The sequence below is a fragment of the Salinarimonas ramus genome, assembly GCF_014645695.1.
GTDB lineage: Bacteria > Pseudomonadota > Alphaproteobacteria > Rhizobiales > Beijerinckiaceae > Salinarimonas > Salinarimonas ramus.
Genome location: NZ_BMMF01000003.1, coordinates 333,477 through 445,225, shown reverse-complemented (window position 1 = coordinate 445,225; position 111,749 = coordinate 333,477). Strand labels below are relative to the sequence as shown.

The following is a 111,749-nucleotide window of genomic DNA, read 5'->3' as shown; positions in this document are numbered from 1 at the left end:
AACGGCATTGCCCGATGATGGCCGCGGGTCAGCTTCTTCGGACGGGGCAGAATTGCGTCGAGATGCCCGCGCCAGCGCGCCGGATTCTCGCCCGTGCGCAGCCCACGCGCCTTGGCGTAATCGAGCACCCGCTCGATGCGACCGCGGAGGCGAGACGCGGTCTCGGCCTTCGATTGCCAGATGGGCTGGAGCACCGCGAGCACGTCGTCGGTGCCGACCTCGTCGACCGGCTTGGTGCGCATTGGCGCGCAGTAGTCACGCAGCGTCATTTCCCATTGCGCCCGGTGTTTGGCGTTCCGCCACGACGCCGACATGCTGGTGATGAGCGCGTCGGCGGCTTCGCCGAACGTCATCACCTTCGGCGGCTCGCGGGCGGCGAGCGGGTCGGCTCCGTCGCGAACCATCCTGCGCGCGTCGGCGGCAAGCTCCCGTGCCTTGGCGAGCGGCACGTCACGCAACGGCCCGAGCCCCATCTCGCGCCGCTTGCCCGCCACCTTCCACATGAAGACCCACGACCGCGCGCCGGTCGGCGTGACGTTGAGGTAGAGTCCGCCGCCGTCCGAATGACGACCGGGCTTGGCGAGCGTCGCCACCGCGCGAGCGCTGAGCTTGTTGGCTTGAACCGGCATGGCGCTTCCCCACCTCGTTCCCCACCCTTCCCCACCGGCTTCCCCACCCGAAGGCGCGGATTGTGGTGAACAGCCACGGACGAAGATAACAGGAAAGCCATACAGCGCAAGGCATTCGAGCGCACATGGCGGACGCATATGAACGCCCAGAGGTTATAGTACGACGGACGCCCTGTCCGCCAGCTTTACCCGACATGAGCTTGCCGAGATCGCGTGACTCGAGCCGCGCGATGCCCAGAGCTTCTCGCCGCGGCATGCGCTACCGGTTCCCGTACTTCCGCCATTTGCTTTGCCGTGATCTTCGCTCCGGCGAGCCTCTTCTGCGCGGTCGCCGAGATCTCGGTCGACCCGCGCGCGAGACATCACGCCTCCGGCAGGCCCTCGAGATCCACGCCGCCCGCATTCGCCCAGCGCTCCAGCGTCGCGTAGAGGGCGGGGACGTCGGGGAGGCGGTGGCTCGCGCAGGTGTCGCCGTCGCCGATGCGCACGGCGACGCCGCCCAGCCGGTTCACGGTCTCGAAGCCGTTCTCGTCGGTGAGGTCGTCGCCGATGAAGACCGGGCGGCGGCCGGCATAGGGGGCGCTCTCCATGAAATGCGCGATGATCCGGCCCTTGCCGGAGAGGGCGGGCAGGATCTCGGCGACCATCTTGCCGTGCTGGATGCGGTACTCGGCGCCCAGCCGCGCGGCGAGGTCCTCCAGGAGCCCCTTGGCGCGGGCCTCCTCGGCGGGCGCCATGCGCCAGTGCACGGCGACAGAGCAGCCCTTGTCCTCGATGATCACGTTCTCGATCGGGTCGAGTGCCTCGTGCAGCTCCGCGATGCCGCGACGCAGCGCCGGGTGCTCCTCCGGGCGGCAGGGATGCAGCACGCCCGCGAGCCGGCGCTCGACGCCGTGGAGCCCGGCGGCGTCGCCGTGGAAGGGGGCGAGCTTCCCGTCGAGGAAGGCGATCGGCCGGCCCGAGACGATGGCGAGCGCGCCGCCCAGCGCCTGCGAGAGCCGCTCCAGCGTCTGCGGGACGCCGGCTCCGACGGCGACGGCGTCGGGACGGTCGACGATCTCGACGAGGGTGCCGTCGAAATCGAGGAAGAGGGCGTGGTTCGGGGGAGCGGTCATGCGGCGGGCTTCCTCCTGCGGTCGGTGGGGCGCTCGCCCTTGCGGTCGGTGCGCCGTTCCTTGGCGTCGATGAGGCGCATGATGCGCTCCTTCTTGCGCAGGCGGGCGGCGTCCAGCAGCATCTGCCCCGCCCAGCGGTAGACGTTCTTCGCCTCCACCTGCTCGCGCATCACCTTCATGCGCTCGCGCTGCTCGCCGGAATCCATGGCGAGCGCCCGGTGGATCACCTGGCCCATGGCGTAGGCGTCGTAGGGGTTGACGATGAGCGCCTCGGAGAGCTCCCGCGAGGCGCCGGCGAAGGCGGAGAGGACGAGCACGCCCTGCTCGTCGTCGCGCGAGGCCACGAATTCCTTGGCGACGAGGTTCATGCCGTCGTGCAGGGAGGAGACGATGCACAGGTCCGCCGCGCGGAAGAGCTCGAAGACCTCGTCGGGCTCGTGATGGCGGGCGAGGAGCTTGATCGGCTCCCAGCCGTCGGCGCCGTGGCGCGCGTTGATCTCGTCGGCGAGCGCCTCGGCCTCGGCCTGGAGGTTGCGGTAGCTCGCGAGCTTGGCGCGGGTGGGCGCCGCCACCTGGGCGAAGCAGAAGCGGCCCTTCCAGTCGGGATATTCCGTCAGGAAGGCGTCGACGCCGCGCATGCGGTCGAGGATGCCCTTCGTGTAGTCGAAGCGCTCGATGCCGACCCCGAGCTTGATGTCGGGGGAGAGGCCGAGGCGCTCGCGCACGGTGGTGCGGGTCTCGGGCACCGGTGCCTGGCCCTCCAGCGCGGCCGGCGGCCAGTCGATCGAGATCGGGTAGGGCCGCACGAAGGTCTCGTGGCCGGCGAGCGAGATCGAATCGCTCTCGCGGTCGATGCGGCTCTCCATGAAGCGATCGACGGTCTCGATGAAGTTGTTGCAGTGGAACTGGGTGTGGAAGCCCAGGATCGAGGAGCCGAGCAGCCCGTCGATGATCTCCTCCTTCCACGGGCAGATCCCGAACGTCTCCGAGTTCGGCCAGGGGATGTGCCAGAAGGTGATGATGGTGGCGTTGGGCAGCCGGTCGCGGATCATCCGCGGCGCGAGCGCGAGGTGGTAGTCCTGGATGAGGACTATGGGGTCGGGGCGCTTGGCCTCGGCGACCACCGCCTCGGCGAACTTTTCGTTGACGGAGCGGTAGAAGCGCCAGTCGCTCTCGCGGAAGATCGGGCGCACGAAGGCGATGTGGCAGAGCGGCCAGAGGCCCTCGTTGGCGAAGCCGTAATAATAGCCGTCCTGCTCCTCGTCGGTGAGCCAGAGCCGGCGCAGCGTGTAGGTGGGCTTCGCGGGCGGGACGCCGACGCGGTCGTCGGCGTCCACGGAGTCGCGATCGGCCGAGCCCGAGCCGTGGGCGATCCAGGTGCCGCCGCAGGCGCGGGTGACGGGCTCGAGCGCCGAGACGAGGCCGGACGCCGGGCGCTGGACCTGGATCGTGCCGTCGTCCTTGCGGTTGTGGATATAGGGCTCGCGGTTGGAGACGACGATCACCTCGGAGCCCGGCAGCTCGTTGGCGAGCGCGACCTGCAGCGTCTCCGGGTTCCAGACGGTGTGGACCGTGTCGATCTGCCGGCGGGCGAGCTCGAGCTCGCCGAGCGCGCCCTTGATCTCCTCGGCGATCTGCGTGTCCGAGGGGCCCTGCTCCTCGGTGCGGCCCTCGCGCACGTCCTCGATCGCCTGGCGCACGGAATGGCGCCAGCGCGCCAGGATGAAGATCGAGAGGACGGAAGCGATCGCCGCGCCGCCGAAGCCCACCGCGACGAGGGCGAGGACGAGCGCCATGCGCGCCTGGCCCGCGCGCTCCTCGATATAGGCGAGGTCGTGCAGGATCACGAGGCGCGCGGCGCCCACGCCGTTAGCCTCGAGGGCGTGGGCGGTGACGAGGGCGGCCTGGCCGTCGAGCGCGATGGGGCTCGGACCCGCCGCCTCGTCCGCGGGCGCGGCCTCGCAGGAGAAGCGCTCGGGCATGCCGCCGGTGGCCAGCGTCAGCGCGCCGCCCTCGCACAGGCCGATCGCGGCGATGCGCCCGTCCGCGGCGATGCGCCCGAACAGGGCGTCGAGCGCGGCCGCGTCGCCCTGCGCGCGCATCTCCTCGATCTGCTCGCGCGCGGCGGCGAAGACGAGCTGCGAGCGCAGCTCCACGTCCCGCTGCGCCCAATCGTCGACGAACGAGGAGGCGAAGGGCAGGAGTGCGAGGACGACGAGCGCCGCGATCAGGATTGCGAGCCCGCCATAGCGGATCATGGTGCGCAAAACACAAGCTCTCCTTGCGTACCCCGCCGCGGCGGCGCAGCGTTGCGTGACGAATATTCCGGGAGATCGATCCCCCTGGCAAGGAAGCCGCCGGTGCGCGGACGCAGAGGCGCGTCGACGCTCGTGAACGGCGGCTCCCGCGAGCGAACGCGGCGGCCGGGTCGTCGGTTTCGCCGGGCGGGGCGCCGATCCCGCGTTCGCGCCGTCGGCGCTTGCGCCCGAGGCGGGCTCTGGTAGGAGAAATGTCTCCGGTTGCGAGGAGGAGCGTGGTGCAGGAGATCGACGTCGCCATCGTGGGTGCCGGGGCCGCGGGCCTCGCGGCCGCCGCCGCGCTCGCCGGAGCGCCCCTCGACGTGCGGGTGCTGGAGGCGGCGCCGCGCGTGGGCGGGCGCGCCTGGACCGTGACGCGCGAGACGCTTCCCCTCGATCTCGGCTGCGGCTGGCTGCATTCCGCCGACCGCAACCCCTTCACGGTGCTCGCGGGCGAGCTCGGCTTCACCGTCGACCGCACGCCCGCGCGCTGGGGCGAGCAGACGGCGGGGGAGGGGTTCGACGCCCACGACCAGGCGGGCTTCGACGCGGCCTGGGAGGCCTTCGACGACGCGGTGATCGAGGGCGCGCGCAAGCGCGTCGACCTGCCCGCGAGCGCCTACCTGCCGCCCGAGCACGCACGCTTCCACCCGCTGCTCGACGCGATCTCGACCTATGTCAGCGGCGTCGAGCTCGACGGCGTGTCGAGCCTCGATCTCGCCGCCTATTCGCAGGCGGACACCGGCGCGAACTGGCGCGTGCGCGAGGGCTACGGCGCTCTGATCGCGGCCTTCGGGCGCGCGGCGCCCGTGACGCTCGACTGCCCGGTGACGCGCATCGACCATTCCGGCCGCTCGCGGGTGCGCCTCGAGACCGGCAAGGGCACGCTCGCGGCCCGCGCCGTGATCGTGACGGTCTCGACGGCGGTGCTGGCCCGGCGCGCCATCCGTTTCGACCCCGCGCTTCCGGAGAAGGAGGTCGCCGCGGCCGGCCTGCCGCTGGGGCTCGCCGACAAGCTCTACCTCGTCCTCGACGAGCCCGAGGCCTTCGCGCCGAACGGCCACGTCTTCGGGCGGCTCGACGACGCGCGTACGGGCTCCTACCTGCTGCGGCCCTTCGGCCTGCCCCTGATCGAGACCTTCGTCGGCGGGCGGCTCGCGCGCGATCTCTCGAAGGCGGGGGAGGGGGCGCTCGCCGGCTTCGCGCTGGAGGAGCTCGCCGGCATCTTCGGGTCGGGCGTGCGGCGCACGATGCGTCCCGTCGCGGCGACGGACTGGCTCGCGGCGCCCCACGTTCACGGCTCCTATTCCTGCGCGCTGCCGGGGCACGCGGGCGATCGCGGGGCGCTCGCCGAGCCCGTGGACGACCGCCTGTTCTTCGCAGGCGAGGCGACCTCGGCGCGCGACTTCTCCACCGCGCACGGCGCCCACGAGACCGGCCTCGCCGCCGGCCGTGCGGTCCGCGCGCGGCTCCTCGGCTGACCGACGGCGCTTCGGCACGGGCCTTGCGCTCTCTCCGGCCGACGGGGTCGGAACGAGAGGCATCGTCCCGATATGAGACATCTTCTGACGATCGGTGCCGCCGGGATCGGCGGCTGGTGGGTCGCGAACGCGGATCTGTCCGATGCGGTGACGACGCTCGCCGTCGGCGGCGTCTTCGTCGCGACGATGATCTGGGCTCTGATGCGCGACGCTTGAGACGAGAGACCGCGAGGCTCGCGATCGTCCGGCCGGGGCCGGCGCCTGGCCGGCTGCCATAATCTCGTCCCTCTTGACCCGGAGAGAGGCGGTGTCGGCGCGGAACGCGTCGGCGTCCCGGTGCCTCCCGGCGCCTCCCAGCGGCGCCCGCCCCTCCCTTCGGCGGGCACGACGCCGCGTCTCATCCCTCCCGCCGAAAGCGGGGCCAGAGATCAGATCATCGGAGAACGAGACGATGAAAATCGCTCTCGCGACCGCGCTCGCGCTTTGCCTCGCGACGCCCGCATTCATGGCGCCCGCCAGCGCCAACGAGAACCTCGCCTTCTTCCGCGCGGACGCCGCGGCGAAGGCCGAAACGGAGATCCGGGCGGCGTCCGCCGAGCCGACCGAGGCCGCTCCCGTGGAGTCCGCTCCGGTGGAGACCGCGTCCACGGCTCGGGCGGACGAGACCACCGTCGTGGAGACGCAGGCCGCCGAGGCCGCGCCGTCGGCGGCGAGCCATCCGGCGAAGTCCTTCTTCCTCATGGACGCCGCCGCCCGCGCCGACGAGGGCGAGACGCCCGAGACCACGCAGGCCGCGGCACCCGCCCAGGCCGCTCCCGCGGCCCCCGCGGGCTCGGTCCAGGCGCTCGTGACCGCGGCGGCCCTGCGCCACGGCATCGACCCCGTCCTCGCCCACGCCATGGCGCGCACGGAAAGCAACTATCGCTGCTCGGCCGTTGGTCGCGCGGGCGAGCTCGGCGTCATGCAGGTGAAGCCCGCCACCGCCCGCTCGGTCGGCGTCACGGGCAACCTGCGTGATTGCGCCACCGGCATCGAGGCGGGCATGCGCTACCTGCGCGCGGCGCTCGATCGTCACGGCACCGGCTGCGGCGGCATCTCCGCCTACAACATGGGCATCCACCGCGCGTCCAGCTTCTGCAACGGCTACGGCCGCAAGGTCATGGCCCGCATGGCGCGGGTGGAGGTCGCCTCCCTGCGCTGAGGGCGCGTGCGGATCACGGACGTGCGATCTTCTCTTGCAGTGCAGCACGGCGCGTGGTGAGCTCGGCGAGAAGGCGCGCTCCCCCCGGGGGGCGCTCCTCCCGTCGAGTTCGAGGATCGATGTCCACGCCGCACGAGATCACCCTCACCGGGGGACCGCTGAGCTTCGATACGCTCGTGCGCATCGGCGCCGGGCGCGCGGTGCCCAGGCCCGATCCCGACGGGCTCGCCCGGGTCCGCCGCGCCCGCGCCGCGATCGACGAGACGATGAAGGCGGGCCTGCCGGTCTACGGCGCGACGACGGGCGTCGGCGCCATGAAGGACGTCTCCTGGTCGGAGGACGAGCGCGACGCCTTCAACGCGGGCCTGGTGCGCGCCCACCATTTCGGCACGGGCGCGCCCTTCCCGCTCTCCACCGTGCGCAACGCCATCACCATCCGCATCAACACGGCGCTGACGGGCCGCGTGGGCTGCTCGACGGAGCTCGTCGAGGCCTTCGTGGCGCTGCTCGAGCGTGACGTCATCCCCGTCGTTCGCCGCACGGGCTCGATCGGCTGCGCCGACATCGGCCTCATGGGCCAGATCGGGGCGATGCTCACGGGGGTTGGCGAGGCCATCTACCGCGACAAGCGGATGCCTGCGGCCATCGCGCTCGAGGAAGCGGGGCTCGCGCCGCTGCGCCTGATGTCGCGCGATTCGCTGGCGGCGATCTCGGTCAACGCCATCGGTCACGCGTCGGCGGCGGAGGCGACGCGGGCCGCGGCCCACGCCATGCGCATCATGCTCGCCACCGGCCTCGCCACCGCCGGCGCGCTCGGTGCCTCGCAGGCGCCCTGGAAGGCGGTGGCGCACGTGGGCACGGAGCGCGAGGCGACGATCGGCGCCTGGCTCTACGAGAACGCGCGGGGCTGGGACTGGCCGCAGGCGACGAACGTGCAGGATCCGCTCTCGCTGCGGATGATGGCGCAGGTCTTCGGCACGCTCTTCCAGAGCCTGCTCGTGAGCGCGAGCACCGTCCTCGCCGCCACGGGGCGCACGGACGACAACCCCGTCGTCATCGACGGGGAGGTGCTCACGTCCGGCGGCTCGCTGCCGCTCGACGTCACCGTCTTCATGGAGACGCTGCAGACCGCGCTCTGCCACGCGGCGCGCAATTCCTTCAACCGCTGCGTCCTTCTCGGCAACGGCGCGCGCCGGGACCTGCCGGTGAACCTCGTGCCGCCGGGGCGGATCGCCACGGGCTTCGGCCCGGTGATCAAGCTCGCGGGCGAGCTGTTCACGCGCATCCTGTCCATGTCGAACCCGGTCTCGGCCCAGCCCCTCGTGGTCGCCGGCGGGCTCGAGGACGAGGCGGCGTTCCTGCCCCTGGTCAACGAGCGCGTGGACCGCCAGGTCCGGGCGCTGCGCCGCATGGCCGCGCTCGAGGGGCTCCTCGCCGCGCAGGCCATGGACATCCTCGGCGATCGGCCCAAGGGCGTCGCCGGTTTCGTCGTCGAGCTGGTGCGCCGGCACGCCGCCTTCTACGACGTCGACCGCCCGCTCTCCGCCGAGGTGGAGGCGATCGAGGGCGAGCTCGCCTCGGAAAGCGTGCTCGGGGAGTTGATCTCTCTCGCTCCGCTGCCAGAATTGGACGACGTCTTCGCCTTGCGGCCGATCCGATAGCCGCGCTTCCGCGTTCCACGACACAGCCGGCGCTGCGCCGGCCGAGCACAACGATCCGAAGGGAGAACCGCATGCGTCCCGTCACCACCATCCTCGCCGCCGCCGCGTTCCTGGCCGGCGGCGCGGGCCTCGCCTCCGCGCAGGTCGTCGTCTCCTCGAAGATCGACACCGAGGGCGGCGTGCTCGGCAACATCATCCTGCAGGTGCTCGACGACGCCGGCATCGAGACGCAGAACCGTCTGCAGCTCGGCGGCACGCCCATCGTGCGCGAGGCGATCACCGCGGGCGAGATCGACGTCTATCCCGAGTATACGGGCAATGCGGCGTTCTTCTTCAACGAGGCGGATTCGGACGTCTGGAAGAGCTTCGACGCGGGCTACGAGCGCGCCGCCGAGCTCGACCGCGAGGCCAACGACATCGTCTGGCTCCAGCCCTCGCCGGCGAACAACACCTGGGCCATCGCGGTGCGCTCGGAGATCGCGGAGGCGAACGGCCTGGAGACGCTGAGCGATTTCGGGGAGTGGATCGCGGGCGGCGGCGAGGTGATCCTCGCGGCCTCCTCCGAGTTCGTGAACTCGCCCGCGGCGCTCCCGGCCTTCCAGGAGACCTACGGCTTCACGCTCTCCCCCGACCAGCTGATCACGCTCTCGGGCGGCGACACGGCCGCCACGATCGCGGCGGCCGCGCGCCAGACCTCGGGGGCCAACGCCGCCATGGTCTACGGCACCGACGGCGGCATCGGGCCCTCGGGGCTCGTGGTCATGGAGGACGACCAGGGCGTCCAGCCGGTCTACGCGCCGGCCCCGCTGGTTCGCGCCGAGGTGCTGGAGGAGTATCCGCAGCTGCCGGAACTGCTGAACCCGGTCTTCCAGGCGCTCACCCTCGAGACGCTCCAAGAGCTCAACGGCCGCGTCCAGGTCGGCGGCGAGGCCGCGAGCGCCGTCGCCCGCGACTTCCTCACCCGCGAGGGCTTCGTGGAGTGACGGCTCGCTCCTTCCCTGTAGGGGAAGGTGGATCGGCGGCGACGCCGACGAGACGGATGGGGCACGCCGAGAGGCGTGCTCGGCGAAGCCGAGGGGGCGGCGGGACGTCTGCCGCCGCACCCCACCCCTGATCCGCTGCGCGGATCGTCCCCTCCTCGAACGGGAGGGACAGGCGGGAGGATCACGATGGCGCAGGGCATCTCCACCGCCGCGACGGGCGGGCGCGTCGCCCTCGACAAGCTCGGCGTGATCCTCGCCGTCCTCGTCGCGGCGGGGGCGTTCCTCCTGCCCTTCGCCACCTTCCGCGCCAACCGCATCGTGCTGGGCGAGCCTCGTAGCCTGCTCGAGGCGCTCGCGCCCGCGGAGGCGTGGGCGCTCCTCGCCCTGGTCGTCGCGGGCGGCGGCGTCGCCCTCCTGCGCATGCCGATCCGCGTGAAGCTCGCGGCCAGCGTCGGCGTGCTCTGCGCGCTGCTGGTGGCCGTGGGGCGAGCGGGGACGTTCCTCACGCCCGAGGGCAACACCTTCGCGCGCGTCTCGCCGGGCTCCGGCTTCTGGCTCCTCCTCTTCGCCTTCGCGCTGATGATGGCGGACGCGCTCTCGCGGCTCGCGCTCTCGCCGGGCAAGCGCCTCGCGGGGCTCGCCGTCGCGGCCGCGATCCTCGGCGCCATCCTGGTCTCCGGGCTCTGGAACGACCTGTCGATCCTGAAGGAATACGCCAACCGCTCGGGCGCCTTCTGGCGCGAGGCGGGCACGCACGTGCTCCTCGCCTTCGGGTCGCTGGCGCTCGCCACCGCGAGCGGCGTGCCCATCGGCATCGCGCTCACCCGCGCGCCGGGGCTGCGCGGGCCGGTGCTCAACGTGCTCAACATCGTGCAGACGATCCCCTCGATCGCGCTGTTCGGCCTCCTCATCGCGCCGATGGCCTGGATCGCGGCGAACGTTCCGGGCGCCTCCGCCATCGGCATCGCCGGCATCGGGGCGGCGCCCGCCCTCGTCGCGCTCTACGCCTATTCGCTGCTGCCCGTCGTCTCGAACACGGTGGTCGGCCTCGACGGCGTGCCGCGCCAGACGGTGGACGCAGCGACCGGCATGGGCATGACGGACCGCCAGCGCCTCGCGCAGGTGGAATTGCCGCTCGCCTTCCCGGTGATCCTCACCGGCATCCGCATCGTGCTCGTGCAGAACATCGGGCTCGCCACCATCGCCGCGCTCATCGGCGGCGGCGGGCTCGGCGTCTTCGTGTTCCAGGGCATCGGCCAGACGGCGATGGACCTCGTCCTGCTCGGCGCGGTCCCCACCGTCGTTCTCGCGGTCGCCGCCGCCATCGTCCTCGACGCCCTCGTCGAGATGAGCGAACGCCCGGGCGTCAGGGAGGCGCACGCATGATCGAGATCGATGCCGTCACCAAGGTCTACGGCACGCAGACCGTCGTCGACGCCGTCTCGATGACGGTGCCGTCGGGCACCATCGCCGTCATCGTCGGCACGTCGGGCTCCGGCAAGACGACGCTCATGCGCACCATCAACCGGCTGGTGGAGCCGACCTCCGGCGCCGTGCGCATCGACGGGGAGGACAACCGCGCGCTCCCGGCCTACGAGCTGCGCCGGCGCATCGGCTACGCGATCCAGGGCCACGGGCTGTTTCCCCACCGCACGGTGGCGCAGAACATCGCCACCGTTCCGGGGCTGCTCGGCTGGGACCAGAAGCGCATCGCCAACCGCGTCGACGAGCTGCTCGACCTCTTCCAGCTCGACCCCGCCGCCTTTCGCGAGCGCATGCCCCACGAGCTCTCCGGCGGCCAGCAGCAGCGCATCGGCGTCGCCCGCGCGCTGGCGGCCGAGCCGAACATCCTGCTCATGGACGAGCCCTACGGCGCCCTCGACCCGATCATCCGCGCCAAGGCGCAGGAGGACCTCCTCGCCATCCAGGCGCGCTTCGGCACGACGATCGTCCTCGTCACCCACGACATGGAGGAGGCGATCCGGCTCGGCCACCGCATCGCCGTCATGGATGCGGGCAAGCTGCTGCAATATTCCAAGCCCGCCGACATCATCGCCAAGCCGGCGACGCCCTTCGTGAAGGAGCTGATCGGCGCGCCGGAGCGCCCGTTCCGGCTGCTCTCCCTCGTGCGCGTCGCGGATCTCGCCGAGCCGGGGGAGGCGGCGGGCGCGCCCCTCGACGCCGGGCTCTCGGCGCGCGACGCCTATGCCGAGCTCCTCTGGTCCGGCCGCGAGGCGGCGCCGGTGGCGCGCGACGGCGCCATCGTCGGGCGCGTGCGCCTGCAGGGCCTGGCGAAGCAGGCGGCGAGGCCGTCATGAGCGCAGGCCTCGTCGTTCGCGCGATCGCGCTCGCGATCCTCCTCGCCTTCCTCGTGGCGCCGGAAGCCTTCACGCCGGTCTTCGCGCCGCTCACCGAGCGCGGCGCGCCGGCGATCTACACGCAGGCCGACATGCTGGCGCTCGCGATGAACCATCTCGGCCTCGTCGCCGCGGCGGTGGTCGCCGCGACGATCGTGTCGGTGGGCCTCGCCATCGTGGTGACGCGGCCGTTCGGCGCGGAATTCCTGCCTTTGTCGCGCTCCATCGCCAATATCGGCCAGACCTTCCCGCCGATCGCCGTCCTCGCGCTGGCGGTCCCCGCGCTCGGCTTCGGCGCGGCGCCGACCTTCGTCGCGCTCTTTCTCTACGGGCTCCTGCCGATCTTCGAGAACGCGCTCACGGGCCTCACCAACGTGCAGCCGGCCGTCCGCGAGGCGGCGACGGGCATGGGCATGACGCAGCGCCAGCGCCTCGTCCAGGTGGAGCTGCCCCTCGCCCTCCCGGTGATCCTCGCCGGCATCCGCCTCTCCACGGTGATCGCGCTCGCCACCGCCACGATCGGCTCCACGGTGGCGGCCTCGACGCTGGGCGAGGTGATCATCGCGGGGCTCCTGACCAACAACGTCGCCTACATCCTCCAGGGCGGCCTCGTCGTGGGCGCGCTGGCCGTGCTCATCTACGACGCCTTCCTGTGGCTGGAGCGCGCGCTGGCGCGCAGGATGGGGCGAACCGCATGAGCGAGGGAAGGTCGATCGAGGGGCGCGACCCGCTCCCCTCTCCCTCGTGGAGAGGGGCTGGGGGTGAGGGGCGTGCAGGACGGGGCACGCCGCCGATGCCGTCCGAGCAGCCCTTGGCAGATCATCCGAGAGCCTTCGACGCCCCACACCCCCGACCCCTCTCCACGAGGGAGAGGGGAGACCCGCGCGGCCTTCTTCGGCGGCAACGCTCGATCTCACACGGAGAGAATCATGCCCACGCGGTATCGGGATGATCCCGAGGCGGCCCCGCGGAGCCGGTCGCGCACGCTCGCGCGAGCGATGCGCAGGCAGCCGACCGAAGCGGAGAAACGTCTGTGGTGGCATCTGCGCAAGCGCATCCCGCTCAACGGGTCCTCCTTTCGCCGGCAGGTCCCGCTCGGACCCTACATCGTGGACTTCTGCTGCCTGAAGGCTCGGTTGGTCATCGAGGTCGACGGCGGGCAGCACACCACCGATGAAGCGCTCGCCTACGACGCCGCACGCACGAGGACCCTCGAAGCACAGGGCTACCAGGTGATACGCTTCCCCAATTCGGAGGTGCTCACGGCAATCGACGACGTCATGGCCACGATCTACGCCCGCCTCGCGGAACGCTGCCCGGAGCTGCTGACATGATCCACGCGAGAACGATCATGCTCGACGCGCTCCCCTCTCCCTCGTGGAGAGGGGCTGGGGGTGAGGGGCGTGCAGGAAGAGGCACGCCGTCGATGCCGTGCCCGGAGCACATGCTCACCCGCCCGAACGTCACCGACGCTCCACACCGCGCATCGTCCTGAACCGGAGCCGACACGCCATGTCCGATTTCGATCTCGTCCTCTCCGGCATCGTGGTGCTGCCGCACCGCATCCTCTCGCCCGGCTGGGTCGCCGTGCGCGGGGAGACCATCGCCGCGATCGGCGAGGGCGTCGCGCCCGCGGCGCGGGAGCGGCACGCGCTGGGGGCGGCGCTGATCCTGCCGGGCGCGATCGACGCGCAGACGCATTCGCTCTCGCAGAAGGGCCAGGAGGGCTTCGCCTGGTCGACGCGCTCGGCGGCGGCGGGGGGCGTGACGACGCTCGTCGACATGCCCTACGACGAGGGTGCCGTCGTCAACAACGCGGCCCAGGTGACCGCGAAGGCGCAGGACGCGGCGCGGGAGGCGCGGGTCGATTTCGCGCTCTACGGCACGGTGGACCCCGCGGAGGGCGCCGTGCGCATTCCCGAGCAGGTCGAGGCGGGCGTGTGCGCCTTCAAGTTCTCGACCTTCGGCACGCACCCGACGCGCTTCCCGCGCATCGCGCCGCCGCTGCTGGCGGAGTGCTTCGCCGCCGTGGCGAAGACCGGGCTCGCGGCGGGCGTCCACAACGAGGACGACGAATCGGTCCAGGCCGGGATCGCGAGCACCAAGGCCGCCGGCATCACCGATTGGCGCGCCCACGGCCTCTCGCGCCCGCCGCTGACCGAGCTCCTCGCCATGGCGCAGATCTACGAGACCGGCGCCGCCACCGGCTGCCCGGCCCACGTGGTGCATTGCTCCCTCGCCCGCGGCTACGACCTCGCGGCGAGCTATCGTGCACAAGGGTTCGAAGCCACCGCCGAGTGCCTGATCCACTATCTCGTGCTCGCCGAGGAGGAGGACATGCCCCGTCTCGGCGGACGCGGCAAGGCCAACCCGCCGATCCGCTCCGGCGCGGAGCGCGAGGGCCTGTGGCGGCAGGTGGCGGCGGGCAACGTCTGGCTCGTCTCGACGGACCACGTCTCCTGGTCGCTCGATCGCAAGACGCACGCGAACATGTTCGACAACGCGTCGGGCGTGCCGGGGCTCGAGGCCATGGTGCCCGCCTTCGTCGCGGGTGCCTTGAAGCGCGGCGTGCCGCTCACCTGGGCGGCGCGGCTGATGGCGGAGAACCCCGCGCGGCATTTCCGCATCGATCACGTCAAGGGCGCGCTGACCCCGGGGCGCGACGCCGACATCTGCGTGCTCACCCCCGAGCCGATCGTCTTCGACGCGGCGAAGACCGGCCACAACGTGGTGGGCTGGTCGCCCTACGACGGCCTCACCTTCCCCTATCGCGTGGCGGCGACGTGGTCGCGCGGCACGCGGGTCTTCGACGGAACGCACGTCGCCGATCCCGGTCGCGGGCGTTTCGTGCGCCCGCCCCTCACGCATATCCTCGCGCACGCGAACCCTGCAGAACAGAGCGCATGAAGACGAACCTCCCCGTCGACCCCGCCCGCATCGCCGCCGACATCGACGGCCTCGCGGCCCTCACCGAGCCGGACCGTCCCTGGACGCGCCGGGCCTTCACGCCGATGTTCCTGGAAGGCCGCTCCTTCCTGGAGACGCGCATGCGGGAGGCGGGCCTGGAGACGCGCATCGACGCCGCCGGCAACCTCGTCGGCCGCCGCGCCGGAGCGAGACCGGGGCTCGGCGCCATCATGGTCGGCTCGCATTCCGACACCGTCCCCTCCGGCGGGCGCTACGACGGCATCGCCGGCGTCGCCGCGGGGCTCGAGGTGGCGCGGGCGCTCGACGCCGCGGGCGTCACCCTCGACCACGATCTCGAGGTGGTCGACTTCCTCGGCGAGGAGGTGACGATCTTCGGCGTCTCCTGCGTCGGCTCGCGCGGCATGGCCGGGCTCGTGCCCGAGGCCTGGCTCGCGCGCCGCGACGCGCAGGGCCGCGATCTGCCCGAAGGCATCGCCATGGTCGGCGGCGACGCCGCGCGGCTCGCGGGCGCGACGCGCAGCGACGTGAAGGCCTTCCTCGAGCTCCACATCGAGCAGGGCCCGGTTCTCGAGGCCGAGCGCGTCGACATTGGAATCGTCTCGGCCATCGCCGGCATCACGCGCCTCGAGATCGTGGTGGATGGTCGCGCCGACCATGCCGGAACGACGCCCATGGGCGCGCGCGCCGACGCCCTCGTCGCCGCCTCGCGCATCGTCGGCGAGATCCGCGCGCTCGCCCGCGGCCTCGCCGCCTCGCCCGAGCATTTCGCGGCGACGGTGGGCGAGTTCACGATCGAGCCGGGTGCGGCCAACATCGTGCCGTCCCGCGCGCGGATGCTCGTCGACGCGCGCGCCGAGAACCGGGCGACGATGGAGATTTTCTGCGCCCGCGTCGCAAGCATCGCGGCGGAGGTCGCCGCCGCGGAAGGCGTGACCATCGCGGAGCCGACGCGGGTCTCGGACGCGATGCCGACGCCCCTCGATCCCCTCGTCGTCGAGACGCTCGCCGCCGCGGCGGACGCGGTCGGCGCCACGCGCCGCCCGATGGCGTCGGGCGCCGGGCACGACACCGGCTGGATGGCGCGCATCGCCAAGGCGGGAATGATCTTCGTGCCCTGCGCCGGCGGGCGCTCGCACGCGCCCGAGGAGAGCGCCGAGATCGCCGACATCGCGCTCGGCGCCGCGGTCCTCACCGACGCCGTCGTGCGCCTCGACCGATCCCTGCAGACCACTACGGAGACCTGACGCCATGGGCCGCATCCTCACCGAGAAGGACGTCGAGGCCGCCGTGAAGGGCGGCTCCGTCTACGCCGCCGGCGGCGGCGGCTGGGCCGATCACGGGCGCATGCTCGGCTACGCCGCGGTTTCCATCGGCAAGCCGGAGCTCGTCTCCATCGACGAGCTCGCCGCCGACGATTGGGTGGCCACCGCAGCCGCCATCGGCGCGCCGGCCTCGACTACGCCCTGGGAGATGCGCGGCGTCGACTACGTGAAGGCGGTCCAGCTGCTGCAGGAGGCGCTGGGCGCGCCCATCGCCGGGCTGATCGTCGGCCAGAACGGGCGCTCCTCGACGCTCAACGCCTGGCTCCCCTCCGCGATCCTCGGCACGAAGGTGGTCGACGCCGTGGGAGACGTGCGCGCGCATCCCACCGGCGACATGGGCTCGATCGGGCTCGCCGGCTCCCCCGAGCCCATGATCCAGACGGCGGTGGGCGGCAATCGTGCCGAGAACCGCTACATCGAGCTCGTCGTGCGCGGCGCCACCGCCAAGGTCTCGCCGATCCTGCGCACGGCCTCCGACCAGTCCGGCGGCTTCATCGCCTCCGCCCGCAATCCCGTGCGCGCGTCCTACGTGCGCGCCAACGCGGCGCTCGGCGGCATCTCGCTCGCGCTGACGCTCGGCGAGGCGATCCTCGCCGCCGAGAGGAAGGGCGGCTCGGCGGTGATCGACGCCATCGTCGAGACGACGAAGGGCGCCATCATCGCGCGCGGCACCATCTCGAAAAAGGCGGTCGTCTACACCAACGAGGCCTTCGACATCGGCACCGTCACCGTGGGCGAGGGCGACGACGCCCGCGTTCTCCACGTCATGAACGAGTACATGGCGGTGGAGGACCCGGCCGGCACGCGGCTGGCCACCTTCCCGGACGTGATCACGACGCTCGACCCGAACGGCGAGCCTTTGTCCGTGGGCCAGCTGCACGAGGGCATGGACGTCGTCGTGCTGCACGTGCCCAAGACCGTCATCCCGCTGGCCTCCAGCGTCCTCGACCCGGCGGTGTACCCGCACGTGGAGAAGGCGATGGGCATCGAGATCGCCAAGTACGCGCTGGAGACGAGCGGATGAGCACGCGCGACCTGCTCCCCTGTCCCTCGTGGAGAGGGGCTGGGGGTGAGGGGCGTGCAGGACGGGAGACGCCGTCGATGCAGTCGGCGGAGTCCTTGGCAGATCGTCCGCGATCCTTCGACGCCTCACACCCCCGAACCCTCTCCACGAGGGAGAGGGGAGACCCGCGCACGTACCCGCTCCTTCGCCTAGGATCCGTAGAGCCATGCCCAGCCCCAACCCGCGCCATCCGAACTTCCCGATCCCCGGCGGTCCCGCGCTGCGCGCCAAGGGCTGGCGGCAGGAGGCGCTGCTGCGGCTCCTCGAGAACGTGCTCGCGGTGGGGGAGAATCCCGACGAGCTGATCGTCTACGCCGCCCTCGGCAAGGCGGCGCGCTCGTGGCCCGCGCACCGCGCCATCGTCGAGACGCTGATCGCCATGGACGAGGACCAGACCCTCGTCATCCAGTCCGGCAAGCCGGTGGGGCTCCTCAAGACCCATGCCGACGCGCCGCTCGTCATCATGGCGAACTGCAATCTCGTGGGCCAATGGGCCAAGGCGGAGATCTTCTACGAGCTGGAGCGGAAGGGTCTCGTCGCCTGGGGCGGCCTCACGGCCGGCTGCTGGCAGTACATCGGCTCGCAGGGCGTGATCCAGGGCACCTACGAGATCTTCATGCGGATCGCCGAGAAGCGCTTCGGCGGCGATCTCGCCGGGCGCTTCGTCCTCACCGCGGGGCTCGGCGGGATGGGAGGCTCTCAGCCGCTCGCGGGGCGCATGGCCAAGGCCGCGATCCTGTGCGTCGACGTCGATCCGGCCCGGGCGCGCACGCGCAAGGAGATCGGCTATCTCGAGGAGATCGCGCCCGATCTCGACACGGCGCTCGCCATGGTCCAGGCGGCCGCCGCCGAGAAGCGCCCGCTCTCGGTGGGCCTCGTCGCCAACGCGGCGGACGTCTATCCGGAGATCGCCCGGCGCGGCGTCACGCCCGACGTCGTCACCGACCAGACAGCCGCGCACGATCTCGTCTACGGCTACGTGCCGCGCGGGCTCTCCCTCGAGGAGGTGCGGGCGCTGCGCACGAGCGACCCCGACCGCCTGATGCGCGAGAGCCGTGCCTCCATCGTCGAGCACGTGCGCGCGATGCTGACCTTCCAGGAGCGCGGCGCGGAGGTCTTCGACAACGGCAACCTGATCCGCTCCCACGCCGTCGACGGCGGCGTGGCCAACGCCTACGACATCCCGATCTTCACGGAAGCCTATCTGCGCCCGCTCTTCTGCCGGGCCATCGGGCCCTTCCGCTGGATGGCGATCTCGGGCGATCCGCAAGACATCCGCGTCATCGACGACCTCGTGCTCGAGACCTTCTCGGGCAACCACATCGTCACGAACTGGATCGCGCTCGCCCGCGAGCACGTGCCCTTCGAGGGGCTGCCGGCGCGCATCGCCTGGCTCGGCCACGGCGAGCGCACGCGCCTCGCGCGCGCGGTCAACGGCCTCGTCGCCGACGGCACGCTGAAGGGGCCGGTGGCGTTCTCGCGCGACCATCTCGACGCCGGGTCGATGGCGCATCCGCGGATCATGACGGAGAACCTCAAGGACGGCTCCGACGCCGTCGCCGACTGGCCGCTCCTCGACGCCATGGCCTTGTGCTCCTCGGGCGCCGATCTCGTCGCGATCCATTCGGGCGGGGGCGGCTATGCCGGCTTCATGACGTCCGCGGGCGTCACCGTCATCGCCGACGGCACCCCCGCCGCGGACGGCCGCCTCGACCGCGCGCTGACGAACGACACCTCGCTCGGCGTCATCCGCTACGCCGATGCCGGCTACGACGAGGCGCTGGACGAGGCGCAGCGTTCGCAGGTGGGGCACATCCGGCTGGGGTGAGCGCCTTCTATTCGGCTGCGCCGAACGCGCGTTCCGCGCACCCCATCCGTCTCGGCTGCGCCGAGCCACCTTGCCCTACAGGGAAGGAGGGAGGCGGGCGTCAGCTCTCGGCCGGGGCCGGGGTGGCGCCGCCGGCGAGGATGCCGCCGTCGAGCACGAGCTCGGCGCCGGTCATGTAGGTGGCCTCGTCGGAGGCGAGCATGACGGCGAGCGCCGCGACCTCCTCGGGGCGGCCGAAGCGCTTCATCGGGCAATCGGCGAGCGCCGCCGCCTCGCGGGCCGGGCGGTCGGGGCCGGAGCCGAGGACGGCCTCCCACATCGGCGTCATGATCGCGGCCGGGAGAATCGCGTTGCAGCGGATCTCGAGCCCCTGGCCCGCGCAATGCAGCGCCACCGACTTCGTGTGGTTGCGCACGGCCGCCTTGGCGGAGGCGTAGGCGGCGGCACCCGGGACGCCGACCATCCCGGAGCGCGAGGCGATGTTGACGATCGAGCCGGTGCCGGCCGGGCGCATGGCGCGGATCGCGTGCTTGCAGCCCAGGAAGACGCCGTCGAGGTTCACCGCGTGCACCGCCCGCCAATCGGCGAGCGCGGCGTTCTCGGGATCGTGCGCCACCATGCCCGCCTCGAAGCCGGTGATGCCGGCATTGTTGACGAGCACGTCGAGCTTGCCGCGGGCGGCCAGCAGGTTGTCGATGGCCGCGATCCAGTCGGCTTCCTCGCGCACGTCGAGGCGCGTATGCGCGGCGCAGGCGCCGAGCTGCTCGGCCTGGGCGGCGGCGCCCGCCTCGTCGATGTCGGTCACGAGCACGAAGGCGCCCTGCGTGGCGAAGGCCTTGGCGATGGCGGCGCCGATGCCGCGGGCGGCGCCGGTGACGAGGGCGACCTTGCCGTTGAGGCGATGCATGCGCGGGCTCCTCCGTTGAGCGTCGGGCGCGAGAGCGGGGTCTGGCGTGTGTGGCGGGGCTCATACGCGCTCGGCGCGCGCCGGTCGAGCCGCGAGCCCTGCGGAGGGGGTGAGGCTGGCATGCGCGAGGCGGGCGCGCGACGGCCGACCCGCGTTACTCGGCTTCCACGACGCCGCCGCTCTCCAGGGTGCGGCGCAGACGCGTGAAGGCGAGGCGGATGCGCGACTTCACCGTGCCGAGGGGAAGCCCCGTGCGCTCGGCGATCTCGGAATGGGAGAGCGCGTCGAAGAACGCCAGGCGCACGAGGACGAGCTGCTCCTGCGGCAGGCTCTCCATGGCGAGGCGCACCGCGGCCTCGCGCTGGCTCGCGTCGAGCTCGCCCTCGAGATCCGTGGTGTCGGCGACGTCGAAGACGGGGTTCTCCGGCTCGACGAGCGTCGTGCGGTCGCGCCGCATCAGGTCGATGCGGCGATTGCGCGCGATGCGGTAGAGCCAGGTCGTGAGGGAGGACTTCGCCGGATCGAAGAGCGCCGCCTTGCGCCAGAGCGTCACCATCGTGTCCTGGACGATCTCCTCGGCGAGCGCCTGGTCGGCGCCCTGGCGCTGGAGATAGGCGGAGAGGCGGGGCGCGTAATGGTCGAACAGGCGAGCGAACGCCTCGCGGTCGCGGTCCTGTGCGACGGCGGCGATGAGCGCCTCGTGCTCGCTCGGGGAGGGCAAGACGTCCTCGATCCTTTCCGGTGGCGTGGCCGGTGCGCGAGGACGAACCCCGCGCTATCGCGCCGCCTTCACCAGTGTTAAGGCCTCGCGACGGGCCCGGCAATGCGCCTGCGGCTGTTTCGGGCGTTCAGGCAAGGTTAACGTATTTTTGCCCATTTCTGGCCAATCTAGTGCTCAGCGAAAGCCGAGCCCGCCGCAAGGCGGAGAAACCCCGCGATCCAAGGTGAGCTTCATGAGAAAGACCCGATCGATCCGCCGCTATGCGTCCGCGTGCGCGCTCCTCGTCGCTTGCGCCGCCGCCATCGGGCTGGCGCCGGCTCCGGCGGCCGCGCAGCAGGCGCAGGCGACGCTCCTCGGGCGGGAGGGCGACTGGGCCTCCTACTCGACCGACGCGAACGGCTCGAAGCTCTGCTACGCGTTGTCGCAGCCCACGCGCAGGCTGCCCGAGGGCCTCAATCGCGACCCGGCCTACCTCTTCGTCTCCTTCCGCCCCTCCGAGAACGTGACCAACGAGGTCGCCGCGGTGATGGGCTTCCCGACCCAGGACGGGCAGACGGCGAGCGGCGTCATCGACGGCACGACGTTCAACTTCGTCACGCGCGGCGAGAACGCCTGGGTCCAGGACCCGGCGCAGGAGGACGACGTGGTGCAGGGCTTCATCCGCGGCCGCTCCTTCGAGCTGCGCGTGCGCTCCGCGCGCGGCAACGACACGACCGACGTCTATTCCCTCTCCGGCTTCACGGCGGCGGTGAACCGCGCCCGGCAGGAATGCGGTCTGTGATCGACTGATTCGGATGCGGCCCGGCCGGGCCGCATCCGTCGACGTTCAACGTCTCAGACGGACCAGAACGGGTTCGCATTCGCGAGCTTGCGATGGGCCTTCACGGCGGCGGCCATGTGCTCTTCGAAGGCCTCCTCGGCATCGGGGCGGGCGAGCTTGGCGAAGCCCCGCGCCAGCGCTTCGTCGCTCGCGTCGAAGCCCTCGCTCATCCGCGCGCCGACCGCGAGGTCGTTGAGCGCGCCGAGATCCTCCTGCAGCGTCTCGAGGAGCGAGAGCATGGCGGCGTGCCGCGCGGTCGCCTTGCGCGCGGCCTTCTTCGCCTGCTTGCGCGCCTCCTTCGCCGTCTCGCCCGCGACGTGGGGCGTCGCGAAGACGCTCTCGAAGAACTCGGTGGCGTAGCGCAGCTTCTTCACCTCGATGCGCACCTCGTGGCGGGTGTCCGCGTCGAGCGCGGCGAGGTCCGCGCCCTCCCTGGCGATGCGCTTGCGCTTCTTCCTGAGGAGCCGCGCCGCGAATTCGGCGACCGGCGCGTCGCGCTGCGGGCGCTCGCCCTCGAGCCAGGCGCCGGCCTCGATCCAGGCGGCGGTGTCGACGAGCATCAGGCGGTAGCGCTCGCCGAGCGAGGCCTCGCGCGCGTCCGCGAGCGCCGCCTCGCGCCGCGCGGCGAAGGCCGCGGCGAGATGGGCGAGGTCCGGATCGTCGGGCTCGGCCGCGCGCGCCGGCTCGACCATGGTGGCGATCTGGACGTCGAGGTCGCGCGCGGCGCCGAGCGCGTTCGCCATCCATTTCAGCTCCGCCGACACGGCGCGGCGGCGCTCGTCCTCGACCACGATCTTGAACAATGAGATCGCCGCGCGCAGGCGCCGCAGCGCCACGCGGGACTGGTGGATCGCGCCGGGAGCGCCGAGCGATCGCAGCGCCTCCTCGTTGGCGACCAGCTGCGCGAGGCACGCCCGCGCGATCGCCTGAAAGGCGGCGCCCGCCGACATGGCGGGGTCGAGCGCGACCTCGATTTTCTTGACGACCCGCGACGCCTCGCCGGCGAGGAGCGCGTAGCCGCGATCGGACTTCGTGCGAAAGCCGAGGCGGGCCGGCACGCTCTCGGCGATGCGCCGGGCGAAGGCGAAGAGATCCGCCGCCGCGCCCGCGCGCAGCTCGAGCTCGATCTCGCAGACGGGTTCGCTGCGCTCGCCCGCCGTCACGGACCCCTCGTCCACCACCATCTCGGCGACGAAGCCGCCGTCGGTGACGATCAGCGTGCGCCGACGCATGGAGACGGTGAAGGCCGGGGCGATCCCCTCGCGCACTTTGCGCTTGGAGAAGAGCGCCTCGAAGGGCGTCCCGTCGAGGAGCGCGAGATCGGGCGTCTCGCCGGCGGTCTCGGCCTCGACCTCCGTGCGGTCGAACAGGCCGGCGGCGACGCCTTCGGAGGCCTTCGCCGTCTGCACGGTCTTGGCGCCGGTGCGGCGCAGGCGCAGGCTCACACCGGCCTTTCGCAGGCGCCCGTCCGGCGTGTCGAAATAGGTGGCTTCGGTGCGCTTCGCCTTCGCCGCGGCCGCGAGCGGCTCGGCGAGAAAGGGCGCGCGGGCGAGCCGCTTCCAGTCCGCCGGGGCGAGCTCGAGCTTCAGCTCGATTTCCCGGGGCGGGGAGGGTTGCGGCGCGGGCTCCTTCTCGGGCTCGGCGGGGGTGAGGGCGGTCGTGTCCATGGTGGTCACCGGGGGATGATCGTCGTTCATGCGCCCTAGCAAGCGCAGGCGCGAGCGGGATGCAAAGGTTTCCTCCATGCAACGTTTCGCGAGCGAATTCGGGTAGCCGGCAATGGAGGTGGCCGGTTTGCCTCTCCGCCCGCCCGGCGCTACGTCTGACGTCGATGCCCTTCTCGTCCGATCCCTCCAAGCCGAGAAAGCCGCCGCGGCCGGTGACGCCCGCCGTCCTCGACCGCATGGCGCTCGCCTATCTCGAGCGCTACGCCTCCTCGGCCGAGAACCTGCGCCGCGTGCTCTCGCGCAAGGTCGAGCGGCGCTGCCGGCTCAGGGAGGAGGAGCCGCAGGCCGCGCTCGCCCTCGTGGAGGAGGCGGTGGCGCGGGCCGTGCGCGCGGGGCTCGTCGACGACGAGGCGTATGCGCAGGCGCGGGTCGCGAGCCTGAGGCGCCGCGGCGGCTCGCAGCGCGCCATCGCCGCCCGGCTCGCCTCGAAGGGTGTCGCGGCGGATGCCGTCGCGGAGGCGCTGGAGCGCCACGCCGAAGATCGGCTCGAGCTCGACCCCGACGCCGATCCCGAGCGCGAGGCGGCGCTCGCGCTCGCCAGGCGCCGACGGCTGGGTCCGTTCCGGACCACGGGACGCGCGGAGAACCGCGAGAAGGACCTCGCACGCCTCGCCCGTGCGGGCTTCACCTATGCCGTCGCGAAGGCGGTCGTCGACGAGGAAGCCGGCTAAGGATCGAAACTGATTCGCTTGCCCGCTCTCCCGCGGCTCGGCGAAACGCAATCTTCAAGGCTCGCGTGCCAGGAAGAGGCTCGTTCCAAGCCGCCGCCCGAGCCGGGAGCCGAGCCATGCCGCGTCCCATCGTCGTCGTCGCCGATCATCTCGCCGTCACCGGCGGGTCCGCGCGCGTCGCCGTGGAGAGCGCGCTCGGCCTCGCCGCCGCCGGGCACCGCGTCACCTGCGTCGGCGGCTCCGGGACGCCGGACCCGCGGCTCGCCGCGGCTGGGATCGCGGCCCGCATCGTCGCGCCGAAGGGCGGCGGCCGGCTCGACGCGATCTGGAACGCGCGAGCGGGGAGGGCCGTGGCCCAGGCGCTCGCCGAGGCCGGGCCGGGCGCGATCGCGCACGTCCATTCCTGGGGCCAGAGCCTGTCGGGCGCGGCCCTCGCCGCGATCCGGGACGCGGACACGGTGGGCGTCGTCACGCTGCACGACTACCTCAGCGTCTGCCCCAACGGCACGTTCTTCGACTTCTCTGCGGGCGCGATCTGCACGCGAAAGCCGCTGTCGGGCGCCTGCATCGCGCGGGCCTGCGACGCCAAGCCCTATCCCTTCAAGCTGATGCGCCTCGCCCGGCACGCGGCGACGCACCGCGTGGGGCGGCTCTTCGAGGCGTGCCCGGACGCGATCGTGCTGAGCGCGCTGCATCGCGACGCCATCGCGCCGCACGTGCCCGCGCATGTCCGGCTCCACAGGGTCGGCAATCCCATCGACGTCCGCGCGCCGGACGGGCCCCCGTCGCCTCGCGCGGCGGACGCGCCCTTCCTGTTCGTGGGCCGGCTCACGCCGGAGAAGGGCGCGATCGTCCTCGCCCGCGCGGCGGCGCAGGCCGGGCTTCCCGTCGCCTTCGTCGGAGACGGGCCGGAGGCCGGGGCCGTGCGCGAGGCGGCGCCGCACGCGCAGATGCTCGGCTGGCAGCCGCCCGAGCGCGTCTCCGAGCTGATGGCGCAGGCCCGCGCCCTCGTCTTCCCCTCCCTCTGGTACGAGGGCCAGCCCCTCGTCGTGCTGGAGGCACAGGCGCTCGGCACGCCGGCCGTCGTGTCCGACGCCTGCGCGGCGCGCGACGCGGTTCGCGACGGCGAGACCGGCATGGTCGTGCCCGCCGGCGACGTCGATGCGCTGGCGGACCGTCTGCGCCGGCTCGCGCAGGAGCCGGATCTCGCGTCGCGCCTCGGCGCGGCGGCCGAGGCCGCCTTCCGCGCGGACCCGCCGAGCCTCCCCGCGCACGTCGCCGCGCTCGAAACGGTCTACGAGGTGGCTTTCGCCGAGCAGGCGGGCGACGGTGCCGGCGAAACCGCCGGCGCGAAGGCGCACAGGCGCGCCGCGCGCGAAAGGGCGGTTGCGGCGAAGGCCGGTTGAGGGGAAGAATGCCCGCGGACGGCCGGCGCCGCGACGCCGGACCGAGGGGGCCTCGTAATGAAGACCGTGCTCGTACCCACCGCGCCGCACGACATGATGGACGCGACGCTGCAGACGGCCATCGCGCTCGCGCGCCGCTTCGACAGCTACGTGGAGGGTTTCGCGCTCAGGCCTCCCCTCGCGGAGATCGTCTCCGTCGACATGGTGATGGGCCTCACCTGGGCCGCCGACGAGCGGGGCGACGCGGAGGCGGAGGCGCAGGCGCGCGACGCCTTCCAGCGCTTCATGGACGCCGCAGGCCTCCTGCGCGACGCCGGCCCCGCCGACGGTCCGCGCTGGCGCTGGCACGCGGACGCGCCGGCGGGCGACGAGTTCGTGGGCGCCTATTCGCGCGTCTTCGACATCACGGTGGTGGGCCGCCCCACCCAGAGCGCCACGGGCCCGCGGATGGCGACGCTCGAATCCGTGCTCTTCGAAGGCGGTCGCCCGGCCCTCATCGCCCCGCCGCGGGCGCGCGACACGATCGGCGAGACCATCGTGATCGCCTGGAACGGCTCCACCGAGACCGCGCACGTCATCGGCATGGGCATGGAGCTCCTCGCGCGCGCCAAGCGGGTCCACGTGCTCACCGTGGAGAGCGGCATGGTGCCGGGGCCCTCCGGCGAGGCGCTCGCGCGCTCGCTGCAGCGCCACGGCCTGCCGGTGGAGCACGTCCATCTCGGCCCCGAGAAGCGCAATGCCGGCGAGGCCATCCTCGAATATTCCGAGAGCGTGGGCTGCGACCTCCTGTTCAAGGGCGCCTATACCCAGAGCCGCATTCGGCAGATGATCTTCGGCGGCGCGACGAGCCACATCCTCGCCAACGCCACCATCCCCGTCTTCATGGCGCATTGAGACCGCACGCGCCCCGACCACCCGGCGCGACGGCGCCGCGAACCGCACGAGAAGAGGACATCCATGGAAATCGCCCGCCCGTACCTGCTCTTCCTCGGCGACGCGCGCGACGCGCTCGCGGCCAAGACGGGCCTCGGCATCGTCGACTGGCGCCGCGACTGGGTCGTGGGCCAGCTGCGCCTGCCCGGCTGCGCCGCCGACGCCAAGGTGCCGGACATGAGCATCGCGGAGGGCGCGGCGGCGGGCGCGAAGACCCTCGTCATCGGCGTCGTCAACGCGGGCGGCGTGCTGCCGGACCATTGGGTCTCGGAGATCGTCGCCGCCCTCGACGCCGGCATGGACGTGGCGGCGGGCCTGCACACGCGCCTCGGCTCGATCCCGGCCATCGCCGAGGCGGCGGCGCGCAACGGCCGCGCGCTGCACGACGTGCGCCATTCGAGCGAGCGCTTCGCCACCGGCAAGGGCGACAAGCGCGCCGGCATGCGCCTCTTGACGGTGGGCACCGATTGCTCGGTCGGCAAGAAGTACACCGCGCTCGCCCTCGAGACCGGCATGCGCGAGGCGGGCTTCGACGCCGACTTCAAGGCCACGGGCCAGACCGGCGTGTTCATCTCCGGGCGCGGCGTCGCCATCGACGCCGTGGTGGCGGACTTCATCTCGGGTGCCGTCGAGTGGATCTCGCCCGCCGCCGCGGAGAGCCATTGGGACCTCATCGAGGGGCAGGGCTCGCTCTTCCACCCCTCCTTCGCGGGCGTCTCGCTGGGCCTCCTGCACGGCGCCCAGCCCGACGCCTTCGTCGTCTGCCACGAGCCGACGCGCCGCACGATGCGGGGCGTCAACACGCCGCTGCCGACGATCGGCGACGTCATCCACATGACGACGTCGCTCGGGCGCCTCACCAACCCGGCGATCCGCTGCGTGGGCATCGCCGTCAACACGGAGAAGCTCGGCGAGGACGAGGCCCGCGCCGAGCTCGCGCGCCTGGCCACGACCTACGCGCTGCCGGCGACGGACCCCGTGCGCTTCGGCGTCGAGCCCATCGTGGCGAAGGTGGCCGAGTGCTTTCGGTGAGCGTGCGGCAGCGAGTGGTTCCTCGCGGGAGGGCGGACGCTCGCTTGCATGGATGCAGACGGCTGTGAAACGATCTTAAGAACGACGCAAGACTATTGGGGCACAGTGGCAGCGGGTCGCCTCCCTGCACGCAGAGCGCGTAGCGGCGGCCCCTTCCCGGCAGAGTCGGCATCAGACCGACCGAGGAGCCCCCGCTGTGCCTCACGCTGCAACGCTCGCCACCACCACCACCGGCCGCGCCGACGCCTGCATCGCCTGCGCGACCTCGCCCGCCCGCGACTTCGCCATCACCATGGCCTTCCAGCCGATCGTGAACGTCGACACCGGACGCCCCTACGCCTACGAAGCGCTGGTGCGCGGCACCGACGGGGCGGGCGCCGGCGCCGTCATCGCCGCGGTGGGATGCGACGCGATCTACGCCTTCGACCAGGCCTGTCGCGTCAAGGCGATCGGGCTCGCCGCCGAGCTCGGCCTCGCCGACACCGGCGCGCTCCTGTCCATCAACTTCCTGCCCAACGCCGTCTACGAGCCGCGCGCCTGCATCCGCCGCACGCTGGTGGCCGCGAAGCGGCACGATTTCCCCCTCGATCGGCTGATGTTCGAGCTCAGCGAGACCGAGCGCCTCGCCGACGACGACCATCTCGCCCACATCGTGCGGGAATACCGCTCGATGGGCTTCACGACGGCGATCGACGATTTCGGTGCGGGCCATTCGGGGCTGGGGCTCCTCGCGCGCTTCCGGCCGGACGCGATCAAGATCGACATGCAGCTCGTGCGCGATATCGACGGCGATCCCGCGCGCCGCGCGATCGTGCGTTCCATCGTCTCGCTCACCCGCGAGCTCGGCGTCACGATCATCGCCGAGGGCATCGAGACCCGCGCCGAGAGCGAAGCGCTCGCGCGGCTCGGCGTCGTGCTCCAGCAGGGCTACCGCTTCGCCCGTCCCGCTCTCGAGGCGCTGCCGGCGATCGCGGCGTGAGGTACCTCTTCGGGAGCCGGGTCCGCCACAGCAGCGCAGGACAGCTAGCGACCTTGGGTTGACAAGCTGTCTTTCGCGTGAAATCATCCGATCGTGGCCTCGAGACAGTGGTCTCGGACGCATCCCATTCCCAGGACGAGCAGGCCCTCAGCGGTCGGGGCGTCGCAGCGCGGCGCCGGCCTTGCTTATCGTTGAGACGCAATCGATGAGAGCGCAGTGGTCTTCGCCGTCCGCTAATGCTGGCGCGCGAGCGGCGCCCGACGCGATCCGTGTGTGCGAAGAGCGGGTCGCGGGCGAATGGGTGGCTTACGGCCCTCACGGCGAGATCGAGCTCGGCCTCGCCTACCGCGGCGCGCCGTGCATCCCGGAGCATCCAGTCGAGCATATCGAAGGTTGCTGCGCGCCGGCACCCGGCCTGCTCGCGATATCGCATCCCCGGCTCGGGCTCGTCAGGCTCCTGGACGCCGCGAGCGGGCGCGAGCTGCACACGTGGCCGGTACCCGGCGTGGCCAAGCTGCATTCGGACGGCGAGGGCGAGATCCTGGCGGCTCGTCCTGCCTATTCGGACATCGTGCGCCTTTCGGCGACCGACGGCTCGAGCGAAGCCGTGCTCTGCCCCGGTCTCACCCCGATCCACGCCTCGCGATGGGGTGAGGAGCTTCTCGTCGTGGACCGCAGCGGGCCGGGCTTCCACCTCCTCGCGTCGACCGGCGAGACTCGGCGGATCGCCGTCGAGCAGCGCCTGCTCGCCCCCTCCGCTGCCGTACCGATCTGCGAGAACACCTTCGTCATGTGCGATCGCGACACCCATCTCGCGGCGCGCATCGCCCGCGACGGGAGGGTGCTCTGGCGCTTCGGCGTCTACGAGGACCCGTCGTCGAACACGGATCGCCTGGCGAATCCGGAGCATGTCTGCCGGATCGGAGCGCGACACGTCGCGCTCGCCGACATGCGCAACAGCCGTATCGTCTGCCTCGGGCGGCGAGTGGCGCGCGGTCGACCCGCGCCCGGGAGCCTTCATCGTGAACTTCGGTTGTGCGATGGAGATCCTGACCCGCGATACGGAGATTTCCGTCGCTGCCGTCGCTCACCGCGTCCGCGAGCAGGTCACGCGCCCGACGTCGGGGCGCGATCGGTTCTCGTATGCACTCTTCGTCGACAGCAGCCTCGACGAGAGCATCTGCCCGGGCCTGTTCCGATACGAGCCCGGGCGCGGGCTGGTCCTGCAGGCACGCTTCTCGGAATTTCTCGAGCAGATCCTGCACGACACCTATCAGCCCGACACGGAAGGTCTGTACCGAGACGAATCGAAGGACGCTATAGCAGCTCGAGGCTCTTCATGATCGTGACACGTGACGACTTCTTCGTTCTGACCGGCGGCCCCGGTGCGGGCAAGACCACCTTGATGGAGGCGCTGCGACGGCGGGGCCTCGCCTGCATGCCCGAATCGGGCCGCAGGATCATCCAGACGCAGCGACGGGTCGGTGGGCGCGCCCTGCCTTGGCTCGACCCGTCCCATTTCGCGGAGTTGGAGCTCGGCATCGGTCTCGCCACGTTCTGCGAGGCGGAGCCCACCCGCACGACGTTCTTCGATCGCGGGCTCGTCGATCCGATGGGCTTTCTCACCGTCTGCGGCTTGGAGGTGCCCGCCCATTTTCACGAGGCGGCGCGCACGTATCGATACAATTCGACGGCCTTCATCGCACCGCCTTGGGAGGAGATCTACGCGCGCGACACCGAGCGCAAGCAGAGCTTCGAGCTGGCCAGAGCGACCCACGACGCGATGGTCCGGGTCTACGGCGAGGCCGGATACCGGCTGGTGACGCTGCCGTTGGCGAGCGTGGACGAACGGGTCGCCTTCATTCTCGACACGATCGGCGCGCCGTCGCGTCGCCCGGCGTGACGTGGGCGAGGCACGCATGCTGACTGCCGTCGATCTCGTGAAGGACTACACGGTGACGCGTCGCGAGCCCGGGCTGACGGGAGCCTTGCGGGGCCTCGTCAGGCCGCGCCGGACGACCATGCGCGCCGTCGACGGCGTGAGCATCGCCCTGTCGGCCGGCGAGATCGTCGGGTTGCTCGGTCCCAACGGGGCGGGGAAGTCGACGATCCTGAAGATGCTCACGGGAGTGCTCGATCCGACGTCCGGGACAGTCTCCTTCGAAGGGCGCTCGCCGCGTGCCGAGCGCCGATGGTTCACGAGGCGCATCGGTGCGGTCTTCGGGCAGCGCACGCAGCTTTGGTGGGAGCTGCCGCTCCAGGATTCGCTCGCCGCTGCGAAGGCGCTCTATCGCGTACCGGAGAAGCAGTTCGCGGAGACGAAAGCGGCGCTCGTCGAGGAGCTGGAGATCGGCTCCCTTCTCGATGTGCCGGTGCGTCAGCTCAGCCTCGGGCAGAAGATGCGAGCGGAGCTGTGCGTGGCGATGGTGCACCGGCCGCGGCTTCTGTTTCTCGACGAACCGACGTTGGGGCTCGACCTGGAGGCACGCGCCGCGTTCCATCGCGTCCTGCGTGCCGCGAGCCTGCGTTGGGGAACGGGCGTTCTGCTGACGACGCACGACGTCGCCGACATCGACGCGCTCTGCGAGCGTATAGTCGTCGTCTGCGGCGGCAGGGTCGCCTATGCGGGGTCGATCGCCGCGGCGAAGGCGAGCCTGGCACGGCGCACGCGACTGATCTGTACCGTCCCGGCGACCGCCGCCACGCCGGCCCCGCAGACGGCGCCGCCGGGCGTCGCCATGCTGCGCGACGGCAGCCGCATCGTGCTGACGATCGACCCCGGCATGGCGACACGGGAAGAGGCGCTCGCTTGGCTCCGTGCGGATTGCGAGATTTCGGCGGCGGCGCCCGGAGACATGACGACAGGCGACGTCTTGCTCGATCTGTACGGCGCGGCGCGCGTTGCCGTCGCATGACGAGCCTCCTCGCCCTCTTCCGTATCGAGGCGGCGGCGTATCTCGCGGATCGCAAGCTCGCTCTTCTCGGAGCCGCGCACAAGCTGCTCCTCGCCGGCAGCCAGGTATTCCTGTGGTCGGCCCTCGTCGGCGCCGAAGGAACGATCGTCGATGGCGGACATCTCTCGCGCATCGATATCGTGACCTACGTCCTGCTCGCCACGGCACTGGTGAGCCTCGCCGAGTTTTCGGTCGTCGATACGATCAACGATCGCGTGCTCCGTGGCCAGGCGGCCGTCGACGTTCTGCGCCCGCCGGGCTTCCCGTCGGCGGTACTCGTGCGCGAGTTCGCCCGGTTCGTGGTCGGCTTCGCCGTGCATGCGCTTCCCGCGGTCGTCGTCCTCGGCGCCCTGTTCGGATTCACGGCTCCCGGACCCGGCCGCGTGGCGGTGGCGGTCCTTCTCGTTCTCGGGGGCTGGTTGCTCGCGACGCTCATCGGCTGGTGCGTCGGCATCGCTGCCTTGCGGCTTCTCGACACCACGCAGGTGAAGTACGCCTTTCAAGGGGTGACGGCGTTGTTCTCCGGCGCACTCGTGCCGTTGTGGTTCTTGCCCGATGCGCTGCGCGGCTTGGCGGAAGTCCTGCCGTTCCACCTGCTCTTCCACGCGCCCTTGTCCGTCTGGCTGGGGCTCGCCGGGTGGGCGGAGATCGGCGGGTACTTCGCGGGGCTCGCGCTCTGGCTGTGCTTGACCACGCCCGTGGCGGTGATCACGTGGCGCTGGTCGCGCGCCGCGATGGTCGTTCACGGGGGCTAGCATGCGCGACCTGCCATTCCTGATCGCGCAGACGAGCTTGGCCTTGCAGGCTCGGCTGCAGAATCGCTTCAACTTCGTCGTCGAGCAGGTGAGCAATCTCGTATTCTACGTCTGTGCGACGATCGGGCTCGCGATCATCGTCGCTCGGTTCGGCGAGATCGGGGGCTTCGCTCTCGCGGAGATGATGCTCGTCTACGGCTTGAACCTCGTCACCTACTTCATCGCAGGCACCTATCTCTGGGGCGTCGCTCGCACGCTCGAAGGCTTGATCCGATCGGGCGAGCTCGATCTCGTCCTGGCGAGGCCGATCGGGCCGCTCACCCTGCTCATGGCGCGCAGCTTCGAGCCGTCGATGCCCGTGAAAGCCGTGGGCGCCTTCGCCCTGTGCGTCTACGCGCTGCTGCTGCTCGACGAGGGCAACGGCCCGTCGCCGGCGATCTGGCTGTCGGTCACGATCGTCGGCGGGACGCTGATCCAAGGCGGCGTCATGCTCGCCTTCGCCAGCATCGCCTTCTGGGTCGCCGGATCGAGAGATCTCGTCGAGCTCATGATCTACGGCGTGCGGCGCACTGTGGACGTCCCGATCTCGGTCTATCCCTCACCCGTCCAGCTCGTGCTCACGGTGGCCATTCCCTACGCCTTCGTGAACTACTACCCCATACTGGGCCTCGCCGTTTCGATCGAGAACGGCGCCACGACGGTACTCGCGTCGAGTGCTCTGATCGTCGGTCTCGTCTCCGCTGCAGCGGGTACTGCGCTCTGGCGACTGGGTCTTCGCCGCTACCGAACGGTCGGAGCTTGAGCTCTCGAGACCCGGCGAGGACGGCCCCCCGCCGTGCGACCGTCCGCTCCGTCCCGACTCGGGCCGAGACCCTCGCGCCCGCGACGTCACCGAGCTGTCGCAGAGCAAGCAGTAGAGCGGGACGTGCTGATCGGCTCGCAGCGGAGATCGACGCGTGAATGACGTGCGGCGCTTCGGCGCGCCTTTCTCGAGCCGCCTGGCGTACGCGGCTCTCGTCGTCGGCTCGGGGCCGACGCAGATCGTCTCGTACGGCACGCTGTACTATGCGTTCGCGGTGCTGGAGCCGTCGATCTCCAGCGAGTTCGGCTGGTCGTCGGCCTGGAGCTTCGGGTGCTTTTCGCTCGCGCTCCTCGTCGGTGGGCTCGGAGCGCTCGCAGCGATCCCACGACCGGCGTCCTCGCGCACGTCATCGCGCCGGTGACTCTCAATCGATGCGCCGAAGCGTCGTGTCTCGGACTTGGTTGCTCCGCGGCTCTCGCACCCCATCGCGGATTTCGATCAAGTCGCAGGTGGCCTGGTTTGCTCCCTCGCGGCACTCGATCACGCCGGGAACGAAGGCCGCACCATTGCGCTCGCAGATCGCCCGCTCGTATTCGATGAGAAGACGGTCTCCCTCGCGCCGGGCTTGCATGGGGCCGCGGCAGTCGCCGTCCCGCGAGTTGAGTATCTCGACCGTTCCACTCCCATCGGATCCAGTGAAGCAATACCGAACTCGAATCGGGATGTTCGTGCCACCCTGTATGATGTTGGAGTTCTGCGGCGATTCCCAGCATCCCTGGAGGAACGAGAGGTCGCCCTCGTTGTCGGGCAGAACGAGATCATCGCCGATCTGCGGTCGGTCCGGCTCCGGCTCCGGCTCCAGTGGTGGAGGCGCCTCGGCGCGCCGCACCGGCGGCGGATCGCAGATCGGACGCGCGATGAGCGCATCCTCGAGCGCCTGAACCTGCAGCAGCAGATCGTCGAGGTCCCCCTCCGGCGTCGCCGCGGCGGCCCGCGCCGGTGGCGCGCACCAGGCCATCTCGATCGGCCCCAGCCGCAAGCCGCAGGCGGGCAGCAGCAGCGCACCCGCCGCGACGAGCAGGACGGCGAGGGCACCCCAGCCGAGCACCGAGATAGTCTTGTCGGTCATCACGTGCCCTCGCCGTCCGCGATCGCCCGACGGCTCGCCTTCGTGGGCGAAGGCGGATGCGGCAAGACGACTGCCCTCTTCGAGATCGAGGCGGGGCTGCCCAAGGGCTTGGAGATGGTGGTGTTCGACTGCTACGGCGCGGACTGATTCCTCGAGTCCGACGCGCAGCGCCACCGCCCGCACGAAGCCTTCCTCCACATCGCGAACGACCTCGCTCGCCGGCTGCGCGCGCCCCTGCTGATCCCGCGGTCCGAAACGGGGGACCGGCCGCGCATCTTAAAGCGCCGGCTCGTCCAGGCGGCCGCGCTGTTCGCCGCCCGCGATCCGCAGGCACTCCCGAAGAGGATGTAGTCGGAGCGAATCTGCGCATGCGTGCGATGATTGCGTGCGTCCTCGTCGATCTGACGGCCGAGGAAGGCGTTTGCAATGCGCGACGCGAGCGTGACGAATCGACCCGGTGACATCGCCGCCAGGAGCAGTTTGCCCGGGCTATCGAGCCCGCGCTTCGGATAATCGAAGAATTCCTTGTTGCCGGCGGTCCCGAGCAGCGCGTGGTGGCGCAGGTGCGAGAAGCGGTAATGGGAGTACGAGATGAGCATCGGCAGCCCACAGACGACCCCGAGCGCGCGGCTGACGCCTTGCGAGCGGAACGCATGGCCGTGCAGAAGCTCGTGCTGCAGTTCGGTGAAGTGCGCGTAGAACAAGCCGAGCATGATCATCGCACCAGCCACCGCCGGGATGGCCAGAGGGCCGGGGATCACATGCCGGAAGGCGATCAGCGTCCCCGCAGCCAGAATGACGGTGAGGGTGAGGGTGAACGCATAGACCGCCAGCAATCGGAGAGGTGTGCGCTCGACCGCGGCGAAGCGTGCCTGACGCTTGGCGTCGCGGTTACTTTGCGAGATCGAATCGAGCGTAGACGTGTGCGTCATGTGGGCAGTTCCTTGGAGATTGGAGACCGCCGAAAGCTAACGCTACGAATTTCGTTTGTAGAATTATTATTTCGGACATAAGGAATGCACCGTCGATCTCTCGACACCGTGCTTCACCCGGCTACCGCCGAAGCGCGCCGCGTTCGTCAGCGCCGCGCCTGCGATCGTGACGGCACCGCGGGCGACGATTCCCCAGGTCGGCAGGATGCCCCACCAAGCCACCTCGAGCCCGGTCGCGACCACCGGCATCAGGGACAGCAACCCCGCTGCGCGTCCCGCCGGCACATGCGTCAGGGCGCACGACCAGAGGACGTAGGCGACGAGCCCCGGCAGGATCGCGAGGTAGAGGATCGCGAGGGTCGGCGCGGCCGACACGGATCCGTCGACGAGGTCCACGACGCCGCGCCACCCGACGGGCAGCAAGAACGCGGTCCCGAGCCAGATGCTCCAGGCGGTCAGCTCGAAGGGGGTCCAGCGGCGTGCGAGCAGCGTCTTGGTGACGACGACGGCGATCGCCTGGAAGACCGTTGCGAGCAGGACGAACCAGGCCCCTTGCGTGAAGCGCACGCCCTCGGCCGCCGTCGTGGCGATGATCGTCACGCCGACGCAGGCGAGCGCCGTGCCGGCCCACCCGCCTCTGCCCATGCGCTCGCCCAGGAAGACGAACGCCATCGGCGCGGTGAAGACGGGCGTGGTGTTGTAGACGAGGCTCGCGGCGCTGGCGCCGAGCGTCAGCTCGCCGACGTTCAGCGCCAGCGCGTAGCCGAAGACCCCGAAGAGACCGAGACCACCCAGGGGGAGAAGGTCTGCGGGACGCCGCGGCAGGCGCGGGCGCCAGACGAGGGCCGCGAGCGCCAGGACGACGGAGGTCGTGCCGTAGCGCGCCGCCGCCATCCCGGCCGGATCGAAGGCCTCCATGGCCAGGCGGATCGCAGGGAAGACGGAGCCCCAGAGGAACACCGTGGCGGCGAGGGCGTGCGCTACGGCACGCCGCCCTTCGACGGGCTCACGGCCGCGCTGATCGAGCACGCGGCGCTCATCCCGGTGTGCACGCCCGGCCTCGCGGCCGCGCACGACCTCGCGGCCGGGCCGGACAAGCTGGCGGGGGCGGTGCTCCTGCACGATGCGCACGGTCTGTGGCCCACCTGGCTCGAGCGCTTCGCGGCCCGGGACGTCGACGCGGGCCACGGCATGCGCTTCAGCCAGACGACGCTCGCGCTCGACGCGGCGATCCGCGGCCAGGGCGTGGCCCTGGCCCCGGCCTCGCTCATCGAGGACGAGCTCGCGTCGGGCCGCCTCCTCGCGCCCTACGGCCGCGAACGCGCCCTCGTCGAGGCGGCCGGGCTCTACCTCGTCGCCCCGCCGGGCCGGCGCCCGGCCGAGGTCGAGGCCATGTGGGCGTGGCTCCTGGAGGAGGCGCACGGCGTCTGACGACGGCGGTCCCACGGGCTTCCTGCGCCGAGACGGCTCCCTCCACGCCGCCGAAGGACGTCTGGGCGCTTGGGCGCCACCTCGTCCGTGAGCTCGGCCTTGAGAACGAGACGGACACGCTCGCCCGCTGGATGGCGCATCACCTCGCCGAGCTGATGCGCGCGGCGGAGGAGGCCGAGACGGAGGAGGATCGCGTGCGCGCCCGCCGCACGGCCGAGGAGACAATCCTGCGCATCTGGACGCACCGCGCCGTCCTCCCCGGCGGCGCGGACCCGCTGGCCCGCCACCGCGACCTGATCCGCGCGCTCGCGGCGCTGAAGCCGGACGCTGTAGCGTCGAACGACTATTCGCTGCTGCAATGGCGGCCAGATTACGCTGCAGCGGACGAGCCCGAATTCTCTCGAGACCGCAGCGAGAAGCGCTTGTGGTCGTAGGCGACAACAATTTTCGTGCACCAGGCCGCCATCCCCTCCGCCTTGAGCCCCAGTCGCTGCTCGCGGGCGTAGACCAGCCGCGTCACGTCGGACGTGCGCTCCGGCTCGGGCGCGTTGGCGTCCTTGTGGTCGAGGGTGGCGCTCGCCGCACCGCCGAGGCGGTGGTCGTCGAGGAAGGAGGCGAGTGACCGGCGCGCGTCGTGGGGCGTCTACCGGCGCATGCCGTGCGCCGTCAACAGATCCGGCCCGCTTCGCTCGCCGGCGAGCGCCAAGAAATTTAGGTTGAGGGTGCTCTTCGTAAACGGCCTTGCGTGAGAGAAAGACCACCTCGTCGGTCGCGGCTGCGCCGATACTGGCCCAGGCTTCCGGCGGGATCGGCAGGGCGCGGGGGATCGGGCGATCGCGCGTCGATTTCATCACTGCCCACGGCGAGGCTACGATCATCCAGCCCGGACGTTTCGTCTCGTGGAAGACATAATCTGCGCTGGTGCCCACAAGCGTGCCGGTGCGCTGGCCCGTGAGAACGACCGCCCACAACGCGCGCATCGTACCAGCGAGGCCGCGCTCCCACGTTCGAGGCCAAAGGAGGATCCCGTCCGGCGTCGAGCTCGGCGCGGGCGTTCGCCACCGCGAGCCTCGCCCGCTGCGGGAAAAGGTTTGCCATGTCGCTGAGGCGGACGCTCTTCGTCCGAGTCCTCAGGTACCAGACGGCATACCTCTTGTTCACCCGCATGACGAGTCCGGATCCGGTAATTGCGCCAGCTCGCAGCATCACGGTGTGACGCGGTCGATCGTCGCCGCCCCGATTCGTGTCCGGTCATGCGTGTAGCCCGGCATATCCGCTTCCCCATTATACCACAGTTGCCGAGGCGTTCTCGTCAACGGCGAAGCCGGTTCGCAAGACCTGGAGGCCTTGCAAGAGCTTGAGATGTTTGAGGAAGAATGGAGCGGGCGATCGGGATCGAACCGACGACATTCAGCTTGGGAAGCTGACGTTCTACCACTGAACTACGCCCGCGTCGGCACCATAGATAGCCGTGGCCGCGGCGGCTCGCAAGCGCGTTTTCGCGTGCGCCGCCGCGGCGGGCGGGAGCTCAGAGCGGCTTCAGGCCGCGCTCGATCTCCTCGCGGCGCCCCTCCAGGAAGGGCGGGAGCGCCAGGCGCTCGCCGAGCTCGGCCATGGGCTCGTCGACGGCGAAGCCGGGGCCGTCGGTCGCGAGCTCGAACAGGATGCCGTTGGGCTCGCGGAAGTAGAGGCTCTTGAAGTAGAAGCGGTCGACGGGGCCGCTCGAGGGCACGCCGAGCCCGCGCAGGCGCGCCGCCCAGTCGGCGTAATCCGCGTCCGGGATGCGGAAGGCGACGTGGTGGACGCCGCCCGCGCCGGGGCGCGCGGTCTCGAGGCCGGGCTCCACCGCCACGTGGAGCTCCGCCGCCGGGCCGCCCTCGCCCATCTCGTAGACGTGCGTCGTCGAGCCGGGGCGCCCGGGCGTCTGGTAGGCGCGGGCCTCGCGCATGTTCATGAGGCGCTCGAGCACCATGGCCGTGGGCGCGCGGTCCGGCACGGAGATCGTGACGGGCCCCAGCCCGCGGATCTGGTGCTCGGCGGGAACGGGGCTGCGCTCCCAGGGGTGCGCCTCGCCCGCGCCGCCATCGTCGACCAGCGTCAGGCGCTGGCCCTCCGGGTCCTCGAAGTCGAGGACGACGCGCCCGTCCCGGCGCGTCGTGCCGCCGTGGCGAACGCCGCGATCGGCGAGGTGCGCCTCCCAGAAGGCGAGCGCCTCCTCGCCCGCGACGCGGAGCCCCGTGCGGGTGATCGCGTGCGTCCCGCGCCGCTCGCGCCCCACCGGCCAATCGAAGAAGGTGATGTCCGAGCCCGGCGAGGCGAGCCCGTCGGCGTAGAAGAGGTGGTAGGCGGAGACGTCGTCCTGGTTCACGGTCTTCTTCACGAGGCGAAGGCCCAGCACGTCCGTGTAGAAGGCGTGGTTGCCGGGGGCGTCCGCGGTGACGGCGGTGAGATGGTGGAGGCCGGTGAGCTGCATCGGGGTGCTCCGCTACGGAAATCGTCTGGGACTGGTCGAGGACATGATAGCGCGGATCGCGTCCGGCGGACTTGTCGCGATGCAAGCGTGCGCCTGCGTCCCTACGGAAAGCGGACGGCGCGGCGGACGCGACGTCGCGTCTGCGAACCTCCGCTGCTAGGATCGCGTTCCGTCCGGGCGCGTGCCGATGCGGCGGTGCGCCGAGGAGCGTCGTCCATGGTCTGGTCCTTTCCCGTCGGCACGATCGCCGGCACCGTCGTGAAGCTGCACGTCACCTTCGTGCTCTTCCTCGTCTGGATCGCGGGCGCGACCTGGCGATCGGGCGGCTTCGAGGCGGCGCTCGCGACGACGGTCTTCGTCGTCTTGCTCTTCGCCTGCGTGCTCGCGCACGAGTTCGGCCACATCCTCGCCGCGCGCCGCTACGGCATCCGCACGCCCAGCGTGATCCTCTCGCCCATCGGCGGCATCGCCAGCCTCGAGCGCATCCCCGACGACCCGCGCCAGGAGCTCGTCGTGGCGCTGGCCGGCCCGGCGGTGAACGTCGTGATCGCGGCCGTGCTGTTCCTCGTCCTGGGAGCCACGCTCGACACGGCGAACTTCGTGGAGATCGAGAACCCGGGTCTCTCGCTCGTCGCGCGGCTGGCCGCGGTGAACGTCATCCTCGTCGTGTTCAACCTCATCCCCGCCTTTCCGATGGACGGCGGGCGGGTGCTGCGCGCGCTGATGGCGATGCGTATGCCGCACGCCCGCGCTACCGCCATCGCCGGGCGCATCGGGCAGGCGGCGGCGGTCGTGTTCGCGATCGTGGGCTTGTTCTGGAACCCGATCCTCCTCGTCATCGCGGTCTTCGTCTATCTCGCCGCCTCCGCGGAGGTGGAGCAATCGGCCATGAAGGGCGCCGCCGACGACACCAGCGTCGCCGCCGCCATGGTCAGCGTCGTCGAGACGCTTCCCCCCTCCGCCACCCTCGACGACGCGGTGGAATGCCTCATCCGCACCTCGCAGAAGGAGTTCCCCGTGGTCGACGGGGCGGGGCATCCGCGTGGGCTCGTGACGCGCGACGCGCTGATCCCGGCTTTGCGCCACGGCACGCCGACGAGCCCCGTCCTCGACGTGATGACCCGCGACATCCCCGAGATCCGCGCGGACGCCCCGCTCTCCGAGGGCATGGGGCTCTTGGCGTCGAGCCGCGCGCCGGCGCTCTTCGTGCTCGACGGGACCGGCCGGCTCGTGGGGCTCCTCACCCGCGAGAACCTCGCGGAGGTGATGATGGTGCGCCAGGCCCGGCCCGACTGGCCGCTGCACGATCCGCGCCGGCAGGGCCCGTGGCGGGACCACACCTACGGGTGAAGGTGTGCCGGGCGTTGACTCTTCGCGAACCGGGTTGCTAGATGAAGGGGTGCGCCACGCGAGGGCGTGGCGGAACCAGAGCCGCGAGGAATGATGGACGGGCCGACGCACCAGGAGCTCGATGCGAAGATCGCCCTCGTGGAGGCGCGGCTCGACGCTCGGCTCGTCGGCCTGGACGGCAAGATCGACCGCCTGGCGGACCAGATCTCCGGGATGGTGGAGATCGGAAACGTCCGCTTCGCCGACATGAAGGCAGACGCGGACGGGATGCGCCAGGACTTCGCCATGCTCAGGTCGGAGTTCGACGATCTACGCAGCGAGACGCGCAGCGCTCGGCTGACCATCATCATCGCCGTCGTCGGCACCGGGATCGCCCTGTTCGCGGCGCTCACGGGCACGATCAGCGGCTATCTGACCGCATTCCAGGCCGGGCTCTCGGTCCTTTCGGTCTCCACCGTCGAGGCAGCCGACATGCGAACCGCGACGCCTCGCCCGTCGACGAGCCTCCTGGAGCCGCGCCCGTGACGGACAGCCTCGAAGACACCGGATCGGATACGTCCATCGATTTCGCCGAGGCGACGGCGGGGCTCGACGGGCACCACAACTTCGTGCTGGCAGGCGTGAACGACCATTGCCTGCGCATCGCCGTGTTCACGGGCGAGTATCGCTGGCACGTGCACCCGCACAGCGACGAGCTCTTCGTCGTCGTGGAGGGGCGGCTCGAGATCGATCTCGACTCGGGCTGCGTCGCCCTCGGCCCCGGCCAGGCCTACCGCGTCGCGGCGGGCGTGCGCCACCGCACCCGCGCCCGCGAGCGTACGGTGAATCTCTGCTTCGAGCGCACGGACGCCGAGACCGTGTTCGTGGACTGAGCGCCTCACGAGCGATCCCCCACCGGCCCGTATGGACCCGGCGGCGTCTCCGGCTTAGCCTGCGGGCAAAAGGGGCGTGAGCCGGAGGGGGAGATGGGGGCGAGATCGACGGCGTGGGGCGCGCGCATGCTGATGGCCGGCGCGCTCGCCATCGCGTGGCTGACCGCGCTCGCGCCCGAGAGTGCTCGGGCGCAGGACGTCGCCCTCGACGCCAACACCTGCGAATACGCCATCGACGGCGAATGCGACGAGCCGGGGATCGGCACGGGCGTGTGCGCCGCCGGTACCGATTCGTGGGATTGCCGCCGACGCGGCGTGCTCTCGGCGGACGCCTGCCATTTCGCGAACGACGGCGAGTGCGACGAGCCGAGCATCGGCACGGCGCTCTGCCCGCGACGCACCGACACCACCGACTGCCGCGGGCGCTGGAGCCCGGCCTTCTCGGGGCGCGACGACCGCGTCTTCGTGCCCTCCGCCGAGCGGCCGTGGAGCAGCATCGGCCGGCTCGAGACGGAGAGCGGCCATTGCTCGGGCGTCCTCGTCGGTCCGCGCCTGGTGCTCACCGCGGCGCATTGCTTCTTCCGCGCCGAGGATTCCAACGAGCGCGACCCAGTCCTCGTCTTCGTCGCCGGCAAGGACGGACCCAACGAGGTCGCCCGCAGCCGCGTCGTGCGCGAGGTCCTCTCCGAGCGCTTCGACAATCGCGAGCACGCCGAGACGAGCGGCATCGACGGCGAGGATTGGGGCTTCCTCGTGCTCGAGGATCCGATCGGGGACATCGCCGGCACGATGCGCATCGACGGGTCGGGGGCGCAGGGGCTGACGACCCGTTTCGCGCAAGGGCTGCTCTCCGCCGTGACGCAGGCGGGCTACAGCGCCGACAACGGCTCGAAGCTCACCGCGCACGAAGGCTGCGCCGTCACCGAGCTCTTCGACGACGGCACGTTCTTCCACGAATGCGACGCCATCGACGGCGATTCCGGCTCGCCCATCTTCACGCGCGACCCGGACGGCGGGTTCACGATCATCGGCATCATGTCGGCGACCTATCCCGAGAGCGACGAGGACGAGCGGGAGATGGCGGTCGCCGCCGAGAAGTTCTTCGACACCTGGCGCGCGCTCATGAAGGAGACGACGCGCTGATCGCGTCGCGACAGGGTCGCGTTTCGATGCGATGATGCGGTTGCCGGCCCCCACGAGATCACCACCGGGCGGCGCGCATCGCGAGAGGGATTTCGTCATGTCCGAGGATCTGCACAGGCGCATCGCCGTCCTCCTCCCCGACGGCTTCGCCGATTGGGAGGTCGGCATGCTGGCGGCGTCGGCGCGCGAGCAGTTCGGCGCCGACATCCGCTATCTCACGCCGACGGGCGAGGACGTCGTCTCCATCGGCGGGCTGCGCGCGCGGGCGGACGGGCGCTTCGGCGAGGCGAGCGAGGCGGCGCCGGACGCGCTCGTCGTGTGCGGCTCGGACGCGTGGGTCACGGGCGATCTCGACATCGCGCCGCTCCTGCGGGCGGAATACGAGCGCGGCACCGTCGTCGCCGTCATCTGCGCGGCGACGGTGCAGGCGGCGCGGGCGGGGCTCTTCGCCGATCGCGCGCATACCAGCAACGGACGCGCCTGGCTCCTCGACGTCGTGCCGGGCTATGCCGGCGCCGACCATTACCGCGAGGGCGGGGAGGCGGTGTGCGACCGCCGCGTCGTGTCCGCGCCGGGCACGGCGCCCGCCACCTTCGCGGCCGAGACGATGGCGCTCCTCTATCCCGGAGCGCCGGGCCTCGAGGAGACGCTCGCGATGCTGCGCGCGGCGCGCTGAGGCAGTGCGCGCGATGACCATGAGCGACGACGAGGCGGCGCGCGAGGCCGCGATCCGGGCCTCCTTCGCCGGCCAGGCTGACCTTTGCGCCGAGCTCGGCTCGGACTTCACGGGGCGGGTGCTGCGCGCCTTCATCGCCGTAGCGGAACGGGAGAGCGCCTTCGGGGCGGCCGTGCTCTCCTGGCCCGGACGACCGGACGCGCGCAACGATGCTCTGCCGCTGCGCGTCTCGGCGGCGCTGCACGGCCTCGCGCGATCGGGCCGGGCGCCGGCGCTCGGCGCGCTCTACCCGCCGGCGCCGAGCCCCTCCGAGGCGGCGCTGCGCGAGGCCCTCGCCGCGGCTATCGCGGCTGACGACGAGGCGCTCGTCGGCTGGCTCGCGCACGCGCCGCAGACGAACGAGGTCGCGCGCTCGGCCTGCCTCGTCCTGGGCCTCATGCAGGTGAGCGCGCGCACGGGGCTGCCCGTCCGCCTCTTCGAGATCGGCTCCAGCGGCGGCCTCAACCTGCTTCTCGACCGATACGCCTACCGCTTCGCCGGGCGGCGCTACGGCGCGGCCGGCACGCCGCTCCTGCTCGCCCCCGAATGGAGCGGATCGGACCGGGTGGGGCGCGAGCCGATCATCGTCGAGCGCCTCGGCTGCGACCTGTCTCCCGTCGACCTCCTCGATCCCGCCGCGCGCGAGCGGCTCACGGCCTACGTCTGGCCGGATCAGTCCGAGCGTCTCGCCCGCATCGAGGCGGCGCTGGCGCTCGCCACCGAGGCTCCGCCGCGCGTGGAGAAGGCGGACGCCGCCGATTTCGTCTCGCGCCGCGTGCGCCCGCGCGACGGCACCGCGACGGTGCTGATGCACTCCATCGTCTGGGGTTACGTCCCCGACGCCGGGCGGGAGGCGATCACGCGGCACATGGAGGAGGTCGGCGCGGCGGCGACGTCGGAGGCGCCGCTCGCCTGGATCGCCTTCGAGCTCGACGAGACGCTCCGACCGGTCCTGACGCTGCGCCTCTGGCCCGGCGGCGAGACGACCGTGCTCGCCCACGCCGATCCGCACGTGCGGCGCATCGACTGGCGGCTCTGACGCCGCCGGTCGCGCTTCATTCCGCCGGTCGCACCGGATCGGGCAGGGGGGCCGCGGCGCGCTCCGGGGTCGCGCGATCCTCGCGACGGCGCGCGCGCAGCTGCAGCATCAGCGCCACCGCGCCGAGCCCGATGCCGACGGCGTCGGTCCACAGGCCGGGCTTGATCAGGACGAACGCCGCGCACACGAGGAGCACGCGCTCGAGCCGCGAGGCGGCGGTGACGAGCCAGCCGTTCAGCCCCGCCGCGAGGAAGATCACCCCGATCACGGCGGTCACCGTGGTGGCGCCGATCGTCGTCCACGGCCCGATCATCAGGAGCGAGGGCCCGAACACGAACATGAAGGGGATGATGTAGCCGGTGAGCCCGAGCTTCACCGCCGCCACCGAGCTCGGCCAGAGCTGCGCCCCCGAGATGCCGTTCGCCGCATAGACCGCGATGGCCACGGGGGGCGTGATCGCCGAGAGGATGGCGAAGTAGAACACGAAGAGATGCGCGCTCTCCACGGGCACGCCCAGGCGCACCAGAGCCGGAACGAGGAGCGAGACCTGGATGATGTAGGCGGGCGTCGTGGGCATGCCCATGCCCAGGATGATGCCCGCGACCATGGTGAGGAGGAGGGCGGGCATCAGCATCTCGTTCGCCGCCGAGATGACGAAGCTCGAGAAGGTCAGCCCCGCGCCGGTGAGCGTGATGACGCCGATGACGATGCCCGCAGCCGCGCAGGCGAGCGCAACCATGATGGAGCCGACCGCGCCGGCCTCCAGGCTCTCGACGATCATGCGCAGGTTCACCGCCGAGCGGGTGGTCTTGCGGAGCAGCGCCGTGGGGATGACGGAGGCGATGCCGCACAAAGCCGCGAAGGGGGCGCTGTAGCCCGACAGCAGCACCGCGACGATGACGACGAGAGGCAGGAAGAGGTGCCCGCGCTCGCGCAGCACCTCCCCGAGCCGGGGCAGCTCGTCGCGCGGGAGCCCGCGCATGCCGAGCCGGCGCGCCTCGAAATGCACCGCGGCGAAGACGGCGACGTAGTAGAGGAGCGCGGGGATCAGCGCGTAGGTCGCCACCGTGAGATAGCTCACCCCCATGAACTCGGCCATGACGAAGGCGGCGGCGCCCATGATCGGCGGCATGATCTGCCCGCCGGTGGAGGCGACGGCCTCCACCGCGCCGGCGAAGGCGGGGCGGTAGCCCAGCCGCTTCATCAGGGGAATGGTGAAGGCGCCCGTCGTCATCACGTTCGCCACCGCCGAGCCGGAGACCGAGCCGAAGAGCCCGCTCGTCACGCACGCGACCTTCGCGGGCCCGCCGGCGGTGTGGCCCGTGAGGCTGATGGCGAAGTCCATGAACAGCTTGCCGGCGCCCGAGCGCTCGACGAAGGCGCCGAACAGGATGAAGAGCACGACGTAGGTCGCCGAGACCGCGACGGGGATGCCGTAGATCCCTTCCGTCGTCAGGTAGAGCTGCTCGAGCAGGAGCAGCGGCTCGGTATTGGTGAGAAACAGCGCGTAGCCGAGGAAGAGCACCACGGTGACTGGCAGCACGAGCCCGAGCGCCCGGCGCGCCGCCTCGATGACGAGGAGCGTCAGGATCACGCCCAGCACGATGTCGGCCGTGCGCAGCTCGTCGATGTAGATGAAGCGCGAGTAGATGTAGTCCTTCACCAGCACCGGATAGGCGGAGGCGGCCAGCGAAAGCGCGATCAGCGCCCAGTCCCAGATCCGCGGGCCGCGCCCCTCGTCGGCCTTGCGCGCCGGCAGGAGCAGGAAGGCCAGCGTCAGCGCGAAGCCGACATGGGTGGCGCGCAGCGTGAAGGCGTCCGGCGTGCCGAAGAAGCCGACATAGAGGTGGTACGAGCTCATGGCGAGCGCGACCACGAGGGCCATGCGCTTGACGATCGTCAGGTAGGTGGAGCTCTCGGGCTTGGGTCCGGACATGGCCGCGTCATCGCCTGCTCGTGCGAGGGGAGGGTGCGCCCACCGGTGAGGCGGGGGCACGCAGATCGGCGCGTTTCGTGTCGGCGCTCGGCGCCGGCGTCACATGACGCCCTGCTCCTCGTAGAAGCGCTTGGCGCCTTCGTGCATCGGCACGCCGACGTCCTGGGCCATCTGCTCGGGGGTGAGCCCCTTCATGGCGCCGGCGATGGCCTGCAGGTCGCCGAGATTCTCGACCATGCCCGCGAGCATGCCGTGGACGATCTCCTCGTCGAGGTCGCAGCGCGCGACGACGTGGGTCGCATAGCCGATGACCTGGACGTCCTCGTCCTGCCCCGGATAGGAGCCCGCCGGGATGGTGAGCTTCTGGTAGCCCGGGTTGCGGCTCTGCATCTCGTTCATCAGCGCCTCGTCGAGGCTCAGCATCTTGATGTCCGAGCCGCTGGCGAGGTCCATGATCGCGGAGGCCGGGACCGTGGTGCCCAGCGTCATGGCGGCGGCGTTGCCGTCCTTCATCAGGGAGACGCCGTCCGAGTAGGAGACGAAGTGCATCTGGGACATGTCGTCGTAGGTCAGCCCCGCCGCCTCGAGCAGGCCGCGTGTGATGTCCTCGGCCGTGTTGCCGCGCGGCTGCGTCGCCAGCGCCTTGCCCGCGAGGTCGCCGACGCTCTCGATGCCGCTGTCTGCCAGCGTGACGATCTGGAAGTATTGCGGGTAGAGCGTCGCGACGTTGCAGACGTTCTCGGCGCGCTCCTCGAAGGCACCGCGACCCTCGATGGCGTCCACCGTCGAGACCGAGTTGGCGAAGGCCACGTCGGCGCGTCCGGTGGCGATGCCCTTCACGTTGGCGATGCCGCCGCCGGGCAGGACCTGGACGCTCACGCCGTCCATGCCGTTCTGGACGATATTCTGGATCGCGCCGCCCAGCGGATACCAGGAGCCGCCCTGCGGGCCGGTCATCAGCCGCAGGTCCTGGGCGTTCGCGGCTCCGGCGACGAGCGTCGCGGCGGCGGCGGTGGCGATGAGGGTCGTGATCGACGCCTTCATGTCGTGTCTCCTCCCGTTCGGTCGCGGCCGCCTCTTCTCGCGGGCGGCCTAGGTGTCCGGGTCCTCCAGATGGAAGCCCGCACCCCGCGCCTCCGCCACCGCCTTCACGGCGGCGACGAGGGAGCGGGGAATCGGTATGCCCTCGCGCTCCCGGCGCGCGCGCATGGCGTGCTCGGGATCGCCCGGCGCGAGGACGCGCGCGGCATCGGCCGCGGGCGGCGTCTCGCGCAGGCAGGCGAGGAAGGCGTCGAGATCGGGGCCGAAGGCGTTCGGCCCGCGGAACGCCTCGGGGCTCAGCGCGAGGCAGAGATGGCCGACGTCGTAGCGCGGGGCGCCCCGATCACGCAGGGGTGCGTAGGAGGCACCCGCGAGCAGCGTCGAGAGCACCTCGACCATGGCGGCGAGGCCGTAGCCCTTGTGCCCGCCCATCTCCCGGCTGCCGCCGAGCGGCGTCATCAGCCGATCGCGCAGCGCCGCCTCCGGGTCGTGCTGCGGGCGGCCGTCGGCGTCGAGCGCCCAGCCGTCGGGGAGGCGGCGTCCCTCGCGGGCGGCGAGCTTGAGCTTGCCGATGGCGATCGTGCTCGTCGCGATGTCGAGGAGGAAGGGCGCGCCATCGGCTCCCGGTGCCGCGAACGCGATCGGGTTGGTGCCGAGCCGCGGCGCGCGGCCGAAGACCGGGACGATGGAGGCCGCATGCACCGCGCTCGTGACGAGGCCGATCATCCCCGCCCGCGCGGCGCGCAGCGCGTACACGCCGGCCGCGCCGAAATGGTTGGAGCCGCGCACGGCCACGGCGCCGACGCCGAACGCCGCCGCCCTCTCGCACGCGAGATCCATGGCCCGCGTCGCCGGCGCGTGGCCGAAGCCGCCGCCCGCGTCGAGGACGGCGATGGCGCCGAGATCCTGCACCACGCGGATGTCGGCGTCGCGCGCGATCATACTCTTGGCGACGAGCTCCTCGTAGAGCGTCACGAGGGTGATGCCGTGGCTGTCGATCCCCATGAGATCGGCCTCGACGAGCGCGTCGGCGGAGGCGGTCGCGTGAGCGGGGCCGCACCAGGCTGTGAAGAGCGCTTCGAGCTGTCGATGCAGGCGCGGGGCCGGGACGAGGATCGCCTCGCGCGCTCCCGCGCGGTCCGCCTCCCGCGAGGCTGCACCGTGCAAGACCGGACCGGCCGCGGTGGTGCCCGCGCTCGCGCTCATCCGACGTCTCCCGTCCCCAGGAATGCGCGCCTTTTCGGCGTCTGAGGAACGAGGCTCGCCGCCGCATGCGACCCTGTCAAGGTGGAAGACGGTCAGCCGGGATCGGCATCGCCGCCAGCCGCTCTCCCGGGTTGCGCGGACGACCCGATGCGATGCGAGGGCCGTCGCGCGCGGGGATGGCTCACCAGAAGCGGGTGCCCGGCCCGCCCTTGAAGGGACCCACGACCTTCGAGGTGATCCAGCCGCCGTAGAACCCGCCCTCCTGCGCGACGACGCGCTCGCCGTCGACGAAGCAGGCCTCCATCTGGCCGGGATAGAAGGTGACGTAGCCCGCCATGGGGCGGAAGGCCGGCGTCGGGCGCGGATAGGCCCAGGCGCCGCGCGCCGCGCGCACCGTGCCGGAGACCACGTCGAAATAGGCCGCCTGGCCCTTCCACTCGCACATGGAGCCGCCCTGCACCGGGACGAGCGCGCGCGCGTCGACATCCTCGGGCGGGAAGTAGTAGGATGGCGGGTGGGACGTCTCCAGCACGCGGAAGCCCCGCGTCGTGCGCGCGATGGTGCGCCCGCCGAGGACGACTTCGAGCGTCGCGCTCGTCGGCTCGCACACGGCCGGGCGAGGATAGTCCCACACGCTTTCCTGCCCGGGGCCGGGCGGGACGGGTTCGGGCCGGCGCACGGCGGAGCGGGACACCAGGTCGGTCAGGGTCGTCATGGATATGGGCTCCTCGTTCTATCCTTTGTTGAAACCGGATCGGAGTTCCCGGGCATTCGCGAGTCCCGCCGCGTGCGGGCTTGCCCGTTGCCTTACGTTTCCTGAACGGGTCCGATGCCTGCGAAACGAGCAGGAGGCGAGCCCATGTCCTTCGATTCCTCGAGGTCCTTCATCCCCTCGACGACCTTCATCCCCTCGAGCGCCGTCCGCGCCGCGCTCTCGCCGGTGGGCGTCGTGAGCGGCAAGCGTTCGCGCATCGCCGACGCTCTCGACCGGCTTGCTCCGACGATCCCGGAGTTCGAGCGCGACGCGATTCTCGACCACGCCCTCGACAGCCGCGGCCTCTCAACAGCGACGCCGGAGAACGCGGCGTGGCTCTCCATGGTCTCGTACGTGCGCCACGTGCTGACGGATTACGACGCGTTGCTCGCGGAGGGCTACGATCGCGACAGCGCGCGCCACTTCGTGGCCGCCGAGACGACGGCGATCCTCGACAGCTGGGGCTGCCGGCGGCGTATCGAGGACTGATCGAGCGAGCGCGGCGCTCGCCGCGGGCCGTCAGGCCGGCACGAGCGTCTCGCGCAGGCGCTTGGCGAGGCTCCGCTCCGAGCGCGGGGCGACGTCGGCCTGCGTGACCACGCTCCCCGCCGCGACGGGTCGCACGAGCCGCACGCCGTGCGCGAGCCCGATGGGCACCGCCCCCGCGGCGCGGCTCGCCGCCGCCGTGGTCACGCGCCCCCACACCGTGGTGCCGCCCTCGCCGTCGAGGATCTCGCCCGCCGCCAGGTCGCGCTTGGCCACCGCCACCACGTCCGCCGCGAAGGCTCGGGTCGTGCCGGTGGGCTCCCGCCGCAGCGCGGCCGAGAGGGCGGAGATCGACAACTCGAGCCCGATGAGGTGGAAGGGCTTGTACATCGCCGCATAGGTGCCGGACGGGTCCGTCGGCAGGCCGTATTGCGAAAAGCAGGCGGCGGCGTAGGGAGTGGGCGCCTTCAGCACCACGTAGACGCCCCAGCGCAGGTCACGGAAGACCGGGCGCCCGTCGCGCTCGAGCGAGGAGACCACCTCGACCATGCCGTCGCGCTCGAGCTGCCCGCCGACCTCCCGGGGGCGGAGAACGTGCGCGAGATCGTCCACGCCGCAGGGCGGGAAGGCGAGCCCGCCCTCGGGCACGGCGAGGCCGGTGGCGTTGGCGATGGCCGCGGCCTCGATGGCGGATTTCGTGCCGTCGAGGAAGGAGTTGAACATCTTGGGGTTCATGCCCGCCGCCGCGGCGGCCTCGGGCGTGATGCCGTAATGGGCCCAGACGCCGTCGGGCGTCACCGCGTGGTAGTCCGGCAGGTACTTCGTGCCCTTGCCCGCGGCCGCCACCGTGAAGCCGGCGGCGCGCGCCCAGTCCACCATCTCGCACACGAGCGCCGGCTGGTCGCCGTAGGCCATGGAATAGACGACGCCCGCCGCCCGCGCCCGCTCCGCGAGGGCGGCGCCCACCAGCACGTCCGCCTCGACGTTGACCATGACGACGTGGCGCCCGGCCTCGATCGCGGCGAGCGCGTGCACGACGCCCGCCTCCGGTGCGCCGGTCGCCTCGATCACGACCTCGACGTCCTCGGCGATCGCCGCCGCGCCGTCCGCGTGGAATCGCGTGCGCGCGATGCGCCCCTCGTCCCACCCCACCGCCCGGCAGGTGGCCCGCGCCCGATCCGGATCGAGATCGGCGATCGCCGCCGCCTCGAGCCCGGGAACGTGCGGCACCTGCGCGAGGAACATCGCCCCGAACTTCCCCGCCCCGATCAAGGCGACGCGAACGGGACGATCGTCGGCCGCACGGGCGGCGGCGAGGGCGTGGAGGTTCATGGGGCGGGGCTCCTCGAGGGCATGATTGCCCGCAGGATAGGCGACGCCCGCCCGATGTCGAGACGCCGCCGCCGGCTCTCAGCCCGCGAGCCAGCGGGCGGCGACGAGGAGGCCGCTCCCCCGCACGCGACATGCGAGTAGAAGACGCTTCTCCAGGCGGTGAGCGGCGTCAGCCCGGCTCGTCCGGGGGCGCCGAGACGATCTTGAGGGAGCCGAGCTTGATCTCGGCGCCGTCGACGACGGCTCGGACGCGCAGCCGGCTCTCCTGCTCGATCGCGAGCGGGCCGAGAACGACGTTCAATCCGATACGCACGATCGCGTCGGGAGATTCCTCCAGCTCCGCGGTGTCGCTCGGCTCGTCCCGCGTGGCTTCGACTCGTGTCTCGAACAGCAGCGTGTCGCCTGGGTCGAGCACGATGCGCAACACGATCTCGCGCGGCGGTGCAGCGCGTGGCGCATCGACCAAGGCCATGACCGCGAGCTTCGGCAGGGTGACGGGCCAAGCGTGATGCACGATCAGCTGGCCTGCATAGCATCCGATGAGCGACGTCTGCCCCGAGGCTTCGAGACGTATGTCGTCGCAGAACAGCGCCGTTCCCGCCATCCTCACCTCACCCCTCCGCCCATGCCGTCGCGATGACGCGATCGGCGGACGTCGTGCCGCTCGGCGTCGAGACACGCGACTCGAGGGTTCGTGCCGGGGGCGACGAGGTCCTCGGCGGCCGCGCACGCGCATTGGCACCCGCCGCCGCGCCGACGGGGCGCAGCTCGAGATGCGGCTCGTAGCCGAGCGCCCATGCCGTCTCGGCGAGCGACCGGACGGTGAGGTTGTCGCGCCCGAGGACGCGGCGGTTGACGACGGAGCGGTTCACCTCCAGCAGGTCCGCCACCTGCTGCTGCGTGAGCCCCCGGGTCTTCTTCTCGGCCGCGAGCGCGCCCTGGAGCTCCTCGATCACACGGGCGAGAAATCGGCTGCCGGCCCGCTTCCTAGGGTGCAAGTCGAGTCGAAACGACGTCATGCGCATCGCTCCCCTTCATATGGCCGCCGTCGATGTCGAGCTCGGCGCGCCGACGGACGACCTCGTCGACATAGCCGCGATACAGGTCGTGATCCTTGACCGTGTCCGCGAAGTTGGCGAACAGGACCACGAAGCAGTCCCTCTCCGGAAAGAAGCCGAACAGGCGCACGTCATCGGTCTTCAGCTCCCAGACGGCCTTCTGCGCGGGGCGCAGGCACTTGAACTGACGACCATGCTCCAAGGGTCTGCCTGCCACGAACCGCTCGATGAGCGCATCGACCTGCTCCACCGGGGAAAGGGCGTTGCCGATCAGCGACGACGGGCGTGTCGCCAGGTCTCTCGAAAGCCATCGCGCTACCGCAGGGGTGACGAACAGCCGACGAAAAGCCTGCTCCCGCGGTCCGAGGTCTGCATCGACCCGCAAGAGGCGTCCCGTTCGGACGTGTGCGAGGAGTGTTGGCATAAAGATCAACAGCTTGCAAGAGCAATGCGGATGGGTACCACGCCGTGCATGCTCCCGCAAATGCTCTCCTCGGGCGATCGTGGGGCAGGTGCGGACGAACGCGGCGCACCCCGGAACACCGCACCCCCGACCGCGTTCGCTCGCCCGTCAAACCAAACGGGAAGGAGAACGCTCATGCCCCGTCATCTCATGCTTCTCGCCGGCGCCGCCGCGCTCGGGTTCGCCGGCACGTTCGCGAACCCCGCCGCCGCGCAGGTCGCCGCCACCGCGACCACCGATCTCAACATGCGTGCCGGGCCGGGCCCGAACTACGAGATCGTCGACACGATCGTCGGCAACGACACGGTCACCGTCGTCGGCTGCCTGCCGTCCTCCGCCTGGTGCCGCGTGCAGTACCAGGGCACCGAGGCCTGGGCCTACGGCGACTACCTCACCGCGCAGGTGGAGAGCGCGCCCGTGATCGTCACGCAGCGCCGCGAGATCGTGCCGGAGGCGCAGTGGGATCCCGTGACCGCCACGGGTGCGGTGGCCGGCGAGATCGTCGGCTCGATCATCGGCGGGACGGTGGGCGCCGTCACCGGGGCGATCGGCGGGGCCGTCGACGGCTTCACCGCGCCGCCGCCGCCGGTGCGCACCTACGTCTACGAGAACCGCGTCGAGCCGGTCTATCTGGAGGGCGAGGTCGTCGCCGGCGCCGGCCTACCGCCGGCGGTGGGCCTGCGGCCGATCCCGGATTACGAGTACGAGTACGCCTACGTGAACGGCCAGCCGGTCCTCGTCGACCCGGCGACGCGGCGCATCGTCTACATCGTGCGCTGATCCCGTCGTGCACCGAGGCGGGCCCTCGGCCCGCCGAGCGACGCGCGCCCCAGGCCGATCCCGTCGGCTCGGGGCGTTTCGCGTCCATGCCTCACCCTACTCGCCTCAGCCGACGAGGCGCTCGACCTTCGAGATGACGCGCTTGGCCTTCAATTCGGCGATGATGCCGTTGAGGTGCTTCAGGTCCCAGACCGAGACGTCGATGATCACGTCGGTGAAGTCCGCCGTGCGGCGATGCATCGAGATGTTGTCGATGTTGCCGTCGTGATCGGCCACCACCTGCGCGATCTGGGCGAGGGATCCCGGCTCGTTGATGGTCTCGAGCTTCACGCGGGCGGGGAAGCGCTTCGTCGTGATCGCCTCGACGTCCCAGCGCACGTCGACCCAGGCCTCGGGCAGGTTCTCGAAGGCCGCGAGCGTCGGGCTCTGGATCGGGTAGATTGTCACGCCCTCGCCGGGGATGATGATGCCCACGATCCGGTCTCCCGGAACGGCGCCGCACTCGGGCGCGAAGCGCACCGGCAGATCGGCGTCGAGCCCGCGGATGGGGATGGCGTTCTTGTCGTCCGAGCCGTCCGGCAGCTTCATCTTCAACGGGTCTGCGCCGAGCGCGACCCAGCCGGCGCCCTGCGTCGCCGCCCCCGAGACCAGGCGCCCGACGTCCTTGAAGTCGGCGTAGACGGCGCGCACCACGTCGCCCGAGAACATCTCGCCCCGGCCCACGGCGGCGAGGACGTCGTCCACCGAGGTGCGCGCGAGGCGCGGCAGGGCAGCCTTCAGCTTCTCCTCGGAGAAGGCCTTGCCGGCCCGCTCGAAGGCGCGCTCCAGGATCTGCAGGCCGAGCCCGGCATATTGCTTGCGCACCGCGGCGCGCGTGGTGCGCCGGATGGCGGCGCGCGCCTTGCCGGTGACGACGAGGCTCTCCCACGCCGCCGGCGGGACCTGGTTGCCGCCCGCGCGCACGATCTCCACCTCGTCGCCGTTGGCGAGCTCGGTCAGGAGCGGGGCCATGCGCCCGTTGATCTTGGCGCCCACCGCCGTGTTGCCGACGTCGGTGTGGACGGCGTATGCGAAGTCGATGGGCGTCGCCCCGCGCGGCAGGGCGATGAGGCGGCCCTTGGGCGTGAAGCAGAAGACCTGATCGTGGAAGAGCTCGAGCCGCGTGTGCTCGAGGAAGTCCTCCGGGTTGTCGCCCTCCGCCAGCAGGTCGATGGTGCGCCGCAGCCATTGATAGGCTCGGCTCTCGCTGAGCGGCTTGGCCTCCTTGGCGCTCTCGCGCGCGGGGTCCTTGTAGAGCGCGTGCGCGGCGATGCCGTATTCCGCCACCTCGTCCATGCCGCGGGTGCGGATCTGCAGCTCCACGCGCTGGTGGCCGGGGCCGACCACGGTGGTGTGGATCGAGCGGTAGTCGTTCTGCTTGGGCGTCGAGATGTAGTCCTTGAAGCGCCCGGGAACCATCGGCCAGGTGGAGTGCACGAGGCCGAGCGCGCCGTAGCAGGCGTCCACGGTGTCGACGAGGATGCGAAAGCCGAAGATGTCGGAGAGCTGCTCGAAGGCGACCGACTTGCGCTCCATCTTCTTCCAGATGGAGTACGCGCGCTTGCGCCGCCCCTTCACGCCCGCGCGCAAGCCCTTGCCCGACAGTCGCGTCTCGAGATCGCGCGCGATCTCCTCGACGAGGCGCTCGTTCTTGGCCGACAGCGTCTCGAGCCGCTTGGTGATGGTCTCGTACGCCTCCGGGCGCAGGTGGCTGAAGGCGAGATCCTCCAGCTCCTCGCGCATCTCCTGCATGCCCATGCGCCCGGCGAGCGGCGCGTAGATGTCGAGCGTCTCCTCGGCGATGCGCGCGCGCTTCTCGGCGGGCATGAAGTGGAGCGTGCGCATGTTGTGCAGGCGGTCCGCGAGCTTCACGAGCAGCACACGGATGTCCTGGGCGATGGCGAGCAGCAGCTTGCGGAAGTTCTCGCCCTGCGCCGCACGCTTGGAGACGAGGTCGAGGCGCTTGAGCTTGGTGAGCCCGTCGACGAGGGCGCCGATCTCGGGCCCGAAGGTCTCGTGGATCTCGTCGAGGGTCGCCTCCGTGTCCTCCACCGTGTCGTGCAGCACTGCGGCGACGATGGTCGCGTCGTCGAGGCGCATGTCGGTGAGGATGGCGGCCACCTCGAGCGGATGCGCGAAGAAGGGATCGCCCGAGGCGCGAACCTGCGTCCCGTGCGCGCGCATGGCGTAGATGTAGGCCCGGTTGAGCAGGGCCTCGTCGGTGGCGGGGTTGTAGCGCTTGACCCGCTCGAGCAGCTCGTACTGACGCATCATGCGCGTGAGGGACCTCCGGGCACGCGCCGACCGTGCGCGTGCATGCATGCCCTAAGATGAGCGTTTTCGCGGGCGCTGAACAGGGCCGTGTGGCGAATTGACGGGATGCGGCCGGGGAATGGGGGAGGGGGCGGGGCGCCTCTTCGGCCTATGGGCTTGATTGCCCCCCAGCAGCTGCGCCGGCGATGAAACCTTCGAGGTCGATTTTCCGGGCGTGCTCGATCGCGTTCAGCCGTTCGGCCTGATCGACGAGTCGTTCGAGCCGAATGCCAACGCTGTTCAGCTCGCGCGCGATCCGCTCGTGCGAAGCACCATTCACGCGGAGCATTTGCAAGCTTTGGAAGAAGGACCGGCTGACCTCGCAGCGCTCGCAGATCATATCCCCGACCGTCGGCCTATCTGTTTCTGCCAACGGAGCGGCAAAAGTGTTCTGTGCCGCGTAGCCCATCTCGTAGAGAAATCTCCGAACGCAGAGTTGGTCGTGGAGATATTCAATATCTTTACGACTAACAGGATCAATCGCCAGCATCTCACGAATCGCGTCATGCAGATTCGCGAAGAGAGTAAGCGCTACCGCGTGTCGGTCTGTGAAGATGATCGACTGGCGGGCATCTTGGACATAATCGACGAGATTTATGCCGAGCGCGATGACGAAACGGATCGTCTCTGATGCTCGCCTTATGTAGTCTTGATATGCGTCGCCGTCCGTCCGAAAAGCGTTGCCGTGCTCGGCGATCTCACGCAAGACCAGCGTGCGGCGCCATAGGTCCGCAAACGTGGCCACGACGTCCTTGTCGAACAAGGCTCTTGCCAACACCCGTGTTCCGAACGCGTCTGCCCGTTTGCCCCAAATCACGAATAATGACGGCAGCTCCCGCATGCGTCGGCCGTTTTCACCTTCGAGGAAGTGCTCGGGCTCGTCGGGCAGCACCTGAAAGATAAGATCTCGCCGGGGGGCGGTGCGGTCATGCTCGAGAGATGAAAGAATGCGTACGGCTTCGACGCACAACTCGTCTTCCGGTGGAACGTCCGGCGGCCTCATGTTCGACCACAAGCCCGCCTCCGCCGACCGCGTCGCGGCCCTGATCACCAGCCAGGCCGGGCGGGCGCGGCTCTCGGCATTGTCGGGGAACGGAACTCGCTCGTCTTCGAGCTGCGACATCGCCGATCGGAAGAGCCAACCGCTCCAGCGGAGCGCGGCGGGTGCGCCATCGGATCGTGCCAGAATCGCCGCCACGACCTGTTCGGCGAGTTCCGCAAGTACCTTATCCCGGTGCTCTAGTAGGTCGTCGCGTCCTGCGGGACGGCCTACCTCAGAGCGCATCGCATGCTGAGCTGTCAGCAACAGCAAGGGTAACAACACTCGGCCGTTCCACGCACCGTCGGCTTCGAAGGCAGGCATCGCAGCTTCGATCAGTCGCAACCAATTGGCGAAACGCCGGCTCGGGTCCAGCGCGCCGTACTGCAACACAAGTGCGGGCTGATACGGATTGCCGAACTCCTCGATCAGCTCGGCAGCGAAGGCGGTGTCGACCTCAAAGAGAAGATCAAAAATGTGCTGATCGTCACGACACGGCATGATGTGTCCGAGCGCGTGCAACCCGAACCAAATCTCCTTCAGCTCCGGCTTGCTGCGCCAATGCAGCCCCATTTCAACTAAGGTGTCCTGATCGCGTAGCGTAAAGGCTTTGCCGTACTTCTCAGGCTGGCGTACTATCGCACGCGCAACCGTGCGGATGTCCTCTCGAAGCGCGGGTCGCTTCGATACCCGACGTCTGATTAAGTCGACAAGCACGCGCCGCGCCACAGGGTCGTTCTCGATGATCCTTCCGACGAGCTGCCAGTGCTTGACGTTAGGGCGGCTGCAGAACAATTTACCAGCGGCTTCCGCCAGGATTGCGCCAGTCATGGACACGCCGTTATGGGCATCGTCCTGCAGGATGACCGCGACGACATCTGTGAGGTTGTCGGCATCGAGCCAGGCGCAAAGCTGATCTTGCTTCGGTAAGTTCGGCGACTCGTTCTTTTTGGCTCTTGCGAGAAGCCTTTCGGCATGCTTCCGGGCACTCCTGACCGCCGCTTCACGCCAGGGTGCGTCTAGGTACTGCGCAACCGTCGCATCTGCCGTTCTGCGATAGCGGCCCGGATATCCGTTCTCCTCATTTTCTTCCTCTGGCCATCTCATGACGGTCGCTCTGACATGTTCCAAATCCGGTCAAAGTAGTCGACTGCCCCGGTTTCAAGCGCTGACCAGCCATGGCTGAAGGCGTTGACCTCATGGTGAGTACCGCCGACGTTTGCACCCCAATGCCAGAGTTCGTCATCGATCAGGGCGAATCGATCATGCGGCAGGCGCGCGCCGCCTCTCACCCCTGGAATGACGCGGACCTCAATCTTGAAAGCGGCTCTGTTATGTAACGGACCGCGCCGTGTATTCTGCAGATCCCGAAATCCTTTAATCTGATCGAGATATCCGTCTTTTTTCGATGTGAGCAGGCGTACGTCATCCGCGGTAGTGTGGAGGAATGCTTGATAAAATGTCTGCATAAAATTCGCTTTGTTAGCATCGATTAACTTCAGGAGAAAACAATCAACCAGCCAGATACGTATTTGGGCACTATTTAGTGCCGATATAAAATACTGCGATGAAGTACCAAACTCGCCTAACCCGAATCGCCAATTTTCTTCGTCTCGAGACGGGAAGCGATGAAGGTCGACGGGTGCATAGCCGCTATCCAGGGACGGCCACCGGAGCTTTGGTTCGAAAGCACGCGGCGCTTCGGTCAATTGCGCGGCCTTCACCTGCAAAATGGGCGGACCGAGCGTCATTTCTTCGCGTCCTCGATCGGTGCCGGCTGCGCCTGATCGAACAGACGCTCCAGCCGTTCGAGAGCGCTGCTCGGGTCCGGCAGCTTCAGTATCACGCTGGCGCGCTCACCGATGTTGTTGAGGGAGTTACCGGAAAGCCATACATCGCCCCCAATCACTAGGAAGCGGTCGTGAAGCGGTGGTGACTTCCCTCCGCGCAAAATCCTGATCTTCGGCGGTGGAACTCCGCGCTCGGCGAAACTCTGTAGCGCATTTCTTAGGCTGGCTCGCATCTTCTCATCATTTTTGAAGGCTAAGCGAGATGTCAGTAAGCGAAGCTGAATCTCTCTCCGCGAAATGAAATGTCCGAAATCGAAAAGATCCTTTCCGTCTGCATAAGGATCTACAATAAATACGTCAGTTTGCGCTCGCCCTATTTGTTCACGAATGAAACGAACGGCGGCTTCACGGTTATCGAACCACTGAAGCCCCTGCTGCTTTGCGAGCCGCTGGCGGCGGCGCTTCGCCGAAGCATGATAAAAGCGCGTTGTGGGATCGCGATCTGTAACGCTCTCTCCCTCAAGGCGGATGACGCCATTACTCGCGAGTGTCACTTCGTCGATGTCGTGCGTGACAGAGGGAGCATTCTTGCGGCGTCCATCCCGTGTGTTGATTCGAACACGACGGTTGACCATGTTCATGTTTAGCCCAATGGAACGCAGGTATGGAAGCGCCTTCTGCTGATCGACGAGACCGCGCTCGGCATGCGACAGCGCGTGGCCCGTATGCTCCAGTTGGCCCATCGCCGAGACAATCATCAAATTTTCGCTCACCGGGAAGCTCTTGAATAGATGCATGGCACCGAACCGCTCCTCAAAGAGCGTTAGGGTCAAGCCAAGCAGCGAACGACCACGGCGCGGGAGAACTTCTCCCACGAGATGCTCCCTGCCGTCGGCATCACGCGCCATGAAGGTGCGGACAGCTCGTATATCCGGATCTGGGACGATGAGGACTGCGCCGCCGACCAACTCGTCATGCTCGCCGATGTCGAAATGTATTCGTCGTCGAAGCCAGCTTCTCGCTTCTGCGTCGGCGATAACACGGTCCAACAGCGGGGACAGGTCGGCGAGCTGACGGTGCACGCGGGAAGGTCGAGCTCCCGACCCGAGGAACGGAGTCGGATAGAGATCCTCTGCGCTGCCGAACAAAGACGGATCCGCGAGCGGCGTCGAGAGCGATGGCCACTTCGGCTCGTCCGACATCAGGAACGTTTGCAGCGCTGTTCCGTCGTGACGCCCCTTGTCGGCTTCATGCTGCGGTATGGGCAAGGTCGCCTTATGCTTCAGCGCCCGGTACCAATCCACCGCATTTGCCGCATCCATCGCAACGCGCCGAAATGCGAGGTCGAGATTGGCGTCTCTGGCGCGAAATACATGAGGCACATCATTCTTTCGCAGCGGCGTGCTGTCGGGCCTCGGTCGACTCTCCGTCACCAATTCGACGCTGGCAAATAATAGGTACGGGTATCCGTTGCTGGACCGGTCACGGATGGTCGCTAAACGGACAATCGCGCTGTGGTAGCCTTCGATATCAATGGTCTGAATCTCGCCCACGTGATGCCCTCCCAGCGTCGGAGAGCATAAGGTGTTCGACTGGCGAATTGAACTAGAAATTGGACTTGATGATGGTACGAAGCGCCGCCTTGAGCAACGCTGTCGGCTCTGGCGCTCCTGACCACTGCTGCAAGCCCGCTGGCCGTTCGGCCAGAACTCCTCACTTATGCGCGCGCCCTCACCCCTCGTCGTCGTCCGTCTGGGCCGGGGGCTGGAGGCCTTCCAGGCCGCGCAGGAGGTCTTCCTCGGACATGCGGTCGAAGGTGACCTCGCCGTCGTCGCCGCCGGAGCCTTCCGCGGCGGGGGCGCCGATCATCGGCACGGCCTCGGCCTCGGGCTCGTCGACCTCGACGTACTTCTGCATGGAATGGATGAGCTGCTCGCGCAGGTCGTCGGGACGCACGGTCTCGTCGGCGACCTCGCGCAGGGCGACGACGGGGTTCTTGTCGCGGTCGCGGTCGATCGTCAGGGGAGCGCCCGACGAGATCATGCGGGCGCGATGGCTGGCGAGGAGGACCAGCTCGAAACGATTCTCGACCTTGTCGATGCAGTCTTCGACGGTCACGCGAGCCATGGGCGGCTCCTTCCGATGGGCTGGCCGGCGGGGCGCGCCGGTTTCACGGATTGCGGGCGAAGGCGGGTCGATACAGCACGACGGGCCGGTTTGCAAGAGCGTCCCGGGCCTCACGCACCTCTCGGGCCTCGCGCTCCTCTCACGCCTCGCGCTCCTTGGCGCCGCGCCCGGCGAGGCGCACGAAGAACCCGAGCCCGTCCTGCGCGGGAAGCGGCGAGAGGCTCGCCACGTGCCCCTTGCGCCTGGCCTCGAGCAGCGTGCGGCCCACGGGCTGGAACAAGGTCTCCCCGGCGCCGGGGATGGGCGCCGCGATCCGCACGGCGACCGAGATCGCCTCCCCGAAACGCGAGCGCTCGATCAGCTCGGCGAGAGAGGCCTCCGCGGCGGGGCGGGCGACGCCGCGCAGGTCGAGCACCGTGTCGGCCTGGGCGAGCCCGTGAGAGCCGCGCAGCTTGTCCGCGTAGTGAGGGTCGAAATGGGGCATCCGCGTCGGGCTCCGGGTCCGCTCCCTCGAATATGGGCGCGGACCCGGGCCGTGTCATCCCGCCGGCAGTGGCCTCGCGGGGGATATGTCGCGCGCGCGTCAGCGCACGAGGATGTTGCGGAAGAGCCAGGGGTCGGTCGTGTCGATGTCCTCGGGGAAGAGGCCCGGGCGGCCGTCGAGCGGGGTCCAGTCCGTATAGACGCCCACGACCGGCCCGAGATAGGGCGTCTGCACCGCGAGGCAGCGCTCGTAGTCCATTTCGTCCGCCTCGACGATGCCGGCCTGCGGGTTCTCCAGCGCCCAGACCATGCCGGCGAGGACTGCGGAGGTCACCTGCAGGCCCGTCGCGTTCTGATAGGGGGCGATGCGCCGCGTCTCCTCGATGGAGAGCTGCGAGCCGTACCAGTAGGCGTTCTTGCCGTGGCCGTAGAGCAGCACGCCGAGCTCGTCGATGCCGTCCACGATCTCGTGCTCGTCGAGGATGTGGAAGGTCTCCTGCGCCACGCCGCCGGCGCCGAACATCTCGTGCAGCGAGAGCACGGCGTCGTTGGCCGGATGGTAGGCGTAATGGCAGGTGGGACGGTAGGCGACGGCCTCGCCCTCGCGGACGGTGAAGTAGTCCGCGATCGAGATCGACTCGTTGTGGGTGACGAGGAAGCCGTATTGCGCCTGGGCGGTCGGCGTCCAGGAGCGCACGCGGGTGTTCGCGCCCGGCTGGAGCAGGTAGATCGCCGCGCCGCAGCCCGTCTCGTGGGAGCGGGCGTTGTCGGGCTTCCAGGTCTCGTGCGTGCCCCAGCCGAGCTCCGCCGGCTGCAGGCCCTCGGAGACGAAGCCCTCGACGGACCAGGTGTTGATGAACACGCCCTGGGGCTTGGGATCGCGGGCGCGCTGGGTGTCGCGCTCGGCGATGTGGATGCCCTTGACGCCCGCCTCGCGCATCAGCGCGGCCCAGGCCTCGCGGGAGGCGGGCTTCTCGAAGGCGATGCCGAGATCGGTTGCGACGTTGACGAGCGCCTGCTTCACGAACCAGGAGACCATGCCCGGATTGGCGCCGCAGCAGGAGACGGCCGTCGTGCCGCCGGGATTGGCGCGGCGCTCGGCGAGCACCGTCTCGCGCAGGGCGTAGTTGGTGCGCGCCTCAGGGCCGGCGTCCTTGTCGAAATAGAAGCCCTTCCACGGCTCGACCACGGTGTCGATGTAGAGGGCGCCCAGCTCGCGGCACAGCCGCATCAGGTCGAGCGAGGAGGTGTCGACGGAGAGGTTCACGCAAAAGCCCTGTCCGCCGCCCTTGGTCAGCAGCGGCGTGAGCAGCTCGCGATAATTCTCGCGGGTGACCTCGGCGTGGACGAAGGCGATGCCGCGATCGTCGAGCAGCGCGCGGTCCGCGTCGTTCGGGTCGACGACGGTGAAGCGCTCCTTGTCGAAGGTGAAGTGCCGCTCGATCAGGGGTAGCGTCCCCTTGCCGATCGAGCCGAAGCCGATCATCACGATCGGGCCGGTGATCTCGCCATGCACGGGCCAAACGGTCATCGCGCGCTCTCTCCTCAGGGGTGCGGGGAAGGCCTCCGCGGGAACGGGAGCGCGAACCTTTAGTTCGTGCGCCGCGCGCGTCAACGGCGCGCGGCGCCACGTCAGGACGAAAGTCCGCAGGCGGGCGCCGTCGCCGCGCCCGTCGGAGCCGCGCGGATCAGGCCGCGGCGACCTCGTCGAGGAAGCGGCGGATGCGCTGGTCGAGGAGCGTCGTCTGCTCGCGCACGACGCCCGTGGCGCGCACCACGCGCTCGGCCGCCTCGTCGGTGGAGACCACCACGGTGCGGACCTCCTCGATGCCCTCGCTGACGCCGGCGGCGCCCTCGCGCGCGCCCTCCGCGCTCGCGGCGATGGTCTGCGTCGCCGCCGACTGCTCCTCGATGGCGCTCGCCACCGAGGTCATGGCGGTGGCGATCTCCGCCACCCGGGTCTTGATGGAGGCGACGGCGCCCACCGCGTTGCGGGTGGCGTCGCGCATGGAGGCGATCTGGCTCGAGATCTCCTCCGTCGCCTTCGCCGTCTGCGAGGCGAGGGACTTCACCTCCGCGGCGACGACGGCGAAGCCCTTGCCGGCGGCGCCGGCGCGGGCGGCCTCGATGGTCGCGTTGAGCGCGAGCAGGTTCGTCTGCTCCGCCACCGAGTCGATCATGGTGACGATCTCGCCGATGCGCTGGGCGTTCTCTTCCAGCGAGGCGACGACCTCGCTCGTGGAGGCGGCGTGGTCGTTGGTCTCGTTGGTGACCGAGGCCGAGCGGCTGATGAGCCCGGCGATCTCGGCGATGGAGTTCGAGAGCTGCTCGGCCGAGACCGCGACGTCGCGCACCGAGCCGCCGGCCGCGCCGGCCGCGCCCGCCACGCGCTCGGAGCCGCCGCGCGCGCTCTCGGCGAGGCGGGCCATGTCCTGCGAGGCGGCCGAGAGGGCCTCCGCCTCGCCGCCGAGTGTGCGCAGCGCCTCGCCCACGGCCTGCTCGAGATCCGAGGCGAGGGCGCGCATGGCGCGCTTGCGGGCTTCGTCCTCGCGGGCGCGGGCCTCGCGCTCCTCTTCCTCGCGGGCGGCGGCGTCGGCCTGGACGCGGTCGCGGATGCCGGCGACCGCGCGGGCGATCTCGCCGATCTCGTCGCGGCGATCGTCGCCGACGATCCGGCCCTCGCCGCCCGTCTCGCTGCCGTCGGCGATGGCGCGCAGCGCCGCCGCGAGGGAGGCGATGGGCTTGGCGATGGAGCGCCCGATGAGGAGCGCGAGGACGAGGGCGCCGCCGAGCAGGGCGAGCGTCGCGACGAGGATGCCGTTTCGCGTCTGCGTCACGCGGGCGAGCGCCTCGTCCGCCTCCTGCTCGGTGACGAGCGAGAGCGGCACGTCGAGGAGGTCGAGCGGCCGCTTGTCGGCGAAGCGCTCCTCGCCGCCCTCCACGTAGTCGAAGCCGCCGGTGGCCGCCTCGATCACGGCCGGGCGGCCGAGCGGGGCGAGGATCGAGGGCTCGCTCGAAAGCGGACGCTGTGAGCGAAGCAGCCCGTCCGCGCCGACGATGTAGCTCTCTCCGGTCTCGCCGAGACCCGTGCGGTCGGCGACGACCGTGCCGAGGCTCCGCGCCGCGATCCGGTAGACGAGAACGCCCTCGACGACCATGCCGTCCGGCGAGACCACCGCGCGGGCGAGGAAGGCGGAGGGCTCGCCGCCCGCCGGCGAATAGGGCGCGAAGTCCACGGCCGCGGTACGGGCCGTGAAGAGGCCGTCGACGGCCTGCGCACGCGCCATCGCCTCCGCGTGGGCGAGCGCGAGGCCCGTGGTCGCGAGCGCCTCGTCGGCGACGTTGCCGGCGAAGTCGCCGTGCTTCGCCGCGGAGTAGACGACGTCGCCCTCGGGCGTCAGCACCAGGATGTCCGCATAGCCGCGATCGGCCATGATGGCGCGAAACGACGTGTGCACGCCCTCGTGCCGCCAGGCGTAGAGCGTGCGCTCGCCCTGGCCGGTGAGCGCCATGCGCTCCTCGACGGTCTCGGGCGTGGTGAAATAGGCGATGAAGCGCTCGCGCTCCTGGGGATTGAGGAAGTAGGCGTCCTTGAGCTCGCCCAGCGCAGAGCGCACGACGACGTTGGCCGAGAGCGCCTCGATGTCGCGCACGGTGGCGTCGAGGGCGGTCTGCAAAGCGGCGGCACGCGAGGTCGAGATCAAGGCCAGCCGCTCTCGGCTCGCTTCCGTGAGGGCCGCGTGGGCGCTGCGATAGGCGATGAAGCCGACGGCCGCGCTCGAGAGGAGCGCCATGGCGGCCACGGTCACCGTGATGACGGCTTGCAGGCCGAACGCACGAACTCTTCGCATCTGCGATCTCGCTTACGTAAAGAAAGGTGAGCAGACATTCGGAGCCCGGCCGTGAACAATTGGTTTCTCCGCGTGCCACGGCCTGTGCAAAACCGCGCAATACGTGTGGTGCACCATGCGCCGAGGCCGCTTCGGAACGGGCGGGGACCGGCCGGCCCGGATCCGCGCCGCTCTGCTCAGCACCCATGCGAAAGCGCCCGCGACGAGGGCGTCGCGGGCGCTTTCATACAAATTGGCTTTTGGCACGCCGCCCGCTTCGGACCGGCGCACCCGATCTCACACGATCACAGCACCACCACCCGGGTCCCCACCCGCACCCGCTGGTACAGGTCGATGACGTCGTCGTTCATCATGCGGATGCAGCCCGACGACATGGCGCGGCCGATGGAGCCGGGCTCGTTCGTGCCGTGGATGCGATAGAGCGTATTGCCGAGATAGAGCGCGCGGGCGCCGAGCGGGTTCGAGGGGCCGCCGGGCATGAAGGCGGGAAGCTCCGGCTGGCGACGGCGCATCGCGGCGGGCGGGCGCCAATCGGGCCATTGTGCCTTGCGGGTGATGCGCTCCGTGCCGCGCCAGGAGAATCCCTCACGGCCGACGCCGACGCCGTAGCGCAGAGCCGTGCCGCCCTCCTGCACGAGGAAGAGGAACTTGTTGCGCGTGTCCACCACGACGGTGCCCGGCGCGTGCGGGCCGTCGTAGGAGACGGTCTGGCGACGATAGACGTCGGCGACGGCGCCACCGCCGGGCGTCACCGCCGCGAGCCGGGGCGCCTCGCGACGGGGTGCCGGCGCGGCGCGGCGGGTCTCGACGGGCGGAGCGGCGCGGGCATGCCCACCGGCCGCCGGCGGCGGCGCGGCGTAGCGAACGCCCGCCGCGGCGCGTTGGGGCGTGGGATCGCGCCCCGTCAAGAGAAGCTCGATGAAGCCGCCGCCGAGATCCTGCGCCTGTGCTTGCGGCGCGGGCGCGCCGAGCGCCAGCGCGACGGCGAGCGCGGCGAGGAGGGCGCCCTCCCGCAGGCGCCGCGTGACCTGTCCGAACATGGTCTTCGTCTCCCTGTCCTGTCCCCGGCGGACGGCCCGAGGCCCCCGCCCACGGCCAGAGCCAAGGCTTCGAACGCTTGATTGTTCGTGGATGCACGCGATCTCGTTGGGCTTAACCTTAAGCTAGCCTCCAGGAACGTGGTGAACGGGAGTGCGCATCCCGATGTCCCGCGCATCGCCCGTCGTTCACGTTATCCTAAACCTTGCCGAATAATCCTGCGGTCGATCCCCTCCACCAGAGCAGCGTCGGCGACCGATGTCCTTCTCCCAAAAGCGCTACCGCATCGAGGAAACACTCCGGCACGAGCCGATCACCGTGCCGCCGGTGCTGAACGGCGGGGGCGGCTGCGCGGCGCCCGCCGTCGGAGGCGGGCCGGGGTGCTCCGATCCGCGCCTCGCGCACATCATCGAGGCCATCGGCGAATTGCGGCAGTTCCTCGACCCGTCGCAGAGGCTCGCCTCGGACGTGATCGACGCCTATCGCAAGGAGATCACCGAGGTCTACGCGCTGCGTCAGGAGATCGACCTGATGAAGGCGGCGATCACGCAGACCAAGCGCGAGATCGCCTCGCTCTACAAGTCGGATGAGGAGGGCAAGGGCATGCGCCGGGTCGCCGGCGAGCTCGACGCGGTCGTCTCCGCCACCGAGGAGGCGACGGGCTCCATCCTGTCGGGCCTCGAGGACATCGAGGCCCACGCCAACATGCTGCGGGCGTCGGGCGGCAGCGGCGCCAGCGACGAGATCGGGGCGATCCTCGACCGCGTGGTCTCCATGTACGAGGCCTGCAACTTCCAGGACCTGACCGGCCAGCGCATCACCAAGATCGTCAACGTGCTCAAGTTCGTCGAGGAGCGCCTCGACAAGATGATCGACGTCTGGGGCGGGCTCGACGCCTTCCAGGAGCTGATCCAGCACGAGGCCATCGCGCCGGCGGTGGACGACGAGAAGGCGCTGCTCAACGGGCCGAAGCTCGAGGAGGACGCCGGGCACGTCTCGCAGGACGACATCGACAGCCTGTTCGACTGATCGCATCGGAGAGAACCGGAGGGCCGGCGCGATCCGGCCTTGACGCGCGGCGCCCGATCGCGCATATGCGAGCGACTTCCGGCCGGGCTCGCCCGGCCTCATCGGTTTTGGCGGCTCAGGACGCGGGCGTGCGCGCCCCCTTCGGCCGCGACGAGGCTCAGAGGACGAACCCATGGCCAAGGCCGTCACCATCAAGGTCAAGCTGCTGTCGACCGCCGACACCGGCTTCTTCTACGTCACCAAGAAGAACACCCGCACGATGACCGAGAAGATGTCTCAGCGGAAGTACGACCCCGTGGCGAAGAAGCACGTCGAGTTCAAGGAAACCAAGATCAAGTGAGCCGCGCGGGCCGCGACGAGCGGCCCGGGTTCGCGACGATCCGTTTTTTCGTGGAAGGCGTCCTCCGGGGCGCCTTTTCGCGTTCGGTGGCCTTTTCGCGTTCGGGGGATTGGTCGTGGCGAGGACCCGCCCCGCGAGGGCGGGGGGCTCGCGAAGCGAGCGAGGGGCGGGGCCCGTCGTCTGCCGGCGAGGCGCCGGTCTCACCGTGTGCCATATGCAACGCTCGGGCGATACGGTTCCGAAATGCGACGAAAGTCGCGGGGGCGGCTTTGACTCGCAGCCGCACCATGCTAATCAGCGCGCGACCTCGCTTGGCCCCGTCGACGGGGCCGCCCCACGAGCCACGGACCCGACCTAGTGAACGAACAGCTCGACCCGGCCCGCGCCGCGACCGCCGCCGAGGCGGCCCCGACCCCGTCCGACCTCGCCAACGCCATCCGCGCGCTGGCCATGGACGCGGTGGAGAAGGCCAAGTCCGGGCATCCCGGCCTGCCGATGGGCGCGGCGGACATCGCCACCGTCCTGTTCACGAGGTTCATGAAGTACGATTCCGCCGATCCGACCTGGGCGGATCGCGACCGGTTCGTGTTCTCCGCCGGCCACGGCTCGATGCTGCTCTACGCCATCCTGCACCTGACGGGCGTCGAGGGCATGACCATCGAGGAGCTGAAGAACTTCCGCCAGCTCCACTCCAAGACCCCCGGCCATCCCGAGAACTTCGTCACCCCCGGCGTCGAGACGACGACGGGGCCGCTCGGCCAAGGCATCGCCACCGCGGTGGGCATGGCGCTCGCCGAGCGCATGCTCGCCGCCGAGTACGGCGACGACATCGTCGACCACCACACCTGGGTGCTGGCCTCCGACGGCGACCTGATGGAGGGCATCTCCCACGAGGCCATCGCCTTCGCCGGGAACCTGAAGCTGAACAAGCTCGTGGTCCTGTGGGACGACAACGGCATCTCCATCGACGGGCCGCTGTCGCTTTCGGACACGACGGACCAGTGCAAGCGCTTCGAGGCCTGCGGCTGGCGCACGATCCGCGTGGACGGCCACGACCAGGCGGCGCTCGCGCGCGCCCTCTCGCGGGCGAAGAAGTCCGACCGGCCCACCATGATCGCCTGCAAGACCACGATCGGCTTCGGCGCGCCCACCCGCGCCGGCACGTCGAAGGCGCACGGCGAGCCGCTGGGCGCCGAGGAGCTCGCCGGCGCCAAGCAGGCGCTGGGCTGGGGCTACGCGCCCTTCGAGATCCCCGCCGCGATCAAGAAGGCCTGGGAGAAGGCCGGTCGCAAGGGCCGCTCCGCGCGCAAGGCGTGGGAGCAGCGCTTCCAGGCGCTGCCGGCCGAGACGCGTGCGGATCTCGAGCGGCGCCTCGCCGGCATCCCGCCGAAGGCATTGGGCGAGGCCATCGCCGCCCACAAGCGCGCGCTGGTCGAGAGCCCGGCCGCCGCCGCGACGCGCAAGGCGAGCGAGGCGGTGCTCAACGCCATCGCACCCGCGGTGCCCGAGCTCGTCGCCGGCTCCGCCGACCTGACGCCGTCGAACAACGTCAAGGTGAAGACGTCCGTGCCGGTGAAGCCGGGCGACTTCGCCGGCCGCTACGTGCATTACGGCATCCGCGAGCACGGCATGGCGGCGGCGATGAACGGCATCGCGCTGCACGGCGGCTTCCGCCCGGCGGGCGCGACCTTCCTCGTCTTCACCGACTACGCGCGTCCCTCCATGCGCATCGCGGCGCTCGCCGGCATCCCGGCGATCTACGTGATGACGCACGATTCCATCGGACTCGGCGAGGACGGCCCGACGCACCAGCCGGTCGAGCATCTGGCGGCGCTGCGCGCGATGCCGAACCTGCGCGTCTTCCGCCCCGCGGACGCGGTGGAGACCGCCGAGTGCTGGCAGCTGGCGCTCGAGCGCACGGACGGGCCGAGCGTGCTCGCGCTGACCCGTCAGAACCTCGCGCCCTCGCGCACCACGCATTCCGACGCGAACCTGTGCGAGACCGGCGCCTACGAGCTCTCCCCGGCGCAGGGCGGCGCGGCGAAGGCGACGATCTTCGCCACCGGCTCCGAGGTCGAGATCGCGCTGGCGGCGCAGGCGCTCCTCGCCGAACGCGGCATCGCCTCGCGCGTTGTCTCCACGCCCTCGCTCGACCTGTTCCTGGCGCAGCCGGAGGACGTGCGGTCCCGCATCGTCGGGGACGCGCCGATCCGCGCGGCGATCGAGGCCGGAGTGCGCTTCGGCTGGGACGCCGTGATCGGGGACGACGGTGTGTTCGTCGGCATGCAGAGCTTCGGGGCGAGCGCGCCCTACAAGCAGCTCTACGAGCATTTCGGCATCACCGCGCAGGCGCTGGCCGACAAGATCACGGCGCGCCACAACGGCTGAGCGCGAGCGAGTGCCTCCTCGCCGCGCACAGAGCGCGCGGCGGGCGAGCGGGAAACGAGGTTTGAATCGTTATGAAGCCGCCCATCCGGCGGCAACGAAGAACAGGAGACGCGAGATGACGGTGAAGGTCGCGATCAACGGATTCGGGCGGATCGGTCGCAACATCCTGCGCGCCATCGCCGAGAGCGGGCGTACGGACATCCAGGTGGTCGCCATCAACGACCTCGGCCCGGTCGAGACGAACGCGCATCTCCTGCGCTACGATTCGGTGCACGGCCGCTTCCCCGGCACCGTGACCGTCGACGGCGACACGATCGACGTCGGCACGGGTCCGATCAAGGTCACCGCGGTGAAGAACCCGGCGGAGCTGCCGCACAAGGAGCTGGGCGTCGACATCGCGCTCGAGTGCACGGGCATCTTCACCGACCGCGCCAAGGCGGCGCTGCACCTCGAGGCCGGCGCCAAGCGCGTCATCGTCTCGGCGCCGGCGAGCGGCGCCGATCTCACCGTCGTCTACGGCGTGAACCATCAGGCGCTGACGAAGGATCACCTCGTCATCTCCAACGCGTCGTGCACGACGAACTGCCTCGCCCCCGTCGCGAAGGCGCTCAACGACGCGGTCGGCATCGACCACGGCTTCATGACGACGATCCACTCCTATACGAACGACCAGCCGTCGCTCGATCAGATGCACAAGGACCTCTACCGCGCCCGCGCGGCGGCCCTGTCGATGATCCCGACCTCGACGGGCGCGGCGAAGGCGGTGGGCCTTGTGCTCCCCGAGCTCAACGGCAAGCTCGACGGCGTCGCCATCCGCGTGCCGACGCCCAACGTGTCGGTAGTGGACTTCAAGTTCGTCGCCAAGCGCCAGACCACGATCGAGGAGATCAACGGCGCCATCCAGGCGGCGGCGGACGGCCCGATGAAGGGCGTTCTCGGCTACACGTTCGAGAAGCTCGTCTCCTCGGACTTCAACCACGACGCCCATTCCTCCGTCTTCCACATGGACCAGACGAAGGTGCTCGAGGGCACGATGGTGCGCGTGATGTCCTGGTACGACAACGAGTGGGGCTTCTCGAACCGCATGGCCGACACGTCGGTTCACATGGCGAGCCTGATCTGACGCGAGATCGCGGGGCCCGGCGGCGATGCCGGGCCCCGTTTCACGTGTTCCCCCCCCGCCGAGTTCCCCTACGCCGAGTTCCCTCGCGTAGCCTGGAGGAGATCGCCATGAGCGCCTTCCGCACCCTCGACGACGCCGAGCCGCGCGGCAAGCGCGTGCTTCTGCGCGTCGACCTCAACGTCCCGGTCGAGGACGGCCGTGTCGCGGACACGACCCGCATCGACCGCGTCGTCCCCACCATCCGCGAGATCGCCGAGAAGGGCGGGCGCGTGATCCTGCTCGCGCATTTCGGCCGCCCCAAGGGCAAGCGGGTCGAGAGCGAGAGCCTGAAGGTCGTCGTCCCGGCCCTGGCGCAGGCGCTCGGCCGCGAGGTCCGCTTCGCCGAGGATTGCGTCGGCGACCAGGCGAGCGCCGCGGTCTCCGCCCTCTCCGACGGCGACGTGCTGCTTCTCGAGAACACCCGCTTCCACGCGGGCGAGGAGAAGAACGACGCCGATTTCGCGCGTGCGCTCGCAGCGAACGGCGACCTCTACGTCAACGACGCCTTCTCCGCGGCGCATCGCGCGCACGCCTCGACGGAGGGCATCGCCCACGTCCTGCCGGCCTTCGCCGGGCGCGCCATGCAGGCGGAGCTCGACGCGCTGACGAAGGCGCTCGAGCATCCGGAGCGGCCGGTCTGCGCCGTGGTCGGCGGCGCCAAGGTGTCGACGAAGCTCGATCTCCTCGAGAACCTCGTCTCCAAGGTCGACAGCCTCGTCATCGGCGGGGGCATGGCCAACACGTTTCTCCACGCCATCGGCGTGTCGGTGGGCAAGTCGCTGGCCGAGCGCGACCTCGCCGCCACCGCCCTGCGCATCATCGACAAGGCGAAGACGACGAACTGCGCCATCGTGCTCCCCGTCGACGCCACCGTCGCGGAGAAGTTCGAGGCCAACGCGCCGCACCACGAGTACGGCGTCGACGCGATCCCCGACGAGGGCATGATCCTCGACGTCGGCTCGCTCTCGGTCGACCGTGTGCGCGCCACCATCGCAGACGCGAAGACGCTCGTCTGGAACGGGCCGCTCGGCGCCTTCGAGAAGACCCCCTTCGACAAGGGCACCGTGGAAGCCGCGCGTTACGCCGCGGAGCGCACCCGCGCGGGCGCGCTCGTCTCCATCGCGGGCGGCGGCGACACCGTCTCCGCCCTCAACCATGCCGGCGTGGCGGAGGACTTCTCCTACGTCTCCACCGCCGGTGGCGCCTTCCTGGAATGGCTCGAGGGCAAGAGCCTGCCGGGTGTCGAGGCGCTGCGTCGCTGAGATCCGTACCGTAACGATCATCATGGAAAGGAAAGGGGCGCGATGAACATCGACCAGCTCACCGAGGTCGCCTACGCGATGGTGCAGCCCGGCAAGGGCCTGCTCGCCGCCGACGAGAGCAACTCCACCATCAAGAAGCGTTTCGACGACATCAACGTCGAGAACACCGAGGAGAACCGCCGCGACTATCGCGAGTTCATGTTCCGCACCGAGCCGGCCATGAGCGAGCGCATCTCGGGCGTCATCCTCTACGACGAGACCATTCGCCAGAAGGCCAAGGACGGCACGTCCATGGTCGACCTGATCAAGGCCGCGGGCTCGATCCCCGGCATCAAGGTCGACGCGGGCGCGAAGCCCCTGCAGTGCTGCCCGGGCGAGACCATCACCGAGGGTCTCGACGGTCTGCCCAAGCGCATGAAGGAATACTACGAGCTCGGTGCCCGCTTCGCGAAGTGGCGCGCGGTGATCGACATCGCCGACGGCATTCCCACCTGGACGGCGGTGAAGTCGAACATGCACGCGCTCGCGCGCTACGCCGCGATCTGCCAGGAAGCGGACATCGTGCCGATCGTCGAGCCCGAGGTCCTCATGGACGGCGGGCACGACATCAAGCGCTGCGCCGAGGTCACCGAGTGGGTGCTCAAGACGCTCTATCAAGAGCTCTACGAGATGCGCGTCGTGCTCGAGGGCACGGTGCTCAAGCCCAACATGATCGTCCCGGGCAAGAAGTCGCCGAAGCAGGCCTCCGTCGACGAGGTGGCCGAGCGCACGATCCAGGTGCTGGAGCGCTGCGTCCCCGTGGCGGTGCCCGGCATCGCCTATCTCTCCGGCGGCCAGTCGGACGAGGAGGCGACCGCCCATCTCGACGCCATGAACAAGATCGGCGGCTTCCCCTGGCACATGACCTTCTCCTACGGCCGCGCTCTCCAGGCCGCCCCGCAGCGGGCCTGGTCCGGCAAGCCGGAGAACGTCGCCGCCGGCCAGGCGGCCTTCAACCACCGCGCCCGCATGAACGGGCTCGCCTCCACCGGCGAGTGGTCGGCGGACCTGGAGAAGCAGGCGGCCTGAAGCCGGCCTTTTCGACAGGACGACACGCAAGGGGCGCCCGGGAGACCGGGCGCCTTTTTCGTGTCACGTGCGCGTGCTCCTCACGCCCCGTCCGCCTTCAGCACGAGCTCCGCGCTCGCGCGGTTGAGCGCGAAGGGGATGTCGTAGAGGATCGCTAGGCGCATCAAGGCCTTGACGTCGACGTCGTGCGGATGGGGCGTGAGCGCGTCGACGAAGAAGATCATCGCTGCGACCCGCTCCTCCGCGATGAGCGCGCCGATCTGCTGATCCCCGCCCAGCGGGCCGGATTTCAGCCGCGTGATCTCGAGCTGCGGCAGAGCCTCGGCGATGCGCCCGCCGGTCGTGCCCGTCGCCACGAGGCGAAAGCGCGAGAGCTCCTGCGAATGGGTGCGGCAGAACGCGACGAGGTCGGCCTTCTTCTCGTCGTGCGCCACGAGGGCGACGATGGGGCGCGGATCGGCGGCGGCCTCGTTCATGGGGTCTCACTCTCTCGCGGAATGCGGCGCACCCTCGCGCGATTTGGCCGCGCGGGCAACCCGGCGCGGCTCGCAACTTCCTGCGCCGGGCACGCGTTGGCGGGCGGAATCGATCAGCGAGACGAGAGAGAGCGAGGCAGCCGATGAAGCAATATCTCATGGACGCGACGAGCCCGGGCTACACGCCCGAGCGCCTGAAGACCCGCATCCGCAACGACCGCTCGCGGGACATGGCCTATCGCCGCGCCATCGTCGCGACCTCGCTCGTGGGCATGGCCTCGATGGCGTTCGTGACGCTCTTCCAAACGGGCACGGTGCGCCGCCTGCCCGATCCCCCGACGCGCCGACCGAACTTCGACACGGCGAAGGTGAACACCTCCGACGAGGCCTATTCCTACGGCATGCCGGACGGACCTCTCACCCTCGCGATGCATGCGGCGAACCTGTCGCTCGCGGCCGCCGGTCCGCCGGAGCGCTGGCGCGAGCGCCCGTGGATCCCGGTCGCGGCGAGCGCCTTCTCGGGTGCGCAGGCGGCGGTGGCGGCGCAGTATCTGTTCTACCGCATGCCCTTCGTCGACAAGGCCTGGTGCCCCTATTGCGTCGTCGACGCGCTCGCCCATTTCGCCAGCTTCGGGCTCTCGCTGCCGGAGACGGCGAAGGCGCTCGGCGTCACGCATCCGCAGGATTCGCCGCCGCCGCGCCCGCGCGCGGCCCCGGTGCGCCACCCCGCGCCGGTGCGTACCGACGCGCCCGTCAGGGGCGGAAGCGTTCCGGCACCCGGCCGTCGCTATCGGTGAAGCCGTATTGCCGGGCGAGGTCCGCGGTCGCGACGACCCGCCCGGCATGGCGCATGACGTCCGGATCGTGCGCGAGTGCCGCGACGGCGCGCCCGACGAAGAGCGGCGTCTCGCTCGCGGCATCCGCCTCCCCCGCCTCGCGCACGCGCTCGGTGGCGACACGGCCCGGCGAGAGCGCGAGCGCCGTGACGCCGTGGGGGCGCAGCTCTTGCGCGCAGGCGAAGGCGAGGCGGTTCAGCGCGTGCTTCGCGCCGTCGTAGAAGACGTCCCCGAGATAGAAGGCGCTCGTGTCGAAGGATACGAAGCCGATGAGCCCACGTTTCGCCGAGACCATGGCGGGCGCCACCGCGCGGGCCAGCAGCAGCGCCGGGCGCACGCCCGTCTCCTGGAAGCGGCCCATCAGCCCCGTCGGGCGCCGCCAGAACGGCGTGCCCCAGCGCGACCCGTCGGGGAAGGTGTCGCCGTCGAAGCCCTCGTTGCCGCCCCAGACCGACGAGACCGCGACGTCGATGCGCCCGAAACGGCGCAGCGCCCACGAGACGAGCCCGTCGACCTCGCGCTCGTCGGTGTGGTCGCAGATGTAGGGATGGCCTCGCCCGCCCGTCGCCTCGACGTCGCGGGCGGTGTCCTCCACCGTCTCGCGGCGCCCCTCCGTGCGCGGACCGGCCTCGGACGAGCGTCCCGTGACGATGACGATCGCGCCGGCTTCCGCGAGGCCGAGCGCGATGCCGCGCCCGACGCCGCGGGAGGCTCCGGCGACGAGGGCGACGATGGGCTCCACGGCGTGCTCCCGGCTCTGATTCCGCCTCGCCGGTCTAGCACGCAGGGGGCACCGACGTCTCCCTTGCGCGCCGATCAGACCGCGAGCGCGTCCGCGGCCGGCAGCGCCGCCGCACCGGCGGTAGCGGAGCGGGCCAGCCCCTCCGTCTCGCCGAGATGCGCCTCCGCCATGTAGCGCGCCCGCGCGATCCGCGCCTCGTGGGCGGGATCGGTCTCGCCGGCGGCGAGCGCTGCTTTCGCTGCGAGCGCCTCGTCGGCCAGGCAGGCGACGCCGCGGGTCATGGCGAAGAGGCGCAGATAGGGCGTCGCGCCGGCGAGAACGTCGTCCTGGCGGCCCTCGGCCAGCGCCGCGAGCATCCATGCGGTCGCCTCGTCGAGGCGCATGGTCGCCTCGCGCAGGCGCGGGCCGAGCGCGCCGAAGCGCTCGTCCGCCTCCTTCGTCACCCGCGTCGCGCTCGCGCGGATGCGGGCGATCTCGGCGCGCACCGTGGCGCCGCCCGACAGCGGCAGCTTGCGGGTGACGAGGTCGATCGCCTGGATGCCGTTCGTGCCCTCGTAGATCGGCAGGATGCGCGCGTCGCGGTAATATTGAGCCGCACCCGTCTCCTCCACGAAGCCCATGCCGCCGTGCACCTGCACGCCGAGCGAGGCGACCTCGACGGCGATGTCGGTGGAGAACGCCTTGGCCAGCGGCGTCAGCAGCGAGGCGCGCTCGAAGGCGGCCTTGCGCGCCTCGACGTCGCCGGCGCGCCCCGCCGCGTCCAGGGAAGCGGCCGTGAGGAAGCAGATGCCGCGCGCCGCCTCCGTCAGCCCGCGCATGGAGGAGAGCATGCGCCGCACGTCCGCGTGCTCGGCGATCGCCACCATGCCCTGGCCCGTATAGGCCACCGTGCGGCCCTGGCGGCGCTCGCGGGCATAGTCGAGAGCGCGCTGCGTCGCCCGCTCGGCCATGGCGACACCCTGGACGCCGACGGCGAGGCGCGCGTTGTTCATCATGGTGAACATGCAGGCGAGCCCGCGATTCTCCTCGCCGACGAGCCACCCGACGGCTCCGCCGGCCTCGCCGTAGGACATGGTGCAGGTTGGGGCCGCGTGGATGCCGAGCTTGTGCTCGAGCCCGGCGCAGACGACGTCGTTGCGCGAGCCGTCGGGCAGGATCTTCGGCACGAGGAAGAGCGAGATGCCGCGCGTGCCGTGCGGCGCGTCGGGCAGGCGCGCGAGCACGAGATGCACGATGTTGTCGGTGAGGTCGTGCTCGCCGAAGGTGATGTAGATCTTCTGGCCGAAGATCCGGTACGTCCCGTCGTCGGCGCGCTCGGCGCGGGTGCGCAGGGCCGAGAGATCCGAGCCGGCCTGGGGCTCGGTGAGGTTCATGGTCGCCGTCCACTCGCCGGAGACGAGCTTCTCCAGATAGCGCTCCTTGAGATCCGGCGAGGCGTGCGCCTCGATCGCGTCGATGGCGCCCATGGTGAGGATCGGGCACAGCGCGAAGGCCATGTTCGCCGCGTTCCACATCTCGACGCAGGCGGTGTTGACGAGGATCGGCAGGCCCTGGCCGCCGTGCTCGACGGGGCCGGGCAGGGCGTTCCAGCCGCCGGAGATCCAGTCCTGATAGGCCTTCGGGAAGCCGTCGGGCGTGCGCACCGCGGCGCCGTCCTTGCGCAGCCCCGCGAGATCGCCCGGACGGTTGAGGGGCTCCAGCCGCTCGGCCGCGAAATCGCCCGCCGCCTCCAGGATCTGCGCCACGAGCTGCGTCGTGAGATCCGGATAGAGCCCGCCCTCGATCGCGGCGTCGAGCCCCGCCACGGCGCGCATGGAGAACAGCATCTGCGATACGGGTGCACGATAGGCCATGGCGGGCTCCTGGCGTTTCCTCTGGCGGCTCTTTTCTTCGAGCCTTCTCTCATGCGACGAAAGGCGGATGCCAGGAATAGTTCGGATATGAACGATCGGCAAGCGGATCGGTCGCAAGGCTGTCAGCCGCTCGCCCGCTTGGGTCTGCCGCCCTTGCGCCCGTTCGCGCGCGCGGCGGACGTCTTGGCGTCCGAGCGCGCGCGACCGCCCCGCGCGCCGAGCTGCGCGGCCATCCAGCTGCGCGTCCCGAAGACGCCTTGCAGGAGGTCCGGCACCGAAAGGTCGGCATCGAGCGCCGGCCAATGAAGCCCGAGCCCCGACGGGCTGATCTCGATGCGGGAGAGCGCGTCCGGGTCGGCTCCGGCGAGACCCTGCGCGAGCGACGCCGGGAAGGTGAGCTCGACGCCCGTGCTCAGGCGCACGACGACGCGGCCGCGCCTCCGGTCGTAGCGCGCGGACACGGCGTACCCTCCCTCGCGGCGCTCCTGCATCCGGGCTTCGGCTTCGATGATCGTCATGAGCTGCAACTGCCTCTCCCTACATGGCGCATCGAAGCATAACCCAAGCGCTTGGAAAAGTCCGGCCACGCGCGATTGACCCGCGCCCCCTGCCGGCTAAGCTCCTCCTGCCCGAAGGGAATGGCGAGAGGCGCCGGGACGTGCGCCAGGGAGAGACGACCATGTGCGACATCTGCGTGACGAACGCGGTCAAGAACCGCATGCTGAGCCGGCGCGACCTGTTTCGGCGCTCCGCGGGCGGCGCGGCGGCTCTGGCGGCCGTGTCGACCGGGGCGATGACGCTCGGCGCGTCCCCGGCGCGGGCGCAGATCTCGGGCGCTCCCGTCGACCTCACGCACGAGCTGCACGAGGGCTTCCCCACGTTCTTCGGGGAGCAGCAATTCTTCGTCGAGAACGTGTTCAACTATGCGGAGCACATGTTCAACCTCAACGTCATCCGCGTGAACGAGCATACCGGCACGCACGTCGACGCGCCGCTGCACTTTTCGGAGGACGGGCAGAGCGTCGCCGAGATCCCGGTGACGAACCTCGTCGCGCCCCTCGCCATCGTCGACATCCGTGCCAAGGCGGCGGAGGATGCGGACGCGCAGGTGACGCCGGACGATTTGAGGGCCTGGATCGCGCAGCACGGGCCGCTGCCCGAGGCCTGCTGCGTCGCCATGCTGTCGGGTTGGGCGGATCACCTGGAGACGGAGCGCTTCCGCAACGCGGACGGGGACGGCACGATGCATTTCCCCGGCTTCCACGTGGAGGCCGCGCAGATGCTCCTCGAGGAGAGCTCGGCCGTCGGCATCGCGGTCGACACGCTCTCCCTCGACCACGGCCCCTCGCCGGACTTCGCCACGCATTACGCCTGGCTGCCGGAGAACCGCTGGGGCATCGAGTGCGTGGCCAACCTCGATCGGCTGCCGGCGACGGGGGCGACGCTCGTCCTGGGCGCGCCGAAGCATCGCGGCGGCTCGGGTGGGCCGGCGCGCGTCCTCGCCTTCGCGTGAGACCTCAGGCGGCGGCGGTCGCGGTCTCCGCGGGCGCCTCGTCGCGCGTCGCCGATCGCGGCGGCCAGCCGCAGACGCGCCCGCGTCCCTCCGCCTTGGCCGTGTAGAGCGCTGCGTCCGCCTGCGCGACGAGCAGGCGCGCGGGCGCCTCCGGCGTCGGCGCCGCGGCGATCCCCACCGAAGCGCCGATCTCGGCGCGTCCGCCGGGCAGGACGAAGGGATGCGCGAGAGCCTCCACGATGGCCTCGCCCAGCGCGCGCGGATCCTCCGGCCCGCGGCGCAGCACGACGAACTCGTCGCCGCCCTGGCGGGCGAGGAGGTCGCGCGGGCCCACGAGGCCGCCGACCCGCGCCGCGACCTGGCGCAGGAGCTCGTCGCCGGCGGCGTGCCCCATCGTGTCGTTGACGGCCTTGAAGCGATCGAGATCGAAGCACAGGACCGAGGCCGGCTGGCCCGACGCGGCGTCCTCGGCGAGCGCCTCGTCGAGCGCGAGGCGGTTGGCGAGCCCGGTGAGGGGATCGGTCCGCGTCAGGCGCTCCAGCGCCTCGCGGTTGTCGAGGCTCGTGCGCAGCGTGCCGTAGACGAAGCGCACGAACTCCACGTACGAGAAGAAGTAGAAGCCGATGAAGGCGGCGGCCGCGGCGTAGTAGGGGTCGAGCCGCGCCAGGGCCGCGATGACGAAGGGCGCGAGCAGCAGCCCGCCGGTGATCAGCGAGATGCGCGGGCGCACCGAGGTCCGCGCCGCGAGGCCCGAGGCGTAGCACATGATCATGCCGACCCCGAGCATGTGCCCGTACGCGTCGTCGAAGGAAAGCGCCCGCGCCACCATGATCCCGAGCAGGCCCGCGAAGACGTAGGAGCCCACCTCGTACCAGCGCTCCCAGCGCGCCGCGGTCTGCGGCGTCTTCGGCGTGGGGCGGACGAGGAGGTCGTAGGCGAAGATCTTGGCGCAGCGCGCCACGCCGATCACCGTCGCGAGGGCGGCGAGCACCCACATCCAAGGGTCACCCGTGCGGATCGCGATGATCGCGCCCACGGCCCCGGAGGCCAGCGCGATGACGCTCACCGTCTTCAGCGAGGTGTAGAGGAGATCCACGAGAGCGACGTAGGCGCGGTCGCTCTCCCGGCGGCGCGTGCGCAGCATTCCCTTTCCCCGGATGGCGACGCCCGTCTCGGCGCGTCGTGTATGTGAGCACATCCGAAGTTAAGAGGGAGTTGCGCACCCGCTACCCGCACAGGTAGCCGTCTAACGTCAGCGCTCCGCGGAGAAGTGGCGCTTCAGGTAGGAGAGGACGAGCTCCTTCGTCTCGTCGTCCATCTCCGGCATGCCCTGCTCCTCCACCATCCAGTCCCAGGTGTAGTCCCAGCGGGCGTCGGTGAGGCGCTGCTGGGTGACGAGCGACATCGAATGGCAGGCGGAGCAGAGGTAGAACGTCTCCTCCGCGCCGACATCGTCCGGGATGCCGCCGAGATCCGGATTGCCGGCGATCGCGGGCTCCTCCGGCGCCGCGCGCGGTTGGCCGCTCTGCGGGAGCATGGGGTTGAAGCCGGCTCCCGGGCGCATCGGGTCGAAGCCCTGGGCCGACGAGGGCGGCGCCGCCACGGCGGCGCCGAGGGCGAGGATGGCCGCCGCGAGGGCGGCGCGGCTGGTCGAGAACGTCATCTGTCGGCTGCTCGAAGCTGTGCGAGGAGGGCGAGACGGCTCCGGGCGCCCGCTCGTCGCGGGCGCCCGGAGGGACGTGATTCGGCGCAAGATGCGGATCAGACCGCGAAGAGCGCGATGCGATGCATCATGTTGTTGCCGTAGCCGCGCGGGTTCCAGCCCGGCACGACGGGCGGCTGCATGGTGCCGTCCTTGTCCGTCGCGCGCGCCCAGACCTCGTAATAGCCGGCCTCCGGCGGCGTGACCTCCGCGCGCCAGCGCTGCCAGGCGAAGGGGTTGGGCGGCGCCATCAGCTCCGCCTCCTGCCAGGTCTGGCCGAAATCGAGGGAGACGTGCATGGCCGCGACGTCGCCCTTGCCCGACCAGGCGTGGCCGCGCACCTCCGCGGGCCGGCCGGCGGGAACCTCGGCGCCCGTCGCCGGGAAGGTGACGAGGGACTTCACCGGCATCTCGAGCATGACGACCATGTCGCTCTCGGGCACCTCGGTGCCCGGCGCGACGGGGTAGGCGGGCAGACGGTAGGAATAGCCCGTCATCTTCTCGCCGTCGTGCTCCTGGTCGCGCACCCAGATGCGGGTGAGGTACTTCTGCGAGGCGGAGCCCGGATAGCCGGGAACGACGAGGCGCAGCGGGAAGCCGTGGATCGCCGGGATCGGCTCGCCGTTCATCGCCCAGGCGATGAGATTCTCGGGGCCGAGCGCCTTCTCGATGGGCACGCCGCGGGAGATCACCACCTTGTCGGGGTCGCCCGAGAGGTGCACGTCGTTGCCGTAATGGCCGGTATAGACGGCCGTCGGCTTGACGCCGGCGCGCTCGAGCACGTCCTTGAGGCGCACGCCCGTCCACTCGGGGCAGCCGACGGCACCCGTGGTCCATTGGTTGCCCGACGCGCCCGGCTGGAAGAAGGCGCGGCCGTTGCCGCCGCATTCGAGCCAGAGCGGCGCCGTCACCGTCTCGAAATCGTTCTGCAGGTCGGCGAGGGTGAGGGTGAGCGGCTCGTCGACCTCGCCGTCGATGGTGAGCGTCCAGCCCTCGGCGTTCATGTCCATGGCGTGCTGCGGCACGAGGCCGTTGTTGCGCACGAACAGGCGCTCGTAGGGCGTGACGTCGTCGTCCAGGAGATGCGCCGGCGTCTCGGCGTTGACCGGGCGATCGCCCAGGACCACGAGCCCGTCCTTGGCGTCCATGAGCCCCATGCCGACGTCCTGCGCCAGCGCGACGGGGACGAAGCCCGGCGGCATGTTGCGCGCGAAGGGGATGGTGGTGCCCAGCAGCGCGCCCATCGTGGCGAGGCTCGCTCCCTTGAGGAAGCCGCGGCGGCCGGGCTCGGCGCCCGATGTCTCGTGGCCGGGCTCCGTGCGAGCGACGGGCTTGTCGGTGTCCTGGTTGTGGGAAGCGTCATCGAGCATGGCCGGGTCCTCCGCTTTATGGTTGCTGCGGCTGCGACGATCGTGCGCGCGTTTCGCAACGCTAGCTTCACCCTGGGACGCATGCAAGAGAGGGAATTCTTATTCGACCGTCGTGATCGCTCCATGGGCCGACTTGCGTTTACTGCACGTTGTGAACCGGGCCGATGAAGCAAGATAGATTTTATGTTGTGTTTATTCGATTGACTCGCGCAATTTTCGGAAGCGCTCGGCGGGCTCGGCAGGCCCCGGTGGTACGGAGATCATGCTGCGCCGCAACAACCGCCGCGCGCGTGCCGCCCGTAGGCTCGTTCGTGCCTGTTCAACCGGAGGTGAGGGTAACGCCCGCCAGCACGAGCCCGCTCCTCGGCAGCGCCGGCATGTCGGCGAGGTCCACCGAGAGATCCTGCTCGGCGAACGCATGCGCCCGCGAGACGGTCCGCCCCACGCCGCGATGTGCGCGCCTCAGCGCGCGGCGAGCAGGGCGAGCGTCGCCTCGTCCGCCGCGCCGCCGTAGAAGATCTCGAGCCCTCGCTGGAACAGCGCCCGGTCGGCGGGGTCCTGCGCCGCCTCGCGAAACAGCGTGAGGCACGAGCGCACCTTCCTGTCGTCGGGGCTGCCGAGGATGGCGGTCGCGTCGCGGCCCGCGTGCGAGAGAAGCAGGCCGACGCAGGCGCGAAGCCGGCTTCCGAGCACGGGATGCGCGAGATAGGCGCGCGCCTCGGCGAGATCGCCGATGCCGTAGAATGTGGCGTTGCGGCTCTTCCCCAGCGCCTCGTGCTGGGGAAAGACCCACCAGATCCAGTGCGTGCGCTTCGCGCCGGCGGCGAGCTCCGCGAGCACGATCTCGAGATCGCCCGCCTGCGCCGAGACGAAGCGGGCGAGGTCGTGGGGATCGTCTCTCGTCGTCTCGCTCATGCGCGGCTCCTTTCCGTCGAACGTCGAGCGCCCCCTTGCGGCGCACCGCCGCGCGAACGCCTGCGGCGTGCCGTGCGTTCGCTCGCCCGAAACCGTCGAGCCCGAAAGGGCTGTCCACGACACCGATCGAGGAGATCATCCATGCAGCTCGACATCGAGGGCAAGCTCGCCCTCATCACCGGCGGCGATTCCGGCATGGGTCGCGCCACCGCCGAGATCCTCCTGAGGGAGGGCGCCGAGGTCGCGCTCTGCGACAAGACCGACGACGCGCTGGCCGACGCCGCGCGCGAACTCTCCGCCCTCGGCCCCTGCGAGGCCTTCACCGCGGACCTGACGAAGCTCGACGAGGTGGAGCGCCTCAAGCGCGAGGTCGAGAGCCGGATGGGCACGCCCGACATCGTCGTCCACGCGGCCGGCACGACGGGGCCGACCGGCGAGTTCCTGGAGATCGACGACGAGGGCTGGATGGAGGTGCTCCAGGTCGACCTGATGAGCGCGGTGCGCGTCTCGCGCGCCTTCATCCCCGGCATGCGCGACAAGGGCTGGGGCCGGCTCGTCCTCGTCTCGTCCGAGAACGCCGTGCAGCCCTATCCGGAGGAGACGCCCTACAACGTCGCCAAGGCCGGCATCGACACGCTGGGCAAGAGCCTGTCCAAGGCCTACGGCCCCGACGGCGTCCACGTGAACGTGGTGGCGCCCGCCTTCGTGGCGACGCCCATGACCGACAAGATGATGGACAAGAAGGCGCAGAGCGAGGGCACGAGCCGCGAGGAGGCGATCGAGGGGTTCCTGGCCGAGAAGCGCCCCGGCATCGTCAAGGGCCGCCGCGGCCGCGCCGAGGAGGTCGCCAGCGTGATCGCCTTCCTCTGCTCGGAGCGCGCGAGCTACGTCGTGGGCGCCAACTGGCGCGTGGACGGCGGCTCGGTGATGTCCGTGTGATTCTCCTTCCCCGTAGGAGAAGGTGTCTCGGCGGAGCCGTGACGGATGGGGCGCGCGACGCGCGTTCGGCGAAGCCGAAATCCACCGCCCGCCCCCTTCGCGCCGCCGCCCGGTTTCGGCTTTCGCCGAACACGCCTGCCGGCGTGCCCCATCCGTCACGCCGCTTCGCGGCGCGCCACCTTCCCCTACAGGGAAGGAGAGGCGAGCGCGTCGAAGGGGTCTTGGGTGCGGGGCATGTAGAAGCGGGCGACGGGCTCGGGCGTGCGCGGGGCGGGCGTGCGGGGCTCCTCCTCGAGGTAGTGGCGCAGCGCGAACAGGCGGCGGCGCAGGCGGGCGAGGTGGTCGTCATGGCGCTCGAGGTCGGGCTGGGCGAGGAGCTCGGCCTCCGCCGCCGCCAGGGCGACGGCGAAGAGCGCGCCCGTGCGGCTCGCCGGCCGGTGGTCGCTCGCGCGCCCGACGATGTTGTCGAGGGAGCGCGTCGCCTCCTCGAAGGCGCGTTCCGCGGCCCGCAGGGCGGTCGCCTCCCGCGCCGGATGGAGCCTGCGCATCTCCTCCTCCGCCGCCTCCCGGCGCACGATGAGCCGTTCCGCCTCCGCGCACAGGCGCGCGAGCGGGCAATCCCCGTCGATCATGATGGGACTCTCGTTGATTGGTGGGTGGTGAGGAGGATATAATCACAATCCAGATCAGAAGGCAATCCCTGAAATATCGTCTATAGCGAGTTCTGCGTGCCCAAGCCCACACTCAGCAGCGAACAGGTGCGCGCGGCCCGCTCTCTCCTGCGCTGGGAACAGAAGGACCTCGCCCGCGAATCGGGCGTCTCCCTCCCCTCGATCCGGCGCCTCGAGGTCCAGCCCGGCCCGCTGGCAGCCTACGACCGCACGATCGATGCGATCCGAGGGGCGTTCGAACGGGCGGGCGTGGAGTTCATCCCGGAGAATGGGGGTGGGGAGGGGGTTCGGTTCAGGGAGCGGCGTCGGCAGTCGTCAATGTGGTAGATCAATATTCTTGCCGTATCCGTCAGGATTGGTGATGCTCGATAGGTCCCGTTGCATTTGCTCGATATCTTCTTCCTCTTCCCGTTCAGCCTCGTTTCGTGCCGCCTGGGCGTTAAGATCAAGTAGTCCAAGAATTCCCCTCAATACGTTCGTGAATTGTGAAATCAATAGGAAGACTAAAGCAACTAGCACGCTATTTATGATTTGCGTCGTTAAAGTAACACCGTGAACGCTAAAGATCACAATTGTCTTGCAGCTACCTAAATCTGGGCATGATGAAAACGGTTTGAAGCCAATCACAATCAGGGCCGCAAGGAATGCGATAAAGAACAATCCTGAAAGAAACAGCATCTGCTCTCGTAGTGCATCATACAATACATTCACTCGTGCACTGGAGATACCGATACCCCTAATGGATGTGGCTGTGAGCATCATTGCAGGCAGAACAGCAGCCATCAGAAATCCAAAAAAACCGATTAACTCAGCACTGACTTGCGAGATGAAACTCGCAGGTGTCAGCCACCAAGCGAGTGCAGCTCCGAACCCAGCAAACATTACATGTCTACCGATTCGCAGTGCTCTTATCATGATATGAATCCGCCTCTTCGGAAATGACGATAAGCGTCCATCAGGGCAGATGCAGCTGAGTTTCTATCAAAGAGATCTCCTACTGTCTCGACTATTGCAGGGTAACTAATGCGTCTTATACGTCCTTTTCTTTCATTACCAAGATGCGATTTCAACGTAATGCCTTCGTCTGGGACCTCCCTTAATAGCTCTGATATATCAGCGCGCTGAACTTCTTGTCTGGAACGTCCTTGCTTGAAAACAACCTCAAGTTTAACGTCAAAGTCTATCCCTTGAAGTTGCAACCTATCAAGCACGGAATCTGTAAAGCAGGCGGCTCTCAGAACATCCCACGCGATCGCACCCGCAGTGATTGTAGATGGGCCAATCGAGCTAGTCTCCGTACTTTGCGTCCGTGGCACAACTCGGCTGCGTGGTCTGAAGACAACTTCACCAACCTCCGGCAGGCCTTCTACATCAATCTCTGGCAGAAAATGTACCTTAAGATCAGAACTTGATTGCCGTGTAATTGAACTCAAAAAATCTTCGACATACAGTTCCAGTTTCGGCTGCGAGAAATCTCGCGACAACGACAGAATGTGATCCTCAATGACCGTCGCGTATGCATAACCTTTGATAAGATCATGGCCATCCGGAGTGTTTGCATTGCTTAAACTAAACCGCTGACCGATCCGTCGGGTCTCAATCAATGGAATCTGGCTCCCGGGAGCGAACCGGACGAACTCTAGAAAAATACCTCTCGATAAAGGGTTGTAATCATTCAGCACAAGCGTCCCATAATCGCCAGCTGCGTTGGACGCGCGCAGAGAAGCGTCCTGCCCAAATTGAGTACCGGCAGATTGCCTCGCCAGGGACTGCCTGATCGCTTGCTCCAGGTTTACCGCATTCAGGCTTCCATCAACAAGTCTTGAACGCAGGTACGGAATTTGCACTTCTCTCGCCACAGCACAGCCCTCAGGATTTTTGATTGTATGAACGTCGCTCTTGAGGCCGCTATCGTCAAGCGGGGCTGTGGATGGTTAGGAACAATACAGGAACGAATGCGGTTGTCAAGTCCCTCGGCGCAGTCGGTGGTGCTGTTGAAGTCGGTTGCACCACTACCTTGCACGGCCATTCGGAAGTTCAAGTCGAACGGTTCCGGTCACTGGCTGGCGCGACCCGACCCCCCCCCCACCCCTCTCCCTTGACCCCCACCCCCGCACCCCCCATCTTCCACCCTGAGGGCCGCGCCTCGGCGGGTCCCCATCCAGAAGTGCCTCTCACAAGGGCTTCGTACATGTCGCGTCAGTCGCCGTTCGCTCATCCCTTCCTGCTCGGCTTCGACGAGATCGAGCAGGCGCTCGATCGCGTCGCGAAGGCGGCGGGGGACGGGTATCCGCCCTACAACATCGAGCGGCTGCCCCGCACGGCGCAGGAGCCGGAGAAGCTGCGGATCACGCTGGCGGTCGCGGGCTTCACCCGGGACCAGCTCGAGGTCACCCTCGAGGAGTGCCAGCTCGTCATCCGCGGCCGGCAGACGGACGACAAGACGCGTCACTTCCTTCATCGCGGCATCGCCGCCCGCCAGTTCCAGCGCTCCTTCCTCCTCGCCGACGGCATGGAGGTGGTCGGCGCCGACCTGACGAACGGCCTGCTCTCCATCGATCTCGTCCGCCCGGAGCCCGAGCGGGTGATCCGCAAGATCGACATCGCGCTGAAGGCCTCCAAGGGCTGATCACACGTCCCACACCGCACCGCTCGAGAGGAGGGCGCGAGACATGACCACGATCCTGTTCCCAGACACCATCCAGGCCCCCGAAGCCCTCGCCGCGCTCGGCGAAGGCGAGGTCGCCTACGTCCGGCCGATGACCTCCGAGGAGGTCCGCACGCTCTTCCCGCAAGCCCCCGCGCTGCAGCCCGGCCTCTCGCTCTACGCGCTCCTCTCCGCGAGCGGCGCGCCGATCCTGCTCACGGGCTCGCGCGAGGCGGCCTTCGCCAACGCCCGCGCCAACCAGCTTGACGCGGTGAGCGTGCACTGAGCCGTCGACGGGGGCGTCCACGGCGGCGCCTCGACGAGACGAGCTCGACCGGCCGGGGCACGCCCCCGGCCGTGCCGTTTCGGGCCTCGTCGAGGCCACGAGGGAAACGGTCCGTTCGCCAACGCGTCGGCGGCCTTCGCAATATTGCCGCAGGCGCGCCCCCGGGGCGCCGCTTCCACTTGGCACGACAGGCGCGCGCACCTAGATTGAAGCTTGCGAATGCCTCCTGCCGGGCGAGGTGATCGCGTGGCGCGTGCATGTTGCAGGCACGCTCCGAGGCCCGGCGACGAACGGACCGCGATGAACCCGAATTTCAGAAACTTCGCCCTGTGGGTCATCATCTTCCTGCTCGTGCTCGCGCTCGTGACGCTCTTCCAGTCGCCGGGGCAGCGGGTGCAGGGGCGCGAGATCGCCTACAGCCAGCTCTTGACCGCCGCCGAGCAGGGGCGCGTCTCCTCCGTCACCATCGCGGGCCGCGAGATTTCCGGCATCTACCAGGACGGCACGGCGTTCACGACCTACGCGCCGGAGGACGCGACGCTCGTCCCGGTGCTGCAGGACAACGGCGTGCAGATCAACGCCCGCCCGCCCCAGGACAACACGCCCTGGTTCATCGCGCTGCTCATCAACTGGCTGCCGATCCTGATCTTCATCGGCGCCTGGATCTTCCTGTCGCGCCAGATGCAGTCCGGCGCCGGCCGGGCCATGGGCTTCGGCAAGTCCAAGGCGAAGCTGCTGACGGAGGCGCACGGGCGCGTCACCTTCGACGACGTCGCGGGCATCGACGAGGCCAAGGAGGATCTCCAGGAGATCGTCGAGTTCCTGCGCGATCCCCAGAAGTTTCAGCGCCTCGGCGGGCGCATCCCCCGCGGCGTGCTGCTGGTGGGCCCTCCCGGCACCGGCAAGACGCTGACCGCGCGCGCCGTGGCCGGCGAGGCCAACGTGCCGTTCTTCACCATCTCGGGCTCCGACTTCGTCGAGATGTTCGTCGGCGTCGGCGCGTCTCGCGTGCGCGACATGTTCGAGCAGGCGAAGAAGAACTCACCCTGCATCATCTTCATCGACGAGATCGACGCGGTCGGTCGTCACCGCGGCGCGGGGCTCGGCGGCGGCAACGACGAGCGCGAGCAGACGCTGAACCAGCTCCTCGTGGAGATGGACGGCTTCGAGGCGAACGAAGGCGTCATCATCATCGCGGCGACGAACCGCCCCGACGTGCTCGATCCCGCGCTCCTGCGCCCGGGCCGCTTCGATCGGCAGATCGTCGTGCCGAACCCGGACGTGACGGGTCGCGAGAAGATCCTGAAGGTGCACGTGCGCAAGGTGCCGCTCGCGCCCGACGTCGACACCAAGGTGATCGCCCGCGGCACGCCCGGCTTCTCGGGCGCGGACCTCATGAACCTCGTCAACGAGGCGGCGCTGCTCGCGGCGCGCCGCGGCAAGCGCATCGTCACGATGAGCGAGTTCGAGGACGCCAAGGACAAGGTCATGATGGGCGCCGAGCGCCGCACCCTCGTCATGACCGACGACGAGAAGCGCCTGACCGCCTATCACGAGGCCGGCCACGCCATCGTCGCGCTCAACGTCCCGGCGACTGACCCGGTGCACAAGGCCACCATCATTCCCCGCGGCCGCGCGCTCGGCATGGTCATGCAGCTGCCGGAGCGGGACAAGCTGTCCATGTCCTTCGAGCAGATGACGTCGCGCCTCGCCATCATGATGGGCGGACGCGTGGCCGAGGAGATCGTCTTCGGCAAGGAGAAGGTGACGTCCGGCGCGCAGTCGGACATCGACCAGGCGACCCGTCTCGCCAAGATGATGGTCACCCGCTGGGGCCTCTCGGAGGAGATCGGCACCGTCGCCTACGGCGACAGCAACGACGACCCCTTCGTCGGCATGCAGATGGGCCGCCAGAGCCAGATCTCGGAGGCGACCGCCCAGAAGATCGACGCGGAGATCCGCCGCTTCGTGGAGGAGGGCCTCACCGAGGCGCGCCGCATCCTCACCGAGAAGCACGATCAGCTCGAGATCCTGGCCAAGGGGCTCCTCGAATACGAGACGCTCACCGGCCAGGAGATCCGCGACCTCATCGAGGGCAAGCGTCCGAGCCGGGACGCGACGGAGCCGCCGGCCCCGATCCGCGGCGTCACGGTCCCGGTCGCCGGCAAGCCCCGCCCGCCCCGCGACGAGCCCGGCACCGGCCTGGAGCCGCAGCCGCAGGGGTGAGCGCGCACGAGGGGCGAGCGCGACGCGATTGCACGGTCGATGATGGAAAACGCCCGCCGGAGGATCTCCGGCGGGCGTTTTCGTGCGTGAGTGGGAAAGCACATAGGCTGCAGCGCTCCCCGAGCCGCCTTCAGCGCAGGATCGTGCCGTCCGGGTCGGCGAGGCGCACGCGAAGGGCGGTGGCCTCGGCGCGGTGGAGGAGTGCGGCGATGCGGGCCGAGCGCGCCTCGGCGAGAGCCGTCTCGGCGTCTTCCGCGAGGCCCCAGGCGCGCCTGTCCAGATGGACGGTGAAGAGCGCGTCCGCGCGCGCCTCCGCCCACGCCGCCCGCGCGAGGGCGGCGTCGATGTCTCGAAGGAGACGCAGGATCGAGTCTGTATCGCCGGTCATGGGCTCGCGAATTATCACGCGGACCCACGCGCCGCGAGGGCAGAAAAGACACGGTCACGAGGTCTCGCGCAGCGCCGCGCGAGCAGCCGCGAGCAAGCCGTTCGGTAACATGCGTTAAACACAGCTCAGTCGAGTGCATGGGTACGTAAAGTAAACATGCATACGGATTCGGGCGGAGATCGCAATATGCCTTAAAATGGTCGATTTCCACGGAATACTTCACATCAATAGGAAGAATAGAGACATCCGAAGGGGCGTAAGCGGGTCACCGATCACGGAGAGGACCAGATGCCGACATCGGATATCGAAGAGCTCAACGCGTCCATGAGCGAGATCGTCCGCAGCGAGGTTGCGAAGCCCAATGGCGCGCTGCCCAACGGTCACGACGCGCATCCCGCCAACGGGCACGCGGCGAACGGGCACGCGGCGAACGGCCATCCGACCCCCTCCCAGGTCCAGGTGCCGCCTCCCCCCGCGGCGGCGGCGCCCCGCGAGCCCGTGCGGCTGCCCCGGCGCATCCCCGGCGGCTTCCGCGGCCTCACCGACGATCTCGACCGCCGCGCGCGGGACTGGCGTGCCATCGTGCGGCTGATGGAGCAGCAGCGTCCGCAGCTCGAGATGGCCGAGATCGAGCGCGATCGCCTCGCCGACGCGCTGGGCCGCGTCGTCATGGAGGTGCAGGAGAGCGGCAAGAGCCTCAAGACCATGCTCGACACGACCCGCTCCGGCGACGTCTCGGGCGATCTCGCCGCGCAGTTCACGCGCCAGGTCGGCGCGCTCGAGCAGCTCGAGGACGTCACCGAGAGCCTGATCGCGAACTTCATCCTGCTGCGATCGACCTGGGAGCAATACGCCCGCAGCGTCATCCAGGCCCAGGGCCTGCGCGACGAGCTCAAGCCGAGCGCGGGCTGAGCCGTGTCCGCGCGTCCGCGGGCGGACCGGACGCGCGGCCCATGAGCTTGTCGCCTACGAACATGATTTCGTCGAGAATCTTCATGATTTCCGCGCGTGTACGTGCGCGCGCGAGGCTATAACCACGCGTATCGAGCCCCTAGCCGAGAAACATCATTGTAGTGGCCCCGTATCTGCCGTAGATTCCTATCGGCAGGGGATGTCGCACATCGCCGGTTTTGCTGTCGCGCACCGCGCGCGGACCGACCATCGTGCGGCCACGAAGACGGGAAGGGGCCAGATGTATCGCAAGATCCTCACACCGGTCGATCTCGCCCATCGCGACCGGCTCTCGCGGGCGGTGGACACGGCGGTCGACCTCGCCGGCCATTGGGGCATCCCTCTGGTGCTCGTGGGCGTCACCGAGGCGGCGCCGAGTGCGGTAGCGCACAATCCCCAGGAATACAGGCAGAAGCTCGAGGCCTATGCCGGCGAGATCTCCGGCGCCCGCGGCGTCGCCGTCGAGGCGAAGGCCTATACCGCGCACGACCCCGCGACGCAGATCGACGACACGATCCTGAAGGCCGTGGAGGAGACCGGTGCCGACCTCGTCGTCATGGCCTCGCACGTGCCGGGGCTGGCCTCGCACGTGCCGGGCCTGGGCGACGCGCTCGTGCCCTCCCACGGCGGCCGGCTCGCGAGCCACGCGGCCGTGTCCGTGTTCCTTGTGCGCTGAGCGCGCGAGACCGCGCCAATCGAAGATCGACCAAGGGGGACGACGATGAACGACGACGCGACGCGCGCGCCGGATCCGTCCGGCATCGACGCCATTCCCGCGCCCGAGGGCGCGACGGCGCTGATCCAGACCGAGTACGAGATCGGCCAGGACAACATCGAGCTCAAGGTCGGGCCCTTCGGGCTCGACATCCACAACCCGGTCTTCCTGATCTCGGGGCTGACGATCGTCGCCTTCGTGATCCTCACGCTCGCCTTCCAGAACAGCGTCGAGCCCCTGTTCAACGGGCTGCGGGACTTCCTCACCGGCACGCTCGACTGGTTCTTCATCGGCGCGGCGAACGTGTTCGTGATCCTGTGCCTCGTTCTCGTCGTGAGCCCGCTCGGCAAGGTGCGGCTCGGCGGCAAGGAGGCGACGCCGGATTATTCCTATGCCGGCTGGTTCGCCATGCTCTTCGCCGCCGGCATGGGCATCGGGCTCATGTTCTACGGCGTGTCGGAGCCGATCTCGCACTATTCCACCGCCATCGGCGGTGTGAGCGTCGAGAACGGCGTGCGCACGGACTGGGCGCCGCTCGGCGCCGCCGCGGGCGACCAGGCCGAGGCGATCCGGCTCGGCATGGCGGCGACGATCTTCCACTGGGCGCTCCACCCCTGGGCGATCTACGCCATCGTGGCGCTGGCGCTCGCCCTGTTCTCCTACAACAAGGGCCTGCCGCTCACGATCCGCTCGATGTTCTACCCGATCTTCGGCGAGCGGGTCTGGGGCTGGACCGGGCACGTCATCGACGTGCTGGCCGTGTTCGCGACGCTCTTCGGGCTCGCGACCTCGCTCGGCTTCGGCGCGGAGCAGGCCAATGCCGGCCTGTCCTTCCTGTTCGGCCTGCCGGACAACGACGGCTCGAAGGTCGTGCTGATCCTCGCGATCACCGGTGTCGCGCTGCTCTCGGTCGTCGCGGGTCTCGACGCGGGCGTGAAGCGGCTCTCCGAGATCAACATGGCGCTCGCCGCGCTGCTGCTCGGCTTCGTCATCCTGGTGGGCCCGACCGTGCTCATCGCCACGGGCTTCTTCCAGAACCTGTGGGCCTATGTGGAATACCTCCCCGCGCTGTCGAACCCGATCGGGCGCGAGGACGCGAACTTCAGCCAAGGCTGGACGGCGTTCTACTGGGCCTGGTGGATCTCCTGGTCACCGTTCGTGGGCATGTTCATCGCCCGCGTCTCGCGGGGGCGCACGGTGCGCGAGTTCATCACCTGCGTGCTGATCATCCCCTCCCTCGTCTCCGTCCTGTGGATGACGGCCTTCGGCACGGCGGCCATCGAGCAGATCGTGACGCAAGGCGTCACCGCGGTGCAGGACGCGCCCCTCGAGCTCAAGCTCTTCGAGATGCTCCAGGGCCTGCCGCTCACCGCCATCACGTCCTTCGTCGGCATCGTGCTGGTGATCGTGTTCTTCGTGACGTCCTCGGATTCCGGCTCGCTCGTCATCGACACGATCACGGCCGGCGGCAAGGTCAACGCGCCGGTGTCCCAGCGCGTGTTCTGGGCGATCTTCGAGGGCCTCATCGCCATCGCGCTGCTGCTCGGCGGCGGGCTCGCGGCGCTGCAGGCCATGGCGGTCTCGACGGGCTTGCCGTTCACGATCGTGCTGCTCATCGGCTGCTTCGCGATCGTGAAGGGCCTGATGAGCGAGCCGCGCTGAGGGAGCGTCACCCTTCCTTCCCTGTAGGGGAAGGTGGCTCGGCGAAGCCGAGACGGATGGGGCGCGGCACGCGTTCGGCGAAGCCGAAAACCACCGCCCGCTCCATCCGCCCTTGCCCGTTTTCGGCTGCGCCGAACACGCTTTGCGGCGTGCCCCATCCGTCACGCCGCTCCGCGGCGCGCCACCTTCCCCTACAGGGAAGGAGAGGGGGCTCGCGCTCCGGCTCTCGTGCGAAATGGCCATTCGGGGCAGCGCGGGTGAGATCTCCGCCCGTGTGCTACGAAGGAGCTCCCCTCGCAGGAGAGCCCCATGACCAGCCTCGCCGCCCGCGTCGCGCGGGAGTTCGGATCGCCCGCCCTCGTCGTCGATCTCGACGTGGTGGAGCGCAACGTCGCGCGCCTGCAGGCGGCGTGCGACGGCGTCGGGGTCGCCAACCGCCCGCACGTCAAGACGCACAAGAGCCCCGTCCTCGCGCGCATTCAGGTCGATGCGGGGGCGAAGGGCATCACCTGCCAGAAGCTCGGCGAGGCGGAGGTGATGGCGCAGGCGGGCATCGACGACATTCTGATCAGCTACAACATCCTCGGCACCGACAAGGTCGGGCGGCTCGGCCGGCTTCTCGCCGGGACGCGGGTGAGCGTGTGCGCCGACAACGCCACCGTCGTCGCCGGCCTGCCGGAGGCCGGGGCGATCGCCGGGCGTCCGCTCGGCGTGCTGGTGGAGTGCGACACCGGACGGGAGCGCGCCGGCGTGACGACGCCCGAGGAGGCGGTGGCGCTCGCCCGCGACATCGCCGGGCGCGAGGGCCTCTCCTTCGAGGGGCTCCTGCTCTACGCACCGGAGGACCGGATCGCGCAGACGCAGGCCTTCCTCGACGAGATCCTGGCCGGCCTTCGGGCCTACGGCCTCGTCCCGCGCATCGTGTCGACCGGCGGCACGCCGAACCTGCGCAATCTCGGCCGCATCCGTGGCGCGACGGAGCACCGCTCCGGCACCTCGATCTTCAACGACCGGATGATGATGGCCTGCGGCGCGGCCGCCCTGGAGGATTGCGCGCTCCACGTGGTGGCCACGGTGGTGAGCCGGGCCGCTCCCGATCGCGGCATCCTCGATTCCGGCTCGAAGACGCTCACGAGCGACACCGGCGGCGGGCTCGACGGGTTCGGGCTCATCCGCGAGTACCCGCAGGCGCGCATCGCCCGCTTCGCGGAGGAGCACGGCTTCCTCGATCTCTCGTCCTCGCCCGAGAAGCCGGCGGTGGGCGAGGTGGTGCGCGTCGTGCCGAACCACGTCTGCGTCACCGTCAACATGCACGACTGCTACGTGGCGGTGCGCGGCGAGGAGATCGTCGGCGAGATCCCCGTCGCGGCGCGGGGGCGCCTCGCCTGATCAGCGGCGCGACGCGGCCATGCGCGAGACGACGACGCCGAGATAGGCCGCGAAGAGGAGCGCCGTCGCATAGGCGAAGCCGTGCGGGCGCAGGAGGTCTAGCCCGCCGCCGATGACGGGCGGGCCGACCATCATGCCGACATTGTAGAGAATGACGAAGGCCGCGTTCGCCGAGGCGAGGTCCGGCCCCGAGAAGCGCGCGCCCAGATGCGCGAGCCCCACCGTGTAGAGCGCGCCGACGACGCCGCCCCAGACGAAGAGCAGCGCGCCGAACAGGATGGGCGATCCCGCAAGCACGGGCATCGCGAGCGAGCCTGCGACGCCCACGAGCGCGGCGGCGAGGAGCACGAGGCGCCGGTCCATCCGGTCCGAGAGGAGGCCGATGGGGATCTGGAGCGCCACGTTGCCGAGCGCGACGAGGCTGACGAGGAAGGCCGCGCCTTCCGCGCTCATGCCCAGCGCCACGCCGTAGACGGGCAGGATCGCGAAGCCGCCGGTCTCCACCGCGCCGAAGACGAGGGCGGCGAGCGTGGCGACGGGCGCGACGAGGATCATCGAGACGACGGATCGCGCCGGCCCATGGCCGATCGCAGGCGAGAGGCCGCGGGCAAGGAGCAGCGGCAGTGCCGCGACGCAGATGAGCACCGCGCCGGCGACGTAGGGCGCCCAGCCGCTCGTGCCCACGACGGCCAGGACGGCGGGGCCGGCCGCGAAGCCGAGCGCCAGCACGGTGGCGTAGATGCCCATGACGAGCCCGCGCCGGCCGGGCGGCGCCACCGCGTTGATCCAGTATTCCGAGAGCACGAACAGGCAGCCCACCGCCGCGGAGAAGACGAAGCGCAGCGGGAACCAGGCGGCGAAGGAGAAGAACAGCTTGAAGGAGAGCATCGTCACGGCCGCGACGAGGACCGCGCCCCAGAGCAGGGTCGAGACGCCGAAGCGCGCGGCGAGCCGCGGGGCGAACGGCACGAACAGGACCGCCGCGAGCCCGGCGATCGCGGTGTTCGCGCCGATGCCGATCCCCGACACGCCCATCCGCTCCATCTCGAGCGAGAGCAGCGGGATCGACAGCGACAACCCGACGCCGACGGCGCTGATGCAGCCGATGGCGGCGGCGATCGAGGCCACCTGCTGCCGATCCAGGCCCGTACCGGGCCGGTCCTTCTCGGGGAGCGCGGTGTCGCTCATACCTCCTCGCGAACGAAGGCGCCGCGGACCATGTGGTAGTAGGGCACGGGCAGCATCGGCGAGAAGCCGGCCGCGACCCGCGCCGCGAGCTCGTCGAGCACCACCGTCGTGATCGTCGGCAGGTCGAGGCTGCGCGCCTCCTCGAGCGACACCCAGCGCAGCTCCACGAGCTCCGACGCCTCGCCGACGATCCCCTCCACCTCGTGGCAGATCGCCTCGCGATCGACGGCGAAGAAGCGCGTGTCGAAGCGCTTGGGGCGTCGCGGGGGCGTGATGGCGCGGGCGATGAACTGCAGCACGTCGAGCTCGGGATAGACGCCCTCACGCACGAAATCGGCCCACGGCCCGTCGATCTCGATGTCGGGCGCGCCGTAATCCTTGGAGCCGAGCATCATCCCGGTCTCCTCCCAGGTCTCGCGGATCGCGGCGAGCGCCAGCGCGCGGTTCTTGGCGGAGGAGGGACGCGTCACGCGCGCGGACAGGGCGGCGTCGGCGCGGTCGTCGAGCATGCCGGCGGCGACCATGCGCCGGTCGCCGGGCTCGATGCGCCCGCCGGGGAAGACGTACTTGCCCGGCATGAACTTGTGGCCGTGGTGGCGCTTGCCCATGAGCAGGCGCGGCACCGCGCCCGAGCGGTCGATCACGATCAGCGTCGCGGCGTCGCGCGGGCGCTGGTTCGCCCATTTCTGCTCGCGCTCGGTCTTCGTCAGGCGCTCCGCGAGCGCCGCCCCGGTCTCGTCCACCTCAGCCCGTCCTTTGCGCGTCGCTGGTCTCGCCGGCGCCGAAGCCGTGCATGCCGAGCGCATATTGCAGGCCGACGACGGCCCCCTTCACCGGCTGCATCAAGGCGAGCGTCATCGCCAGCGTCAAGGCCGGCCAGATCGAGAGCGTGAGCCAGAGCGGCCAGTCGAGATTGGTCTCGGTCAGCAGGATGCCGTAGCCGACGATGTGGCCGACGATGAAGATCGTGACGTAGGGCGGCAGGTCGTCGGCGCGGTGGTGATGCAGCTCCTGGCCGCAGGCCTCGCACGCGTCCGCCACCTTGAGAAATCCGCGGAAGGCGCGACCCTCGCCGCAGGCCGGGCAGCGGCAGGCGAGGCCGCGGCGAATGCCGAGCGGCCAGGAGACGCGCCGGTCGGGCGTCGTCTCGTGCGTCGTCGCTGCCATGCATTCCTCCTTCGCCGCCTCTTGGCAGCCTCTTGGCCGCGGGCCCTGTTTCGACGAGATCGCGCGTGGGCGCAAGCGCGGCCGCGCGTCAGGAGGCGCGACCTTCCGCGCGCCGCAGCCTGTTGTGCACGTCGGTGGCGGCGATCTCGCCCTGGGCCATGGCGACGCCGAGCTGGTTCAAGCCGGTGACGACGTCGCCCACGGCCCACACGCCGTCCGCCGCCGTGCGCTGATGCGGATCGGCGGGGATGCGCCCGTCGTCTGCGAGCGGGATGCCGAGATCGCGGGCGAGCTCCGAATGCGGGCGCATGCCCATGGCGGAATAGAGCGCGTCGACGCGGATCCTCTCGCCGTCCTCGAGCGTGAGCACGACGCCGCTCTCGTCGACGTCCCGGCGTATGTCCGAGACGGGCGTCTCGACGAGGCGGATGCCTGCCGCTTCCATGCGCGCGTGCCCGTCCGCGCCGCAGGCCAGCTTCACGCCGTTCGTCAGCGCGACGATGTGCGGCGTGTAGCTGCGCAGGAACAGCGCCTCGCCCAGGCAATGCGTGCCGCGGCCGATGACGGCGAGGCTCTTGTCGATCATCTCGTAGGCGTCGCAGATGGGACAATGGCGCACCAGGCCCGCCTTCACCGCCTCGAACGCGTCGGCGATGGGCGGCTCGATGTCCGATACGCCGGTGGCGAGGACGAGCGTGCGGGCGCGGGTGATTGCGCCGGAGGCGCGCGTCAGGCGGAACGCGCCGTCCTCCTCGCGCACGACCGTCTCGACGCGATCCTGGATCGGCTGCGCGCCGTAGCCCGCGAGCTGCTCGCGTAGCCGGCTCAGGAGTTCATCGCCCGTGACGCCGCCGGGAAAGGCGGGATGATTGCGCGAGCGCGGGATCCAGCGCGCGCGGGAATCCGCGCCGTCGAGGATCGCGACGTTCCGGCGGAAGCGCGCGAGGTAGATCGCGGCCGTGAGCCCGCCGATGCCGCCGCCGACGATGGCGCAGTCGAGCATGGTCTCGGCGAGGTTCGCCATGGTCTTCTCGTCTCCGGTCCACGAGAGCGAAAGGTCGTCGCAGCCCTGCGCCCGCGACGATGCCCTGCGGCAACGCGCCGGTGTGGGAGAACGTTCGTGCGTGCCCTTCCGGAATGGGCCGTGCGACGCAAAAGTGCACGCGTTTTCGTGGAAACGGTCATTGGGCTGTTGCAAATGAAGCTTAGCCGGTTTCCTCTCTCCGGGACCCGTCCGGGTCCAAACCCTTTCGGGAGGCAACCACCATGACCTTCGCATCCACCCGCCTGACCCGGCGCACGCTGCTCACCGGCGCCGCCGCAATGGGCGTCGCCGCGCCCTTCGTGTCGCGCCGTGCCTTCGCGCAGACCCCCACCGTCAACATCTTCGCCTGGGCGGGCTACGTCACCGACGAGATGCTCGCCAAGTTCCAGGCGGACACGGGCATCACGCCGGTCTTCACGCCCTACGGCACCAACGACGAGCTCCTCAACCAGATGCGCGCCTCCAACGGCGCGGGCTTCGACGTGATCTGGCCGACGGTCGATCGCGTGCCGAACTACGTCGAGTTCGGGCTCGTCCAGCCCATCGACGAGAACAAGGTCGAGTGGGACCGCGTCATCGCCTCCGCCGTGTCCGGCTCGGAGAACATGGGCGCCGTCGTCGGCGGCAACCGCTACCAGGTCCCGTCCGACTGGGGCACCGAGGCGCTCTCCTTCGATCGCGACCAGGCGCCGCTCGAATACGGCTCGGCCTCCTACGGCGACATCTGGAAGCCGGAGATGGAAGGCAAGGCGACCGTGCGCGGCCATTCCGGCCTCGTCGGCATCGGCCTGTGGCTCGAGGGCGAGGGCCGGCTGCCGCGCCCGATGCGCGAGGCCTTCGCCTCCGAGGAGGCGATGACGGAGGTCTACGACGTCATCCTGGCCGAGGCGATCGCGCGCAAGGGCAACATCATCCAGTTCTGGTCGAACGAGAACGAGGCTCAGGGCGCGTTCCGCGTCAACGGCGCGGCCATCGGCCAGACCTGGGACTCGACCGCCGCCGGCCTCGCCCGCGAGGGCCTGCCGATCGGCTACATCGCCCCGAAGGAAGGCGCACTCGCCTGGATGGAGGGGCTCTCCATCCCCTCGCAGGCCGCCAACGTCGACGAGGCCTACGCCTTCATCAACTGGATGCTGACGCCGGAGGCCGGCGCCATGTACTCGAACGCCACCTCGATCAACTCGACCGCGGTGGGCGCCGACGCGCTGCTCTCGGACGAGGCGAAGGCCTTCTTCGCCGCCGCCTATCCGGGTGACGCGCTCGACAAGCTGTGGTGGTGGCCGATCCAGGAGAGCTGGTTCGTCGCCAAGCGCAACGAGTACCAGGACCGCTTCCTGTCGGCGTGATCGCATCGCCTTCCCTGCAGGGGAAGGTGTCGCCGGCGTGAGCCGGTGACGTGAGGGGCACGCCGAAAGGCGTGCACCGCGAAGCCCAAGCCGGGGTGGGGCGCCCGACGCACCCCACCCCCAGCTCGCTCGTGCGAGCAGCCGCGCGCTCGCGCAGCGTGAAGAGCCCGAGAGACCAACGATGTCCCATTCCGTCGCGCTCGAGCGCGTCACCATGGCCTTCGGCGAGACGCGGGCCGTCGACGACGTCTCCTTCACGGTCGAGCCGGGGGAGTTCTTCTCGATCCTCGGCCCGTCGGGCTGCGGCAAGACGACGATCCTGCGCATGGTCGCGGGCTTCCTCGCGCCCAGCGCGGGCCGCGTCCTCATCGGCGAGCGCGACATGGCGGGGCTCGGCCCCAACCAGCGCCCCACCGCGATGATCTTCCAGTCGCTCGCGCTCTTCCCCCTGATGCCGGTGTGGGAGAACATCGCCTTCGGGCTCGAGGCGCGCGGCGTCTCGAAGGAAAAGCGCCGGCGGCGCGCGGAGGAACTCCTCGATCTCATCGCGCTCTCGGGCTACGGCGAGCGCAAGATCTCCGAGCTCTCCGGCGGCCAGAAGCAGCGCGTCGCCATCGCCCGGGCGCTCGCGGTCGAGCCGCAGGTGCTGCTCCTCGACGAGCCGCTCTCGGCGCTCGATCTCAAGCTGCGCCAGCACATGCGCGCGGAGCTGCGCACGATCCAGAAGCGCACCGGCGTCACCTTCCTCTACATCACCCACGACCAGTCGGAGGCGCTCGCCATGTCCGACCGCGTGGCGGTGATGAGCGCGGGCGTCCTCCAGCAGGTGGCGGCGCCGCGCACGCTCTACGACGAGCCGGCGACGCCGTTCGTCGCGACCTTCGTGGGCGAGACGAACGCCGTTCCCGGCCGCGTCGTCGCCATCGAGAACGGCGAGGCGGCGCTCGACACGGCGCACGGGCGCTTCACCGCGCGCGCCGGCGCCGGGCTCGCCGCGGGCGCGGAGGCGACGCTCTACGTGCGCCCCGAGGCGCTGACCCTCGCGCGCCAGGGCGCGACCGCAGGGGAGGGCGCCGGCCCCAACGTCCTCGCCGCCCGCGCCGAGCGGCTGGATTTCGAGGGCGCCTTCGGCCTCCTCCACGGCGCCACCGCCGACGGCGCGCGCCTCCTCGCCGCTCTGCCCTCGACGACGCTCGGCGGCGCGCCGGCGCCGGGGGCCGAGATCGCCTTCTCCTTCTCGACCCGCGACGCCATCGCGCTGCCGGGGCATGCGCAGGCGCGGCCGGAGGAGGAGCCATGAGCGCGCTCACGGGCCGCTTCGGGCCCGGCCTCGCGGGGCTGTTCCTCGTCCTCGTCGGGTTCTGGCTCGCGGGCCTCGTGCTCGCGCCCAACCTGATGATGATCGACTTCGCGCTGCGCCCCAACCTGCTCCCGGCGGACGTCGGCGGCCCGCTCGACACCTATTCCCTGGACAACCTCGCCTATCTCGCGGGCGAGCCGGTGCACCGGGAGATCTTCCTCAAGACCGTGTGGGCGAGCGCGCTCGTGACGATCGCGACCTTCGTCGTGTGCTATCCCCTGGCCTTCTGGCTGGCGCAGACCGCGAGCCCCTCGGCCGCCTCCCTGGTGGTGCTCGCCCTCGTCATCCCCTTCTGGATCAACGAGGTCCTGCGCACGCTCGCCTGGTACATCCTCCTCGCCTTCCGCGGGCCGCTCAACGCCTTCCTGATGAACCTCGGCATCCTCGACGAGCCCATGCGCTGGTACGGCGACGGCGGCGTCCTCGCCGGCATGGTCTACGCCTACATCCTGTTCATGCTCTTCCCGATCTACAATTCGATCGAGAGCCTGGAGAAGGCGCAGATCGAGGCGGCGCGGGACCTCGGCGCCGCGACCTGGCGCATTCATCTGCGCATCGTCATCCCGCACGCGAAGGCCGGCATCGCCACGGGCTGCGTCTTCACCTTCATGCTGGCGGCGGGCAGCTACGTGGCGCCGGCCCTGCTCGGCGCGCCGGGCAGCCGCTGGTTCACGCAGATCATCTACAATTGGTTCTTCGAGGGCGGGGACTGGAACCGCGGCGCGGCCTACGCGCTCGTGCTCCTCGTGCTCTGCCTCGCGGTGGTGCTGATCACGCTGCGCGTCTTCCGCGTCTCGCTCACGGACGTCGCGAAATGAGGGGGATCGCCCGATGACGAGCGCCGTCGCTCTCCCGCCCTCGCCGGCGATGCCCGCCCGCACCCCGCTCGCCTCCCGCGCCGCGGCGGCGATCCCCAAGATCCTGTTCTGGATCTACGTCCTCGCGTTCTTCGTCTACCTGTTCGCGCCCCTCGTCGTGATGAGCGCGGCCGCGTTCAACACCTCGCGCTTCCCCACCGTGACGCCCTGGCTCGGGACGACGACGGACTGGTTCGCGCAGATGGTGGACGACGCCGCCATGTGGCGCGCTTTGTGGACGTCGGCGATCGTCGCGCTCGGCGTCGTCGCCATCGCGGTGCCGGTGGGCACGGCGGCGGCGCTCGTGCTCACGAGCCTGCACGCGCGGGCGAAGTCGGTGCTCTACGCGCTGATGGTCTCGCCGCTGCTCACGCCGGGCGTCGTCATCGGCATCGCGACGCTGGTGCTCTGGCGCCAGATCGGGGTCGGCGGCGGGCTCCTGCTCATCGTGCTCGCCCAGGCGAGCTTCATCTCGGCCTACGTCATGCTGATGGTGGCCGCGCGCCTGCAGCGCTTCGACCGTACGCTGGAGGAGGCGGCGCTGGGGCTCGGGGCCTCGAAGCTCATGGTGTTTCGCCGCGTGCTGCTGCCCTTCCTCAAGCCCGCGCTCCTCGCCGCGGCGCTGCTGGCCACGCTCCAGAGCATCGAGAACTACAACACGACGCTTTTCGTGCGCGGCTTCGAGACGCCGCTCACCGTCTACATCGCCACCAAGGTCCGCACCGGCCTCACCCCCGCGGTGAACGCGCTGGCGCTGGTGATGATCGCCATCACGATCGCGGGCGCGCTGGCGTGGGAGATCGCGAGGCGTCTGGAGGCGCGCAGGTCGGCGGCGTCGTCGAGCTGATCGAATACGCTGGTCGAGTACACGGGCGAGCGGCACAGCCGCCCTCCCCACCCTCCGCTCTTCGAGCTCCGTCCTCCCCTGCGGGGAGGTGGCGGCCGGCGCCCCGCATCGGCCATTTCCACCGATGCACCGACGCTCGCCCTATCGCCTCCTCCCCGCAGGGGAGGACGACGACCCGAGGGTCGGAGGGTGGGGAGGGGGCGGGACGCTTGCAGGATTGCGAAACGTCCGCCCAGACGGACATTACTCCGCCTTTCCGTACCCCCCACCCGTCGGCGTGATCACCGTCACCGCCTCGCCGGCATGGAGCACCGTCTGATCGCTCCCCGCGAGCTCCTCCATCGTCCCGTCGAGGCGCCGCACGCACGTACGTCCGAGCTCGCCCGGCTCGCCGCCGGCGACGCCGAAGGGGCGGACCTTGCGGTGGGAGGCGAGGATCGCGCAATCCATCCGCTCGCGGAAGCGGATCGTGCGCGCCGTGCCGTCGCCCGCCGACCAGCGGCCCTTGCCGCCCGAGCCCGCGCGGATGTGGAAGTCCTCCAGCACGACGGGGAAGCGCGTCTCCAGGATCTCGGGATCGGTGAGCCGCGAGTTCGTCATGTGCGTGTGCACGCCCGACGCCCCGTTCCAGCCGGGGCCGGCGGGGGCGCCCGAGCAGATCGTCTCGTAGTACTGGTAGGTGTCGTTGCCGAAGGTGAGGTTGTTCATCGTGCCCTGCGAGGAGCCCATGGCCTCGAGCGCGCCGAACAGGCAGTTCGTCACCGCCTGGCTCACCTCGACGTTCCCCGCCACGACGGCGGCGGGATAACGCGGCGAGAGCATCGAGCCGTCGGGGACGACGATCTCGATGGGCCGCAGGCAGCCCGCATTCATGGGGATCGCGTCGTCGACCATCACCCGGAAGACGTAGAGCACGGCCGCGCGGGTCACGGGCGCGGGCGCGTTGAAATTGTCGGGCTGCTGCGGCGAGGTGCCGGAGAAGTCGACCCGCGCCGTGCGCCGCGTGCGATCCACCGTGATGGTGACGCGGATCGCGCAGCCCTGGTCCATCGGATAGTCGAAGGAGCAGTCCTTCAGGCGGTCGAGCAGGCGGCGCACGCTCTCCGCCGCGTTGTCCTGGACGTGGCCCATATACGCCTCGACGACGTCGAGCCCGAACGAGGCGACCATCTTCTCGAGCTCGGCGACGCCCTTCTCGTTGGCCGCGATCTGCGCCTTCAGGTCGTTGACGTTCTGGACGACGTTGCGCACCGGATAGCGGGCGCCCTCGAGCATCGCCACGAGCTCGGCCTCGCGGAAGCGGCCGCGATCGACGAGCTTGAAATTGTCGATGTAGACGCCCTCCTCCTCGATATGCGTCGCGCGCGGCGACATCGAGCCCGGCGCCACGCCGCCGACGTCGGCGTGGTGGCCGCGCGAGGCGACCCAGAACAGGATCGTCTTCTTGTCGTCGGCGAAGACCGGCGTGCACACCGTGATGTCGGGCAGGTGCGTGCCGCCGTTGTAGGGGGCGTTGAGCGCGAAGACGTCGCCGGGATGGATCTCCGGATTGTGCCGGATCACCGTCTCCACGGAGCGGTCCATGGACCCGAGATGCACCGGCATGTGCGGCGCGTTGGCGACGAGGTTTCCTTGCGCGTCGAACACCGCGCAGGAGAAGTCGAGCCGCTCCTTGATGTTGACGGAATACGCCGTGTTCTGGAGCGTCACGCCCATCTGCTCGGCGATGGACATGAACAGGTTGTTGAAGATCTCCAGCATCACCGGATCCGCCTGCGTGCCCACCGCGTGGCGCGCGGCCATGGCCTTCACGCGGGCGAGGACGAGGTGGTCCTTGGCGGTGAGCCGGGCCTCCCAGCCGTCCTCGACGACGATGGTCTGGTTGGGCTCGATGATCACGGCGGGCCCGGCGATGCGGTGGCCGGGATGGATCGCGTCGCGCAGGTAGACGCGCGCGTCGTGCCAGCCCTTGGAGAAGAAGCGCGTGGTACGCTCGGCTTCCGGCGTGCCCTCCACCGTGTCGAGGCCCTCCGCCTCGGCGAACTGGGCGCCGCCGCCCACCGCCTCGATCTCGACGGCCTCGACGACGAGCGCCTTGCCCTCGTCGACGAAGCCGAAGCGGCGCTTGTGCTGCGCCTCGAAATCCGCGCGCATCGCCTGCGCCGAGGCCGGCGCGATGGGGGCCGCGAGGGCCTCGCCCGCGAGCGTCGCGGCATCGACCTGGAGCGGCGTGTCCGTGCCGGCATAGCGCACGTGCGCGCGCACCACGACCTCGATGTCGTCGTGGCGCACGCCCTGGCCTGTGAGCTCCTCGACCGCTTCGTCGACGAGACGCGTCGCGGCGACGGCGAGCGCCTGCGGCGCGTCGGCATCGAGGGCGGCGTCCACCGCGCTCTGGCGCGTGGCGCGGATGTCGGCGAGCCCCATGCCGTAGGCCGAGAGCAGGCCCGACAGCGGATGGACGATGACGGTCTTCATCCCGAGCGCGTCCGCGACGAGGCAGGCGTGCTGGCCGCCGGCGCCGCCGAAGCAGTTGAGCGCGTAGCGCGTCACGTCGTAGCCGCGCTGGACCGAGATCTTCTTGATCGCCTCCGCCATGGAGGCGACGGCGATCTCGAGGAAGCCGTCGGCGACCTCCTCGGGCGCGCGCCCGTCGCCGATCTCGTCGGCCAGCGCCGAGAAGGCCTCGCGCACGGCGTCCGCGTCGAGGGGCTCGTCGCCGTTCGGGCCGAATATGTGCGGGAAATAGTCCGGCAGGAGCTTGCCCACCATGACGTTCGCGTCGGTCACGGCGAGCGGGCCGCCGCGGCGATAGCAGGTCGGGCCGGGATGGGCGCCGGCGGAATCGGGCCCGACGCGGTAGCGCGTGCCGTCCCATTTGAGCTTCGAGCCTCCGCCCGCCGCGACCGTGTGGATCAGCATCATCGGCGCGCGCATGCGCACGCCCGCGACCTCGGTCTCGAAGGCGCGCTCGTAGGTGCCGTCGAAATGGGCCACGTCGGTCGACGTGCCGCCCATGTCGAAGCCGATCACCTTGTCGAAGCCGGCCGCGCGGCCGGTCTCGGCGAGGCCGACCACGCCGCCTGCGGGGCCCGACAGGATCGCGTCCTTGCCCTGGAACAGCTCGGCCGCGGTGAGCCCGCCCGAGGACATCATGAACATGAGGCGCGCGCCGGTGCGATCGACGTCGAGCTCGTCGGAGACCTGCGCCACGTAGCGGCGCAGGATCGGCGAGAGATAGGCGTCGACGACGGTGGTGTCGCCGCGCCCCACGAGCTTCACGAGCGGCGAGACCTCGTGGGAGACGGACACCTGGGGAAAGTCCATCTCGCGGGCGATCGCGGCGACGCGGCTTTCGTGGTCGGGATGCTTGTAGGCGTGCATGAAGACGATGGCGAGGGCCTGCCAGCCGGCTTCCTTCGCCGCCTCCAGCGCCGCGCGGGCCGCCGCCTCGTCGAGGGGACGCTCCACCGTGCCGTCGGCGAGGATGCGCTCGTCGATCTCGACGACGTCGTCGTAGAGCTCGTCGGGCTTGACGATGGCCTTGGCGAAGATGTCCGCGCGCGCCTGGTAGCCGATGCGCAGCGCGTCGCGGAAGCCCTTGGTGGTGACGAGCAGCGTGCGCTCGCCCTTGCGCTCGAGCAGCGCGTTCGTGGCGACCGTGGTGCCCATGCGCACCTCGCCGATGGTGCGCTCCGGGATCGGCTCGCCGCGGGCGAGGCCGAGATGGTCGCGGATGCCCTGGACGGCGGCGTCGCGATAGGCGTCGGAATTCTCCGAGAGGAGCTTGCGGGCGTGCAGGCGCCCGTCGGGGTCGCGCGCGATCACGTCGGTGAACGTGCCGCCGCGATCGATCCAGAAGTCCCACCTGCCGCTCATCGTCGCCTCCTCACGCTGGCCGCGCGCGACACCGCCGGGCGCGCCCGTGTCGTTCCCTGAAGGTCATCATCGCCGACATCGACAAAACGTCAACATTTTTTCGATGAGATGACGCAAGGATATTGACATGGTGTGCGCTGCAGATCACCCTTGCATCATGCGCATGATAAAGAGGGATGCGCTGGGAAGCCGCCCGGCCTCTCGCGGCCGGGGGCGAGAAGGGAGCGACATCATGAACATCTTCGCACGCGTCGTCGCGGGCGTCGGGCTGTCGGCCGTCCTGGCCGGCGCGGCCTCGGCCCAGAGCTGGGACATGCCCACCCCCTATCCGGACGCGACGTTCCATACCGTCAACATCGCGCAATTCGCCGACGAGGTCCGCGAGGCCACCGGCGGTGCGCTCGACATCACGGTGCATTCCGCCGGCTCGCTGATCAAGCATCCCGAGATCAAGCGCACCGTGCGCTCGGGCGTGGTCCCGATCGGCGAGGTGCTGATCTCGTTGCATGCCAACGAGAATCCCATTTACGGCCTCGATTCCGTGCCCTTCCTCGCCACGTCCTACGAGGACGCGCGCCGCCTCTACGAGGCCCAGCGCCCGGCGCTCGAGGAGGCGCTCTCCGAGGAGGGGCTGACGCTGCTCTTCTCCGTGCCGTGGCCGCCCCAGGGCATCTATGCCGGCCAGGAGATCGACTCGATCGAGGCGCTTCGCGGCCTGCGCTTCCGCACCTACAATCCCGGCACGGCGCGCATCGCCGAGCTCTCCGGCGCGACGCCGGTCCAGGTCGAGGTGGCGGACCTGCCCACCGCCTTCGCCACGGGGCGCGTGGAGGCGACGATCACCTCGCCCTCCACCGGCGTGAACTCGAAGTTCTGGGACTTCGTCTCGCATTACCACGACACCCAGGCCTGGCTGCCGCGCAACATGGTGGTGGTGAACACCGCCGCCTTCGAGGCGCTCGAGCCCGGCGTGCGCGCGGCCCTGCTCGAGGCCGCAGCGGCGGCGGAGGCCCGCGGCTGGGAGATGTCGCAGGCCGACACCGAGGCGGCGACGAAGACGCTCGCCGACAACGGTATCGCCATCGTCGTGCCCTCCGAGGGCCTCTCGACCGGCTTCCAGGAGATCGGCGCACAGATCGCCGACGAATGGGCCGCCAGCGCCGGCGAGGCGGGCACGGCCGTGCTCGAGGCCTACCGCGCGAACTGAGTCCGCGCCGAAACCTTCCCTTAGGGGAGGTGGGCCGCGTCGGCGGATCGGTTGGGGGCGAGTCCGTCGCGACTTGCCGCTCGCCCCCACCCGTCTCGCTCCGCTCGCCGACCGCCCCGTGGGGCGGTGCCGGGTCGGCGGCTCGCATCGACGTCGACCGCCCCATGGGGCGGCGGCATTCCTGTCCTTCGGAGGATTGCATGCGTCGCGCGCTCGATCTCCTCTATGCGGCGGGCCTGTGGCTGTCCGCCCTGTGCATCCTCGTGATCGCCTCGCTCGTCGGCCTGCAGGTCGTGGCGCGCATCTGGGACGCGATCCTGCAGGCGCTGGACCTGCCGCGCTCGGGCTTCGTCGTGCTCTCGCTCGCCGAGATCTCGGGCTACCTCTTCGCCGCCGCGAGCTTCCTCGCGCTCGCGGGCACCTTGAAGAGCGGCGCGCACATCCGCGTGACCATGCTCGTGAACGCGCTTCCCCAGCGCGTGCGTGCCCTGATCGAGGCCGCGGCTCTCGCCTTCGGCGCGCTCGCGGCGGGCTTCGGTACCTGGGCGATCGGTGGATACGCCCTCGAGAGCTGGCGCTTCGGCGAGGTCTCCCCGGGGCTCGTCCAGGTCCCCCTGGTCTGGCCCCAGGCGGCCATGGCCGCGGGTGCCGCGCTCCTCACGATCGCCTTTCTCGACGAGCTGACGATCACCGTGCGTACGGGGCGCCCGAGCTTCCGCGCCGCGGAAGACGCGGTCGCCCTCGGGCGGGAGGGCTGAGCCGTGGAGCCGACGACCTTCATGCTCCTCCTCGTCGCGCTGCTCTTCGCGATCCTCGCCTGCGGCGTCTGGATCGCGGTGGCGCTGGCGACCCTGGGCTTCGTGGCCCTCGTGGCGTCGCTGCCGCTCCCGCCGGGCGCGATACTCGCGACCGCCATGTGGCAGCAGCTCAATTCCTGGGACCTGACGGCCCTGCCCATGTTCATCCTAATGGGCGACATCCTGTTTCGCACGAAGCTGTCGGAGGACATGTTCGAGGGCCTCACGCCCTGGCTCGCACGTCTTCCCGGGCGCCTCCTCCACGTGAACGTGGTGGGCTGCACGATCTTCGCCGCCGTCTCCGGCTCCTCCGCCGCGACCTGCGCCACGATCGGGCGCATCTCGCTGGGCGAGCTGAAGAAGCGCGGCTACTCCGACGTGATGGCGATCGGCACGCTGGCGGGCTCGGGCACGATCGGCCTGATGATCCCACCCTCCATCATCCTCATCGTCTACGCCACGGCGACCGAGCAATCGGTGGCGCGCCTCTTCATCGCCGGCGTGATCCCCGGGCTGATGCTCACCGCGCTGTTCATGGGCTACGTGATCGTCTGGGCGCTCCTCAACCGCCATCGCATGCCCCCGCCCGAGCCGGTGATGCCGCTGCGCCAGCGCATATCCAAGCTGCGCCGCCTCGCGCCCGTGGTCCTCCTCATCGTGGGCGTCATCGGCTCGATCTACGCGGGCTTCGCCTCGGCGACGGAAGCCGCGGCGGTGGGCGTGTTCCTCGCCCTCGCCATCTCCTGGCGCGCCGGCACGCTGAACCTCCCCACCTTCCGCGCGGCGCTGATCTCGGCCACGAAGACCTCGTGCATGATCGCCTTCATCCTCGCGGGCGCCGCCTTCCTGACGACGTCGATGGGCTTCACCGGCATCCCGCGCATGCTGGCGGAATGGATCGGCTCCTTCGGCCTCTCGCAGGCGATGCTGCTCCTCGCCCTGACGGTCTTCTTCATCGTCATGGGCTGCTTCCTCGACGGCATCTCGCTCGTGGTGCTCACCACCTCGATCATCATGCCGCTGGTGACGGCCGCCGGGATCGACCTGATCTGGTTCGGCATCTTCATCGTGCTCGTGGTCGAGATGGCGCAGATCACCCCGCCGGTAGGCTTCAACCTCTACGTCCTGCAATCGCTGACGGGGCGCGACATCTTCCGGCTCGGGCTCTACACGGCGCCCTTCTTCGCGCTGATGTGTCTCGCCGCCCTCCTCCTCGCGCTCTTCCCCGACATCGCGCTATGGCTGCCGCGGACCATGCTGGAATGAGCGAGAGACGCCCCATGAGCCCTCCCCGCAAGACCGAGGTCGAGACCGACGGCACGCGCACCGGCACGGGCCCCGCGCCGAGCGGTGCAGGCTCCGCGCCGAGCGGTGTCGGCCCCGTCGTCTCCTCGGCCCACCTCGCCGAGACAGGCCTTCCCGCCCTGTCCGAGTTCGAGTTCGGCCTCATCCTCGCAGGCCACGCCTTCCAGCGCTGGATGACGCGCTGCATGTCGGCCGCGGGCGTGCCGGATCTCTCCGCGCTCGACGTGCTCGTGCTGCACACGGTGAATCATCGCGGGCGCCCCAAGAAGCTCGCCGACATCTGTCTCGTGCTCTCGGTGGAGGACACGCACCTCGTCTCCTACGGCGTGAAGAAGCTCGAGGCCGCCGGCCTCGTCGCCTCCGGGCGCGCCGGCAAGGAGAAGACGGTGGAGATCACCGAGCGCGGGCGCGCCGTGTGCCTGCGCTATCGCGAGATCCGCGACGCGCTGCTGACGAAGCCGCTCTCCGCGACGACGCTCGACGAAGGGCGCCTGTCCGAGATCGCGGCGATGCTGCGGGGACTCTCCGGGCATTACGACCAGGCGACGCGCGCGGCGGCGAGCCTCTGATCGCGCGGGTCATGCGCGCCGCGCCTCTTCCAAGAGGCGGCGCAGGGGCGTAGACAGGGCGCCATGACCAACGACGCGCCCTCCCTCGTCGAGCTCGTGCGCCCGGTGGATACCGGCGCGCACGTCACCGCGACCGCCTTCCTCGGCGACGTCGCCGCCTTCGCGCTCGGCGACGGCGGCGTCCTCCTGTTCAAGGACGGCGAGAGCCATCGGGTGGAGGCCCATCCCGACGGCTCCGTCCTGTCCGCGGCCAGCGACGGCGAGCGGCTCGTCACCGGCGGCGACGACGGGCGCGTGGCGGTGACCGGGCCCGACGGCTCGACGCGCACCTTCGCGCAGGCCGGCGCCTTCGCCTGGATCGACGCGCTCGCCCTGCACAAGGACGGCGGCGTCGCCTGGTCCGCCGGCAAGAAGGTCTTCGCCCGCGATCCCAAGGGCAAGGAGCGCGTGCGCGAGACGCCGTCCTCGGTGCGCGGCCTCGCCTTCGCGCCGAAGGGCTACCGCCTCGCGGTGGCGCATGTCGACGGCGCGACGCTGTGGTTCCCCAACCTCGACACCGAGCCGGAGCGGCTCGAGTGGAAGGGCGCGCATCTCGACGTCGTCTGGTCGCCGGACGGGCGTTTCGTCGTGACGTCGATGCAGGAAAATTCGCTCCACGGCTGGCGCCTGCAGCCCGACAAGGGGCACATGCGCATGTCGGGCTATCCCGGCAAGACGCGCTCGCTCTCCTGGACGGCGGACGGCAAGTGGCTCGCGACCTCGGGCGCGGACGCCGTCATCCTCTGGCCGTTCGACTCGAAGGATGGCCCCACGGGCAAGCAGCCGCGCGAGTGCGGCGTGCGGCCCGCTCAGGTCTCGCGTGTCGCCTGCCATCCGCGCGTCCCGGTGGTGGCCGCGGGCTACCAGGACGGCTGCATCCTCCTCATCCGCCTCACCGACGCATCCGAGCTCCTGGTGCGGCCGGCGGTGAAGGGCTCGGGCGTCACCGCGCTCACGTGGGACGCCAAGGGCGACACCCTCGCCTTCGGGGCCGCCGACGGTGCCGGCGGCGTCCTGCGGCTCCCGTGAGGCGCGCGTGACCGGACCGCTCGCGCGCCTCGCCCGGCGTTTCGGCCGCGCCCGCCCCGAGCGCGCGGCGCTCGACCGCGTGGCGGCGCTGGCCCGCGAGACGCTGGCGCTGCCGGAGGACGCGTCCTTGAGCGTCAACGAGATCGTCTGCGCCGATCCCGCCTGCCCGGGCACCGAGACCGTGATCCTCTTGATGATCCCCGGCGCGCGCACCCGCGCGATCAAGATCCAGGCCCCGGCGGAAGCGGTGACGCGCGATGCGATCCTCGCCGCCGCCGCGGCGGGGGAGGGGGTCTGATGGCGCTTTCGCGCATCGCCGCCATGGGCATGGGGCTCGTCGGCGCGCTCGCGGGCTCGCAGGGGCCGGAATTCGCGCAGCAATACGAGCAGCGCCTCGGTGGCGCCATCGACGAGCTCGCCGCGATCGTCGCGCGCTTCGACGACAGCGCCGCCGAGGCCGGGCTCGACCGCGAGGGCGCGCTCGGCAGGCTCGAGGCCAATCCCGACGATCTCGTGCGCCGCCAGGGCGAGAGCGCGCGCGAAGCCGCCGAGCGCCTCGCGCGGCTCGAGCGCCAGGCGGAGCGCCTGGCGCGGTCCGATGGGCTCGGCCAGGTGCTCGTCCTGGTGCGCGAGGCCGACCCGCAGATCGCGGACGCCGCCTATCGCGCCTACGAGCCGGCGGTGCCGGTGACGGTCGCCGGCGCGCTCGCCGCCGGGCTCGGCTTCGGCGCGTTCTGGCTCCTCGCCTTCGGCACGGCCAAGGGTGTCAAGCACGGGGGACGCAAGGGAATGGCCTACGCCAAGGCGCGCTTCGCCAAGCGCCGCGCACCGCCCGGCTCGGGCGAGCCGAAGGATCCCGGTGCGGGCATCGCCGGGACCGGAGGGCCCAAAGTGTTTCGCGCAAAGGAGTCGCGCCAGGATCGCGTATGATTCCCTACGACCTCCGAAGGGGTTGCTTACAGTCGCTCCAAACTGTAACCCGCCAGGCGGGATGACGCATTGTCGTCGGGGAACGCATCCGATACTTACCCTCGGCGAGAGCCTTTTGTCATTTTTGCGGCGTCGCGCCGCAGGCGTACGAGGAGCCAGCAGTCATGGCGTCAGCCGAGAGCGCACGAGCGGAAGCCAAGCGGCCTCTTTCGCCCCATCTCCAGATCTACCGCTGGACCTGGACGATGGCGATGTCCATCTT

Annotated in this window: 109 protein-coding genes and 1 tRNA gene (2 of these 110 cut by a window edge); 64 read left to right on the top strand and 46 right to left on the bottom strand. The window is 70.2% G+C overall.

Annotated elements, in window-relative coordinates:
* The 3 genes from IEX89_RS06660 to IEX89_RS06650 all read right to left on the bottom strand — a co-directional run.
* A protein-coding gene (locus tag IEX89_RS06660; RefSeq protein ID WP_188910931.1) for a tyrosine-type recombinase/integrase crosses the window boundary here: on the bottom strand, positions 1 to 629 show its 5' portion. 562 nt of this gene lie to the left of the window's left edge; only the first 629 of its 1,191 coding nucleotides appear in the window; it begins with the start codon at positions 627 to 629; the stop codon falls past the left edge of the window.
* 362 nt (positions 630 to 991) lie between these two features.
* Entirely contained in the window at positions 992 to 1,744 is a 753-nt protein-coding gene (gene otsB, locus IEX89_RS06655) for a trehalose-phosphatase (RefSeq protein ID WP_188910929.1), read from the bottom strand.
* Positions 1,741 to 4,002 (bottom strand): alpha,alpha-trehalose-phosphate synthase (UDP-forming), encoded by a 2,262-nt coding sequence (locus IEX89_RS06650; RefSeq protein ID WP_188911019.1) that lies wholly within the window; start codon positions 4,000 to 4,002, stop codon positions 1,741 to 1,743. Before IEX89_RS06650 ends, otsB begins: the two co-directional genes overlap by 4 nt.
* 278 nt (positions 4,003 to 4,280) lie before the next feature.
* Between IEX89_RS06650 and IEX89_RS06645 the strand changes: the two genes are divergently transcribed.
* The 13 genes from IEX89_RS06645 to ertB all read left to right on the top strand — a co-directional run bounded on the left by IEX89_RS06645 (position 4,281) and on the right by ertB (position 18,865).
* The gene (locus tag IEX89_RS06645) at positions 4,281 to 5,522 is read left to right on the top strand and encodes a flavin monoamine oxidase family protein (protein ID WP_280513911.1); all 1,242 of its coding nucleotides are present in this window, start codon (positions 4,281 to 4,283) and stop codon (positions 5,520 to 5,522) included.
* Positions 5,523 to 5,594: 72 nt separating this feature from the next.
* The gene (locus IEX89_RS06640; RefSeq protein ID WP_188910918.1) at positions 5,595 to 5,738 is read left to right on the top strand and encodes a hypothetical protein; all 144 of its coding nucleotides are present in this window, start codon (positions 5,595 to 5,597) and stop codon (positions 5,736 to 5,738) included.
* 235 nt (positions 5,739 to 5,973) lie between these two features.
* Positions 5,974 to 6,723: a lytic transglycosylase domain-containing protein gene (locus IEX89_RS06635; protein WP_188910916.1), complete on the top strand. Its 750-nt coding sequence runs from the start codon at positions 5,974 to 5,976 to the stop codon at positions 6,721 to 6,723.
* A 119-nt stretch (positions 6,724 to 6,842) separates the two neighbouring features.
* On the top strand, positions 6,843 to 8,384 hold the full coding sequence (locus IEX89_RS06630; protein WP_188910913.1) for an aromatic amino acid lyase: 1,542 nt from the start codon (positions 6,843 to 6,845) through the stop codon (positions 8,382 to 8,384).
* Between the two features lie 71 nt (positions 8,385 to 8,455).
* Positions 8,456 to 9,367, top strand: a complete 912-nt coding sequence (osmF, locus tag IEX89_RS06625; protein WP_188910911.1) for a glycine betaine ABC transporter substrate-binding protein OsmF — start codon at positions 8,456 to 8,458, stop codon at positions 9,365 to 9,367.
* 186 nt (positions 9,368 to 9,553) lie between these two features.
* Positions 9,554 to 10,753 (top strand): ABC transporter permease, encoded by a 1,200-nt coding sequence (locus tag IEX89_RS06620; protein ID WP_188910909.1) that lies wholly within the window; start codon positions 9,554 to 9,556, stop codon positions 10,751 to 10,753.
* Positions 10,750 to 11,685: an ABC transporter ATP-binding protein gene (locus tag IEX89_RS06615; protein ID WP_188910907.1), complete on the top strand. Its 936-nt coding sequence runs from the start codon at positions 10,750 to 10,752 to the stop codon at positions 11,683 to 11,685. The genes IEX89_RS06620 and IEX89_RS06615 overlap by 4 nt, the downstream gene beginning before the upstream one ends.
* On the top strand, positions 11,682 to 12,422 hold the full coding sequence (locus IEX89_RS06610) for an ABC transporter permease (protein WP_188910905.1): 741 nt from the start codon (positions 11,682 to 11,684) through the stop codon (positions 12,420 to 12,422). Before IEX89_RS06615 ends, IEX89_RS06610 begins: the two co-directional genes overlap by 4 nt.
* A 231-nt stretch (positions 12,423 to 12,653) precedes the next feature.
* Positions 12,654 to 13,058: an endonuclease domain-containing protein gene (locus IEX89_RS06605; protein WP_188910903.1), complete on the top strand. Its 405-nt coding sequence runs from the start codon at positions 12,654 to 12,656 to the stop codon at positions 13,056 to 13,058.
* 178 nt (positions 13,059 to 13,236) lie between these two features.
* Entirely contained in the window at positions 13,237 to 14,631 is a 1,395-nt protein-coding gene (ertD, locus tag IEX89_RS06600) for a hydantoin-5-propionate amidohydrolase (protein WP_188910901.1), read from the top strand.
* Positions 14,628 to 15,896, top strand: a complete 1,269-nt coding sequence (locus IEX89_RS06595; RefSeq protein ID WP_188910892.1) for a Zn-dependent hydrolase — start codon at positions 14,628 to 14,630, stop codon at positions 15,894 to 15,896. The genes ertD and IEX89_RS06595 overlap by 4 nt, the downstream gene beginning before the upstream one ends.
* Positions 15,897 to 15,900: 4 nt before the next feature.
* Entirely contained in the window at positions 15,901 to 16,998 is a 1,098-nt protein-coding gene (ertC, locus tag IEX89_RS06590; RefSeq protein WP_188910890.1) for a thiohydantoin desulfurase, read from the top strand.
* Between the two features lie 205 nt (positions 16,999 to 17,203).
* Positions 17,204 to 18,865: a thiourocanate hydratase gene (gene ertB, locus IEX89_RS06585; RefSeq protein WP_188910888.1), complete on the top strand. Its 1,662-nt coding sequence runs from the start codon at positions 17,204 to 17,206 to the stop codon at positions 18,863 to 18,865.
* A gap of 100 nt (positions 18,866 to 18,965) precedes the next feature.
* Here ertB and IEX89_RS06580 read toward each other — a convergent pair whose 3' ends face one another.
* Together IEX89_RS06580 and IEX89_RS06575 are read right to left on the bottom strand one after the other, a co-directional pair.
* Positions 18,966 to 19,772: a glucose 1-dehydrogenase gene (locus IEX89_RS06580; RefSeq protein WP_188910886.1), complete on the bottom strand. Its 807-nt coding sequence runs from the start codon at positions 19,770 to 19,772 to the stop codon at positions 18,966 to 18,968.
* A 154-nt stretch (positions 19,773 to 19,926) separates the two neighbouring features.
* Complete coding sequence (locus tag IEX89_RS06575; RefSeq protein WP_188910884.1) at positions 19,927 to 20,493, bottom strand: sigma-70 family RNA polymerase sigma factor; 567 nt, start codon at positions 20,491 to 20,493, stop codon at positions 19,927 to 19,929.
* Between the two features lie 232 nt (positions 20,494 to 20,725).
* Here IEX89_RS06575 and IEX89_RS06570 point away from each other — a divergent pair, with 232 nt between their 5' ends.
* On the top strand, positions 20,726 to 21,274 hold the full coding sequence (locus tag IEX89_RS06570) for an invasion associated locus B family protein (protein WP_188910882.1): 549 nt from the start codon (positions 20,726 to 20,728) through the stop codon (positions 21,272 to 21,274).
* Between the two features lie 53 nt (positions 21,275 to 21,327).
* Here the strand turns inward: IEX89_RS06570 and IEX89_RS06565 are convergent, their stop codons facing one another.
* Positions 21,328 to 22,980 (bottom strand): CYTH and CHAD domain-containing protein, encoded by a 1,653-nt coding sequence (locus tag IEX89_RS06565; RefSeq protein ID WP_188910880.1) that lies wholly within the window; start codon positions 22,978 to 22,980, stop codon positions 21,328 to 21,330.
* 212 nt (positions 22,981 to 23,192) lie between these two features.
* Between IEX89_RS06565 and IEX89_RS06560 the strand changes: the two genes are divergently transcribed.
* The 11 genes from IEX89_RS06560 (at position 23,193) to IEX89_RS06515 (ending at position 32,993) form a co-directional block, all read left to right on the top strand.
* Entirely contained in the window at positions 23,193 to 23,711 is a 519-nt protein-coding gene (locus tag IEX89_RS06560) for a regulatory protein RecX (protein ID WP_244645120.1), read from the top strand.
* Positions 23,712 to 23,827: 116 nt separating this feature from the next.
* Positions 23,828 to 25,117, top strand: a complete 1,290-nt coding sequence (locus IEX89_RS06555) for a glycosyltransferase family 4 protein (protein ID WP_188910875.1) — start codon at positions 23,828 to 23,830, stop codon at positions 25,115 to 25,117.
* A 57-nt stretch (positions 25,118 to 25,174) separates the two neighbouring features.
* Positions 25,175 to 26,011, top strand: a complete 837-nt coding sequence (locus IEX89_RS06550) for a universal stress protein (protein ID WP_188910874.1) — start codon at positions 25,175 to 25,177, stop codon at positions 26,009 to 26,011.
* Positions 26,012 to 26,074: 63 nt separating this feature from the next.
* Entirely contained in the window at positions 26,075 to 27,082 is a 1,008-nt protein-coding gene (gene dgcN, locus IEX89_RS06545) for an N-acetyltransferase DgcN (RefSeq protein ID WP_188910872.1), read from the top strand.
* Positions 27,083 to 27,278: 196 nt separating this feature from the next.
* On the top strand, positions 27,279 to 28,061 hold the full coding sequence (locus IEX89_RS06540) for an EAL domain-containing protein (RefSeq protein ID WP_373290556.1): 783 nt from the start codon (positions 27,279 to 27,281) through the stop codon (positions 28,059 to 28,061).
* A gap of 236 nt (positions 28,062 to 28,297) precedes the next feature.
* Positions 28,298 to 29,404, top strand: coding sequence for a 2OG-Fe(II) oxygenase family protein (locus tag IEX89_RS24750; RefSeq protein ID WP_373290555.1), 1,107 nt, complete (start codon positions 28,298 to 28,300; stop codon positions 29,402 to 29,404).
* On the top strand, positions 29,401 to 29,964 hold the full coding sequence (locus tag IEX89_RS24745; RefSeq protein ID WP_188911014.1) for an AAA family ATPase: 564 nt from the start codon (positions 29,401 to 29,403) through the stop codon (positions 29,962 to 29,964). Before IEX89_RS24750 ends, IEX89_RS24745 begins: the two co-directional genes overlap by 4 nt.
* 118 nt (positions 29,965 to 30,082) lie before the next feature.
* Complete coding sequence (locus IEX89_RS06530) at positions 30,083 to 30,976, top strand: ABC transporter ATP-binding protein (RefSeq protein WP_188910870.1); 894 nt, start codon at positions 30,083 to 30,085, stop codon at positions 30,974 to 30,976.
* The gene (locus IEX89_RS06525) at positions 30,973 to 31,770 is read left to right on the top strand and encodes an ABC-2 family transporter protein (protein ID WP_188910868.1); all 798 of its coding nucleotides are present in this window, start codon (positions 30,973 to 30,975) and stop codon (positions 31,768 to 31,770) included. The genes IEX89_RS06530 and IEX89_RS06525 overlap by 4 nt, the downstream gene beginning before the upstream one ends.
* A gap of 1 nt (position 31,771) precedes the next feature.
* Positions 31,772 to 32,572 (top strand): ABC transporter permease, encoded by an 801-nt coding sequence (locus IEX89_RS06520; protein ID WP_188910865.1) that lies wholly within the window; start codon positions 31,772 to 31,774, stop codon positions 32,570 to 32,572.
* A gap of 154 nt (positions 32,573 to 32,726) precedes the next feature.
* Positions 32,727 to 32,993, top strand: coding sequence for a hypothetical protein (locus IEX89_RS06515; protein ID WP_188910863.1), 267 nt, complete (start codon positions 32,727 to 32,729; stop codon positions 32,991 to 32,993).
* Between the two features lie 3 nt (positions 32,994 to 32,996).
* On the opposite strand, the gene IEX89_RS06510 is transcribed toward IEX89_RS06515, so the two are convergent.
* Positions 32,997 to 33,701, bottom strand: a complete 705-nt coding sequence (locus IEX89_RS06510) for a hypothetical protein (protein ID WP_188910861.1) — start codon at positions 33,699 to 33,701, stop codon at positions 32,997 to 32,999.
* 3 nt (positions 33,702 to 33,704) lie between these two features.
* On the opposite strand from IEX89_RS06510, the gene IEX89_RS06505 reads away from it, so the two are divergent.
* Complete coding sequence (locus tag IEX89_RS06505) at positions 33,705 to 33,848, top strand: P-loop NTPase family protein (protein WP_188910858.1); 144 nt, start codon at positions 33,705 to 33,707, stop codon at positions 33,846 to 33,848.
* Here the strand turns inward: IEX89_RS06505 and IEX89_RS06500 are convergent.
* Positions 33,833 to 34,633 carry a fatty acid desaturase family protein gene (locus tag IEX89_RS06500; RefSeq protein WP_188910856.1) on the bottom strand — a complete coding sequence of 267 codons (801 nt, stop codon included), beginning with the start codon at positions 34,631 to 34,633 and terminating at the stop codon, positions 33,833 to 33,835. The genes IEX89_RS06505 and IEX89_RS06500 overlap by 16 nt on opposite strands.
* Before the next feature lie 66 nt (positions 34,634 to 34,699).
* Entirely contained in the window at positions 34,700 to 35,593 is an 894-nt protein-coding gene (locus tag IEX89_RS06495) for a DMT family transporter (RefSeq protein ID WP_280513912.1), read from the bottom strand.
* 15 nt (positions 35,594 to 35,608) lie between these two features.
* Between IEX89_RS06495 and IEX89_RS06490 the strand changes: the two genes are divergently transcribed.
* Both IEX89_RS06490 and IEX89_RS06485 read left to right on the top strand, forming a co-directional pair.
* On the top strand, positions 35,609 to 36,064 hold the full coding sequence (locus IEX89_RS06490) for a LysR substrate-binding domain-containing protein (RefSeq protein WP_188910851.1): 456 nt from the start codon (positions 35,609 to 35,611) through the stop codon (positions 36,062 to 36,064).
* Positions 36,065 to 36,195: 131 nt separating this feature from the next.
* A complete protein-coding gene (locus tag IEX89_RS06485) occupies positions 36,196 to 36,498 on the top strand; it encodes a hypothetical protein (RefSeq protein ID WP_188910849.1) in 303 nt (100 codons plus the stop codon).
* A gap of 943 nt (positions 36,499 to 37,441) precedes the next feature.
* Here IEX89_RS06485 and IEX89_RS06480 read toward each other — a convergent pair.
* Positions 37,442 to 37,516 (bottom strand) — tRNA-Gly (locus IEX89_RS06480).
* A gap of 76 nt (positions 37,517 to 37,592) precedes the next feature.
* A complete protein-coding gene (locus IEX89_RS06475; protein WP_188910847.1) occupies positions 37,593 to 38,537 on the bottom strand; it encodes a ring-cleaving dioxygenase in 945 nt (314 codons plus the stop codon).
* 216 nt (positions 38,538 to 38,753) lie between these two features.
* Between IEX89_RS06475 and IEX89_RS06470 the strand changes: the two genes are divergently transcribed.
* The 6 genes from IEX89_RS06470 to IEX89_RS06450 all read left to right on the top strand — a co-directional run bounded on the left by IEX89_RS06470 (position 38,754) and on the right by IEX89_RS06450 (position 43,656).
* Positions 38,754 to 39,887 (top strand): site-2 protease family protein, encoded by a 1,134-nt coding sequence (locus IEX89_RS06470; protein WP_188910845.1) that lies wholly within the window; start codon positions 38,754 to 38,756, stop codon positions 39,885 to 39,887.
* 90 nt (positions 39,888 to 39,977) lie between these two features.
* Positions 39,978 to 40,412, top strand: a complete 435-nt coding sequence (locus IEX89_RS24365; protein WP_244645117.1) for a hypothetical protein — start codon at positions 39,978 to 39,980, stop codon at positions 40,410 to 40,412.
* Positions 40,409 to 40,759: a cupin domain-containing protein gene (locus IEX89_RS24360; RefSeq protein WP_244645116.1), complete on the top strand. Its 351-nt coding sequence runs from the start codon at positions 40,409 to 40,411 to the stop codon at positions 40,757 to 40,759. Before IEX89_RS24365 ends, IEX89_RS24360 begins: the two co-directional genes overlap by 4 nt.
* 93 nt (positions 40,760 to 40,852) lie before the next feature.
* Positions 40,853 to 41,902, top strand: a complete 1,050-nt coding sequence (locus IEX89_RS06460) for a trypsin-like serine peptidase (protein WP_188910841.1) — start codon at positions 40,853 to 40,855, stop codon at positions 41,900 to 41,902.
* A 97-nt stretch (positions 41,903 to 41,999) separates the two neighbouring features.
* Positions 42,000 to 42,578 (top strand): DJ-1/PfpI family protein, encoded by a 579-nt coding sequence (locus tag IEX89_RS06455; RefSeq protein WP_188910839.1) that lies wholly within the window; start codon positions 42,000 to 42,002, stop codon positions 42,576 to 42,578.
* Between the two features lie 19 nt (positions 42,579 to 42,597).
* Complete coding sequence (locus IEX89_RS06450) at positions 42,598 to 43,656, top strand: DUF2332 domain-containing protein (protein WP_188910837.1); 1,059 nt, start codon at positions 42,598 to 42,600, stop codon at positions 43,654 to 43,656.
* 16 nt (positions 43,657 to 43,672) lie between these two features.
* Here IEX89_RS06450 and IEX89_RS06445 read toward each other — a convergent pair whose 3' ends face one another.
* The 4 genes from IEX89_RS06445 to IEX89_RS06430 all read right to left on the bottom strand — a co-directional run bounded on the left by IEX89_RS06445 (position 43,673) and on the right by IEX89_RS06430 (position 48,554).
* Positions 43,673 to 45,592, bottom strand: coding sequence for a TRAP transporter permease (locus IEX89_RS06445; protein WP_188910835.1), 1,920 nt, complete (start codon positions 45,590 to 45,592; stop codon positions 43,673 to 43,675).
* Positions 45,593 to 45,691: 99 nt separating this feature from the next.
* Entirely contained in the window at positions 45,692 to 46,636 is a 945-nt protein-coding gene (locus IEX89_RS06440; RefSeq protein ID WP_188910833.1) for a TAXI family TRAP transporter solute-binding subunit, read from the bottom strand.
* Positions 46,637 to 46,684: 48 nt separating this feature from the next.
* Positions 46,685 to 47,839 carry an Ldh family oxidoreductase gene (locus IEX89_RS06435; protein ID WP_188910831.1) on the bottom strand — a complete coding sequence of 385 codons (1,155 nt, stop codon included), beginning with the start codon at positions 47,837 to 47,839 and terminating at the stop codon, positions 46,685 to 46,687.
* Between the two features lie 181 nt (positions 47,840 to 48,020).
* Positions 48,021 to 48,554, bottom strand: a complete 534-nt coding sequence (locus IEX89_RS06430) for a DUF427 domain-containing protein (RefSeq protein WP_188910830.1) — start codon at positions 48,552 to 48,554, stop codon at positions 48,021 to 48,023.
* A gap of 144 nt (positions 48,555 to 48,698) precedes the next feature.
* On the opposite strand from IEX89_RS06430, the gene IEX89_RS06425 reads away from it, so the two are divergent.
* Positions 48,699 to 49,082, top strand: a complete 384-nt coding sequence (locus IEX89_RS06425) for a DUF2293 domain-containing protein (RefSeq protein ID WP_188910828.1) — start codon at positions 48,699 to 48,701, stop codon at positions 49,080 to 49,082.
* A gap of 30 nt (positions 49,083 to 49,112) precedes the next feature.
* Here IEX89_RS06425 and IEX89_RS06420 read toward each other — a convergent pair whose 3' ends face one another.
* The 4 genes from IEX89_RS06420 to IEX89_RS06405 all read right to left on the bottom strand — a co-directional run bounded on the left by IEX89_RS06420 (position 49,113) and on the right by IEX89_RS06405 (position 51,854).
* Entirely contained in the window at positions 49,113 to 50,411 is a 1,299-nt protein-coding gene (locus IEX89_RS06420) for an NAD(P)H-dependent oxidoreductase (protein ID WP_188910825.1), read from the bottom strand.
* Between the two features lie 169 nt (positions 50,412 to 50,580).
* A complete protein-coding gene (locus IEX89_RS06415; protein WP_188910823.1) occupies positions 50,581 to 51,021 on the bottom strand; it encodes a hypothetical protein in 441 nt (146 codons plus the stop codon).
* A gap of 1 nt (position 51,022) precedes the next feature.
* Positions 51,023 to 51,367, bottom strand: coding sequence for a helix-turn-helix domain-containing protein (locus IEX89_RS06410; protein WP_188910821.1), 345 nt, complete (start codon positions 51,365 to 51,367; stop codon positions 51,023 to 51,025).
* Between the two features lie 31 nt (positions 51,368 to 51,398).
* Positions 51,399 to 51,854, bottom strand: coding sequence for a hypothetical protein (locus IEX89_RS06405; protein ID WP_244645114.1), 456 nt, complete (start codon positions 51,852 to 51,854; stop codon positions 51,399 to 51,401).
* A 213-nt stretch (positions 51,855 to 52,067) separates the two neighbouring features.
* On the opposite strand from IEX89_RS06405, the gene IEX89_RS06400 reads away from it, so the two are divergent.
* Positions 52,068 to 52,712 (top strand): DUF1236 domain-containing protein, encoded by a 645-nt coding sequence (locus tag IEX89_RS06400; protein WP_188910817.1) that lies wholly within the window; start codon positions 52,068 to 52,070, stop codon positions 52,710 to 52,712.
* 105 nt (positions 52,713 to 52,817) lie between these two features.
* On the opposite strand, the gene IEX89_RS06395 is transcribed toward IEX89_RS06400, so the two are convergent.
* The 9 genes from IEX89_RS06395 to IEX89_RS06355 form a co-directional block, all read right to left on the bottom strand.
* Positions 52,818 to 55,025, bottom strand: coding sequence for a RelA/SpoT family protein (locus IEX89_RS06395; RefSeq protein ID WP_188910815.1), 2,208 nt, complete (start codon positions 55,023 to 55,025; stop codon positions 52,818 to 52,820).
* Between the two features lie 148 nt (positions 55,026 to 55,173).
* Positions 55,174 to 57,210: a hypothetical protein gene (locus tag IEX89_RS06390; RefSeq protein WP_188910813.1), complete on the bottom strand. Its 2,037-nt coding sequence runs from the start codon at positions 57,208 to 57,210 to the stop codon at positions 55,174 to 55,176.
* Positions 57,207 to 57,854, bottom strand: coding sequence for a hypothetical protein (locus IEX89_RS06385; RefSeq protein WP_188910811.1), 648 nt, complete (start codon positions 57,852 to 57,854; stop codon positions 57,207 to 57,209). Before IEX89_RS06385 ends, IEX89_RS06390 begins: the two co-directional genes overlap by 4 nt.
* Positions 57,851 to 59,446 (bottom strand): VPA1262 family N-terminal domain-containing protein, encoded by a 1,596-nt coding sequence (locus IEX89_RS06380; RefSeq protein ID WP_188910808.1) that lies wholly within the window; start codon positions 59,444 to 59,446, stop codon positions 57,851 to 57,853. The genes IEX89_RS06385 and IEX89_RS06380 overlap by 4 nt, the downstream gene beginning before the upstream one ends.
* A 178-nt stretch (positions 59,447 to 59,624) precedes the next feature.
* Positions 59,625 to 60,020 carry a DNA-directed RNA polymerase subunit omega gene (gene rpoZ, locus IEX89_RS06375; RefSeq protein WP_188910806.1) on the bottom strand — a complete coding sequence of 132 codons (396 nt, stop codon included), beginning with the start codon at positions 60,018 to 60,020 and terminating at the stop codon, positions 59,625 to 59,627.
* A 139-nt stretch (positions 60,021 to 60,159) separates the two neighbouring features.
* A complete protein-coding gene (locus tag IEX89_RS06370; protein WP_188910804.1) occupies positions 60,160 to 60,504 on the bottom strand; it encodes a hypothetical protein in 345 nt (114 codons plus the stop codon).
* Between the two features lie 99 nt (positions 60,505 to 60,603).
* A complete protein-coding gene (locus IEX89_RS06365; protein ID WP_188910802.1) occupies positions 60,604 to 62,034 on the bottom strand; it encodes a homospermidine synthase in 1,431 nt (476 codons plus the stop codon).
* A 157-nt stretch (positions 62,035 to 62,191) separates the two neighbouring features.
* Positions 62,192 to 64,354: a methyl-accepting chemotaxis protein gene (locus IEX89_RS06360; RefSeq protein WP_188910800.1), complete on the bottom strand. Its 2,163-nt coding sequence runs from the start codon at positions 64,352 to 64,354 to the stop codon at positions 62,192 to 62,194.
* Positions 64,355 to 64,638: 284 nt separating this feature from the next.
* Positions 64,639 to 65,394 carry a L,D-transpeptidase gene (locus IEX89_RS06355; protein ID WP_188910798.1) on the bottom strand — a complete coding sequence of 252 codons (756 nt, stop codon included), beginning with the start codon at positions 65,392 to 65,394 and terminating at the stop codon, positions 64,639 to 64,641.
* Between the two features lie 256 nt (positions 65,395 to 65,650).
* Here IEX89_RS06355 and IEX89_RS06350 point away from each other — a divergent pair, with 256 nt between their 5' ends.
* From IEX89_RS06350 to IEX89_RS06325, 6 genes are all read left to right on the top strand, one after another.
* Positions 65,651 to 66,421: a protein phosphatase CheZ gene (locus tag IEX89_RS06350; protein ID WP_188910796.1), complete on the top strand. Its 771-nt coding sequence runs from the start codon at positions 65,651 to 65,653 to the stop codon at positions 66,419 to 66,421.
* Between the two features lie 172 nt (positions 66,422 to 66,593).
* Positions 66,594 to 66,761: a 50S ribosomal protein L33 gene (gene rpmG, locus IEX89_RS06345; protein WP_188910794.1), complete on the top strand. Its 168-nt coding sequence runs from the start codon at positions 66,594 to 66,596 to the stop codon at positions 66,759 to 66,761.
* A 357-nt stretch (positions 66,762 to 67,118) separates the two neighbouring features.
* On the top strand, positions 67,119 to 69,149 hold the full coding sequence (gene tkt / locus IEX89_RS06340; RefSeq protein WP_188910791.1) for a transketolase: 2,031 nt from the start codon (positions 67,119 to 67,121) through the stop codon (positions 69,147 to 69,149).
* Between the two features lie 115 nt (positions 69,150 to 69,264).
* Positions 69,265 to 70,272 carry a type I glyceraldehyde-3-phosphate dehydrogenase gene (gap, locus tag IEX89_RS06335; protein ID WP_188910789.1) on the top strand — a complete coding sequence of 336 codons (1,008 nt, stop codon included), beginning with the start codon at positions 69,265 to 69,267 and terminating at the stop codon, positions 70,270 to 70,272.
* A 107-nt stretch (positions 70,273 to 70,379) separates the two neighbouring features.
* Positions 70,380 to 71,573, top strand: a complete 1,194-nt coding sequence (locus IEX89_RS06330) for a phosphoglycerate kinase (protein WP_188910787.1) — start codon at positions 70,380 to 70,382, stop codon at positions 71,571 to 71,573.
* Positions 71,574 to 71,615: 42 nt separating this feature from the next.
* Complete coding sequence (locus IEX89_RS06325) at positions 71,616 to 72,641, top strand: class I fructose-bisphosphate aldolase (RefSeq protein ID WP_188910785.1); 1,026 nt, start codon at positions 71,616 to 71,618, stop codon at positions 72,639 to 72,641.
* 80 nt (positions 72,642 to 72,721) lie between these two features.
* Here IEX89_RS06325 and IEX89_RS06320 read toward each other — a convergent pair whose 3' ends face one another.
* Complete coding sequence (locus IEX89_RS06320) at positions 72,722 to 73,117, bottom strand: methylglyoxal synthase (protein WP_188910783.1); 396 nt, start codon at positions 73,115 to 73,117, stop codon at positions 72,722 to 72,724.
* A 143-nt stretch (positions 73,118 to 73,260) separates the two neighbouring features.
* Between IEX89_RS06320 and IEX89_RS06315 the strand changes: the two genes are divergently transcribed.
* Positions 73,261 to 73,914 carry a vitamin K epoxide reductase family protein gene (locus IEX89_RS06315; protein WP_188910781.1) on the top strand — a complete coding sequence of 218 codons (654 nt, stop codon included), beginning with the start codon at positions 73,261 to 73,263 and terminating at the stop codon, positions 73,912 to 73,914.
* On the opposite strand, the gene IEX89_RS06310 is transcribed toward IEX89_RS06315, so the two are convergent.
* The 3 genes from IEX89_RS06310 to IEX89_RS06300 all read right to left on the bottom strand — a co-directional run bounded on the left by IEX89_RS06310 (position 73,871) and on the right by IEX89_RS06300 (position 77,066).
* On the bottom strand, positions 73,871 to 74,695 hold the full coding sequence (locus IEX89_RS06310) for an SDR family NAD(P)-dependent oxidoreductase (RefSeq protein ID WP_188910779.1): 825 nt from the start codon (positions 74,693 to 74,695) through the stop codon (positions 73,871 to 73,873). The genes IEX89_RS06315 and IEX89_RS06310 overlap by 44 nt on opposite strands.
* A gap of 74 nt (positions 74,696 to 74,769) precedes the next feature.
* Positions 74,770 to 76,548, bottom strand: a complete 1,779-nt coding sequence (locus tag IEX89_RS06305) for an acyl-CoA dehydrogenase family protein (RefSeq protein ID WP_188910777.1) — start codon at positions 76,546 to 76,548, stop codon at positions 74,770 to 74,772.
* A 122-nt stretch (positions 76,549 to 76,670) separates the two neighbouring features.
* Positions 76,671 to 77,066: a DUF2442 domain-containing protein gene (locus tag IEX89_RS06300; protein ID WP_188910775.1), complete on the bottom strand. Its 396-nt coding sequence runs from the start codon at positions 77,064 to 77,066 to the stop codon at positions 76,671 to 76,673.
* A 161-nt stretch (positions 77,067 to 77,227) separates the two neighbouring features.
* On the opposite strand from IEX89_RS06300, the gene IEX89_RS06295 reads away from it, so the two are divergent.
* Positions 77,228 to 78,061 (top strand): cyclase family protein, encoded by an 834-nt coding sequence (locus tag IEX89_RS06295; RefSeq protein WP_188910773.1) that lies wholly within the window; start codon positions 77,228 to 77,230, stop codon positions 78,059 to 78,061.
* A 4-nt stretch (positions 78,062 to 78,065) separates the two neighbouring features.
* On the opposite strand, the gene IEX89_RS06290 is transcribed toward IEX89_RS06295, so the two are convergent.
* The 5 genes from IEX89_RS06290 to IEX89_RS06275 all read right to left on the bottom strand — a co-directional run bounded on the left by IEX89_RS06290 (position 78,066) and on the right by IEX89_RS06275 (position 82,048).
* A complete protein-coding gene (locus IEX89_RS06290) occupies positions 78,066 to 79,205 on the bottom strand; it encodes a GGDEF domain-containing protein (protein ID WP_188910771.1) in 1,140 nt (379 codons plus the stop codon).
* A 108-nt stretch (positions 79,206 to 79,313) separates the two neighbouring features.
* On the bottom strand, positions 79,314 to 79,724 hold the full coding sequence (locus IEX89_RS06285; RefSeq protein WP_210317584.1) for a hypothetical protein: 411 nt from the start codon (positions 79,722 to 79,724) through the stop codon (positions 79,314 to 79,316).
* A 98-nt stretch (positions 79,725 to 79,822) separates the two neighbouring features.
* Positions 79,823 to 81,133 carry a sulfite oxidase gene (locus IEX89_RS06280; RefSeq protein WP_188910769.1) on the bottom strand — a complete coding sequence of 437 codons (1,311 nt, stop codon included), beginning with the start codon at positions 81,131 to 81,133 and terminating at the stop codon, positions 79,823 to 79,825.
* 319 nt (positions 81,134 to 81,452) lie between these two features.
* A complete protein-coding gene (locus tag IEX89_RS24600; RefSeq protein ID WP_280513910.1) occupies positions 81,453 to 81,578 on the bottom strand; it encodes a hypothetical protein in 126 nt (41 codons plus the stop codon).
* Between the two features lie 17 nt (positions 81,579 to 81,595).
* A complete protein-coding gene (locus IEX89_RS06275; RefSeq protein WP_188910766.1) occupies positions 81,596 to 82,048 on the bottom strand; it encodes a DUF1810 domain-containing protein in 453 nt (150 codons plus the stop codon).
* A 141-nt stretch (positions 82,049 to 82,189) separates the two neighbouring features.
* Between IEX89_RS06275 and IEX89_RS06270 the strand changes: the two genes are divergently transcribed.
* Entirely contained in the window at positions 82,190 to 82,987 is a 798-nt protein-coding gene (locus tag IEX89_RS06270) for an SDR family NAD(P)-dependent oxidoreductase (protein ID WP_188910765.1), read from the top strand.
* A gap of 185 nt (positions 82,988 to 83,172) precedes the next feature.
* Here IEX89_RS06270 and IEX89_RS06265 read toward each other — a convergent pair whose 3' ends face one another.
* The 3 genes from IEX89_RS06265 to IEX89_RS06255 form a co-directional block, all read right to left on the bottom strand.
* Entirely contained in the window at positions 83,173 to 83,619 is a 447-nt protein-coding gene (locus IEX89_RS06265) for a hypothetical protein (protein WP_188910762.1), read from the bottom strand.
* A gap of 354 nt (positions 83,620 to 83,973) precedes the next feature.
* Positions 83,974 to 84,573 (bottom strand): hypothetical protein, encoded by a 600-nt coding sequence (locus IEX89_RS06260; protein ID WP_188910761.1) that lies wholly within the window; start codon positions 84,571 to 84,573, stop codon positions 83,974 to 83,976.
* The gene (locus IEX89_RS06255) at positions 84,570 to 85,517 is read right to left on the bottom strand and encodes a hypothetical protein (protein WP_188910759.1); all 948 of its coding nucleotides are present in this window, start codon (positions 85,515 to 85,517) and stop codon (positions 84,570 to 84,572) included. The genes IEX89_RS06260 and IEX89_RS06255 overlap by 4 nt, the downstream gene beginning before the upstream one ends.
* A gap of 332 nt (positions 85,518 to 85,849) precedes the next feature.
* Between IEX89_RS06255 and IEX89_RS06250 the strand changes: the two genes are divergently transcribed.
* The 3 genes from IEX89_RS06250 (at position 85,850) to ftsH (ending at position 88,817) form a co-directional block, all read left to right on the top strand.
* Positions 85,850 to 86,287, top strand: a complete 438-nt coding sequence (locus IEX89_RS06250; protein ID WP_188910757.1) for an Hsp20 family protein — start codon at positions 85,850 to 85,852, stop codon at positions 86,285 to 86,287.
* Positions 86,288 to 86,330: 43 nt separating this feature from the next.
* Positions 86,331 to 86,591, top strand: coding sequence for a BQ00720 family protein (locus IEX89_RS06245; protein WP_188910754.1), 261 nt, complete (start codon positions 86,331 to 86,333; stop codon positions 86,589 to 86,591).
* A 300-nt stretch (positions 86,592 to 86,891) separates the two neighbouring features.
* Complete coding sequence (gene ftsH / locus IEX89_RS06240; protein WP_188910752.1) at positions 86,892 to 88,817, top strand: ATP-dependent zinc metalloprotease FtsH; 1,926 nt, start codon at positions 86,892 to 86,894, stop codon at positions 88,815 to 88,817.
* A 130-nt stretch (positions 88,818 to 88,947) separates the two neighbouring features.
* On the opposite strand, the gene IEX89_RS06235 is transcribed toward ftsH, so the two are convergent.
* Positions 88,948 to 89,205: a hypothetical protein gene (locus tag IEX89_RS06235; protein WP_188910744.1), complete on the bottom strand. Its 258-nt coding sequence runs from the start codon at positions 89,203 to 89,205 to the stop codon at positions 88,948 to 88,950.
* Positions 89,206 to 89,493: 288 nt separating this feature from the next.
* On the opposite strand from IEX89_RS06235, the gene IEX89_RS06230 reads away from it, so the two are divergent.
* The 4 genes from IEX89_RS06230 to IEX89_RS06215 all read left to right on the top strand — a co-directional run bounded on the left by IEX89_RS06230 (position 89,494) and on the right by IEX89_RS06215 (position 93,922).
* Positions 89,494 to 90,117, top strand: a complete 624-nt coding sequence (locus IEX89_RS06230; protein WP_188910742.1) for a hypothetical protein — start codon at positions 89,494 to 89,496, stop codon at positions 90,115 to 90,117.
* A gap of 280 nt (positions 90,118 to 90,397) precedes the next feature.
* Positions 90,398 to 90,832: a universal stress protein gene (locus IEX89_RS06225; RefSeq protein WP_188910740.1), complete on the top strand. Its 435-nt coding sequence runs from the start codon at positions 90,398 to 90,400 to the stop codon at positions 90,830 to 90,832.
* Positions 90,833 to 90,877: 45 nt separating this feature from the next.
* A complete protein-coding gene (locus IEX89_RS06220; protein ID WP_188910738.1) occupies positions 90,878 to 92,533 on the top strand; it encodes a BCCT family transporter in 1,656 nt (551 codons plus the stop codon).
* A gap of 309 nt (positions 92,534 to 92,842) precedes the next feature.
* Positions 92,843 to 93,922 carry a D-TA family PLP-dependent enzyme gene (locus tag IEX89_RS06215; protein WP_188910735.1) on the top strand — a complete coding sequence of 360 codons (1,080 nt, stop codon included), beginning with the start codon at positions 92,843 to 92,845 and terminating at the stop codon, positions 93,920 to 93,922.
* Here IEX89_RS06215 and IEX89_RS06210 read toward each other — a convergent pair whose 3' ends face one another.
* From IEX89_RS06210 to IEX89_RS06195, 4 genes are all read right to left on the bottom strand, one after another.
* The gene (locus IEX89_RS06210) at positions 93,923 to 95,110 is read right to left on the bottom strand and encodes an MFS transporter (RefSeq protein ID WP_188910734.1); all 1,188 of its coding nucleotides are present in this window, start codon (positions 95,108 to 95,110) and stop codon (positions 93,923 to 93,925) included. It abuts the gene before it with no gap.
* Positions 95,107 to 95,853: an NUDIX hydrolase gene (locus IEX89_RS06205; protein ID WP_244645112.1), complete on the bottom strand. Its 747-nt coding sequence runs from the start codon at positions 95,851 to 95,853 to the stop codon at positions 95,107 to 95,109. The genes IEX89_RS06210 and IEX89_RS06205 overlap by 4 nt, the downstream gene beginning before the upstream one ends.
* Position 95,854: 1 nt before the next feature.
* Positions 95,855 to 96,277, bottom strand: a complete 423-nt coding sequence (locus IEX89_RS06200; protein WP_188910732.1) for a DUF983 domain-containing protein — start codon at positions 96,275 to 96,277, stop codon at positions 95,855 to 95,857.
* 88 nt (positions 96,278 to 96,365) lie between these two features.
* On the bottom strand, positions 96,366 to 97,301 hold the full coding sequence (locus IEX89_RS06195; protein ID WP_188910731.1) for an NAD(P)/FAD-dependent oxidoreductase: 936 nt from the start codon (positions 97,299 to 97,301) through the stop codon (positions 96,366 to 96,368).
* A gap of 242 nt (positions 97,302 to 97,543) precedes the next feature.
* On the opposite strand from IEX89_RS06195, the gene IEX89_RS06190 reads away from it, so the two are divergent.
* From IEX89_RS06190 to IEX89_RS06175, 4 genes are all read left to right on the top strand, one after another.
* Positions 97,544 to 98,668 carry an extracellular solute-binding protein gene (locus tag IEX89_RS06190; RefSeq protein ID WP_188910729.1) on the top strand — a complete coding sequence of 375 codons (1,125 nt, stop codon included), beginning with the start codon at positions 97,544 to 97,546 and terminating at the stop codon, positions 98,666 to 98,668.
* 181 nt (positions 98,669 to 98,849) lie between these two features.
* Positions 98,850 to 99,968, top strand: a complete 1,119-nt coding sequence (locus IEX89_RS06185) for an ABC transporter ATP-binding protein (protein ID WP_188910727.1) — start codon at positions 98,850 to 98,852, stop codon at positions 99,966 to 99,968.
* Positions 99,965 to 100,846, top strand: coding sequence for an ABC transporter permease (locus IEX89_RS06180; protein ID WP_188910725.1), 882 nt, complete (start codon positions 99,965 to 99,967; stop codon positions 100,844 to 100,846). The genes IEX89_RS06185 and IEX89_RS06180 overlap by 4 nt, the downstream gene beginning before the upstream one ends.
* A gap of 13 nt (positions 100,847 to 100,859) precedes the next feature.
* Entirely contained in the window at positions 100,860 to 101,732 is an 873-nt protein-coding gene (locus tag IEX89_RS06175; RefSeq protein WP_244645111.1) for an ABC transporter permease, read from the top strand.
* Between the two features lie 243 nt (positions 101,733 to 101,975).
* On the opposite strand, the gene IEX89_RS06170 is transcribed toward IEX89_RS06175, so the two are convergent.
* Positions 101,976 to 105,611 carry a hydantoinase B/oxoprolinase family protein gene (locus IEX89_RS06170; protein ID WP_188910723.1) on the bottom strand — a complete coding sequence of 1,212 codons (3,636 nt, stop codon included), beginning with the start codon at positions 105,609 to 105,611 and terminating at the stop codon, positions 101,976 to 101,978.
* Positions 105,612 to 105,843: 232 nt separating this feature from the next.
* Here IEX89_RS06170 and IEX89_RS06165 point away from each other — a divergent pair, with 232 nt between their 5' ends.
* The 8 genes from IEX89_RS06165 to sdhC form a co-directional block, all read left to right on the top strand.
* On the top strand, positions 105,844 to 106,818 hold the full coding sequence (locus tag IEX89_RS06165) for a TRAP transporter substrate-binding protein (protein ID WP_188910721.1): 975 nt from the start codon (positions 105,844 to 105,846) through the stop codon (positions 106,816 to 106,818).
* Positions 106,819 to 107,018: 200 nt separating this feature from the next.
* The gene (locus IEX89_RS06160; RefSeq protein WP_188910719.1) at positions 107,019 to 107,576 is read left to right on the top strand and encodes a TRAP transporter small permease; all 558 of its coding nucleotides are present in this window, start codon (positions 107,019 to 107,021) and stop codon (positions 107,574 to 107,576) included.
* 3 nt (positions 107,577 to 107,579) lie between these two features.
* Positions 107,580 to 108,881 (top strand): TRAP transporter large permease, encoded by a 1,302-nt coding sequence (locus tag IEX89_RS06155; RefSeq protein ID WP_373290554.1) that lies wholly within the window; start codon positions 107,580 to 107,582, stop codon positions 108,879 to 108,881.
* Between the two features lie 14 nt (positions 108,882 to 108,895).
* Positions 108,896 to 109,489 (top strand): winged helix DNA-binding protein, encoded by a 594-nt coding sequence (locus tag IEX89_RS06150; protein ID WP_188910717.1) that lies wholly within the window; start codon positions 108,896 to 108,898, stop codon positions 109,487 to 109,489.
* A 63-nt stretch (positions 109,490 to 109,552) separates the two neighbouring features.
* The gene (locus IEX89_RS06145) at positions 109,553 to 110,557 is read left to right on the top strand and encodes a WD40 repeat domain-containing protein (protein ID WP_188910715.1); all 1,005 of its coding nucleotides are present in this window, start codon (positions 109,553 to 109,555) and stop codon (positions 110,555 to 110,557) included.
* A 7-nt stretch (positions 110,558 to 110,564) separates the two neighbouring features.
* Positions 110,565 to 110,855 (top strand): hypothetical protein, encoded by a 291-nt coding sequence (locus IEX89_RS06140; RefSeq protein WP_188910713.1) that lies wholly within the window; start codon positions 110,565 to 110,567, stop codon positions 110,853 to 110,855.
* Entirely contained in the window at positions 110,855 to 111,487 is a 633-nt protein-coding gene (locus tag IEX89_RS06135) for a DUF2937 family protein (RefSeq protein WP_188910710.1), read from the top strand. Before IEX89_RS06140 ends, IEX89_RS06135 begins: the two co-directional genes overlap by 1 nt.
* A 164-nt stretch (positions 111,488 to 111,651) precedes the next feature.
* A protein-coding gene (sdhC, locus tag IEX89_RS06130) for a succinate dehydrogenase, cytochrome b556 subunit (protein WP_188910708.1) crosses the window boundary here: on the top strand, positions 111,652 to 111,749 show its beginning. Its footprint extends 310 nt past the window's final position; only the first 98 of its 408 coding nucleotides appear in the window; the start codon lies at positions 111,652 to 111,654; its stop codon lies beyond the right edge, outside the window.

Coding starts and splice junctions, on each gene's coding strand:
- otsB (WP_188910929.1), bottom strand. CDS start 1,744: ATGACCGCTCCCCCGAACCACGCCCTCTTCCTCGATTTCGACGGCACC.
- IEX89_RS06650 (WP_188911019.1), bottom strand. CDS start 4,002: ATGATCCGCTATGGCGGGCTCGCAATCCTGATCGCGGCGCTCGTCGTC.
- IEX89_RS06640 (WP_188910918.1), top strand. CDS start 5,595: ATGAGACATCTTCTGACGATCGGTGCCGCCGGGATCGGCGGCTGGTGG.
- IEX89_RS06635 (WP_188910916.1), top strand. CDS start 5,974: ATGAAAATCGCTCTCGCGACCGCGCTCGCGCTTTGCCTCGCGACGCCC.
- IEX89_RS06630 (WP_188910913.1), top strand. CDS start 6,843: ATGTCCACGCCGCACGAGATCACCCTCACCGGGGGACCGCTGAGCTTC.
- osmF (WP_188910911.1), top strand. CDS start 8,456: ATGCGTCCCGTCACCACCATCCTCGCCGCCGCCGCGTTCCTGGCCGGC.
- IEX89_RS06620 (WP_188910909.1), top strand. CDS start 9,554: ATGGCGCAGGGCATCTCCACCGCCGCGACGGGCGGGCGCGTCGCCCTC.
- IEX89_RS06615 (WP_188910907.1), top strand. CDS start 10,750: ATGATCGAGATCGATGCCGTCACCAAGGTCTACGGCACGCAGACCGTC.
- IEX89_RS06610 (WP_188910905.1), top strand. CDS start 11,682: ATGAGCGCAGGCCTCGTCGTTCGCGCGATCGCGCTCGCGATCCTCCTC.
- IEX89_RS06605 (WP_188910903.1), top strand. CDS start 12,654: ATGCCCACGCGGTATCGGGATGATCCCGAGGCGGCCCCGCGGAGCCGG.
- ertD (WP_188910901.1), top strand. CDS start 13,237: ATGTCCGATTTCGATCTCGTCCTCTCCGGCATCGTGGTGCTGCCGCAC.
- IEX89_RS06595 (WP_188910892.1), top strand. CDS start 14,628: ATGAAGACGAACCTCCCCGTCGACCCCGCCCGCATCGCCGCCGACATC.
- ertC (WP_188910890.1), top strand. CDS start 15,901: ATGGGCCGCATCCTCACCGAGAAGGACGTCGAGGCCGCCGTGAAGGGC.
- ertB (WP_188910888.1), top strand. CDS start 17,204: ATGCCCAGCCCCAACCCGCGCCATCCGAACTTCCCGATCCCCGGCGGT.
- IEX89_RS06580 (WP_188910886.1), bottom strand. CDS start 19,772: ATGCATCGCCTCAACGGCAAGGTCGCCCTCGTCACCGGCGCCGCCCGC.
- IEX89_RS06570 (WP_188910882.1), top strand. CDS start 20,726: ATGAGAAAGACCCGATCGATCCGCCGCTATGCGTCCGCGTGCGCGCTC.
- IEX89_RS06565 (WP_188910880.1), bottom strand. CDS start 22,980: ATGGACACGACCGCCCTCACCCCCGCCGAGCCCGAGAAGGAGCCCGCG.
- IEX89_RS06555 (WP_188910875.1), top strand. CDS start 23,828: ATGCCGCGTCCCATCGTCGTCGTCGCCGATCATCTCGCCGTCACCGGC.
- IEX89_RS06550 (WP_188910874.1), top strand. CDS start 25,175: ATGAAGACCGTGCTCGTACCCACCGCGCCGCACGACATGATGGACGCG.
- dgcN (WP_188910872.1), top strand. CDS start 26,075: ATGGAAATCGCCCGCCCGTACCTGCTCTTCCTCGGCGACGCGCGCGAC.
- IEX89_RS24750 (WP_373290555.1), top strand. CDS start 28,298: ATGCTGGCGCGCGAGCGGCGCCCGACGCGATCCGTGTGTGCGAAGAGC.
- IEX89_RS24745 (WP_188911014.1), top strand. CDS start 29,401: ATGATCGTGACACGTGACGACTTCTTCGTTCTGACCGGCGGCCCCGGT.
- IEX89_RS06530 (WP_188910870.1), top strand. CDS start 30,083: ATGCGCGCCGTCGACGGCGTGAGCATCGCCCTGTCGGCCGGCGAGATC.
- IEX89_RS06525 (WP_188910868.1), top strand. CDS start 30,973: ATGACGAGCCTCCTCGCCCTCTTCCGTATCGAGGCGGCGGCGTATCTC.
- IEX89_RS06520 (WP_188910865.1), top strand. CDS start 31,772: ATGCGCGACCTGCCATTCCTGATCGCGCAGACGAGCTTGGCCTTGCAG.
- IEX89_RS06510 (WP_188910861.1), bottom strand. CDS start 33,701: ATGACCGACAAGACTATCTCGGTGCTCGGCTGGGGTGCCCTCGCCGTC.
- IEX89_RS06500 (WP_188910856.1), bottom strand. CDS start 34,633: ATGACGCACACGTCTACGCTCGATTCGATCTCGCAAAGTAACCGCGAC.
- IEX89_RS06485 (WP_188910849.1), top strand. CDS start 36,196: ATGGCGCATCACCTCGCCGAGCTGATGCGCGCGGCGGAGGAGGCCGAG.
- IEX89_RS06475 (WP_188910847.1), bottom strand. CDS start 38,537: ATGCAGCTCACCGGCCTCCACCATCTCACCGCCGTCACCGCGGACGCC.
- IEX89_RS06470 (WP_188910845.1), top strand. CDS start 38,754: ATGGTCTGGTCCTTTCCCGTCGGCACGATCGCCGGCACCGTCGTGAAG.
- IEX89_RS24365 (WP_244645117.1), top strand. CDS start 39,978: ATGATGGACGGGCCGACGCACCAGGAGCTCGATGCGAAGATCGCCCTC.
- IEX89_RS06460 (WP_188910841.1), top strand. CDS start 40,853: ATGGGGGCGAGATCGACGGCGTGGGGCGCGCGCATGCTGATGGCCGGC.
- IEX89_RS06455 (WP_188910839.1), top strand. CDS start 42,000: ATGTCCGAGGATCTGCACAGGCGCATCGCCGTCCTCCTCCCCGACGGC.
- IEX89_RS06450 (WP_188910837.1), top strand. CDS start 42,598: ATGAGCGACGACGAGGCGGCGCGCGAGGCCGCGATCCGGGCCTCCTTC.
- IEX89_RS06445 (WP_188910835.1), bottom strand. CDS start 45,592: ATGTCCGGACCCAAGCCCGAGAGCTCCACCTACCTGACGATCGTCAAG.
- IEX89_RS06440 (WP_188910833.1), bottom strand. CDS start 46,636: ATGAAGGCGTCGATCACGACCCTCATCGCCACCGCCGCCGCCGCGACG.
- IEX89_RS06435 (WP_188910831.1), bottom strand. CDS start 47,839: ATGAGCGCGAGCGCGGGCACCACCGCGGCCGGTCCGGTCTTGCACGGT.
- IEX89_RS06430 (WP_188910830.1), bottom strand. CDS start 48,554: ATGACGACCCTGACCGACCTGGTGTCCCGCTCCGCCGTGCGCCGGCCC.
- IEX89_RS06425 (WP_188910828.1), top strand. CDS start 48,699: ATGTCCTTCGATTCCTCGAGGTCCTTCATCCCCTCGACGACCTTCATC.
- IEX89_RS06420 (WP_188910825.1), bottom strand. CDS start 50,411: ATGAACCTCCACGCCCTCGCCGCCGCCCGTGCGGCCGACGATCGTCCC.
- IEX89_RS06400 (WP_188910817.1), top strand. CDS start 52,068: ATGCCCCGTCATCTCATGCTTCTCGCCGGCGCCGCCGCGCTCGGGTTC.
- IEX89_RS06395 (WP_188910815.1), bottom strand. CDS start 55,025: ATGATGCGTCAGTACGAGCTGCTCGAGCGGGTCAAGCGCTACAACCCC.
- IEX89_RS06390 (WP_188910813.1), bottom strand. CDS start 57,210: ATGAGATGGCCAGAGGAAGAAAATGAGGAGAACGGATATCCGGGCCGC.
- IEX89_RS06385 (WP_188910811.1), bottom strand. CDS start 57,854: ATGACGCTCGGTCCGCCCATTTTGCAGGTGAAGGCCGCGCAATTGACC.
- rpoZ (WP_188910806.1), bottom strand. CDS start 60,020: ATGGCTCGCGTGACCGTCGAAGACTGCATCGACAAGGTCGAGAATCGT.
- IEX89_RS06370 (WP_188910804.1), bottom strand. CDS start 60,504: ATGCCCCATTTCGACCCTCACTACGCGGACAAGCTGCGCGGCTCTCAC.
- IEX89_RS06365 (WP_188910802.1), bottom strand. CDS start 62,034: ATGACCGTTTGGCCCGTGCATGGCGAGATCACCGGCCCGATCGTGATG.
- IEX89_RS06360 (WP_188910800.1), bottom strand. CDS start 64,354: ATGCGAAGAGTTCGTGCGTTCGGCCTGCAAGCCGTCATCACGGTGACC.
- IEX89_RS06355 (WP_188910798.1), bottom strand. CDS start 65,394: ATGTTCGGACAGGTCACGCGGCGCCTGCGGGAGGGCGCCCTCCTCGCC.
- IEX89_RS06350 (WP_188910796.1), top strand. CDS start 65,651: ATGTCCTTCTCCCAAAAGCGCTACCGCATCGAGGAAACACTCCGGCAC.
- rpmG (WP_188910794.1), top strand. CDS start 66,594: ATGGCCAAGGCCGTCACCATCAAGGTCAAGCTGCTGTCGACCGCCGAC.
- gap (WP_188910789.1), top strand. CDS start 69,265: ATGACGGTGAAGGTCGCGATCAACGGATTCGGGCGGATCGGTCGCAAC.
- IEX89_RS06330 (WP_188910787.1), top strand. CDS start 70,380: ATGAGCGCCTTCCGCACCCTCGACGACGCCGAGCCGCGCGGCAAGCGC.
- IEX89_RS06325 (WP_188910785.1), top strand. CDS start 71,616: ATGAACATCGACCAGCTCACCGAGGTCGCCTACGCGATGGTGCAGCCC.
- IEX89_RS06320 (WP_188910783.1), bottom strand. CDS start 73,117: ATGAACGAGGCCGCCGCCGATCCGCGCCCCATCGTCGCCCTCGTGGCG.
- IEX89_RS06315 (WP_188910781.1), top strand. CDS start 73,261: ATGAAGCAATATCTCATGGACGCGACGAGCCCGGGCTACACGCCCGAG.
- IEX89_RS06305 (WP_188910777.1), bottom strand. CDS start 76,548: ATGGCCTATCGTGCACCCGTATCGCAGATGCTGTTCTCCATGCGCGCC.
- IEX89_RS06300 (WP_188910775.1), bottom strand. CDS start 77,066: ATGACGATCATCGAAGCCGAAGCCCGGATGCAGGAGCGCCGCGAGGGA.
- IEX89_RS06295 (WP_188910773.1), top strand. CDS start 77,228: ATGTGCGACATCTGCGTGACGAACGCGGTCAAGAACCGCATGCTGAGC.
- IEX89_RS06290 (WP_188910771.1), bottom strand. CDS start 79,205: ATGCTGCGCACGCGCCGCCGGGAGAGCGACCGCGCCTACGTCGCTCTC.
- IEX89_RS06285 (WP_210317584.1), bottom strand. CDS start 79,724: ATGACGTTCTCGACCAGCCGCGCCGCCCTCGCGGCGGCCATCCTCGCC.
- IEX89_RS06280 (WP_188910769.1), bottom strand. CDS start 81,133: ATGCTCGATGACGCTTCCCACAACCAGGACACCGACAAGCCCGTCGCT.
- IEX89_RS06275 (WP_188910766.1), bottom strand. CDS start 82,048: ATGAGCGAGACGACGAGAGACGATCCCCACGACCTCGCCCGCTTCGTC.
- IEX89_RS06270 (WP_188910765.1), top strand. CDS start 82,190: ATGCAGCTCGACATCGAGGGCAAGCTCGCCCTCATCACCGGCGGCGAT.
- IEX89_RS06265 (WP_188910762.1), bottom strand. CDS start 83,619: ATGATCGACGGGGATTGCCCGCTCGCGCGCCTGTGCGCGGAGGCGGAA.
- IEX89_RS06260 (WP_188910761.1), bottom strand. CDS start 84,573: ATGATAAGAGCACTGCGAATCGGTAGACATGTAATGTTTGCTGGGTTC.
- IEX89_RS06250 (WP_188910757.1), top strand. CDS start 85,850: ATGTCGCGTCAGTCGCCGTTCGCTCATCCCTTCCTGCTCGGCTTCGAC.
- IEX89_RS06245 (WP_188910754.1), top strand. CDS start 86,331: ATGACCACGATCCTGTTCCCAGACACCATCCAGGCCCCCGAAGCCCTC.
- ftsH (WP_188910752.1), top strand. CDS start 86,892: ATGAACCCGAATTTCAGAAACTTCGCCCTGTGGGTCATCATCTTCCTG.
- IEX89_RS06235 (WP_188910744.1), bottom strand. CDS start 89,205: ATGACCGGCGATACAGACTCGATCCTGCGTCTCCTTCGAGACATCGAC.
- IEX89_RS06230 (WP_188910742.1), top strand. CDS start 89,494: ATGCCGACATCGGATATCGAAGAGCTCAACGCGTCCATGAGCGAGATC.
- IEX89_RS06225 (WP_188910740.1), top strand. CDS start 90,398: ATGTATCGCAAGATCCTCACACCGGTCGATCTCGCCCATCGCGACCGG.
- IEX89_RS06220 (WP_188910738.1), top strand. CDS start 90,878: ATGAACGACGACGCGACGCGCGCGCCGGATCCGTCCGGCATCGACGCC.
- IEX89_RS06215 (WP_188910735.1), top strand. CDS start 92,843: ATGACCAGCCTCGCCGCCCGCGTCGCGCGGGAGTTCGGATCGCCCGCC.
- IEX89_RS06210 (WP_188910734.1), bottom strand. CDS start 95,110: ATGAGCGACACCGCGCTCCCCGAGAAGGACCGGCCCGGTACGGGCCTG.
- IEX89_RS06200 (WP_188910732.1), bottom strand. CDS start 96,277: ATGGCAGCGACGACGCACGAGACGACGCCCGACCGGCGCGTCTCCTGG.
- IEX89_RS06195 (WP_188910731.1), bottom strand. CDS start 97,301: ATGGCGAACCTCGCCGAGACCATGCTCGACTGCGCCATCGTCGGCGGC.
- IEX89_RS06190 (WP_188910729.1), top strand. CDS start 97,544: ATGACCTTCGCATCCACCCGCCTGACCCGGCGCACGCTGCTCACCGGC.
- IEX89_RS06185 (WP_188910727.1), top strand. CDS start 98,850: ATGTCCCATTCCGTCGCGCTCGAGCGCGTCACCATGGCCTTCGGCGAG.
- IEX89_RS06180 (WP_188910725.1), top strand. CDS start 99,965: ATGAGCGCGCTCACGGGCCGCTTCGGGCCCGGCCTCGCGGGGCTGTTC.
- IEX89_RS06175 (WP_244645111.1), top strand. CDS start 100,860: ATGACGAGCGCCGTCGCTCTCCCGCCCTCGCCGGCGATGCCCGCCCGC.
- IEX89_RS06170 (WP_188910723.1), bottom strand. CDS start 105,611: ATGAGCGGCAGGTGGGACTTCTGGATCGATCGCGGCGGCACGTTCACC.
- IEX89_RS06165 (WP_188910721.1), top strand. CDS start 105,844: ATGAACATCTTCGCACGCGTCGTCGCGGGCGTCGGGCTGTCGGCCGTC.
- IEX89_RS06160 (WP_188910719.1), top strand. CDS start 107,019: ATGCGTCGCGCGCTCGATCTCCTCTATGCGGCGGGCCTGTGGCTGTCC.
- IEX89_RS06150 (WP_188910717.1), top strand. CDS start 108,896: ATGAGCCCTCCCCGCAAGACCGAGGTCGAGACCGACGGCACGCGCACC.
- IEX89_RS06145 (WP_188910715.1), top strand. CDS start 109,553: ATGACCAACGACGCGCCCTCCCTCGTCGAGCTCGTGCGCCCGGTGGAT.
- IEX89_RS06135 (WP_188910710.1), top strand. CDS start 110,855: ATGGCGCTTTCGCGCATCGCCGCCATGGGCATGGGGCTCGTCGGCGCG.